The organism is Clostridium neonatale, assembly GCF_001458595.1.
In the GTDB taxonomy this organism is placed as follows: domain Bacteria; phylum Bacillota; class Clostridia; order Clostridiales; family Clostridiaceae; genus Clostridium; species Clostridium neonatale.
In genome coordinates, this window is the sequence record NZ_LN890328.1 from 634388 (window position 1) to 749730 (window position 115343).

Here is a 115343-nt window from a genome sequence, read left to right on the forward strand (position 1 = left end):
TTCAGTAACAACAGAGCCTGCAGCAACAACAGAGCCTGCACCTATTTTAATACCTTCAAGAATTACTGAGTTAGCACCTATTAATACATTGTCGCCTATTTGACATGGTTCTTTACTTGGCGGTTCTAAAACACCAGCAACAACAGCACCAGCACCTAAGTGGACATTCTTTCCAAGTTGCCCTCTAGCACCAACTACAGCGTTCATATCAACCATAGTTCCATCACCTATTTCAGCACCTATGTTTATAACGGCTCCCATCATTACTACTGCATTTTTACCTATAGTGACTTTATCTCTTATGATAGCACCTGGTTCAATTCTTGCATCTACTTCTAATAAATCTAACATAGGAATAGCAGAATTTCTTCTATCATTTTCTATTCTAAAGTGTTTTATAAGATGTTTGTTATCTAAAACTATTTTTGTTATAGAATCAGATTCACCCATTAGTATGTAAAATTCATTTGAGCCATACCATTCTACATCGCTCATATCAGCATCTTTTAAATCTCCATTAACATAAACTTTTACTGGAGTTGATTTTTTAGATTCCTTTATAAATCTAGCGATTTCATAAGGATCTGTTAAGTTATATGACATTAGATCACTCCTTCAAATTATTTAATAATCACTATCATTATAATAAAAAAATTATTTAAATGAAAGTAAAATACGAAAAAATGACATAAATATTTGAATAAATATACGCAATGTTGTAAAATTGATTTAAACAAAACTGAGATTAGGGGGGCAAAAGCACTAATGAACGAAAATTTAAATGAGATTCAGATTTCAGGTATAAGAAGGTTTGCAAGTAAAGTTAAAATGGTAGAAGGGGCATTATCATTAACTATAGGACAACCAGACTTCGATATGCCAGTTGCAGTATCAGAGGCTATGATAAGAGCAATTAAAGAGCACAAGACAGTATATACATCAAATGAAGGAATTGTAGAACTTAGAGATGAAATATGTAGGTATTTAAAAAATACTTTTGATATAGAATATGATAAAGATGAAGTATGTTTAACTGTGGGGGGAAGTGAAGGATTATTCTCAGTCCTTAATGCACTTTTAAACCCTAAAGATAAGATTCTTATTTCATCACCAGCTTATCCAGCATATGAAAATATAGCTAAGATGATAGGCGCAGAAGTTGTGAATTATGGCTTGAATGATGATTTTACAATAAATATAGATGAAATCAGAGAAAAAATTGAAAAAGATAATATAAAATATTTAATGCTATCATTTCCAAGCAACCCAACAGGTGCAATCTTAATTAAGAAACAAAGAGATGAACTTGCAGAGCTTATAAAGAAAAAAGATATTGTTGTTATAACGGATGAAATGTACTCTGGAATAATCTTTGATGATTACTATTCAGTTGCTCAAATCAAAGAAATTAAAGATAAAATCATATATGTAAGTGGATTTTCAAAGCTTCTTTCAATGACAGGAATAAGAGTAGGATATGTAGCATGTACTGAAAAATACATGAAGGAAATAATGAAAGTACATCAATATAACGTATCTTGTACTTCCTCAATTGGTCAATATGGTGCATTAGAAGGATTAAGAAGTTCACTTGATGATGCAGAAATTATGAGGAAATCATTTGAGAGAAGAAAAAATTACTGCATGAAAAGATTGAGAGATATTAGAATAGAGGTAAATGAACCTATGGGCGCATTTTATATATTTCCATCAATCAAAAAGTTTAATATGACAAGTGAAGAGTTTTGCGAAAAATTATTGAATGAAGAAAAACTTGGATGTGTTCCAGGAAATGCATTTGGTAAACTTGGCGAAGGATATATGAGAATATCATATTGTTATTCAGATGAAGAACTAAAAGAAGCATTTGATAGATTAGAAAGATTTATTAAGAAGAATTTTCCTAATTGTTAATTAAGAAAATTTTACTGTATAACTATTAAATTTAAATTATATAAAATACTCAATATTAAATTAAAGTTAGCAATATAAGCAAGTTAAAAATTATATTAATAAATAGATTGGGGAGTTAATAAATGAGTGAGTTTAAAAATGTAACAGCAGTAAAGAAAGCAAATATATATTTTGATGGGAAGGTGACAAGTAGAACAGTTATATTAAAAGACGGTGAAAGAAAGACATTAGGAATAATGCTTCCAGGAGATTATGAATTTGGAACAGGTGATAAAGAAGTGATGGAAGTACTTCAAGGATCAATGGATGTAAAACTTCCAGGAGAAGATAGGTTTACAACTTTTAAAGAAGGTGAAACTTTTACAGTACCTGCAAATTCTAAATTTAATTTAATTATAAAGGAAGTAGTAGATTATTGTTGTTCTTATATTAAGGAATAAAAAAATTATATAGTATAGATAAGTTTTTTAAGTAATATAAAAGCAGAAGTGGCTATTAACAAATGTAATCACTTCTGCTTTTTGTGTATTAATTATAAGATTAAAGATAATACCCAATATTTTGTAGTAACCTTTTATCATATTCGATATTAGTTCCAGTTGTAGTAAGCATATCTCCAGTAATGGTTGCATTAGCACCAGACAAAAATGCCGATTTTCCAAAATCATTCATAGAGATACGTCCGGCGGCAAGACGAATTTCAGCAGAAGGATTTATATATCTGAATAAAGCTATTGTCCTTAATATCTCTTCATGACTTAAAGAAGTTTGATTTTCCATTTTTGTCCCTTTGATAGGAATTAGAACGTTTATTGGAATAGAATTAACTTCTAGATTAGATAAAGTAAAGGCCATATCTATTCGGTCTTCCATGGTTTCACCCATTCCGATAATTCCACCAGAACAGATTTCAAGTCCAGCTTTTTTTGCAGATTTTATTGTATTTATTTTATCTTCATAAGTATGAGTACTACAAATATCTTTAAAATATCTTTCTGATGTTTCAAGATTGCAGTGATATCTTGTCACACCAGCTTCTTTTAGTCTCATGAAATGATCATAATCAAGTAATCCATGAGATGCACAAAGATTAATATTACAATATTTTTTAATAGCGTCATATGCTTTAATGGCTTTTTCAAAGTCATCATCTGAAAGTGCTTTACCAACAGTAACAATAGAATATCTATGTACACCTCTTTCAAAATGATATTTAGCATCTTCTAATATTTTTTTAAGCGGTACAAAATCAGTTTTCTCTATACATGAACTATTATGTGCAGATTGAGCACAGAATTTACAGTCTTCGCTACAATGACCTGTTTTACCACTTATAATTGAACAAAGTGATGCTTTATTATCACAAAAGTGTTCTCTTAAAGTATTAGCGCCATCACATAATGTTTCTGTATCCAAATCATAAAGAGTGGACATGACAATAGATTTCGTTATTTTATATCCATTAATAATATCATTTACTATTTTATCAGCCATATTAATACCTCTAACTATAAATTAATTTTAATGATTTGAGTTTGTTTCTTATTTTAAATCCAATTAAAGTACCACACATTATTTTTAATGAATCACCAATTAAGTAAGGTATGACCCCCATAAATAGTGCCTGCATAAAAGTTAGACTTAGTTGTTTCGCAAGCCAGATTGTACCAAAAGCATAACATATAAGTGTTCCTAGTATCATACCGATGGCATACATATAGATTTTATCTTCGAATTTTTCAACAAATAAACCAGTGATTATGGCACAAAAAATATATCCAATTAAATATCCTCCAGTAGGGCCACCAATCTTAGAAAGTCCAGAGGTAAATCCTGAAAATACAGGAAGGCCAACTAGCCCAATTAGAAGATATATAATAACACTTAATGTACCTTTCTTTGTTCCTAATATACTGCAGCTTATATAAATCATAAGATTACTTAATACAATTGGAACTGGACTAAATGGCAATGGAATAGAAAATGGTCCAATTATACAAAGTAATGCGCTCATTAAGCCTATTGTTGTCATGTTTCTAGTATTAATTTTATTCATTTTTATTTTCCCCCTTTTGTTAATTAATAACTTTTACTAGATTAAGTATAAACCGGAAGAAATAGATTGTCAACTTTTGAAATGGGGATTGGGTTGACAATATAAAATGTATAGTGCACTTTATTAAAAATATAAAGTTAACTATACTTTTAAAGGCAATATTTATTGAATAATATAGAATAAATGAATTAAGAAAGCTAAGAAAAATAACTCAAGAAGAATTGGCAGAAAGTGTGAAAATTACGCGTCAGACAATAATTTCGATTGAAAATGGAAATTATAATGCATCACTTATACTATTACATAAAATTACAAAATTTTTTGAATTATCAATAGAAGAGGTATTCATTTTTGAGTAGGAGTAAAAAATGTTTTCATCAGTATTTAATAATTAAAAAACATCATATAAAAATAATGTAAGTAAGTTTCAAGATTATAAATTTAGGACTGAATTTAAATACAGTAATTTTAATTCAGTCCTTTTAGAAATTAAAATATCAAATTTAAATTTGATTAAGATTTAATTAGATAATTAATCAAGTCCAATAACATCATTCATGTCATAAAGTCCTGGCTGTGTTATAGAACCCATGTATTCACATGCTTTTAAGGCACCAATTGCAAATACTTCTCTTGATATTGCCTTATGAGTAAGCTCAATAACTTCACCAGTGCCAGCAAAAATAACATCATGATCACCAACAATAGATCCGCCTCTTATTGCATGAATACCAATTTCGTTTTGTTCTCTTTTGCAGTTACCAACTCTTCCATATACATATTTAGTTTCATCTTTTAAAGAATTTTTTATTGTATCTGCAAGAAGAACAGCAGTACCACTTGGAGCATCAACTTTTTGATTATGGTGTTTTTCTATGATTTCTATATCATAATTGCCATAAAGCATAGGAGCAACTTTCTTTAAAAGAGAGTTTATTAAGTTTATTCCAAGAGACATGTTTGCTGATTTAAATAGTGGAAGAGATTTACTTTTTTCATTTATTAAATCTAATTGTTGCTCTGAAAAACCAGTTGAGCAGATAACAAATGGTTTTTTTGTTTTTTCTGTTAAGTTTAATAAACCTTCAAGTGCATCAGCTCTTGAAAAATCTAATAATACATCGTATTCCACATTCATTTCGTCTGCACTTTTAAATACAGGATAACCTATTTCTGTTGGAAATTTATCTATTCCTGCAACAATTTCAAGATTGTTAAATTGTTTACTGCATTCAGTAATAATTTTTCCCATTTTACCACAGCAGCCGCTTAATACTATTTTTATCATATTCATCACCTTACATTAATTTATTTTCTTCTAAAACAGCTTTTAATTTTTCTTCATTTTCTTTGTTCATTTCACAAAGTGGAAGCCTTAATGGACCAACTTCAAGATTCATTAAATTCATTGCTGTTTTAATTGGTATTGGATTTGTTTCTATAAATAGAGTATTTGTTAAAGCTAACGTATCTAGTTGGATATCTAAAGCTTCTTTAAATTTGTTGTCTAGGCAGTTTTTTGCCATGTTATGAACAGTTTTTGGAATTATATTAGCTAAAACTGAAATAACTCCAATTCCTCCAAGTGACATTATAGAAACGATTTGATCATCATTTCCTGAATATATATCTATTTTATCTCTACATAAAGCCTTTATTTGAACAACTTGACTTATATTACCACTAGCTTCTTTTATAGCTACGATATTATTAAGTTTACAAAGCTCAAGGAGAGTAGTTGGCATAATATTTACACCTGTACGTGAAGGTACATTATAAAGAATTATAGGAGTTTTTACTTCATCGTTTATAGCCTTAAAATGCTTTATAAGACCTGTTTGAGTAGTTTTATTATAATAAGGTGTAATAACAAGTAATCCATCAACACCTACACTTTCAGCATATTTACTCATAGAAATTGCAGAAGATGTACAGTTTGAACCAGTACCTGCAATTACAGGGATCCTTTTATTTATTACATCAACCGTAAATTTAATAGTTTTCTTTTTTTCTTCTTCTGTCATTGTGGTTGCTTCACCAGTTGTACCACATATGATTATGGCATCAGTTCCTTGGGAAATGTGCCATTCAAGTAAAGTTCGTAGTTTTTCATAATTTACACCTGTTTCAGTAAAAGGTGTAACTATAGCAACACCAGAACCTTTGAATAATGACATTTTAATTCCTCCATTATACATTGATTAGTTAGATTAAGGAAGTGATATTAGGCATCACTTCCTTATAATAAAAATTATTTATCTTGTGCAATCATTTTTTCCGCGATTTGTATAGCATTAAGAGCTGCACCTTTTCTTATGTTATCACCAACAACCCATAGGTTTACTCCATTATCAACACTAAAATCTCTTCTTATTCTTCCAACATATATATCATCTTTACCAGAAACTTCAAGTGCAGTTGGATATTTTAATTCCTTAGTATCATCATATACAGTTACACCTTCAGTGTTTCTTAATAATTCAAATATATCTTCAATTTCAAATTCACTATTTAATTCAACATTTATGCTTTCGCTATGTGAGTTTAAAACTGGAACTCTAGCGGTAGTAGCTGTTACCCTTAAATCAGGTTCATGAAGAATTTTTCTTGTTTCTTTAATCATTTTTTCTTCTTCCTTAGTATAGCCATCTTCAAGGAAAACATCTATATGAGGTAATACATTACCAGCTATAGGATATGGAAATTTTTTTGGCTGAGCACCCTTAATTCCATCTTCTAAATCTTTAATACCTTGCATTCCTGCACCAGATACTGCTTGATAAGTAGAATATACAATTCTCTTAATACCATATTTGTCATTTAATGCTTTCATTATTGGCATAGCTTGAATTGTTGAGCAGTTTGGATTAGCAATAATACCTTTTTTAGTATGAAGTTTAATATCTTCTGGATTAACTTCTGGCACTACAAGTGGTACATCTGGATCCATTCTCCAAGCACTACTATTATCAATTACTACAGCGCCATATTGTGCAAAAATAGGTGCAAATTCTTTACTTGCATCGCCACCTGCAGAGAAAAGTGCATAGTCTATTTTTTTATCTTTTATATTTGCTTCACAAGTTTCTTCAATAAGATAATCCTTTCCTTTAAATGATAAAGTTTTTCCTGCTGATCTTTTTGAAGCAAAAAGATATAAATTTTTTACTGGAAAGTCTCTTTGTTGTAATATTTCTAAAAATTTTCTGCCTACATTTCCAGTAGCCCCAACTATTGCGACATTATACACAATAATCCCTCCTATTAAATAATAATTCATATGTATGTATATAGAAATAATAATGCTGAAATTTATTATTTCTATATATACATATAAATACTATAGTTAAATATTGCGCAAATATCAAGTCAATAGAGGAAATAAGTTGAAAAAAATTATAATATATAAATTTGGCTTTTCTATAAATAAAAATTGTGAATAATTTGCAGATTAAAACAAATACTAAATTGTAAAAGAGTGGGTCGATAAAACTTAAAATATCTATTAGTTATATGGAATAGTAAAGATATTACAAGGTAATAATAAAAATATATATTATAAATTTTTAGTGCGGAGGAATTAAAATTGAGCAGTACACCATTAAAAAAAATAATAAAGTCAAAATTAAAAGGAAATAAAGAGCTTACTGAAATAGAAAAAATGAGAGAAAAAATAAAATATGAAATAGCAGAAGAATTAGGACTTGGAGAAAAAGTTGAAAAAGAAGGCTGGGGTGGACTTTCAGCAGAAGAGACAGGACGTATTGGAGGGCTTATGACTAAAAGAAAAAAAGAACTTAAAATTCCATCTAATGATGAAATTCTAGGTAGAAAAAAGAATAAGATATAATCTACTAAATGAATCGAGTACCTTAAATAATTGACTATGTACAAATTTAAGATATAATATACTAGATGAAATAGTGTATTAATAGAATTTAAGGGCGTGATTTATAGATGGCTTATAAAGAATTTGCCAATATATATGATGAATTAATATATGAAGATATTGATTATGATGAAATTTCTGAAAAGATAATAAGTTTAAGTAATGAGAATAATATAGAATTTGAAGATTATCTAGATTTAGCATGTGGGACAGGTAATGTAGGCGTAAGAGTAGGAAAGTATTTCAAAAACATGTATGCTGTGGATCTATCTAATGATATGCTAAATATAGCATTTGAAAAATTTAAACAAAATAAAATAAAAGCTAAAGTCATATGCCAAGATATGAGTGAGCTTAGTTTAAATCATAAATTTAATCTTATAACATCTGTTTTGGATTCAACAAATTATATAACAGAAGAAGAAGATTTATTTAATTATTTTAAGCGTGTATATGATCATCTAAAGGATGATGGATTATTTATATTCGATATTAATTCGTATTATAAACTATCAGAAATTATGGGGAATAATATTTATACATATAGCAGTGAAGATGTTTTTTATACATGGGAAAACACTTTTGAAGATAATATATTAAACATGTTCTTAACTTTTTTTGTTAAAAACGAAAATAATCTTTATGAAAGATTTGAAGAAGAACATTTTGAAAAAGCATATCAGGAAAAAGATATTGAAGATATATTAAATGAAATAGGATTTAATATATTAGGAAAGTTTTGTGGTTATTCAGATTTAAAGCCAGATAACAATAGTGAAAGAATACTTTATGTTTTAAGAAAATAAATTGTATTTAGGAGATGGAAAACATTATGGAAGATAAGATTATAAAAGCTACAGCAAAAGATGGTATGGTAAGAATAATTGGAGGAATAACAACCAATTTAGTTAATGAAGGTACAAAAATACATGAATGTACTCCAGTTGCAAGTGCAGCTTTTGGAAGAATGATGACAGCAGCTGCATTAATGGGAAGTACGTTAAAAGGTGAGAAAGAAATAATTACAGTAAAGATTAATGGCGGTGGAGAAATTAATGGAATTACTGTTACAGCTCATAATGATTGTACTATAAAAGGTTTTATTGGTAATCCATATGTAGACAGACCGCTAAATGAAAAAGGAAAGCTCGATGTTGGAGGAGCAATAGGAACTAATGGATTATTATATGTTATAAAAGACTTAGGATTAAAGGATCCATATGTTGGTCAAGTTCCAATACAAACAGGTGAAATAGGTGATGATTTTGCATTTTATTTCACAGTTTCAGAACAAACTCCATCAGCTGTATCACTTGGAGTATTAGTTGATAAAGATTTATCAATAAAATGTGCAGGTGGTTTTATTGTTCAAATGATGCCTGGTGCAGATGAACTTCTTGCAGATGTTATAACATACAGACTTCAAGAAATTCCACCGATAACAACTATGATAAATGAAGGAAAAACTATTGAAGAAATATTAGAATATATTTTTGAAGGTATGGATTTAAAAATATTAGAATCTATTAAGCCTGAATATAAATGTGACTGTTCTAGAGAAAGAGTTGAAAAAGCATTAATTTCAATAGGAAAATCTGAACTTCAAAATCTATATGATGAAGGAAAAGAGGAAGAAATAGTTTGTAATTTCTGTAATAAAAAATATAAGTTTACTAAAGAAGATATAGGAAGGTTAATGGATAGATAATATAAGATACGTAAGAGGCTGCTTATATAAAAGTTTTTATATAAGCAGCCTTTTTATATAAGTATAAAAATTTAGAAAATAAGAAAGTAAGTATTATAACAAAACTATTATAAATTATATTAATCACCATTAAATAAATCCTATTGTAGAGATTTTTCATTAACAATGAATGATATATAAAATAAATTTATATAATAAAGCTATTATTTATAATTCTATATATTGACATAATTTAATACCTATATTATATTAATAATATACTAAGTAGTTTTTAAAACTATATTCTAAATTTTTGACAACCATAAGGATGGAGGATTTTATATGAATTTAAATTCATTAACAATAGGGGACTTAGTTGCTAAAGTTCCAATAATACAAGGTGGTATGGGAGTAGGTGTAAGTTTATCATCACTTGCTGGAGCAGTAGCAAAGGAAGGCGCAATAGGTGTAATATCAGCAGCGCAACCAGGATATTTAGAAGAGGACTTTGGAAAAGATTCATTAAGTGCTAATGTAAGAGCGCTCGGAAAACATATAAAAAAAGCAAAAGAAATTTCAGATGGTGGTATTATAGGCATAAACATCATGTGGGCAACAAGAAATTATGAAGAGTATGTAAAATGTTGTATAGATAATGGTGCAGATTTAATTATATCTGGAGCAGGACTTCCTTTAGATTTACCTAAATTTGTAGAAGGATCAAATATAAAGATTGCTCCAATAGTATCACCACCAAAGTCAGCACGGGTTATATTAAAAATGTGGGATAGACGATATAAAACAACAGCAGATATGGTTGTTATTGAGGGACCAAAAGCTGGAGGCCATTTAGGTTTTTCTAATGAAAGTTTAGAGGAATATGAAGGTAAAGAGTATTATGATAAAGAAGTAATTGAAATTTTAGAAATAGTCAAAGAATATGAGATAAAATATAATAAAAGAATTCCTGTAGTATTTGCAGGAGGAGTGTATGATAGAAAAGATATAGACCACTATATTGGTTTAGGATGTGCAGGAGTACAAATGGCAACAAGATTTGTTGCAACTGAAGAATGCGATGCAGATATAAACTTTAAAATGGCATATATAAATTCAAAAAAAGAAGATATAATGATAGTAAAGAGTCCAGTTGGAATGCCAGGACGTGCTATAAGAAATAAATTCATGGAAGAAAGAAAATTAACCAATGAAAAAATAAGTAAATGCTATAAGTGCTTAAGAAAGTGTGATATGGCTACTATACCATATTGCATAACAGGAGCATTAGTACGTGCAGTAAAAGGTGATGTAGATAATTCATTAGTTTTTTGTGGTGAAAATGCTTATAGATTAGATAAGATTACTACTGTGAAAGAATTAATTAAAGAGTTAACTGAATAGAACATATAAATAAGGGACGTAGAACTAAAGTTTAGTGAATGACACCGAAATAAAGCTCTCAAATTTGGCTCGCTTACTACCAAAATGAAGCTAAAAATTTAAACATCAATGATTGTACCCAAAACCGTTTGCTCCAATGTAAAATTAGACAAACAATTTTGGAACAATCATTGATGTAAAAATTTTAAAGCTCCATTTTGGAATGCAAGTCTCCGCCCAATATGAGAGCTTTATTTCTTTGTTTCATCTAAAATCAAAGTTTCAGTATTATTGGTGTTACACATAAATACATTTTTAAATTAAGGAATAGTTATTTATAGATGTTAAAGATTTAAAAAGTTAATATTTTACCATTTTTTAAAAGATATAGATTTATAAATATCAGAATATAAATTCTTACGAATTTGCTTATTCTATGCTGATTAAGGTGATTTTTATAGGTAACTTTATAAGTTACCTCCATTGAATTAGAAGATATATCTTAAGGCATAGAATATAAAAAACATTAATCATAATTAAAATAAATTGGGTATATATGATTTTAGAGAAAAACAAAGAAATTCAATATATGAATACCCGACTCATATTCATTCGCTGGGTAAGCGATTCACACCAAATCACAGATTTGGGTTCTCTGCTTAGGCTTAGTATTGTATTGGAAATTTCAGCTTTTAAATTCTTTGGCAGAGGCTGTTCCAAAATTGTTTGTCCAAAACTTGTTTTTTTGGATCAAACATTTTTTGGTGCAGCCTCTGCCATTAGAATTTTTAGATGAAATTTCTCTACAATCGAGCCTATCATATATTGAATTTCGGTTGTTATCCACTAAACTTTGATTCTACGTCATTTATTTATTTCGTCTATAAATTGAATGTGAGAATAGCTATTCTAAATACATTTCTTTTAAAGTGCTCAGTCTTTCTGCTGTTAAATTCATTTGACTTTCTAGAAAATTTTTCATAGAACCAAAATTTATATCAATTGTATAAAAAACAGAATTGATATAGCTTTCCTTAACAGTAAATAAAGCTTGTATATGTGAGATATCTGTGACATTTTTAACTTTTGATGAAATTATATTAACTAGAGAATCTATTTGTTTTTTTGTAAATTCATTAACCATCAAATAATCTGCGATTATAAGTTCTCTAGGGATATCTAATGCACTTAAAAGTAGTGCAGTTCCAACACCAACACGATCTTTTCCAGCACTGCAATGCCATAATATAGCCCCTTCATTTGAATTAAGTAGTATATTAAAAAAATTTCTATACTGCTGCAGTGAAAATTCGTCACAAATTATGCTTTTATATATATTCATCATGTATTTTTCACCATCAAAATCTGGCCTATCTATATATTCTAGAAGCTTTGAATTTGAATCTGTTTGAGAGTTGTTTTCCTTTGTTATGCCTAAAGTTTTTTCTTCCAATATTGGATTTATAACTACATTAACTTTTTCTAAAACTGGGTCAGGTTTCTCATCTCTTTCAGTCTTTGTACGAAAATCTATAATTGTTTTTAAGTTATATTCATCTAATAATATTTTCTTATCATTATCTGATAAATTATATAATTCTCCACTTCTTATCAATTTATGTGAACGTATTTTTCTTCCGTCTAAGCTTTTAAAATAACCTAAATCACGAGTGTTATATAATCCTTTAAGTTGAATCTTGGTAATATTGTGCATATGCATATCTCCTTAATTGTGAATTTTATATTACTATAAGGTTTCAAAAGAAAATTATAATCAGAGTATATATCCATATAGTCTATATAAATATTGTATAGTAAGTTAAAAGAAGTTGTAAAGAAAATGAGAGAATTAATTTATAGATAATGTTATAATGACTATATTAAGGGAATGAATAATGTTGATAATAAGCAATTAATATGTACAAGGAGAAGAGGAATATGTTTAATTCGGAATTTTGTGAAGTAAATTATTTAGAAAAAGAAAATGTAGTGTTTCTAACATGGAAAAAGTTTTGTAGCAGTGATGATTATAGAAATCCAATTATGTATGCTTTAAAATTATTAAATGAGCATAAAGGAAGTAATTTTATATGTGATGCAAGAAATGGATTTGAAGATGAAAAAGAAGATGTAGAATGGGCAGTAAATGAATTTTTACCTGCAATGGGTAAAGCAGATTGTAAAAAAGTTATATTCATAGTAGACGAAATAAACCCTATTGAAGGGAAAATAGATATGTTTATGAAAGAATTTATGAAATATTTTATAGTTGAAAAAGCAGCATCTTTAGAAGAAGCACTTTTAAAAGTGCCATATGAAATTATTTTAAATGTTATATATACAGTTAAAGATGGGACAAGGCAGGACTTTTATAATGAGATAGTTAAAGAAAAGATTGATCAATTATCTAGAGATGAAGAAGGTAATATTAAATATGAATATTATTTTCCAGTGGAAGATGAAAACAAAATACTTCTTATTGAGGTGTGGAAAGATGCTGAAGCTCAGAAACTTCATAATAAAAGTGAACATTTTGAAAAGCTTCAAAAAATTAAAGAAAAATATGTTATAAATGTTCAATTTGAAAGGTTTTATCTTGTATAACATATATTTTGTAAAGTTTTCTATTTATGATAATATATAATAAAAAATGAAATAGGTGATGTGAGTTTTGGAGTTAATAATGATTATAATAGCATTATTAGTATATTCAATATTAAACTTTTATGTTGGAAAAAGAGTTGTACTATTGCTAACTGCTGTTTTTCCTAAAATAAATAATCTTATATTTTGGATTTTATATATTATGTGTGCATTATGCATATTTATTGGATATGCCGTTCCAAGGTTTAAATTTACTAAGATAGCTAAAATAATAAGCGGATATTATATGAGCACCTTTTTATATCTTTTAATAATTTTTATAGTACTTGATATTATAAGAATAATATTTGGACATACAAAATTTTTTGAAGAAAGCATTTTAAATAATCCTAAAGCTTCGATTATAATTGGTTCCATAATCTTTGTATTAGTAGCAGGGATTATTTTATATGGAAATTATAATGCTAAAAATATTCAAATAGTAAATTATGATGTTAATATAAGTAGAATCTCCAATAATCATAAAGAGTTAAACATAGCTATGATTTCTGATATTCATATTGGAGATATAATTGGATACAGGGAAATTGAAGAAATATCTCAGAAAATAAATGGTTTAAAACCGGATATAGTTTTAATTTCTGGAGATGTATTTGATGGAGATTACTATGCTGTAGAAGATATTGAAAAAATAGAAGATGCATTTAAGAATTTAAATAGTAAATATGGAACTTATGCAGTACTTGGAAATCATGACTCAGGAAGTTCATATGATAAAATGGTTGAGTTTTTTAAGCAGGCAGATATCAAACTTCTTCAGGATGAGTTCCTAGAAATAGATGATGAATTTACAGTTGTAGGAAGAAAGGATATTTCACCAATAGGTGAACAAGGGATTAAAAGAGAAGACATAAATGCTGTGCTTGAAGATGTAAATACAAATAAGCCTATAATAATGCTTGACCATCAGCCATCTAAAATCAATGAAGAAGCAGAAAAAAATATTGATATGATTCTTTGTGGGCATACTCATAAGGGGCAACTATTTCCAGGTAACTTAATTACTAAAAATCTTTTCTTAATAGATTATGGGTATTTAAAGGTTAAAAATACTAATATTATTGTTTCAAGCGGTGTAGGCACATGGGGGCCAAGAATGAGAATTGGCAGTAAGGCAGAAATTGTTAATATTAAGCTTAATTATTAAGAAAAATATTTGATAAGGGATGAGTAGAATATCATTTGTTTAAGTCTTACCATCTTTCAAATTACTGTGTTAATTACATTGCAATTTGAAAGGTGGTAATTTTATTGTACAAATTTGCCATATTAACTATAAATTAAAATGAATCACTAAAACTGTTAAGATATTCATTAGGATTTTTACATTTCATAAGTGAAGACATAAGACAAATTCCATAAGCGCCTGCATTTAAAACGCTTTGTGCATTTGAAGGAGATATTCCACCAATTGCATATACTGGGATGTTGACTGAACTACATACAGATGATAAAAAGCTAAGTCCTCTTGGAGGTAAATCTTTTTTGCAATCTGTAGGAAAGATATGCCCAGCTATAATATAACCTGCTCCTAGTTCTTCTGCTTCTATCGCTTCATCTATAGAATGTATTGAAACACCTACACATTTAAATTTATTAGAAATGTTAGGATGATTCTTAAAAATATTAAATGGTAAATGAATATTGTCACAGTTAAGTTCTTTTGCTGCATTATAATAGGTATGAAGTATACAATCAGTATTATGTATCTTACATATTTTAAAAACTTTTTCAGCAATCTTTTTATAATCAGTTTCACATAAATCTTTTTCTCTAAGAACTATTTTTAGAGAAGACAACATTGAAGATGATTTTTTTAAAGATGAAATTTTTAGATTTGCTGAACAAATTTTTTCTAGTTGTGTAAAAAAGTCATCAGTACATATATGACGATTAGTAATGGCTAATATGTTAAACATAAATATAATCACTCATAACTGGCTGAAGATCATGATTTATAATTGCATCATATACTTCTTGTACATCACGTGAATCTGAAATCTCAAATTGCTCGTCACCTCTTGCTTCCTCACTATGTCCGCCAATAGCAACAGATACACCAGCAGAAATTTTAGTTGCAGCAATACCAATTACATTATCACGGAATCTTGCACATTCACGTGTTGATATTGTAATATTTGAAAATGGCATAAATATTCTATAGGCACAAATTATCTGAAGAAGCTGAGGCTCATGTACATCTTTAGGATTTATTTTATCATTATTTATTATTGGACGAAGACGTGGACATGAGAATGCTATTTCTACATGTGGATATTTACGTTGAAGAAGGTATGCATGAAGTCCAGTTGCAAAAGCATCTTTTCTAAAATCATCAAGTCCTAGAAGTGCAGCAAAACCAACACCTCTCATTCCACCTTTTAATGCACGTTCCTGAGCATTAAATCTATATGGGAAAATACGCTTATGACCAGAAAGATGAAGTGTTTCATATTTATCAGAATTATAAGTTTCTTGAAATACAGTAACATAATCAGCACCACACTCGTGAAGATATGAATATTCATCACTATTAACAGGATAAATTTCAAGTCCAACAACCTTAAAATATTTCCTTGCAAGTTTACAAGCTTCACCTATATATGAAACGTCAGACATGCTTCTGCTTTCTCCAGTAAGGAGAAGTATTTCTTGAAGTCCTGTTTTTGCAATTGTCTCCATTTCTTTTTCAATTTCTTCGCTTGTAAGTTTAGCTCGATTTATTTTATTATGGCAGTTAAAGCCACAATAAATACAATAATTTTCACAATAATTGGCTATGTAAAGTGGAGTAAACATTTGGATTGAATTACCAAAATGTCTGCGAGTTTCTAGTTTTGCGCGCTTTGCTATATCTTCAAGAAGAGGAAGGGCAGCAGGTGACAGTAAAGCTCCAAAATCTTCAACAGAAATAGTCTCTTTTTGAAGGGATGCACGTACGTCATTAGCAGTATATTTGTTGCTATTATAAAAATTCATTTTAGAAATAACTTCATCTAATATATCTGACTCGATAACTTCCATGCCAGACATGTATTTCATATGATCAACACGTTGTTCCATTTATAATTACCTCCTTAATTTTTAAGAAATCCAGTTAGGGGTGATGAGGCACTGGCACCAGCGTCTAGAACACGTCCAAGACCAGAGAGATAAGCACTACGTCCAGCAATTATGGCATTTTTAAATGCTTTCGCCATAAGAGGTATGTTTCCGCTAGTTGCAATTGCAGTATTAGCCATAACAGCAGCAGCACCAATTTCCATTGCTTCACATGCTTGAGAAGGTCGCCCTATGCCTGCATCAACTATAATTGGAAGATCAATTTCATCAATTAATATTTTTATAAAATCACGAGTTGATAAACCTTTGTTTGAACCAATAGGTGCACCAAGCGGCATAATTGCTGAAGCACCAGCGTTGACCATATCTCTTGCAGAGTTAAGATCAGGATACATATAAGGCATGACAATAAATCCTTCTTTAGCAAGAATTTCAGTTGCTTTTAAAGTTTCATAATTATCAGGTAAAAGATATTTTGAATCACGTATAACTTCGATTTTAACAAATTCCCCGCATCCAATTTCACGAGAAAGGCGTGCTATTCTTACAGCCTCTTCAGAAGTTCTAGCTCCAGATGTATTTGGTAATAATGTCACGTTTTTAGGTATATAATCAAGAATATTTGCAGTACCATCTATATTAGCACGTCTTAATGCAAGAGTTATTATTTCAGTGCCTGCATTTTTTACAGCAGCATTAATTAAATCTAATGAATATTTTCCAGATCCCAATATGAATCTTGAATTAAATTCGTGCCCACCAATAATAAGCTTGTCTGTATTATTTTCCATATTTTTATCTCCTATCTTTCATACATAATATTGCACTTTAGGGTTATTTACTTAAACTTTAATTAGATTAAAGTTTAAACTTATGAGATTTTAGTTTAATGTTTTTAAACTTCATAAATTTCGAGTATAAGTCTTAAAATCATATTAGATTCATGGCCTGCGCATATACTTACACGTGGTGCCATAAGTCCACGACCTATCTTTGCACCAGTTTTGTTATCTCCGCATAAATAGAAATTATCTGTTATCTTTTTTGTTTCTATTGTATTGCTGCTTTCATATCCTGCCATTCCAGATGCTGCTACTATTTTTTTTGAAGGAAATTTTTCAAGTAGTGTATTTACAAGCATAGCTTTATTCTTTGGATTATCAAAAGCTTCGCAGATAATATCTTCATCCGAAAATAGTGAAGGTATGTTTTCTTCAGTTACTCGAATAGTATCTAGGGTTACTTTAATAAATGGATTTATTTCTTCAATTTCATTTTTTAAGGCTTCTGTTTTGTACATTCCAAGATGTTTAATTTTATATTGCTGACGATTTAAATTGCTTGGTTCAACAATGTCAAAATCAATCAAATGAAGATGGCCAACTCCAGTTCTAGCTAGATTTATAGCTATATTTGAACCAAGACCACCAAGTCCTGCAATTGCAACTTTAGCAGATTTGACTTTTTCAAATACATGAGGAGTATTCCTAGCACACATTAAGCGTTCAAATTCATCTTTAGAAGGCATTTTGCCTTTTTTAATAAAAAATATTTCATCATTTTCATTAATTGTTACATCATCAGAAGTTTGAAATCCATTTATTATAGTAACTAAATTTTCATTATTTGAATAATGTTTATTACGTAAATTATCAAGAGTTAAAACATCAGTTTCTATAGACTTACCATTGATATAAATTTTCATATCAGCCACCTCCTACAAAACTTACAACTTCTAAATGGTCATCTTCTTTTAAAATTTTTTCTTTATACATGGATTTTGGAATTATTTGACCATTACATTCAACTGCAATAAAAGCAAAAGAATAACCTTCACGACTTAAATAATCATATAAAGTTAAACTATCTGCATCAGTAACTAAATTTCCATTGACATAAATCATAATCACACCTCCTACCGAAAAATGGAAATAAACAAAAAAGTCACATGAAGACCTACACCAATGGTGGTGTACCCCTTCATGTGACCTTTTTGTCAACACTCTAATACATATTATAGCAATTTGATTAGTTAATGTCAAAAAGAACTTGATATAAAAGTAATAAAGTGAGAAAATTAATTATCTGCAAATGCATTATTTAACAATTGTTGAAATAGAATATATTTATTAAATAATAATTTATTTAAAAGATTATAAAACAAAAAGATGTATTTGCATTAATTTTTATTACATTAAATAAGAGGCAAATATATGAAATAGAGTACTTTAGTAAATATATAGTATAATTTATCTTCTGTAAATTAATAAATAGTATATACTAATTGCTATGTTGATAGTATATGGGAGGGGAAAACTATGGAGTTCAAACCAATGTTAAATATAGAAAAAAATGAATTTAAAGATAGAAATCTAATAAAATATTTAGAGCTATTATCTCAAAAATATCCTAATATAGGATCAGCAGCAACAGAAATAATTAATTTAGAGGCAATTTTAAATTTACCTAAAGGAACAGAACATTTTTTAAGTGACATTCATGGAGAGTACGAGCCTTTTATCCATGTATTAAAGAATGGATCAGGAGTTATAAAAAGAAAGATAGAAGATATATTTGGAAAATCCTTAATGGATAGCGAAAAGAAAAGTTTGGCTACATTAGTATATTATCCTGAACAAAAATTGGAGCTAGTAATAAAAGAGGAAAAAAATATATCAAATTGGTATAGAATAACATTGTATAGGCTAATCAAACTATGTAGAAATGTATCTTCTAAATATACAAGATCAAAGGTGAGAAAAGCTTTACCAAGTGAGTTTGCATACGTTATAGAAGAATTACTGCATGAAAATTCTGATGAATATGATAAGAAGAAATATTATGATAGAATAATAACAACAATAATAGATATAGGCAGAGCACGTGATTTTATAATTGCTTTATCAAAAGTTATACAAAGGCTTGTTATTGATAGGCTACACATAATAGGTGATATATATGATAGAGGTCCTAGACCAGATATAATATTAGATACTCTTATGGATTATCATTCAGTTGATATACAATGGGGAAATCATGATATTGTATGGATGGGAGCTGCAGCTGGGCAAAAAGTGTGTATAGCAAATGTCTTAAGAATATCGGCTAGATATTCAAATTTAGATATTATTGAAGATATATATGGAATTAATTTAATTCCATTAGCAACATTTGCAATGAAAAATTATGAAAATGATTCATGCGCTTTTTTCATGTCTAAAAGTAATGATGCAAATTTAAATAGCAAACATGAAAACGAATTAATTGCTAAGATGCATAAGGCAATAACTATTATGCAGTTTAAATTAGAATATGAAGTAATAAAGAGAAGACCAGAATTTCAAATGGAACATAGATTATTATTGAATAAGATAGATTACGATAAAGGAGTAATTGTACTTGATGGGATAGAGTATGAACTAACTGATAAAAATTTCCCAACAATAAAAAAAGAACATCCGTTTAAGCTTACAGAAGAAGAGGAGATTCTTATTGAAAAACTTAAATCGTCATTTGTTAACAGCAATAAGTTACAAAGTCATATTTTATTTCTCTTATCTAAAGGAAGCATATACTTAAAGTATAATTCTAATTTGTTATTTCATGGCTGTATACCATTGAATGAAGATAAGTCATTTAAGACTATGAACATAAATGGAAAGGAATATAGTGGAAGAGAACTTTTAGATAAATTTGAGATTTTAGTTAGAGAAGGCTATTTTAATAAAGAGGATATAGAAAAGAAAGAGTATGGTATGGATATAATGTGGTATTTATGGAATGGATCTAACTCCTCATTATTTGGAAAGGAGAATATGGCAACATTTGAAAGATATTTTATCAAAGATAAATCAATGCATGTTGAAAAAATGAATCCATATTACGATTTTAGAGATGATGAAGAGGTTTGCAATATGATATTAAATGAATTTGGTATATGCTCTAAAGACTCCATAATAATAAATGGACATGTACCAGTAAAAAATATTAAAGGTGAAAGTCCAGTAAAAGCAAATGGGAAGCTAATAGTAATAGATGGAGGATTTGCAAAGGCATATAGAGGTTATACTGGAATAGCAGGATATACGCTAATTTATAATTCATATGGGCTTCAACTTGTAGAGCATGAACCGTTTGATTCAATAGAAAATGCCATATTATATGAGAGAGATATACTTTCTACAACTTTGCTTGTTAAAAAAAGATTAGAAAGAAAAAGGGTTGGAGATACTGATATAGGAATTGGACTTAAAAATCAAATTACAGATCTCAAACTTCTACTTTTAGCATATAGATCAGGAATAATAAATGAAAAGACCACAATATGAACGAAGTTTTACAGGATAAAAATGGATAATTTAGGGGGGAAAACGATACTGAATATGTGATTGTGCTATTTATTTAATATTGAGGGGCGATTTTAGTGATGAAAAAATATTTACTTTTAGTATGTTTAATTATAGTATTGGGATTTGCTATTTTAAGTGGTGGGACTAAATATGCTTATTGGGGATGTGGAATAATAGTTTTGACTTTTTCAGCAATTTTAATAAAAAATATATACACATATAATATAAGCAGAAAGCAGATTTCAGACAATTATATTAATTTAAAAAGGAATAACTTAGCAAATACAATTTCGGCACTATTATTAATTTTATTAAATGCCAATAATGATGTATTGAGTATAAAAAATACGAAAGAACTTGTTTTAATAGTAACATTATATATGACAGTAGGAATGCAACTGCTTATTTCTATATTTTGTATTCCTAAAATATCTACAGAAGGTTTTATTTGTTCTAGCGGAAAGTTTATTGGTTTTAATCAAATAAAGAATATAAAAAGTGAAAGTGGCATGTTTATGAGCTATAAACAGTTAACTGTTCAGTATGAGGAAAGTTCCGAAATATTTAAGGTTCATTCCTTAGATTATGAAAATGTTAAAAAGTGTATATATACATATGGAAATATAGTCATTAAAGAAATTGACAAAAAAGAAAACTAGGTTGAATTACAAAAATATAAGATATATAATAACAATAGATATAAAATGAGGAGGATTATTATGAATATACTTATTATTAACTCAAATTTAATGCATCATCATTACTAGAGACTTGGTTTGCGTAAAGCAGATACAAGTCTATCAGCGTGGGCTTGTATCTCTAGGAATGATAAATTAAGTATAGTCATAATTTATTAAACCATGTGGGTATTTGCCTGCATGGTTTTTTGTTATATAAAAATAATATTAATTTAGGAGTGAAGATTATTATGAATAAAAATTTAATTAAGCCAAGTATATTACCAGGATTCATGGAGCTATTACCAAAAGAACAGCAAAAATTTAATGATATTGTAAATAAGATTTTAGATGTATATGAGAAAAATGGATGTTTGCCAATGGATACACCGATAATAGAAAAAGCAGAAGTACTTCTTGCAAAATCAGGAGGAGAAACAGAAAAACAGGTATATAGATTTCAAAAAGGAAAAAACGATTTAACTTTAAGATTTGATTTGACTGTTCCGTTTGCAAGGTTTACAGCACAATATTACGATAGATTGCAATTTCCTTTTAAAAGGTATCAACTAGGTAAGGTATATAGAGGTGAAAGAAATCAAAAAGGAAGGTATAGAGAATTTTATCAATGTGATGTTGATATAATAGGTAACGGAAAGTTAAGTATATATAATGATGCATATGTCATAAGTTTAGTTTATAAAGCATTCAAAGCAATAAAATTAGAACAATTTAAATTCCAAATAAGCAATAGAAAAATACTGAAGGGAATTTTTAATGAGCTAAAAATAGATAACCAATTAGAAGTTATGATACTAATTGATAAATACGACAAAATAGGAAAATCAAAATTTGAAGAAGAATTAATAGAATTAATTGGTGATAAGAAAAGTGAATTCTTGAATAATATATTGGATACTGATGGAGACAATAATGAAAAAATAGAAAAGCTTTCAAATCTAAATATAAAAGATACTTATTTTATAGATGGAATTTCTGAATTAAAAAAAGTAAAAGAAATGCTGAATACTTTAGATGTAGAAGATGATAAATTTACAATTAATTTAAAAATTATTAGAGGTTTAGATTATTACACTGGAACTGTTTTTGAAACATTATTAACTGACAATGAAAAATATGGATCTATATGCTCTGGAGGAAGATATGATAACTTGGCAGGAAATTATACAGATAAGATATTGCCTGGAGTTGGTATTTCTATAGGCATGACAAGATTATTTTTTATTCTTAAGGAAATAGGATTTATTGATAATTATAATTTAGAAAGCAGCCTTGATTATTTAATTATGCCAATAGGAGATACAATAAATTACTGTGCTAAAATAATGAAAAAGCTAGAGAAAAAAGGATATGGAGCATCTATATATTTTGAAGATGATACATTAAAGAAAAAAATGAATTATGCAGATAAAATAGGTGTTAAATATGTAATACTTGTTGGAGAAGATGAAGTAAAAAGAAATGAAGTAAAAATTAAAAATATGGAATCTGGGAATAATGTTGTAATCGCATATGATGAACTATAGATATATAGAAAATATGTATATTAGCTGATTTAAAATTTATAATTAATAGATTCGATTTTATAGATTTAACTAAGTATATAGTGGAGATAGATTAAAGATAATAAAAGAATTTGGATCTTATATAAATAATTACTGAAAAATTAAAGAAATCGTATTGATGAAAACAAATATGATTTCTTCTACAATAAATAAAAAAATTCCATAAAAATATGAAAAAATGTTAAAATAGATATAGTAAAAAATTGTATTAGATTTTTCAGCAGAAAAAGTGATGAATTCTATTATGGATTTATTAAATGATAAAACAATTATTGTTATAGCGCATAATTTAGATTCGATTAAAAACTTCGATAGAATTATAGCATTAAAAAACGGGGAAATAATTGGACAAGGTACTTTTTATGATTTATTAGAAAATAATTTATATTTTAAAGATCTATATTATTCAAATGTGAAAAGTGAATAGTAAGCAGGTAAAGGGGAGTATTATAAAAATGTATTTTGATGAAGAAGCAGCTAAATGGGATACAGAGACAAGAATAAAACGAGCTAAAATTTTATCAGATGTAATTTCTGAAAAGATTGATTATACAAAGGGATTAACTGCTTTAGAAATAGGATGTGGAACAGGCCTGATTTCATGTAATTTAATTGAGAAATTTAATAAAATATATTGCATGGATATATCTAAAGAAATGCAGCAGATTTTATTAAATAAAATTAAAAAATTTAATATATCTAATATAGAGGTATCTGAAAAAGACTTAATATATTCTGGCAGATTTTATGAAAAGTTTGATGTTGTTTATAGTTCAATGGTTTTTCATCATATTGATGATATTGAATATGAATTAAAGAAAATATATAAATTATTAAAAACTAATGGAGTTGTAATTATTATTGATTTAGATAAAGATGATGGAAGATTTCATGCAGAAGAAAAAGACTTTCATGGACATAATGGATTTGACCGTGATGAATTAAAAGCTTTGATGGAAAAGTATAATTTTAAAAATGTATTCTTTGAAACTGCATATGAAGGAAAGAAAGATATGAAAGATGGAGTATTGGATTATTCATTGTTTTTAGTGATAGGAATGAAGAGATAACTGTTTTGATTCCTATTGCAGGTGAGTTTAAATTATTTGGCCGGGAAGATAAAAATAATAAGCCCAAAAGTTATGTTTTATTTTGAACCGTAACTTTTGGATTTAATATAGAATTAATGAGCTGCATTTTTGAGAAAATAATAATTGAATTCATGTATAATAGCATATTTGAAAAGTACGATAAATTAGAAAGATAATACTTTGGAGGAATTATTAATGGAAATGTTTGATATTGTTGATGAAAATGGAGAACCTACAGGGACTGTAAAGGAAAGGACAAAGGTGCATGAAGATGGGGATTTACATAGAACCTCACATGTATGGATTGTTAGGGATAATAATAAAGGTGGATTAGATGTGTTGCTGCAAAAACGCAGTGAGAGTAAGGATTCTAATCCAGGATGTTATGACATATCATCAGCAGGTCACATTCCAGCAGGATGTGGATATTTGGATTCGGCACTTAGAGAACTTAAAGAAGAGTTGGGAATAGATGCATCTTCAGAAGAATTAGAATTACGCTTGATAAGAAGAATATCATATAGTGATATTTTTCATGGAAAATTATTTAAAGATAATCAGGTAACAAGAGTTTATAAGATGAAGAGAAACGATATTGATATAGAAAAGTTAAATCTTCAGAAGGAAGAAGTTGAAGAGGTAATTTGGATGGATTATGAAGAGTGCATAAAGGCGGTGAAAAATAATACGATAAAACATTGCATTTATTTAGAAGAGTTAGAAAAATTGCTTGATTAAGAAAAGTTCGCTTAAAAGCAAATATTTATATAAAAGAATACTTATATTATAATATTAAGACAGAAGGAGACTAATTTATGATATATAGGCAAACACAATTATATAAGTTTTTAGAATACTGCAATAAAAGTAATATGGAAAAGAAAATATTGGATTGTGGAGCAGGAGGAAATATGCCGCCACTAGGGTTATTTTATAGTGAAGGCTATGAGACTTATGGAATTGAATTAAGTGAAAAACAAATAGAACTTTCAAAAGCTTTTGAAAAAGAACATAATATGAATTTAAATATTAGACAAGGAGATATTAAAAATCTTCCATTTAAAAATAATGAAATACCTTTTATTTATTCTTATGGGACAATATTTCATATGTCAAAAGAGGATGTAAAAAATACTATAAATGAATTTAAGAGAGTACTGAAGAGTGAAGGTTTATGTTTTGTAAGCTTTCTATCTAAAGAAGATGAAAGGTATGGACAAGGTGTTAAGCTAAATGATGATGAATATATTCAAAGAGAATATGGGGAGGATGTAATGCATTCATATTTTGGTATAAATGAGTGTGATACATACTTTGAAGATATGGAGATCATTTATAAGGAAGTTAGATTATTTGAGAGAATATATGAAGGTAAAAAAATAAGACAAGGCTATATTGATTATATTGCACAAAAGAAGTAATAAAAATAATTACTGCTAGAGTATTTATGGAAAGTATTGAAAGGAAATTGGTATGATATCTATAAAAGAAGAACGTATTAATTCGCAAGACGGTATAAAGCTCATAGAGGAGCTATCATGTACTTTAGAAAAAATTACAGGCAATAGTGGAAAAGGCAGCTTTGATTATAATGATATGTTAAACACGAGATCAATATTTGTTATTGCAAGAGATGATAATAAAGCAGTTGGATGTGGTGCATTTAGAGAAATAACAGATGATGTTGCAGAAATTAAAAGAATGTATGCATCAGAAAAAAATCGTGGAATAGGAAAGATGATTTTATTACAGTTAGAAAATAGGGCAAAAGAGTTTGGGTACTTAAAGGTGATTTTAGAAATAAGAAAATGCAATAACAATGCCATAAGATTTTATTTAAGCAATAGATATAAAATTATAGATAATTATGGAAAATATAAAGAAATGTTACAGGCAGTTTGTTTTGAGAAAGTTTTAAATGAAATGCAATAATATATAAATCTAAGTATAATTCTAAAATACTTGCGGTTATACCCCATTTTATACGGATTAAAAAGGAAGTGAATGTTTAGTTATTATTAAGAATTTAACTAAAATATGTGTATGAAAATAAAGAAGATTAAAGGAAACACATTTTGTATAGATACAGGAATGACATATATACCTTTTTATAAAATTAATGATGAAGAAATAATTTTATTAGACTCTGGATGGATAAAGGAAAGAGAGGGCATTGATAAGCTTTTAAAAGAAAATAATTTTAAAGTTGTCGGTATATTATGCAGCCATGCTCACATAGATCATATAGGAAACAATACATATTTAAAGGGAAAATATAATTCAATTATTGCTATGTCATCATATGAAGCTCTTGTTTGTAGCTCAACTGTAAATTTAAAAGTTTATTATAGCAGCCAGACCTTAAGTGAAGTGACCAAGCATTTTGGACATATGGCTTGTGAGACTGACATTATGATTTCAGATGATACAAGCAAAATATATGTATGTGGAATTAAATTTAAAATTATACATACTCCGGGACATAGTCCAGCACATATATGTATTGTTACTCCAGATGATGTTGCTTATTTAGGGGATGCTCTTATAAGTTATGAAGTTATGAAAGGTGCTAAAATGCCATATGCATTTATTCTTAGGGAAGATTTGAAAAGTAAGGTAAAACTTTATGATTTAAAATGCGCTAACTATGTTGTTGCCCATAAGGGAATCTATAAAGATAATGAAATTACCAAACTTATAGATGATAATATAGAATTTTATAAGAAAAGAGCATACAAAATATATGAAATTATTAATGGGAAAATGACCATGGAAGAAATACTAAAAGAAGTAATAAAAGAATTTAATATTCCAGTAAAAACACAATATAAATATTCAACTTTGGAACGAATGCTTAGATCATATGTTGAATATTTAAATGAAACTGGAAGAATAGCGGTTAGCATGGAAGATGGCTTTCTTAAATATTCTAAGTGTGATGAAATTTAAATAAAAAGTAATTAAGCTAATTAGAAATGTATATGAAAAGAGATAAATAAGGTGAGAGGTATGAAACTTATAGAAAGAATACTCCAATTAGAAAAAGATTTGTTGAAATCAGAGGTAAGAAAATCATCACAGAAAATAAATGAAATACTATCAGATGATTTTATTGAATTTTGTAGCAGTGGAAGCATATATCACTATAAGAATGGTGACATATTTCAAGAAAAAGATGATGAGATAGAAAATAATTGGGAGATATTAGACTTTGAAATTAAAGAGTTAAGTGGTAATTATGTATTGGCATTATACAAAGTTATAAAACTTAATGAAAAAGACGAAAACAAAAGATCTTCGATTAGAAGTTCTATATGGAAATTATATGATGGAAAATGGAAAATGATTTTTCATCAAGGAACAAATACTAGAAAATAAGGGAGAGTTTCAATGGATAATGGAAAAGTTACTGTAGTAAATAAAAGTGACATTAAAGTAAAACACAAATCTGAACATGATCCTTATGAATATTATAAATATGAAATAACACAGCAGAATAGTGATAACAGATGCCTTGTAAACATATATGAGATACCACCTCAAAAAGCAAATTATCCATATCATTATCATGTAAATAATGAAGAAATTTTTTATATAATAAGTGGAGAGGGGATTTTAGATACTCCAGAAGGCAAGAAAAAAGTTTCAACAGGAGATACTATAATATGTCCTGCATCAGAAAATACATCACATAGATTATTTAATTCGTCATATACAGATATGCTTGTTTACTTTGAATGTGATACAAATAATTCACCAGATATTATAGGTTATCCAAATTCTAATAAGATTGGAGTAGCTATAAAAGGTAAGGAAAATAGAATTTATAAAAATAATGAAATTGCAGATTACTATGATGGTGAATATAAATAAGGGACGTACAAAGTTTAGTGGATAACAACCGAAATAAAGCATTTATGTGGGCTCGCTTGCTGCAAAAATGAAGCTAAAAATTTAAGCATCAACGATTGTATCTAAAAACGTTTGCTCCGATGCAAGATCGGACAAACAATTTTGGAACAATCATTGATGAAAAATTTTAAAGCTTCATTTTTTGATGCAAGACACCGCCCACACAAATGCTTTATTTCTTTGTTTAATCTAAATTCAGAGTAGTGGTATTATTGTTGCTATACATAAATACATTTTTAAATTAAGGAATAGTTATTTATATATGTTAAAGATTTAAAAGGTTAATATTTTATCATTTTTAAAAAGATATAGATTTATAAATATCAGAATATACATTCTTACGAATTTGCTTATTCTATGATGGTTAAGGTGATTTTTATAGGTGACTTCATAAATTACATCCATTGATTGGAAGATATACTTTAAGGCATAGAATATAAAAAACATTAATCATAATTAAAATAAATTGAGTATATATGATTTTAGAGAAAAACAAAGAAATTCAATATATGAATATGCGTAGTATTGTATTAGAAATTTCAGCTTTTAAATTCTTTGGCAGAGGCTGTTCCAAAATTGTTTGTCCAAAAACTTGCTTTTTGGAGCAAACATTTTTTGGCGCAACCTCTGCCATTAGAATTTGGTACTCTATAAGTGTAGATACAAATCATAAATATATGATTTAACATCTGCACTTATTTTAATTTATAATAAAGGGAGTAATTTGGTATGACGACTTTAGAATTGGGTTTTAACATCCGTAGCTAAAACTGTCAGCCATCCCTTATTATAAAGATTCGATTAAGCAGGTTGAAACCGTACGGCTTTCGTGTAACTAACCAAAATGAATTGTAATAAGTGTGGGTGGATTAAAATTACAATAATTTTTTAGGAGGATTAACATGATTAGTGTTGGAATTGATGTTTCAAAAGGAAAAAGTACAGTATGTATATTGAAAGAATATGGTGAGGTTATTAGTGAACCACATGAAATAAATCATACTGAAGCTGATTTAAAAGCATTAGTTGAATCTATTTCTGAATTAAATGAAGAAACTAGAGTTGTTATGGAAGCGACCGNAAATTTCGGTTATTTCCCACTAAATTCTGATTCTACACAATATATTTATGTTACGTTCAAATTTAACATTTCTTCTATGTAAAATGCCAGCATATAATTGAACTTATCTTTTGGATTATTTAGATCGGTGTTTAATATTTCTTTGATCTTTTTTATTCTATAGTTAATTGTATTTCTATGAGTAAAAGTTTTTTCTGAAACAGCCTGTATGCTGGAATTATTATTTATGTACAGCTTTAATATGTTCAAATAATCAGTTTTATGAATTAAATCATATTCTTTAAGTTTTCCAAGATACTCATTATATAAATCAACTAATATTTCCTTATTATTAATATTAAAAAGAAGTTTATATAATCCAATATCATTATAGTAAACGATACATTTATTATCTTTGATTGCAATATATCTAGCACATTTAGCTTCTTTAAAACTTTTGGGTAATGTGTCTATACCTTTAGAGGATAAGCTAACACCCATATTATTAAAAGATTTTTGATTTTTTAAGTATTCATTAAATAAAACATTAAGGCATTGTGGAATGTCTGTAGCAGATGAGTTGTTAATTATAATAGTTAAATCTTGGTCATTTAATAAAATACTATATTTAAAAGAAAATGAATTAAGTATTTTTTCAATGTTTATTATAAAATATTTAAGTGATATCTCAGAAGTTTTTGAATAAATTGAACTTTCTAATTCTAATGATATTATTGTAAATAATCCATTAAGATCATAACCCTCCTGTTTAAGAGGTGGTTTGAACAAGTTTATATTGTCAGGATAATAAATAGCATTAAAAAATGCACTAGATATGTTGGAGGCAGTTTGCTTTGCATTGATGATTTTATTGCAGTAATCCTGCATTATATCCACTAAATGAATTTCCCAAGGCATTATAAAAAGAGGAAAATTATTTTCATTACAATAGGATATTGTATGATCAGGAATTGTCTTTATATACTGCCCTATATTTATTATTAATCCACATACATGATTCTTTATCAAACCTTTAATTAAATTATCAAGCCAGTCATTATTTTTTGAGCCAATTCCAGTAGTTACAATCAGTTCATTTCCGCGTATGAAATTTATTGTAGATTCATCTTCCATAAAATGAAACCAGCTGACTACATTGTCAATTCCACTTTCTCCAGCAATCAATTTTAATTTATATTTATTTTTTGTTTCATAATATAAACTTTTTAATGTAATTGACATAATGCATTCTCCTAAAAAATAATAATAAGTATATTTGTGCTTATAGCACTAAAAATATAAAAATATTTATGCTATATAACATAGAGAGTTGATAATGTTAGTGCTAAGATTATTATAACAATAAATACTATATTGTGGTAATAAAAATAAAATAATTTTGGACAAAGGCGTTCTAGAGTGGATATAAGAATGCCTTTATTTTTATACCATTATTTAAGAAATAATTTAATAATTAATGAAATTATGAACAAGGGGATGTTATAAATGTTAAAAAATGATTTACCAAAAATAATAAGTGAAAGTTTACCTGGACCAAAAGCTAAGAAAATTATAGAACGACGTAAAGAAGCTGTACCAAGTGCCATAAAATGCGTGTATCCTGTTGTCATTGAACGTGGAGAAGGGGCTGTGATTGAAGATGTAGATGGAAATAAATTTTTAGATTGGATCGGTGGAGTTGGGGTACTAAATGTGGGATTCGGCCATCCTGAAATTATTGAGGAAGTAAAAAAACAATCAGAAAAATATTTTCATGGGATGTTTAATATAGTTACTCATGAAGGATATGTGAAATTAGCTGAAAAGTTAAATGAAATTGTTCCTGTTAAAGGTGATAAAAAGAAAACATATTTTGCAAATAGTGGTGCAGAAGCAGATGAAAATGCAATAAAGGTGGCAAAAGCATTTACTAAAAGACCTAATATAATTTGTTTTTCAGGAGCATTTCATGGAAGAACTAATTTAACTATGGCAATGACATCTAAAAAAGCATATGCAAAAGGACTTGGACCATTTCCAGAAGGAGTATATAGGGCGGAATTTCCCTATCTTTATAGAAAGCCAAAGGGAATGAGTGATAATGAAGCTATAGAGTATTATATAAATTCTATATATAAAGTATTTGAAGAATGTTCATCTGCTGAGTATATAGCAGCAATTGTTGTTGAGCCTGTACAAGGTGAAGGAGGATTTATTCCTGCACCAATAGAATGGGTTAAAGCTGTACGTAAAATATGTGATGATAATGGAATATTGTTGATTGCAGATGAAGTACAAAGCGGATTTTGCCGTACAGGAAGAATGTTTGCAAGTGAATATTGGAAAGAAGAAGGAGTTATGCCAGATATTTTAGCTACTGCAAAATCTATTGGTGCAGGACTTCCACTTAGTGCAATTGTAGCAAGAGAAGAAATAATGGAAAGTGTTCTTGGAGGAACCATTGGAGGAACTTATTGTGGTAATCCATTAGCATGTGCAGCAGCAATTAAAACTATAGAAATAATGGAAAGAGATAATTTTGCAAAACGTTCTTTAGAAATAGGTGAGAAGGTTCAAAAGAGATATAGAGAATGGATGGAAAAATATGATGTAATAGGTGATGTAAGAGGTCTTGGAGGAATGATTGGAATGGAATTTGTTACAGATAAAGAATCTAAAAATCCAAATACAGCAATTGTTTCAGAAATAATAGAAGAGGCAGTTCAAAATGGACTTATGTTAGAAAACTCAGGAACTTGTGGACAAGTAATACGATTTTTAGCGCCTCTTGTAATGACGGATGAACAATTAGAAGAAGGCCTTAAGATTTTTGAAAGAGCTATAGAAAAGTTCAGTAGCAAAAATTAAGATCAAAAATAAATATGGAGATGAATTTTGATGAGATTTAATTACAATTTACCAGTAAATATTATATTTGGAAGAGGACGAGTTGAAGAATTAGGAGTTGAGACTGCTAAGTATGGTAAGAAAGCATTAATTGTTACAGGAAAAAGCAGCACAAAGAAAACTGGTCTGTTAGATAAAGCTGTATCTTTACTTGAAAAAAATAAAATTAAAGCTGTGATTTTTGATAAAGTAGAGCAAAACCCGTTAACGACTACTGTCTACAAAGGAGCAGATATTGCAAAAGAAGAGAGGTGTGATGTTATTGTTGGCCTTGGTGGTGGAAGCATAATGGATGCTGCAAAGACAATTGCTTTTGTTACATTAAATGAAGGAGATGTTTCAGATTATATATATGGAAAAAAATTAAGTGACAAAGCACTTCCTATAATATTAGTTCCTACAACTTGTGGAACAGGAAGTGAAGGAAATGGATTTGCAGTATTAACAAATCCTGAGAATAATGATAAAAAATCTTTAAGATGTAATGCTATAATCGCAAAGGCATCCATAGTAGATCCAGAGCTTATGACTACAATGCCAAAGCATATTTTAGCATCAGTTGGGTTTGATGCACTTTGTCACAATATGGAGGCATATATATCTAAAAATGCCCAGCCAATTACTACAATGATGGCACTACAGGGAATTGAATTAATAGGAAAAAATTTAGTTAGAGCTTATAAAAATCCAGAAGATATGGAAGCATTTGATGCGATAACATGGGCAAGTACATTAGGTGGAATGGTAATCAATACTGCTGGGGTAACAGCAGCACATGGCATGGAACATCCTGCAAGTGGATTAAGAGATATTGTACATGGAAGAGGCCTCGCAGCATTGACACCTGTTATCTATGAGGAATCAATATGTGTAGCGCCTGAAAAATTTGCTGTAATATCAAAATTATTGGGTGGAGCTGATGAAAATGACTGTGTAAAGTCAATAAGAAAATTATTAAAAGATATAGATTTAGAGACAACACTTAAAGAGCAGGGGATAAAAGAAGAAGATATAGATTGGATGTCAGAAAATTGCTTAAAGGTATCTCAAGGAAGTATGAATATTCATCCTGTGAAATTTGAATTAGAAGATATTAAAAGAATATATAGAAAAGCACTTTAATAAAGTAGTATCAGAATTTAATTTGAATTAAATAAATTACGAGTAAGGGGAATTTATCATGAAATTAAAAGATGTAAAACTATCAAAAGAAGAATTAAAAGGATTAGTAAGCAAATATATGATTGATACTTACGAAAGATTTGATTTTGTAGCAGAAACTGCAAAAGATATGTACTTGTATGATGAAGGTGGTGATGGATATTTAGATTTTTATGGTGGTATTGCAGTTAATAGTGCAGGGAATTGTAATGAAAAAGTAGTAGCCGCTATTAAGGATCAGGTAGAAGATATAATCCATACATTTAATTATCCATATACAATTCCTCAAGCATTACTTGCAAAATTAATTTGTGAGACAATAGGGATGGATAAAATTTTTTATCAAAGTACAGGGACAGAAGCAAATGAAGCAATGATAAAAATGGCAAGAAAATATGGAGTGGATGAATATGGACCAAACAAATATAATATTGTAACAGCTAAAAATGGTTTCCACGGAAGAACATATGGATCTATGTCAGCAACAGGACAACCTGATAATGGATGTCAAATTGGATTTAAGCCAATGGTACCTGGATTTACTTATGCTGAATATAATAATTTGCAAGCATTTAAAGATGAATGTACGGAAAATACAATAGCTATAATGATTGAACCAATACAGGGAGAAGGTGGAGTACATCCAGCAACACAAGAATTTATGCAAGGGCTTAGAAAACTCTGCGATGAAAAAGGAATGCTACTATTATTGGATGAAGTTCAAACAGGATGGTGCAGAACCGGTAAAACTATGGCATACATGCATTACAATGTAAAACCGGATATTGTGTCAATGGCGAAAGCTATGGGAGGCGGAATGCCAATAGCAGCAATATGTGCAACTGAAAAAGTGTCTAAAGCATTTACACTTGGATCTCATGGAACAACTTATGGAGGAAATCCAGTATGTTGTGCGGCTTCATATGCACAAATTAATGAATTAATTGATAAAGACTTAGCAGGAAATGCTGAAAAGATGGGAGAATATCTTAAAGCTAAGTTAAAAGAGTTACCACATATAGTAGAAGTGCGTGGAAAAGGATTATTAGTTGGGGTTGAATTTGACCAAAATATTGCTGTAGATGTTAAGCATGCATGTTTTGATAGAAAGCTTTTAATTACAGCTATTGGAGGAAATACAATTCGTATGGTTCCACCGCTAATATTAAATGAAGAGGATTGTGATAAAGCTTTTGAAATAATAAAGGAATCAGTAGATGACGTTGTTAAATAATCTGCAGTAATTAAAAGCCTGTTGAGTATCTCAATAGGTTTTTTGAATATTAATATTTGAAGATGAGTAGTAGTTAAGTTTATGTTTATAATCGAAGAAATAATGTGATGTTTTTAATAATGAATTAAAAACATGAGAAATATTGGACGAAAACGTGAATTTATGTGAAAATCTTGAAGAAATGAAAATTAATGATTGAAAATTAAAGCCTTTAATGATAATATAAGTATAGAATTTAGTACAAGCTAAAAGTATAAAAAATAATTTAATAGGGCAAAGCAGTTGAAAAGCTGTGACGCAAAGCTAGAGGGCCTTTTCCTAATGGATGGCAGCCAGTTGCATTTTACATAAGGGGCTATTTCATTTAAAAAATGCAATAAAGCTCTTTTTTAATGCCTTTGTCTATTTATAAATAGGAGGAAAAAATGAGTAAAAAAATTTTGATATGTGATGATACTATATTTATGAGAAAGATGCTTAGAGAAATTTTGACAGAAAACGGTTATGAGGTAGTTGGAGAAGCTGAAAATGGAAAAGTGGCCATAGAAAAATATAATCAGTTAAGTCCAGATTTAACTTTGATGGATATAACTATGCCAGAAATGGATGGAGTTAATGCACTTATTGGGATTCTTGAAAGTGATGTTGATGCCAATGTAATCATGTGTTCTGCAATGGGACAGGAAAACGTTGTAGTTAGTGCAATAAAAGCAGGAGCCAAAGACTTTATAGTTAAACCTTTTAAAAATGAAAGAGTAGTAGAAGCGGTAAGAAGAACAATCGGAGATTAATGATGTATTAACCTAAAAAATCTAAAATAAATATGTTTTAAAACAAAAAGGAAAAAGCTCGTAGGCGAGAGAATTCTCAAGTCTACGGGCTTTTTATGGAGGCACCACCCAGATTTGAACTGAGGAATAAAGGTTTTGCAGACCTCTGCCTTACCACTTGGCTATAGTGCCTTAATCTTAATTAAATATCTTATATTAATAATATAGCTAAATTGAGAAAAAATGTTACTAAAAAATCTCATTTTAAAATAAAATCTGCATAAGCCTAGAAAAATAGGACTTATGCAGATTTTATTTTTAAAAGTAACATACAGAAACACAAATCATATTATATATGGACATGACTAAAGAGTAAGCAGACTGCCCCTGTCTATTAATTTACCTTTTCTAAGATAAATTGGCTCAATGTCATATTTAAAAAGAAACTCTTTTATTTTATTTCCGTATTTATAATATGATAAATCACCAAAGAAAGCCATCTTGTTATTTGAAATCATTCCACCAACGCCACCTATAAATCCATAATTTAAAGATGGAAGTAGTATATCACCAGGAGGTACCAATAATATATCAAAATCATAATTTTTTAATACGTTAAAAATTCCTTTATCACTAGTTATCAATGAATTTTCTCTCACCGGCAGTACAGAACACTTGGTATAACCTTGAGGCACAGAAATAACAATTTTATAATTTTGAGAACCAAGTAGATTTTCATCAGTATATTTTGTATTGTGTATGAAATATTTATCGGTTATAAATGCATTTAAAAAAATATCTCCAGGATATGTATTAGACAAAGTATTTTTTGAAACAATATATTTTATGTTGTTATCAAGTAGAAAATTTTTAAAATTATTATGGATTTTATTATGGATTATTACTTTATGTTCACTATCATTTTTTAAAATATTCATTTGAATATCTGGATGACCATTAATTGCTTTATATACAAGATCACATTGTGGTACCGATATAACATTAAGGTTTAAAGCAGAAAGATTCAATAATTCTTCTTTACTAATTCTATAATCAACAAAACAATACATTGAAAAACTCCTTAAGATTTATTTTATTAGAATGTTGCTACAATTATATTTTTATTCTATATATAACATGGTGTCAATAAATTTAATTTATATCTAAACATTATAGGAAAATATTCAACTTACAATTATTTAGGGAAAAAACAAATAAAATTATACATACAAATATTAAGAAGGGAGTGAAATCCATGCTTATTTTAAAATTAGCTTATGATGATGATTTGTCTTTTTCGAAAGATTTGCAAGAGCTAAGAGAACGACTTAAGAAGAAAGATATTTTAATAGGGCTTGTAGAAAGCATAGAAGGCAAGACTCATATAATTAAAATAATCTGTGAAGAAAATTGCTATAATGAAAAGATAAAAGAAATTATTAATATGTATGTTAGCAATATTTTATATAGAATTGTTATTGAGAATTATAGAAAAAAAGAAATGTTCGAGTTTTTAACTGATAATTATTTTTTCTTAAAGCAAAATGAAATATTAGAAATAGAAAATGAAATAATGAAAGTATTAAAATGTGAAGATTTAAATGATAAAGAAGGTAGCGTATATTGTTTAAATAGAATAAATTCTATAATAAACAAAATACAAGAATGCATAAGTGAAAATCAGGAGATAAATGTTGATGGTTTTTTAACATTTAGAATGAGAAAGTTACGAAAAGAAATAGAAGAAGTAATAGAGAAAGTAATTGAGATGTACATGGTAGAAAAAGAATATAATGAGTTTGTAAAACTGTTAAAATATTTTGTTAATATTCAAGAATGCAAGATAGAGGAAGTAAACATTATTATTAATGAAGATAATAAATATAAAGTAGAAGATAAAGAAGGAAGAGATTTATATAAAGATTTTTTAAAGGAATTAACTGGAGATGAAAAAGATTTAGAAGTGAATATCGAAGATATATTGATCAGCGGTCTTATAACAAGTTCTCCAGAGAATATAGTCATTCATGGAAAGGAAAATTGCAATAATAAAGAGTTCCTTGAAACTATTGAAAATGTATTTGGAAACAAAGTGAGATATTGTGATAAAATAGATGAGTGTATAGAAATAAAAAATATGAGTAAAAATGTTGACATATATAAATAATGATGATATACTCATATTCGTTAAGAAGAAACAGCCGTTTCTCACCCTGCAGTGTCTAATGATTACTAGTAGAGGTTATATGTCTATGCATTATTTTGATTGAGATGACGGCTATTATGGCCGTCTTTTTTATTGTGTATAGATATTTTTCGGAGGTGAAAAAAATTAGTAAAGATTATTCTATTAATGACCAAATTAGAGAAAGAGAACTAAGAGTAATTGGAAGCGATGGAGAACAATTAGGTGTTATTTCATCAGCAGAAGCAAGAAGAATTGCTGAAGAAAAAGATTTAGACTTAGTAATGATTTCTCCTAATGCAAAACCACCAGTTTGTAAGATTATGGACTTTGGTAAATACGTATATGAGCAATCAAAAAAAGAAAAAGAAGCTAAGAAAAAGCAAAAAGTAGTAAATATTAAAGAAATTAGAGTAAGTCTTAATATTGAGGAACATGATATTGACATAAAAGCAAAAAATGCAAGAAAGTTCCTATTAGATGGAGATAAAGTTAAAATTACTGTTAGATTTAGAGGAAGAGAAATGGAATTAGGTCACATGGGTGAAAAAATTCTTGAAACTTTTATATCTAAATTAGAAGATGTCTGCCTAGTAGAGAAAAGACCAAAAAGAGAGGGCAGAAACATGACATTAGTTTTAGGGCCTAAAAAGGCATAACTTGAGAGGAGGATTTTAATCATGCCAAAAATGAAAAGCCATAGAGGTGCAGCAAAAAGATTCAAAAAGACAGGTACAGGAAAGCTTAAGAGAGCTAAAGCATTCAAGAGCCACATCTTAACAAAGAAGAGCTCAAAGACTAAGAGAAATCTTAGAAAAACTGGATATGTTTCAAAATCAGAAGCTAAAGTAATTAAGAAATTATTACCATACCTATAAGATAGAGTTGGTACAGGAGGTTTAAGTAATGGCAAGAGTAAAGAGAGCAAAGAACGCTCGTAAAAATCATAAAAAAGTTTTAAAACTTGCAAAAGGATATTACGGTGGAAAAAGTAAGTTATATAAAACTGCTAATGAATCAGTAATAAGAGCATTAAGAAATGCATACGTTGGAAGAAAGAACAAGAAGAGAGATTACAGATCATTATGGATCGCTAGAATCAATGCAGCAGCTAGAATGAACGATATGTCTTATTCTAAGTTCATGAACGGATTAAAAGTTGCTGAAGTTAACATCAACAGAAAAATGTTATCTGAAATAGCTATCAATGATCCTAAAGCATTTGCTGAATTAGTAGCAGTAGCTAAAAAAGCTTTAAATGCTTAATTAAAATGCGGCTTTAAGTCGCATTTTCTTTATATATATTTAAAATAATATATAATATAAGTAAGTTTATTTAGGTATAATAGTAATAGAACTATTATATCTATTTTTATTAGTATTTATTAACCTAGAGGTGATTTACATATGGAAAAGAATATAAAGAAATTCAAGCTACATCCAGTTCAGATATTGTCTTTAGGCTTTGCGATAGTAATATTAATTGGTGCAATTTTATTGAGTTTACCAATATCATCAGTAGATAACAATTATACAAACTTTTTAGATGCTTTATTTACATCAACATCTGCAGTTTGCGTTACTGGGCTTATAACAATAGATACTGGTACGTATTGGAATGCTTTTGGGCAGTGTGTTATTTTGATGTTAATTGAAATTGGTGGACTTGGATTTATGTCATTAACCACCTTTATAGCTGTTCTTTTAGGTAAAAAAATAACTCTTAGAGACAGACTGATAATGCAGGAAGCTATGAATACCTTTAAGATAGAAGGATTAATAAAAATGTTACAATACGTTCTTGGATTTACAATAATAATACAGCTTGCTGGAGCAGTTCTGTTATCGACTCAATTCATACCTCAATTGGGATTAAGCAAGGGGATTTTTTTCAGTATTTTTCATTCAGTTTCTGCTTTTTGTAATGCTGGATTTGATTTAAATGGAAATTTTAGCAGTTTAACAGGATATGCAAATAATTCTATTATTTTGTTAATACTTAGTTTTCTAATAATAATAGGTGGTTTGGGTTTTACAGTGATAATAGAATTGTACAATTTTAAAAAGAAAAAGAAATTATCAATAAATTCCAAAATAGTTTTATTAGTAACTGGAACTTTAATTATCATTGGAACAATATTAATGTTATGTTTTGAATATAAAAATCCAGAAACATTAGGAGTGATGAATGCAAAAGACAAGTTGCTTAATGCATATTTTGCAGCAGTTACTCCAAGAACAGCTGGGTTTAATAGTATATCTACAGATGGCATGAGTATAGCGGGTAAATTTATTACAATAATACTTATGTTTATTGGTGGATCGCCAGGATCAACTGCTGGAGGTCTTAAAACAACAACTGTTGGAATTTTAGTTCTTACAGTAATATGTGTACTAAAAGGAAGAGAAGAAACGGAAGCATTTGGAAGAAGATTTTCAAAAGAAACAGTTTATAAATCATTTACAATAGTAGCTGTTGGTGTTATGTGGGTTGTTATTGTTACTTTGATGTTAACTATACTAGAGCCTCAACATTCATTTATTAATTTGTTTTATGAAGCAGCATCAGCATTTGGAACAGCTGGACTTAGTACTGGTGTAACTCAAAGTATAGGAGGATTAAGTAAAATTTTATTAATAATGAGCATGTATATTGGAAGAGTTGGCCCTTTGACAGTTTTATTTGCTATTATTAATAGAAATAAGAAAAAAGGATATAAATATCCGGAAGGAAAAATACTAATTGGATAGGGGAATGATTAAAATGTCAAAAAAGCAATTTCTTATTATAGGATTAGGTAGATTTGGATCCTCTATAGCAAAAACAATATATGAACTAGGCCATGATGTGCTGGCAATTGATAAAGATGAGGAAAAAGTACAAGAAATTTCAGATTATGTAACTCATGCAGTGCAAATGGATTCAACGGATGAAAGCATACTGAAAACTTTAGGTGTAACAAACTTTGATGTGGCAGTAGTTACTATAGGATCTAACTTACAAGATAGTGTAATGGCTACTCTTATTTTAAAGGAATTAGGAGTAAAATATATAATAGCAAAAGCTAATAATGAACTACATGCAAAAGTATTAACGAAAATAGGGGCGGATAAGGTTGTTCTTCCTGAAAGAGATATGGGTACAAGAGTTGCTCACAATCTTGTTTCTTCAAATATATTGGATTATATAGAATTATCCGAGGAATACAGCATATTAGAGATAGAAGCAATTAAAGAATGGTTTAATAAGTCACTAAAAGAGATTGAAATTAGAAAAAAACATGGGATAAATGTTGTTGCTATAAAAAGAGGAGAAAAGGTTAATATATCACCTTCAGCAGAAGATATTATAAAAGAAAATGATGTTTTAGTTGCTCTTGGAAGTGCTAAAGATCTTAATAAATTTGAAAGTATGATTTCAAGAAAAAATAAGTAGAGGTGTAAATTTGATTTTTATAGAAAGTAAAGAAAATAATTTATTTAAAGAAACTAAGAAGCTTAAAGAAAGAAAACATAGAAATAGAAATAATAGATATATAATTGAGGGCTTTAGATTGATAGAAGAAGCATTTAAAGCTGATTTGCCTATTGAATATTTAATTATAACTAAAGAAGAAAATGAAAAAATGAGTACATATATTGAAAAATATTTAAAGGATGATATAAAGATTTATTTGATGAGCGATAGTTTGTTTAAAGAATTAATTTCAACAGAGCAACCTCAAGGTATACTTGCTGTAGCTAATATGCAAAATAATTATTTAAAAGAAAATGGAAGCTTCTATTTATTATGTGATAAAGTTCAGGATCCGGGGAATCTTGGTACAATAATTAGAACGGCACATGCTGCAGGTGTAGATGGAATTATACTTACTAAAGGTACTGTTGACATATATAATGAGAAAACTATAAGATCAACAATGGGATCTTTATTTTATATACCAGTTGTTTATGATGATGAGAATTTATCTTTAGTAAAAAAGCTAAAGGAAGAAAGTTTTAAAATACTAGTAACATCATTAGAGACGGATAAGGATTTTTATGAAGAAGATTTGAAAGGAAGAATATTATTAACTGTTGGTAATGAAGGAAACGGAGTTAGTGATGAAATTTACGAAATTGCTGATACAAAGGTAAAAATACCTATGCCTGGTAATGCTGAATCCTTAAATGTTGCAATAGCTACTTCAGTAATAATATATGAAAAAATTAGACAAGAAAGATGTAAAAATTAAAAAATAATATTGATATTTTTTAATTTTATTTGTATAATGAATTATATTAATTGCATATAAAAAACGTTGAATGAGAAAAGTAGATATTATGAAGTTTTAAGGGAGAGAAGGTCATAGACTGTAAGCCTTCTTAAATGAATTGATATTGAAGTTCACTCAGGAGTTCCAGTTGTGAAATTATAGTAGTGACTGGCGGCAAAAAAAGTCGTTAATTAAATTAAGTTGGGTTAATCTTGAGTAAGAGAACCAATTAGGGTGGTAACGCGATAATTCGTCCCTTTCTGTATGAAGGGGCGATTTTTTTATGCAAATTTATAAATTATCAATTTTATATGAAATTGAACTTGTTTGAAAGGAGAAAAATAATGAAAGAAAAACTTAAAGAATTACAAGAACTTGCATTAAAGAAAATTGAAGATGCTAAAAGCAGTAGCGATTTAGAAGAAATAAGAGTAAAGTTCTTAGGTAAAAAAGGAGAACTTACTACAATATTAAGAGGTATGGGTCAAGTGTCTCCAGAAGAAAGACCTATAGTTGGTAAATTGGTTAATGAAGCTAAAGCAGCAATAGAAACAAAACTTGAAGAAATAGTTAATTCTATTAAAGAAAAAGAAAAAGCTAATAAACTTGCTAATGAAACTATTGATATTTCACTTCCAGGAAAGAAAAAAGTTATAGGAAAAAGACATCCTCTTGATTTAACACTTCAAAAAATGGAAGAAATCTTTATTTCAATGGGATTTACAATTGAAGAAGGTCCAGAAGTAGAGCTTGATCACTATAATTTTGAGGCTTTAAATATTCCAAAGAATCATCCAGCCAGAAGTGAACAAGATACTTTCTATATTAATGACAATATAGTTTTAAGAACTCAAACTTCACCAATTCAAATTAGAACAATGGAAAAACAAACTCCACCAATAAAGATGATATCTCCAGGAAAAGTTTATAGATCAGATGCAGTAGATGCTACTCACTCACCTATATTTTATCAAATGGAAGGCCTTGTAATTGATAAAGGTGTTACTTTTGCAGATTTAAAAGGGACTTTAGAGCTATTTGCGAAGAAGATGTTTGGAGATAAGGTTCAAACTAAATTTAGACCTCATCATTTCCCATTTACAGAACCATCAGCTGAAATGGATGCAACTTGCTTTGTATGTGGCGGAGAAGGATGTAGAGTATGTAAAAACAGTGGTTGGATAGAGCTTTTAGGTTGTGGTATGGTTCATCCAAATGTTCTAAGAAATTGTGGGATTGATCCAGAAGTTTATAGTGGATTTGCTTTTGGATTTGGTGTAGATAGAATGGTTATGCTTAAGTATGGTATAGATGATATAAGATTATTATATGAAAGTGATATGAGATTTTTAAATCAATTTTAGATAATATTTTATTTTAGAGGAAATTTGAATTCTTGGGAAATCATTAATAAAAGTGTGAAGTATAAATATTATAAAAAATTTTCTTTAATAGCTAAAGTTTTGCAATAAAAAATATATATTCCTAAGAATATAAGAATATAAGAATATAAGAATATAAGAATATAAGAATATGCTTATTTTATGGGGGCAGAAGGGATTCTTTTAGTGGAAACACATACTCATATACGTTTAAATAGGAACGTATCACATGGTTGTGATGCGGGCTTTACCACTAAGCCGTATCTAGCTAAGTGGTAAATGCCACCGATTCGCACCAAATACAAGATTTTGGATCTCTGCTTAAGGAAACATCTTCATCAGTAGATGAAGATGGGCCATACTGCTAGACTCGTACATCACCAAGCATTATATGCCAAAGAGTAGATATTGTTAACTTGGGGAATTTTGTTATTTGATGTGCTTTGAGGTAAGTAATAAAATAAAAAAATGGAATTTTAATGAAGATTTCAAAAACTCAATGTACTTTGACTATAAATGCAAGTATATATGAAAATTAGTTATTTGTACATTGAAAAAAAAGGAGGATATAAAAATGAAAGTACCATTTACTTGGTTACAAGATTACGTTGATATAAATGTAAGTCCTAAGGAGTTAGGAGATAAATTAACATTAACAGGTTCTCAGCTTGAAGAAGTAATAATTCAAGGAGATACTATTGATAAAGTAGTTACAGGAAAAATTACAAAGATTGAAAAGCATCCAGATGCAGAAAAATTAAGTATCTGTCAAGTTAATATTGGAAGTGAAGAAATTCAAATAGTAACAGCTGCTACTAATATGAAAGAACAAGATGTTGTTCCAGTTGCACTTCATGGTTCAACGTTAGCAGACGGAACTAAAATAAAGAAGGGGAAGCTTAGAGGAGAAGTATCGAATGGTATGTTCTGCTCAGAAGAAGAACTTGGAATTGCTGGAGATGAGCCTGTACATGGATTGATGATATTACCACAAGATATTGCTCTTGGAGTTGATATTAAAGAAATCTTGGGATTAAATAAAGCTATATTGGATTTTGATATAACTTCAAACAGACCAGACTGCTTAAGTATGGTTGGTATGGCAAGAGAAACTGCAGCCGCACTTAGAACTTCGTATAAAATGCCAAACTTGGACTATAAAGCTGAGTGTAGTATAAATATAAATGATGAATTAAAGGTAGAAATTAAAGATGATCTTTGCTACAGATATATGGCGAGAGGAGTAAAAAATGTTAAAATTGCTCCGTCACCAAGCTGGATGCAAGAAAGACTTCTTGAAGCTGGAGTAAGACCAATAAATAATATTGTTGATATAACTAACTTTGTAATGCTTGAAATTGGTGAGCCGATGCATGCATTTGATAAAAGAGAGCTTACAAATAATAAGATAGTTGTTGAAAGAGCTAAAGAAGGTGAAAAGTTCACTACTCTAGATGAAGTTGAAAGAACCTTAGATAGTAGTGTTCTTTGTATAAAGGATAATAAGAGAACAATAGGATTAGCTGGAATAATGGGGGGATTAAACTCAGAAATCAAAGATGATACAACAGAAGTTGTATTTGAATGTGCAAACTTTGATGGAACTAATATAAGAGTCAATTCTAAAAAGCTAAACTTGAGAACAGAAGCTTCATCAAGATTTGAAAAGGAAATAGATCCAAATCTTGCACAATTAGCAATAGATAGAGCATGTGCTTTAGTATGTGAATTAGATGCTGGAGAAGTAATGGAAGGCACAATAGATGTATATAACAATAAAAAGGAAGCAGGAAAAGTTATTGTTAATTCTAAATGGGTTAATACGTTCCTTGGAACAGACATATCTGTAGAAGAAATGAAAAGATGCTTAGACAGCGTTGATTTATTTACAGAAATTGATGGTGATAATTTAGTAGTAACAGCTTCAACTTTTAGAGTTGATATTGAAATTAAAGAAGATATAGCTGAAGAAATAGCAAGGATTTATGGATATGATATCATACCAACTACAATATTTAAGATTTCAACTGAAAGAGAACCACGATACAAAAAAGGTCTTTTAGATGAAAAAGTTGTATTATTTGCAACAGGTAGTGGCTTAAATCAAGCTATAAGTTATTCTTTTGTATCACCTAAGGTATTTGATAAAATAAATCTTCCAAAGGATAGTGAACTTAGAAATGTTGTTAAGATTAAAAATCCATTAGGTGAAGACTATAGCGTTATGAGAACTACAACATTACCATCAATGATGGAATGCTTGGGAAGAAACTACTCAAGAAATAATTCATATGCAAGATTATTTGAAATGGGTAAAATATATATTCCAAGTGGTGAAGAAGATAAACTTCCAACTGAAAAGAATATTTTAACAATTGGTATGTATGGAGATTGTGATTATTTAGATCTTAAGGGTACTGTTGAAAATATTACAGAAGGTCTTGGAGTGAAAAGTGCTAAGTATATTCGTGAAAGCGAAGATCCAAGTTATCATCCTGGCAAGACAGCAAAATTGGTTGTTAGAGGGAAGGAAATTGGAGTTTTAGGAGAAATTCATCCAGATGTTTCTGAAAATTATGGTGTTGATACTGAATGTTATGTGGCACAAATCAACTTAGATAATTTATATGAAGCAGCAGATATGGATAGAAAGTATAAACCATTACCTAAATTCCCAGCTGTGACAAGAGATATTGCACTTCTTGTTGAAGACAGTGTATTAGTTCAAGAAATTGAAGACTGTATAAGAAAAGCTGGTGGCAATATAGTTGAAAAGGTAGAATTGTTTGATATTTATAAAGGAAAGCAAATTCCAGATGGTAAAAAGAGTATAGCATATGCAATTGCTTATAGAGATGAAAATAAAACATTGACTGATAAAGATGTTAATAAAGTTCACGAGAAAATATTGAGATCTTTAGAATATAAATTAGGAGCAACACTTAGAGATTAATAATTAAGAAATTAATAAAGCCGAAATAAATTATATCATGAATTTATTTCGGCTTTTTTGGTGAAAATCCTATAAATTTGTAATATAAATATTACTTAAAATGTGGAGATCTGCAATTTGGAAAGATTCAATTAAGATAAATTTATTTTTTATATTAAATTTATCTTAATTTTTTTAAAGTTTTAGAAGGAAAAATAGATTATATATAGAATATAACTTAAGAAAGTGGTTTAAAGTGGTGTAAAGTGGATAGAAATAGAGCAAATAACCATATTAGTATTAAAAGTGGAGCTGATAAATATGTTTTTTGGTGAATATCAACATGCATTAGATACTAAAAACAGAATAATTGTGCCAGCGAAGCTTAGAGAAGAACTTGGAAATAAGTTTGTTATTACCAAGGGACTAGATGGGTGTTTATATGTTTATCCACTGGCTGAATGGAAAATTCTAGAAGAGAAATTAAAAACTTTACCTTTGACCAACAAAGATGCTAGAGCTTTTGTTAGATTCTTTTTTTCTGGCGCTTGTGAAATAGAGTTAGATAAGCAGTATAGAGGAGTAATTCCACAAAACTTAAAAGAATATGCAGGCATAGAAAAGGACATAGTAAGTATAGGAGTATTATCTAGAGTAGAAATTTGGAGCAAAGAAAAGTGGGATGAATATAATGAGTCAAATATAGATTTTGATTCTATTTCAGAGAAGATGAATGATTTAGGAATATAAGGAGTTTTTATTATGGAATTTAAGCATGTATCAGTCTTATTAAATGAATGTATAGAAGGACTAAATATAAAGCCAAATGGGACGTATGTTGATTGTACTTTAGGCGGTGCTGGGCATTCTTCACACATATTAAAGAATCTATCAAAAGATGGAGTTCTTGTTGGAATAGATCAAGATAGAGATGCCTTAACAGCAGCTAAGGAAAGGCTTAAAGATTATGATAATGTTAGATATGTTCACAGCAACTTTTATAATATAGATAATATTTTAAGTGACTTGGATATTGAAAAAGTAGATGGAATTTTAATGGATTTAGGAGTTTCTTCGTATCAGCTAGATGAGGCATCAAGAGGTTTTAGCTATATGCAGGATGCACCTTTAGATATGAGAATGAATAGAGATAATGATTTTTCAGCATATGATATTGTAAATAATTATAGTGAAGAACAATTATATAAAATAATTAAAGATTATGGAGAAGAAAGGTTTGCTAAAAGAATTGCTAATTTTATAGTAAATGCAAGAGAAATAAATCCTATACAAACTACTTTAGAATTAGTGGAAATAATAAAAAATGCTATTCCTGCTAAAGCAAGGAGAGAGGGGCCTCATCCTGCTAAGAGAACTTTCCAAGCTATAAGAATAGAAGTGAATTCAGAACTTAAAATATTAAATAAGACAATAGAAGATGGAGTGGAAAGACTAAATAAAGGCGGAAGAATGGTTATAATAACATTCCATTCTTTGGAGGATAGAATAGTTAAATTAAAATATAGAGAATTGGAAAATCCATGCACCTGCCCTAAAGAATTTCCTATGTGCGTGTGTGGCAAGAAGCCAACAATAAAGGTACTTACTAGAAAGGGATTAGCTCCATCAAAAGAAGAAATTGAAGAAAATCCAAGAAGTAGAAGTGCAAAAGTTAGAATATTAGAAAAAATTTAGTAATTATTTGTTTGTATAATTTATTATGTTTATTTGAGTAGGGATGTGAATAAAATGAGAAAAGGAGAATATGATTATATAAAAGGTAGTACAGCAACAAAACCAGCTAGAAGAAGTAATGTACAAAATCCAAACAGAGAATATAAAGAAACACATAAGGTAAAACAAGACAGAAAAGCAAAATTAAAGACTAAAAAGAAAAATGATAGGCGATATGTCCTTAGTGTAGCAGGAATAATTTTATGTTTTGGATGTGCTACTATTTTAGGAGATAGTAAAGTTTATAACATGCAAAAGCAAGTCCGCCAGTTAAATACTGAAATTAATCAAATGCAAGAAGAAAACGAAGCATTAAAGGTTAAAATATTGAAATTTTCTTCATTAAGTAATATACAAGAAAGTGCAGAAGCGAAACTTGCAATGGTTATGCCACAAAAGGAAGATACCATAAAAGTAAACTTTTCAGAGAACTATTTTAAAAATGTAAAAGATAAAACTGAAAATGAAGAAAATCATAAAGAAAGTAAAGGCGGAATAATTTCAAAATTATTTGGCTTTACAAAATAGTGATTTTGTATATTTAACTGCTTCACATAAAAGGAATTAAGCTATCTATAAAAATAGATGGGGGAAGAAAGTTGAAAAGAAATAATTATAAAGATAGAGCAAAAATGAGGCAAAGAATGAGCATCGTAATCTTAGGATTAACAGTTGTTTTTGCTATCTTAACTACTCGATTAACTTATATAATGACTGTTAAAAGACAGGAATATGCTGCAAGAGCGGAAGAACAATGGACTAGTGAAGTAAAAATAGATGCTATAAGAGGAAAAATATTAGATAGAAATGGAAAAGAACTTGCTGTATCTGCCAATGTATATAGAGTTGACTTTGATTTAAATTCAATAAGATCATATTTAAAACGTGATCTTACAGAAGATAGAATTAGAGAACTTAACAGTATAGGTATAACTGTCTCTAAAGGGAAGACAGAACTTACAATGGATGATATTGCACCAGCTATTGCCACTGCTCTAGACTTAGATGTTAATAAGGTAAAAGAAAAATTAGAAACTAAGCTTCCAAGTGGTGCTCAAGCAGGATCTGCAACTCTTATAAGAAGAATTGAAAAAGAACAGGCTGATAAAGTTAAAGCGCTTAACATTAGTGGCGTATTGGTATCTCCAGATACAAAAAGATATTATCCTAATAATAATTTCTTAGCGCATGTACTTGGAAGTACTAATATTGATGGTACGGGTCTTACAGGTGTAGAACTAGAGTATAACTCGTATTTATCAGGTGTTCCAGGAATGAAAATTACCGAGCTTGATAAAAACAATAATGATTTACCATATACAATATCTCAATTTACTTCTCCGGTAAATGGTAAGGATGTAACTCTAACAATAGATGAAAATATACAGTATTTCGCTGAGAAAGCAGCCAAACAAGCTTATGAAGATAATATGGCAAAAGCAGTTTCAGTATTAGTAATGGATCCTCATACTGGTGAGATTCTTGCAATGGTTAATAAACCTGATTTTGATCCTAATGAACCATATGAAGGATATGAGAATTTTGATGGAGCTAATAAAAGTGAGCAAATACAAAAAATGTGGAGAAATAGACTTGTAAATGATACATTTGAACCTGGTTCTATTTTCAAGGTAATTACTGCAATCACTGCTCTTGAAGAGGGGCTTGTTAATGAAAATAGTACATTTTTCTGTGGAGGTTCTTATTCAGTAGGAGGTATACATCCGAAATGTTGGAGGACTCAGGGACATGGGACTCAAACTTTTCCAGAGATTATACAGAACTCATGTAATGTAGCATTTATTCAATTAGGACAGCTTATTGGAAAAGAAAAATTAAGTGAATATATAAATAAATTTGGATTTGGAAAAACTAGTGGAGTAGATTTGCCGGGAGAAGCCTCTGGTATTGTAAAGAAAGTTGATAATATTTCAGAAGCTGATTTAGCTACCATATCTTTTGGACAGACTAATACGGTAAATTCAGTACAATATATGGCTGCATTAAATGCTATTGCAAATGGTGGAACATTAATACAGCCTCATGTAATGAAAGAAGTAACTCATGAGGATGACAATGGAGTGAAAATAGTAGATGAAGCATTTAGCCCTAAAAAAACTACAGTTGCGAGTGAAGAAACTACTAAAGCTCTTAGAACATATCTTGAAAGAGTTGTTATGTATGGATCTGGTAATAGTACATTTATAGAAGGATATCATATTGGAGGCAAGACTGGTACTGCACAAAAAGTTGAGAATGGAAGATATCAAGATGGAAAATATATATCATCTTTTGTTGGGATGGCACCAGTAGATGATCCAAAGGTAACTATAATGATTACAGTAGATGAACCAAGTAATGGTGCTTATTACGCAGGTCAAGTTGCTGCACCATATGCAAAAAATCTATTTATGGATATATTTAATTATTTAGATAATAAATTCTCAGATGAAAATACGAGTCAAATATCTAGAGATGTGGTAATCCCAGATGTTAGAAATCTTAAGGTTGACGAAGCTAAAAAAGTCTTAAAAGAAGCTAAATTAGATTTTACTATTGATGGCAGTGGTGAAAAAGTTGTAGACATGAGTCCATACCCAGGATATTCTGTAAAAGAAGGATCAAAAATAAATCTTTACACAGGAAGTGACGCGACTTATAATAATAATGTTGCAATGCCTGATGTTAGAGGATACAGTAAAGAAAATGCAGAAGCTCTACTAAGTGGCTTAGGTATAACTTCTTCTTTTGAAGGAGAAGGAACTATAGCTGATCAAAGTATTTCGCCAGGAGAAATAGTAAGTAAGGGCACAAGTGTTAAATTTACATTGAACTCAGATTATGAAGATTAATCAAAAGATAAGATATAGCATGTGGGATGCTCACATGCTATATTTTTTTAGATATATAAAATAAGAGAGTGAGGTTGTTTTATGGAATTAAAAAATATTTTAACAAATATAGATTATGAACTTGTATGTGGAAATGTTACTAGTACAATAAATAAAATTAACTATGATAGTAGAAAAGTTGAAGAGAACGATATATTTGTATGCATAAAAGGTTTTGCTACAGATGGTCATAAGTATATTAATAAGGCTATAGAAAATGGAGCAAAAGTAATAATAATTCAAGATGATGTAAAAATACAGAACGAAAATATTATTGTAATAAAAGTAAGTGATACAAGAAAAACATTGGCATGTATAGGGGCAAATTACTATAATAATCCAAGCAAGAAGATGAAGGTCATAGGAGTCACAGGAACTAATGGTAAAACAACAACTACTTTTATGATAAAGGATATATTAGAAGCAGCAGGGAAAAAAGTAGGCTTAGTAGGGACAATAGCAAATTATATTGGAAAGGAAAAAATTCATACTGAGAGAACAACACCTGAATCTCTAGAACTTCAAGAATTATTTAGTGAAATGGTAGAAAAGGGTGTGGAATATTGCATAATGGAAGTATCTTCACATTCTTTGGAGTTAGATAGAGTCTATGGAATACAGTTTGAAGGTGGAATATTTACTAATTTAACAAGGGATCATTTAGATTTTCATAAAACATTTGAAAATTATTATAAAGCAAAATTTAAGTTGTTTGAAAGATCACGTATAAAATTAGTTAATATTGACGATAATTACGGAAAACAAGTAATTGAAGACTTAAACTTATTAAATGCCAAGGATATATATTCATTTTCTCTTAAAAATAAATCAGATTTTAAAGCATTTGATGAAAATATGGGAAGTAAAAATATTAACTTTAAAGTCAAATTAGATAAGGAAGAGGAATTTGTTTTAAATATTCCGGGCGATTATAATGTTTATAATTCTTTAGGTGCAATAGCCATGTGCTATAAGCTTGGAATAGATATAAATGCTATTAAAAAAGGAATAGAAGAAACTTTAGTACCTGGAAGATGTGAAAGAGTTTGCAAAGAATACAACCTTCCTTATGAAATAATAGTAGATTATGCTCATACTCCGGATGGTCTTTTAAATATACTTGAAACGGCCAAGGCATTTACAAAAGGAAAATTAATTTCTGTATTTGGATGTGGTGGGGATAGAGATAAAGTAAAAAGACCTCAAATGGGAAAAATAGGAGTAGATATATCTGATATAGCAATAATAACTTCAGATAATCCAAGAAGTGAAGATCCAATGTCTATAATAGAAGATATAAAGGCTGGATTAGATAAAAATAACTATATAATAATAGAAAATAGAAAAGAAGCTATAAGAAAAGCTATTTCAATTGCTAAGAAGGATGATGTTATTGTAATTGCTGGAAAAGGCCATGAAACATATCAGATTTTAAAAGATAAAACTATACATTTTGATGAAAGAGAAGTAGTAAAAGAAATACTTGATTCAATGAATTAAGTATTAATAATTAATTATAAATTTGAATTAATTGTGAATCATGAATTGAATTAAGGGGTGGATGTTTTGGAATTAAGTTTAGATGAAATTGTGAAAGCAATTGATGGGAAAATAGTAATAAACAAAGAAAATTTAATTTTTAATGAAGTCTGTACTGATACAAGAAAAATAGAAAAAGACAATTTATTTATTGCTTTAAAAGGTGCAAATTTTAATGGAAATGATTATGCAAATATGGCTATAGAAAAAGGTGCATCACTTGTAATAATTGATGAAATAAAATTTGATATTAATGAATTTGAAAATAAAGCGGTTGTAATTAAGGTGGCTGATACCAAAAAAGCCCTTGGAAATTTAGCCAAGTATTATAGAAAAAAATTAGGAATCAAGGTTGTTGGAATAACAGGATCAACTGGGAAAACATCTACCAAAGATTTGGTTGCAGCATTTCTTAGTGGGAAATATAGAGTTTTTAAAACACAAGGAAATTTTAATAATGATATAGGATTGCCACTTATGATATTAAAATTAGATAAAAATTATGATATAGCAGTTCTTGAAATGGGAATGAATAACTTTGGAGAAATAAGAACACTGGCTGATATTGCAAGACCAGATATTGCTGCAATAACTAATGTAGGTGTAGCTCATATAGAATATTTAAAGACTAGAGAAAATATACTTAAAGAGAAGATGAGTATATCACATTATTTTGGTGAAAAGAATGAGCTTATAATAAACTGTGAAAATGATATGTTAAGAACTGTAGATATAAACCAAGGCTTTGTATTGCAAAGAACTGGTTATAGTAAAGATTGTGATCTTTATGCAGAAAATTTGGAATTAAATAGTGAAAGTACAATTTTCGATGTAGTTACTAGAGAAAATAAGAGATATAGATTTGCTTTAAATATGGTTGGAGAGCACAATATACTAAATGCATTACTTGGAATACAGGTTTCACTAGATTTAGGTGTTACATTTGATGAAATGAAAAAAGGCCTAGAAAACTTTAAAGCTACGTCTATGAGATTAGAAATTATAAATAAAAAGAATTTTACAATAATAAATGACTCATATAATGCAAATCCAGATTCAATGAAAGCTGCACTTGATGTACTCTATAATTATTCAGGAAAAAGAAAAATAGCAGTACTTGGTGATATGGGAGAGCTTGGAGAGTATGCTAGTAAGGGGCATACTGAAGTTGGAGAATATGCAACAACAAAAGCTGATGTATTACTTACAACTGGTGAATTTAAAAAATGTTACGAAGAAGGATTTAAGGGAACATGTATGATTTTCGCCAATAAAAAGGATATTATAAATAAATTAAAAGAATTTATTAAAGATGAAGATATAATTTTAGTTAAAGCATCAAGAAGTGCTAAATTTGAAGAAATAGTTAGTGAAATAGACGAAATATTTGAATAGACAGAGGAGGAAGAAAAATGGGGGAATCAATTAAAGGAGCTTTAAATTTGAATATATTAATACCTTTATTAATGGGACTTATATTTTCAATCATACTCGGACCTATTTTTATACCATTGTTGCATAAGCTGAAATTTGGGCAAAATATAAGAACTGATGGTCCTAAGAGTCATTTAAAGAAATCAGGAACACCAACAATGGGAGGAATAATATTTTTTCTTGCGACAGCACTTACTATTATTATAATGGGATATAAAGTCAATTCAAAAGAAATGATAATATTATATTCATTATTAGCATTTGGATTTATCGGATTCTTAGATGATATACTAAAGATAATTCATAAAGATAATTTAGGACTAAAAGCTATGCAAAAAATGATATTACTACTATTATTTTCAATTGCATTTGCGTGGTATGGATATAAATATGTAGGAACATCAATATTAGTTCCTTTTGCTAATTTTAGTATTGATTTAAAGATATTATATATACCATTTATAATAGTTTACTATGCTGCTGTAACAAATGCAGTAAATTTAACAGATGGTTTAGATGGGTTAGCTACATCTGTAACGATAATTGTATTAACATTTTTTGCTATAGTTGGATATAAAACAGGCAATGTATATATAACTACATTTTCATTAGCACTTATCGGTGCACTAATTGGGTTTTTAAAATTTAATGCTTTTCCAGCTAAGATATTTATGGGAGACACAGGTTCACTAGCACTCGGAGGAGCTATAGGGACTATGGCGTTGATGCTTAAAATGGAATTATTAGTGATAATAGTTGGTGGTATATATGTATTTGAAACATTATCAGTAATAATTCAAGTTACATCGTTCAAATTAACAGGAAAAAGGGTGTTTAAAATGGCACCAGTACATCATCATTTTGAGCAACTTGGATGGAGTGAAGTAAAAATAGTAACAGTTTTTTCAATTATCACTGCAATTCTATGTGTTATCGGGTTTATAGCAATTTAAAATTAAGTGGAGGATTTATGCATGAAAAAAAAGAAATCCAAAAATAAAATGGGAGAAATAGACTATGGTATATTTTATGCTGTGATATTACTTTTAGCAGTTGGTATTGTAATGGTATATTCAGCTAGTTCATATTATGCAATGTTTAAAAATAATGATAGTATGTTTTACTTAAAAAGACAGCTTATTTTTGCGCCTTTAGGTATAGGAACAATGTGTTTTATGATGTCATATGATTATCATAAAATTAAGAAATATACATTTGCTTTAATGATAGCTACTATTCCTTTATTATTAGCAGTATATTTATTTGCACCTATAAATGGTGCACAAAGATGGATACAACTAGGACCTTTTAGTTTCCAGCCATCAGAACTTACCAAGTATACAGTTGTTTTGTTTCTTGCTATGAGCCTTGAAGTTAAAGGTGAAGGAATTAAGGATTTTATAAAAGGAATCATACCATATTTAGGAATAGCAGGATTATATGCAGCATTAGTACTTGCACAAAAAAGTTTAAGTATAGCCTCAGTAATTATGATAGTTACATTTATTATGCTTTTTTCGGCAGGAGGAAGAATTAAACATCTTTTTGGGTATGTAGCTCCAACTATGGTAGCTGCCGCATTGTTCTTCACATTTTCAAGTGATTATAGAAGAGCAAGGATGCTTAATTTCATAAATCCATGGCAGGATCCAGCAGGGGATGGCTATCAGTTAATTCAATCATTTTATGCTTTAGGAGCTGGTGGACTTACTGGACTTGGCTTGGGTCAATCAAGGCAGAAAACATTGTATATGCCAGAACCGCATAATGATTTTATATTTTCTATAATAGGAGAAGAACTAGGACTTATAGGATGTGTGCTCATAATCGCATTATTTGTATTTTTTGTTTGGAGAGGAATAATGGTTGCAATGAAGGCAAAAGATGTATATGGAAGTCTACTTGCTGTAGGAATAACATCAGTAATTGCAGTTCAATCTCTTATAAACATCGCGGTTGTAACAGGATCAATGCCTGTTACAGGAGTGCCACTGCCGTTTATAAGTTATGGTGGAAGTGCACTTGTTATAAATATGGCTGCTATGGGAATACTTTTAAACATATCACGTCAGACAGAGGGCAAAAGTGAGTTTTAAAAATAAATAATAAAGATTTTTCAAATGCAGAGTAGATTATAAATGCAGTCTATTCTGCATTTATTATTGAAATTTTAATGAAAATATATAATTAAAGTGGTATGATATAATATATGAAAAATATAGAAACAGATTAAATAGAAATAGGGATGGGTATGATAAAGAAAAATAATAAATATATTAAAAAAAGACGAAATAAAATAATGATAATAAAATTATTATTTTTAATATCTTTTATAGTAATTGGTTTTAGTATATTTGCATGCAAGTCTGATTTTTTCACTATTAAGAAAGTTGCTATTTTAGGAAATCCAGCTATGAGTGGAGAAGATGTAAAAGAAAAAACCGAATATCTAATAGGCCAGAATATATTGTTTATAGATAAAGAACATATAAATTCTCAGGCTAAAAGCAATGCATATGTGGAAGCTGTAAAGATAAAAAAAATTTATCCTAGACAGGTTAATATAACATTATCAGAAAAGAAAGCTATATATTACGTGGAAATAGATGATAAAATATATGTGCTGAGTGATAAATTAGTAGTATTAGAAGACAGTGCAAATATAGAAAATAGAAGTTTAATTAAACTTAATGGAATCACCATTGATAATCCAGTGCTTGGACAAATTGGAATAAAAGATGAAAGAATCTTGAATATTTTAACTATATTTTCTAAGATAGCAGAAGTTAATCCAACGAATTTTAATATAGATTCTATTGATTTAGCGGATCTTATGAATATAAAAGTATATATCGGAGAAGTTGAAGGAAGACTAGGTAATGATGAGAATTTACCAGATAAAATGAATAAACTAATGCATATAATTGAAGATCCATCTATAGAACTAAAAAAAGGATATGTAGATGTTGGATTTGAAGGTTCTCCTATATATTATAGTGAATAAGAAGAAAAATGGATATTAAATTGCAATTTTTTTTATTACAATAATCTCATTACTAATGTTTATTAAAAATAATTACGATTTTGAAAGGTAAGATAGAATGAAGGTATCTAAATCACAAATATTTATAGGAATTGTTTGCTGTTTTTTAGGGTTTTTATTAACATATCAGTTTAAAATTTTATTATCTAAAAATAGTCAAACTAATGTAACAAGTTACGATTCAGCAGACATAATAGCAGAAATAGAAGCACTTAAAAAGGAAAAAGAAGAATTACTTACAACAAATACACAATTATCAGATGAGCTTAAACAAATGGAAGAATCTGCTGCAGAAGAAAGTGGATCGGCTACTGAAATTAAAAATCAATTAGATACTGCAAGAATGCACTTAGGTATAGTCGATGTGAAAGGGCCAGGTATTAGCTTGACAATAACACCAAAGACATCAATATTTTCATCTAATGCTGGTGGAAATAGTAGGGACTTAAGTGAATCAGAAATTGTTCATATTATTAATCTTCTTTGGTATTCTGGAGCAGAGGCAATATCAATAAATGATATAAGAATAACACCTCAGACTGGAATAAAAACTGCTGGAAATGGTATTGCAATAGGATCTACTGGAAGAGTATACCCAAGAGAAAAAATAGAAATAAAAGCAATTGGAGATAAAAATAGAATGGAAGTTGGAATAGGATTTCCGGGTTCTTTGGAATATGGTGCACTTTCTAACTACAATACAGAACTAAAACTTGAAGATGACCTTAATATAGGAAAAACAACAGTAGCATTAAAAAGCGAATTCATTAAATCTGTAAAGGAATAGGAGAGAATTAAATTGATAGCAGTAGTAGGACTATTTATAGGAATTATATTAGGTTTTGTATTTGATGTTAATATTCCAGAAGGATTTTCATCATATATGTCAATTGCTATACTTGCATGCTTAGACTCAGTATTTGGGGCAATTAGAGCAAATTTATCAAAAAATTTTCGAGCTGATATTTTCGTATCGGGTTTTTTTGGTAATGCACTTTTAGCAGCTTCACTTACATATTTGGGAGATAAACTTGGAATACCAATATATATTGCAGCTGTAATTGTATTTGGAGGAAGAATATTCGAAAATTTTGCAATTATAAGAAGGCTTATTATAGAAAATTGGAGAAGTAAAAAAGAACAACATAAAGCTCAAGTTGAGGTGAAAGAAGAGTGATAAAAAAAAATAGTTCATTCTTTGTTTTTATTGCAGCAATTATTGTTGGAATTTTGATATCTGTAAATTTTGATTTTGAAAGAATAAAATCTTCTTATACTCAAATCAGCTCAGCTGAATATCAAAAGGCAATTGAAGAAAGAAATAATTTATATAAAGATATTGGGAATATAAAAGAAGACAATATAGAAATGAAGCTAACAATAAATAGGTATATGCGAGAAGATGAACAAAATGAGAAAATACTAGAAGATATGAAGAATCAAATAGGGGATTATCAATTATTCACAGGAATGAGTGCTGTAGAAGGACCAGGAATAATATTAAAAATCAATGATGGTTATACAAACTATAATGAAGATATGGAGGAAGATATAAATAGCAAATTGTTGCATGACAGTGATATGGCATTAGTTTTAAATGAACTTAGGAATGCAGGAGCAGAAGCAATAAGTGTAAACAATCATAGAGTTATTCCATGGTCAGGAGTAATATGTAATTGGGCATTTATAGGCTTTGAAGATGGAAGTATGGAGTATGCACCTTTCAATATTTATGCAATTGGTGATCCTGAAAAATTAAAAGCAGCCCTAATGGAAGATGGAAGCCATATAAAACAACTTATGATTAGAAAGTTAAATATTGAAATTGAAACTAGAAACAAAATTACAATGCCTGCTACGAGTTCTAACGGTATAATACAATTTATGGAAAGAAATGAAAATATAAAAGAAAATTAAATTTTATTTATTAAATTTGAAGGAAAATTCATATCTGTAGAGAATATAAACATATTAAGGACAAAAGAAAGGAATAGCAGAAAAGGTGTTGACAAATGGGGATTAAAGAAAATATTGAAGAAATAAAATCTAAAATTCCATCAGAAGTACAATTGCTAGCTGTCTCAAAAACAAAACCAATAGAAGCGTTAGAAGAGGCTTATGCAGCTGGAATGCGAGAATTTGGTGAGAATAAAGTTCAAGAACTTCTAGCAAAAGAGGAAATTTTTCATAAAGATGTTAAATGGCATTTAATTGGACATTTACAAACAAATAAAGTTAAATACTTAGTGGATAAGGTGCATTTGATACATTCATTAGATAGTATTAAGCTATTAGAAGAAATAGAAAAAGTATATGAAAAAAATGAAAAAACAGCAAATACTTTAATTCAAATTAATATTGGAAGAGAAGAAAGTAAGAGTGGTATTTTAGAGGAAAACTTAAATGAATTTATTGAAGCAATAGAAGAATGTAATCATATTCTTGTTAAAGGAATTATGGTTATTATTCCAAAAGGAAATGAAGAAAGTAATAGGTATTATTTTAAGAAAACTAAAGGAATATTTGATGAATTAAAATGTAAGAAATTTAAAAATATTTCTATGGATATATTATCAATGGGTATGACAAATGATTATATGACTGCCATTGAAGAAGGTTCTACTCTTGTAAGAGTTGGAACAGGAATTTTTGGGGAAAGAAATTATAATGTTTAAGTGTAGGAGGAGAAAAAATGAGTAATGTATTATCAAAAGTTAAATCTATACTAGGATTCGAAGATTACGAGGATTATGATGACTTCGAAGATGAAGAATATGAAAATGAAGAAATGGAAGAAGAAAATTCTGCTGAGCCAGTTATAACAAATAAGAAGAATAATAAGGTAGTAAATATCCATACATCATCAGCAGTAAAGGTAACAATAACTAAGCCATCTGATTATGAGGAAGCAATGGAAATATGTGATGCATTAAAAAATAGGAGAATAGTTTTAGTTAATACTACCATACTTGAATTTAAAATAGCACAAAGATTATTAGATTTTATAAGTGGATCTTGTTATGCTTTAGGAGGAGAAGTTCAACAAATAGAAAAAGGAGTTTATCTTCTTTCACCTTCTAATGTTGAAGTAACAAATGAATTAAAAAATGAATTAAGTACAAAAGCATTATTTAATTGGTCTAAATAGGAGGTATAATGGCAAGCGTAATAATTAGATTAATGAATACAGTATTTGGTATAATTGAGCTTGCTATATTAATAGAATGTATAGCATCTTGGATACCACAACTTAGATATAATAAATTTATGGATATAGTTTATGCAATAACTAATCCTATTTTAACTCCTTTTAGGGCATTACAAGATAGATTTTTTCCAGACTCACCAATAGATTTTTCACCAATCATAGCATTATTTGTAATTGACTTTGTTTTAAGACAGGTAATTAATAGAATTTTATATATGTTATTATGGTAAAAGAACTTATAAATAGAAGCTTTGGTGAAGAGAAAGAAGAAGTTATAAATTTATATGAAAAATACTTACTTGCTAAAGAAAAAGATATAGTAGTTTTTGGAAAAGAGTTTTATACACCTAATGTTTGGAAGTGGTTTGAAAAAAATCTTCAAAGTAAAAGTGTAAAAATAGAAAGTTATGGAGTTTTTGAAGAAGCTGAAAGAAGGATGATTTCTTTCAATAATTTATACAATACAAGTTTCCCAATTAATTTAATTAAGATAACTAATAAATCAAAATTCTCAGAATTAACTCATAGAGATTATTTAGGCGGAATATTAGGTTTAGGTATTGAAAGAAATAAAATAGGTGATTTGTTTGTAGAAGATAATAGCTGTTATGTTGCTGTACATGAAGAAATTCAAGATTTTATATTATATAATATAGACAAAATAGGAAAAGTAACATGTAAAGTTGAACTAATAGAAGATATGTCGCTTCTTCCACATGTAAATTTTAAAGAAGAAATCATTATGGTTTCTTCTTTAAGAATTGATGGGATAGTTTCAAAACTATGTAATATATCTAGAGCTAAAGCGCAAATTTTAATAGATCAAGGCCAAATTTTAATAGATTATGCTAAGATAAGAGATAAGAGCTATGAATTAAAAGGTGAAGAAAGAATAACAATAAGAAAACACGGAAAATTCATAGTTGGAAATATTATTGGTACAAGTAAAAGTGGAAAATTAAAGGTAGTTATAAAAAAATATACATAGTAGAGGTGATAACATGAAACTGACACCAATGGATATAAATAATAAGGAATTTAAGAGAGGTCTAAGAGGATATAATGCAGAAGAAGTTGATGAATTCTTAGATGAAGTAGTTGAAAATTATGAAGAAATGTATAAAGAAAATTCTAATTTAAAAGAAAAATTAGCAAATTTAAATGAAAAGATAGAGTATTATTCAAAAATTGAAACTACTATTCAAAACACTTTATTATTAGCACAAAATGCAGCAGAACAAGCAAAGAGCTCGGCTAAAAAGGAAGCAGAGCTTATGGTGAAAAATGCAAATGAAACAGCACAAAAGATTTTAGATAAGGCACATAATGATGTTATTCAAATAAATGATGAATATGAAAAGGTAAAACAAGAATTTATTAAATTTAGAGCTAAATATAGAAACTTTATGAATACACAAATGGAAACTTTTGATGCTTTAGAAAAGGACTTTATTAAAAATTATAATCTTGGTGAAAGTGGTGAAGAATCACCTAAAGATATAATAGAAGAAAACGAATCTCAATATTCAAGTGATACTTTTGAAGAAGTTGCAGCTGATGTGATTAAAGATGAAGCTTTAGAAGAAGGAAGTGCTAAAAAGCTTGAAAATACAATGTCTTTAGAAGAAATTAATCAGGAATTGAATGAAATAAAGAGTTTCTTTGCAGATAATAAAAATGAGTAATTGTATTAATGTGTTTTTCAGAATAAATACATTCCATGTTTATAAGGATTAAAATTTATAAGAGGGGTATAACCCTCTTTTTTTGATTATTATTTCTTATGTACGCTTACGAATAAAATAAGGTAGATTGTAAATTATATAGTATTATATTATAATGGTTAAGAATATATGTAGGATGAGGATGCATTATGGAAAAAACTTTATTTAAAGTAGATGAAAAAAGTGAAGGAACAAGAATAGATAAATATTTAAGTGATATGCTTGAAGAAAAATCTAGATCATTTATTCAAGAATTGATTAAAAAAGAAAAAGTAGTAGTTAATAATAAAATACCTAAAAGTAATTATAAAGTAAAAGCTTTTGATAATATAGAATTAGAAGTACCAGAGCCAGAAATACTTAAAGTTGACGCAGAAGATATACCTTTAAATATTTTATATGAAGATAATGATGTTATTGTTGTAAATAAGGAACAAGGGATGGTGGTTCATCCAGCGCCGGGAAACTATAATGGAACTTTAGTTAATGCATTATTATTTCATTGTAAAGATTTGTCTGGAATAAATGGTATAATAAGGCCTGGAATCGTTCATAGAATTGATAAAGATACTTCAGGAATACTAGTTGTAGCAAAAAATGATGAGGCACATAATAAACTTTCAGAGCAATTAAAGAATCACTCAATGAAAAGAGAATATTATGCATTAATTGAAGGCAGATTAAAAAATGATAGTGGTACTATAAATAAGCCTATTGGACGTAATAAAAAAGATAGATTAAAAATGGGAATAGTTGAAGATGGAAAACTTGCAGTAACTCACTATGAAGTATTAGAAAGATATAACGGATATACTTTAATTAAATGTATATTAGAGACAGGAAGAACTCACCAAATCAGAGTACATATGTCATCAATAGGATTCCCGTTAGTAGGTGATCCGCTATATGGATTTAAAAGACAGAAATTTAAGTTAGATGGACAGATGCTTCATGCAAAGACTCTTGGTTTTATTCATCCAGAGACTAATGAGTATATGGAATTTAATAGTGAATTACCTAAATACTTTATAAATATAATTGATAAATTAAGAAATGAATAGAACAATTAGTGGAGGAAAAGTAATGAAATTAAAAGCTACTTTATTAGATGAAAAAGCTATTAATAGAACTCTTATAAGAATATCCCATGAAATAATTGAAAGAAATAAAGGAATAGATGATGTTGTATTACTTGGAATAAAAACAAGAGGATATCCTATAGCTAAAAGATTGTCAGAATATATAAAGAGTATAGAAGGCAAAGAAGTTCCAGTAGGTCATGTTGATATAACATTATATAGGGATGACTTAACTGAACATGGGGATATTCCCAAAGTGAAAAATTCAGAACTTGGAGTAGAAATAAAAAATAAAAAAGTAATTATAGTTGATGATGTTCTATATACTTGCAGAACTGCAAGAGCAGCAATTGATGCAATAATGGATGTTGATAGACCAAAGGTTATACAGCTTGCAGTTCTTATTGATAGAGGACATAAGGAACTTCCTATAAGAGCAGATTATGTTGGAAAGAATATTCCTACTTCAAAAAGTGAACTTATAGCAGTTAAACTAAAAGAAACTGATGCTGATGAATCAGTGAACATTTATATGAACGACTAGCCCAATATAATCATAAGGAGAAATAAGAATGATATATGATTTAATTGCAACAAGTACTTTTGGAATAGAAAGCATAACAGCAAAAGAATTAAGAGCACTTGGATATGAAGATTTAAAAATAGAGAATGGAAAAGTAACATTTGAGGGGGATGAAATGGACATTGCTATTGCCAATGTACATTTAAGAACAGCAGAAAGAGTACTAATAAAAATGGCTGAATTTGAAGCAAGATCTTTTGAAGAATTATTTCAAGGAACTAAGAGTGTTGATTGGAGTGAAATAATACCTAAAGATGGAGTAATGCATGTCGTAGGAAAAAGTATAAAATCTACTTTGCATAGTGTGCCTGATTGTCAATCAATAGTTAAAAAAGCTATTATAAAAAGCATGAGTGAAAGTTATGGAATTGAAAATTTTAGTGAAGATGGGCCAGTATATAAAATAGAAGTTGCTATTTTAAAGGATGTTGTTACATTAACAATAGATACTAGTGGAGTTGGACTACATAAAAGAGGGTATAGGGAACAGGCAGGACTCGCACCACTTAAAGAAACATTAGCTGCATCAATGCTTTTACTTTCAAGATACAATCATGATTTTGAACTTGTAGATCCATTTTGCGGTTCAGGAACTATTTTAATTGAAGCAGCTCTTATTGCATTAAATATTGCGCCAGGAGTAAATAGAGAATTTGTATGTGAAACATGGCCAACTATGCCGTCTAATACTTTTGATATGGTTAGAGAAGGTGCAAGAAATGCAGAAAAGCATAAAGATATAAAGCTTATTGGTTATGACATAGATCATAGAACTTTAAAAGTTGCTATGGAAAATGCCAAAAAAGCTGGAGTAGATAAGTATATACAATTTCAAAAAAGAGACTTTATGGAATTTTCAACTTCTAAAAAATATGGATTTGTAGTATCTAATCCACCGTATGGCGAAAGAATAGGAGAGAAGGAATCTTTAGACAGACTGTATAAACATATGGGATATATAAAAGAAAAATTGGATGGATGGGATTTTAATATTTTAACATCATTTGAACCTTTTGAGAAAATATTTGGACGAAAATCTACTAAAAATAGAAAATTATATAATGGGAAAATAAAGTGCTATTATTATCAATATTTTGATAATGAAAAAATAAAAAATCATGGAGATGCACTTATTAATATATTACTTAAGTAAATTAATTTAAAGAAATTTTATGAAAACATATTTACACATTATATTTTTTATGGTAATATTTGAATGTAAGAATATTTTATATTAGCGAAGATGCTAACAGCAAAGCTGTGGCATCTTTTTTTGTTTTTAAAATAATAGTACAAGTAAATACAAGGTTTAGTTCATAATGTTTAAAAATTATATTTTACTATATTTATATAAAGGAGAGTGAAAGTATGTCAGAAGTATATCAAAAGATAGCAGAAAAAATACCAAATATGAGTAAGGCTCAAGAAAAAATAGCGAAATATATATTGTCTAACCCAAATACAACACCTTTTTTAACAGTGGAAAAGCTAGCAAAGCTGTCTGGAGTAAGTATTGCAACAATAACTAGATTTGTCACATTTTTAGGATATAAAGGATATCCGGAATTTTTAAAGGATACTCAAGAATCTATGCAAGCACAAGTGACAAACTCTGAAAGAATAAAACTTAATGCTGAAGTTAAAGAAGAATGTGAAAAAAATATATATGAAGTTTTTGAAAGTGATTTAAATAATATAAAGTCAACTATGGAAGATATGAATTTATATGAAATTAAAAGAGCAGTTAATGAAATTATGAATTCAAAGAGAATTTATATAGTAGCAAGAAGAAGTGTTTATTCTCTAGGAATACTTCTAAAGTACTATCTTGATTTTGTATTTAATAATGTATATATAATTGAGAATACAGAAGATATACCTAAATATGTTGATAAATATGATCTTGTCATAGGAATAAATTTTGAAAATTATTCAAGAAGTACTGTTGAAGTGTTTTCATACTTAAAAAGTAAGGGATCAAGAACTATAGCTATTACTGATAATATGCTGTCACCCATAGTACCGTATGCAGATGTAAGCTTAACTGCAATAAGTAAAGGTGTGACTTCATTAGATTCTTTTGCTGCACCAATTAGTTTAATAAATGCTTTAGTAGTATCAATTAAAGAACAAAAGAAGGAATGCTTTATCAATAACGTAGAGCTTTTAGAAGAAACATATAAAAAATTTGATATATTTATTTAAAAATTAATGGATATAGTATAAGTTTATAAATATAAATTTTACCATATCCATTAATTGTATTATATTAAATTTTAATTATTAAACAGCGTATTAAAGTCATTTGGATTTATTACTATAGTATTATTTTTATGATAAATTACCATTCCAGGTTTTGAACCATTAGGTTTCTTTAATTCTTTTACTTTTGTATAATCTACAGATAACTTATTATTATTTTTTCCTTTACTATAAAATCCAGCTATTATTGCAGCTTCTTCGAGAGTCTTATCGGGAACATCAAAAGCGCAGACTATAACATGAGAGCCTGGGATGTCTTTTGCATGTAACCAAAGAAAATTTTTGTTAGCAAACTTTAGACTTAAGTAATCATTTTGAATATTGTTTTTTCCAACATAAATATCGATGTTATCACTTGAAGTAAAGTGATGAGGTTTTGATATTTTTGCTTTTTTTTGCTTATCTTTTTTCTTATAACGTATATATCCTGTTTCTATTAACTCGTTCTTAATTTCATCAATTTCATCATAGCTTTCAACATTTAGAATATTAGTAAGAACTGAATTTAAATATTCAACTTCATTATTGTTTTTTTCAAGTTCCAATATAGCATGTTCTTCAGAGGCTTTTAATTTGTTGTATTTCTTATAATAACGTTGAATATTTTCTGATGGAGTTTTAGTTTTATCTAAAGAAATTTTAATATATTCTTCTTCATTCTCATTGTAAAAATTTAACAAAGTACATTCGTTGTCACCTTTTTTTATGCTGTATATATAAGAAGTAAGCAAATCACCTTTTATTTTGTAATCATCCTTTTTTTCACATTCTTTAAGCGTTTCTTTTAATATATTAGATTTTTTATTACATCTATCGATGTTTGTATTAATTAATCTTTGAAGATCAGTTGATTTATTTTGTAACCTATCTTGTTTATCCTTTTTACTATAAAAAGTATCCATTAATATATTAGGATCATCATAATTAGTTGTTTTATAATTGGCATATGAATATGACAAATGAGTACAATAATAATCTTTTAAATAGCCTTCATTATCAGAGAAGATTGTAAATGATGGATTTTCAGAAATATTATTCGTGAAATTCTTAAGATTTTCATAAATTTCATTTCTAGTAGGTGAACTATGCTCTTTTGTAATGCTATAATATAATTCATTAGATAACAATTTGCTTATACCAGTAAAACAATTAAAATAAAAATCTTTATCTAATGCAATTGAATTATTTGTTATGAAAGAATTTAAATTTTCATATGTACATGAAAACGGATCTAATTTGTTAGAAATAGGTGGATAAACATATTCTACTCCAGGATATAAAACTCTATAACTGTTTATATTAGGGGTAATATGCTTAATAGATTCCATAACTTTATTATCTCTATCTCTAACTAAGGTAATATTAGAATGTCTGCCCATAATTTCGATGATTAATGAGTAGGTACTATCAAAGCCTAATTCATCCCTGTTTTCAATTTTCATTATTAAAATTCTATCATTATCTTTTTGGATTAAATCAATAATCCTTCCGCCTAAAATGTACTTTCTTAAAACCATAAGATACATAGGTGCAACTATTGGATTTTGCTTAACATTATTAGTTAAGTGAATTCTAGCAAATTTAGGTGATGCAGAAATTAAAAGTTTTATATTTTTACGATCTTTTCTAATGGTTAAAATAATTTCATCCTTCTCAGGCTGATTAATTTTATCTATTTTTGAATCTATTATTGAATTTTTTAAATTGTTAACTAAACTATATAAGTATATACCATCTAATGCCATTATATGTCATCCTTTCTTAATACGTTAAGAATAGTATAACATTAAGAAGAATGCATTATCAATTGTTCTGTTTCAATAGTTTATATATTTAATGTATAATTTGATTTTAATTAATTTTTTAGCAAATAAATTTTGAAAATAATGTGGTTAATAATTGTAAATAGTAGTATTATTAATCATGGACTTATTATATTAAATGTTTATGTAAGTGTTTCTAGGGGGGATTAAAGATGAAGTTTTATAAAATGCAAGGGGCAGGAAATGATTTTATATTTGTAGAAGATTTTAATTTTGAAATAAAAGATGAATGTAATTTAGCAAAACAGCTTTGTAATAGACATTTTGGAATAGGAGCGGATGGACTAGTTATAGTTAGAAAATCAGATGTTTCTGAAGCTAAAATGATAATAATAAATAGTGACGGCTCAAGAGCAAATATGTGTGGCAATGCAATAAGATGCTTTGGAAAGTATGTTTATGAAAAAAACATAGTAGATAAAACAAAATTTTCAGTTGAAACTGGAGATGGAGTAAAGGAAATAGAAATTATATTAGAAGATAATAAAACAAAATATGTAAGAGTTTATATGGGCGAAGGGTCTTATAATGGTGCAGATATTCCATTAAATAATTTAGAAAACTTAATAGATAAAGAAGTTGAAGTGGATGGTAAAGTATATAAGATGACAACTGTACTTGTTGGAGTACCTCATACAATAATATTTGAAGAAAATGAAAATTATGATGTAGAAGTAGATGGTTCTAAAATTGAAAAATATAAGTTATTTAAAGAAGGTACAAATGTTAATTTTGTGAAAGTTATAGATGATACTCATATTAGAGTAAACACATGGGAGAGAGGTGCTGGAGCAACCTTAGCCTGTGGAACAGGATGCTCTGCATCTGTACTTGTTTCTAAAAAATTAGGTTTAGTAGATAAGAATAAAGAAGTTTTTGTTAAAGCGCCAGGTGGAGAGCTTATAATAGAGGTCTTAGATGAAGGGCTATTCATGAAAGGACCTGCTGAATTTGTTTTTTCTGGAGAGACATCAAAATAGAATAATATAATATGGATTTATAATGCATAGAAAAATATTGAGAAGGGGAAAATAATGAGATATACAAAAAAAAGGATATTTATATGTGTGTTTATTTTCATTGTATTTCCTCTGCTCGTTTTAGGATGTCAAGAAGAGAAGATAAGTTCTAATAATGCAGCAGAGGTAATACAGCTAGGAAAAGGGGCAGTACTTAAAAGTGAAGAAGGTCAATATAATATTTATAATTATAGAGATTATAAATATTATAAAGTAGATACACAAAGTACAATATTAGCTTATGATAAAAGTAGCAATAGTTACATATGCATAGAGCATGGTAAGCACTTTATAGTATATAACCATAATAAATACATAATAAAAGATGAAAAATATGAAGGACTTAAGCTTTCTCCTCATGGAAAATATATTTCATATTTTGTAGATGACAATGGATTAAAATTAAAAGTATTTAAAAACGATGAGAAAAATAGTGAAATAGACATCAATTCAGATGTATCAATATCAGGTACTTTGTATGATTGGTATGATGATAATACAATTGTTTATTATGGTGTTAAAAGCGATAAAACAAATGGATTATTTACTTATAATCTTATTACAAACAAAGAAGAATTAATTTATGCATTAGAAGAAGGATATTTAGCTTATTTAAAAGGAACAGGTGATAATTTATTATTTTTGCAGATAAATTTAGAAAATGATAAAGAACTGGTGGCAATTGATAAAAAAAACAAGAATTGCAATATTTTAAGTAATGAGATAGAAGAATTAAATGATGTAATAAGTCTTAATGGAAATTTTTATTTTACAGGAAAAATGAAAGATGATTCAAAATCTCTTTATAAAATAGAAGATAATGATATAAAAAGATTAGTTTTTGACTTTCCAGCTGTGATAAATGCAGAAAAGGGATTAAAAGCTGATAGTGAAGGTAATATATTATTCGTAGGTAAGAATGATATATACAGTGAATATGAAAAAATATATTCATATAATAAGGATAAATCTGTTTCGGTAGTGTCAGATGAAGCGATTGATTACGTATTTATTGATTATAGAGAATAATGAAAAGCCATTGAAATTAGGTTGTTAGTTTTAATGGCTTTTTATTTTTGGCAAATTTAAATTTTTGGACAATCTGTGGACGAGGTGCCCCTGATGGTATAACTTAAATTAAGCTATTATGCAAATTAAAATAAAAACCTAGAGAATAAAAAATAAATCATATGCGCCTAGCCTTTCGCAGGCTTGCTCGAAAAATCCAGAATGTGCTAAAAAATCCACGGCTATAGATTGCTTTTTATTAAGAGAAAGTTATTTATTATTGAGATAATATTAAAAGTTCGTAATTACACAGTCGCCTTGATGATTTTTTATTCTTTAGGAAATTATATTCACGGACAATCTGTGGATAAGTTATTTAAAAAATATTGCAATAGACTAATGCATAGTTCCTAAATAATAAAAAATAAATTATATGCGCCTGGCCTTTTCTTCGGCAAGCTCAGAAAATCCAGAGTGCGCTGAAAAAAATCGACGGCTTAAAGGATTACGTTTTATAAAAGCTATTGTATTCTATTGGATTTGCATTTTTATAGAAGACTATATCATAGTCGCCTTGGCGATTTTTTTATTTTTATTAAATTGATGAATAAAAAGGAATTTTATGGACATTAATTAGGTAATTAAGAATCTGAGAGGTGTGTGAATATTAATAATTTCATTGAAAAAGTAGATTTTACAACAGCTAAAAAAATTACAAAGGAAATATGCACGAAATATAAATTAATTCCAATAAATGAAGAAGTAAATAAGATAAAGGCCATAACTTATGAAGATGAAAAAGATTCTTTAGATAACTGTGTGAAATTTTATTATGATAAAGAGATAGAGATAATTGTTGTAAGTAAAGATGAATTTAATATTTGGGAAAGCATAATTTATGGGTGTGATAACAATAAATTAGATGAACTTCTCATATATAAGGCAATTGATAAAAATGCCAGTGATATTCATTTTGAGCCATGTGACAATTATGTGAATATTAGATATAGAATAAATGGAATATTGAGTTTAGCATATAGAATGGAGTTAGAAAAGTATGCTTCATTAGTTTCAAAGATAAAGTTAGAAGCAAACATGGATATCACCGAAAAAAGAAGACCCCAAGATGGGAAGATAATAAAAAGATATAATAATAAAAAATATGATTTCAGAATATCATCAATACCAGTAATTAATGGAGAAAAAATTGTTATAAGAATACTGTATTGCAGCAGTTTCAACTACAAACTAGAAGAATTAAATTTTCCAAGTAATCAAGTAGATCTTATAAAGAAGATTATTGCACTTGAAAATGGATTATTTTTAGTTAATGGGCCAACTGGCTCAGGAAAATCTACAACTTTGTATACTATTTTAAAGGAAATAAGTAATGAAAATATAAATATCACAACCCTAGAAGATCCAATTGAAGTGACGCTTAAAAATGTTAATCAAATGAATTTAAATAAAAAGCTTGGAATAGATTTTTCAAGTGGACTAAGAAACATACTTCGTCAAGATCCAGATGTAATTATGATTGGTGAAATAAGAGATAAAGAGACTGCTGATATGTGTATTAGAGCATCTATAACTGGACATAAAGTATATAGCACACTTCATTGTAAGTCACCAAGAGAAGTTTATTTGAGATTAATAAATATGGGGGTTGATTCAAATCTTTTAGTTGAAGCCCTTGGTGGAATAATATCTCAAAAACTTATAAAAATTTTATGTGATGATTGCAAAGAAATAGATAATGTAAACAAGTATAAGAATTTTATGTTATTTAAAAAACGTGGCTGTAAAAATTGTAATTATACTGGATATATAACAAGAAAATTAATTAGTTCTGTTTATTATTTAAAGAATTCAAATAAAAAGAATATAGAAGAAATTTATGCAGATAAAAATTATTTATGTAATACACATATGAAATCTCAAATGGAAGAGCTCATAGCTAAAGGTAAGATACCATATGCTGATTATTTTAACTTTCTAGAAGGAGAGGACTTAAATGAATTGTAGTGTTAATGTTATGAAACAATTAAAAAATGCTTCTTCTATGATATTTAGAAATAAGGTAAATGAGGAATTATTAATAATAATATGTGATAATCTTGCTGAAATCTATAAGGATGGAATAAATATAGATTATGGAATTGAAATTATCTCTGATGCTATTTTTGACAAATCATATAAGGAGAGCTTAAATGTAGTATTAAAGTATATAAAAGAAGGCAGAACTTTAAGTGAAAGTTTTAATGAAGTAGATGAATTATATCCTCCATTTTTTATTGGAATGCTTGCTGTTGGTGAAAGTAGTGGTAGTCTATATAAAATACTTATAGCTCTTAAAATATTTTATGAAAAATCAGTTTTTATAAAAAAGGAAATAAAGAAAGCATTATCATATCCAAAACTTGTATTAATAAGTTTTTTCATCTTTATTATGATATTTTTCGTATTTGTAATTCCTAATTTTTATAATATATATGAATCTATTGGAGTTTCTCCGTCTCAAAATTATTTAACTATGCATAAAATCAGTATGGTTATTTGTGATAATAGCATAAAGTTTTATTTATATTTTGCAATATATGTTGTCATTATTCCTATAATATTCCTAAAGTATTTAGTAAATAAAATAAAAATAGATAAATTTCTAAAAGTTAGTATAATAAAAAAATATTTTGAGTATAGAATGCTATTGATTTTATATATAATAACAAATTCTAAGATGAATATATCATATGGATTGACTATTTGTGAAAATTCATGTGAATCAGATTATATAAAAAATAAATTGAGGCAGATGAATAAAAGTATAATAAATGGAAGTACATTATATGATGCATCAATAAGAATAAATATATTTTCTAAATATACTTTAGCTATTATTAAGATTAGGGAAGAGTCTGGAGGCCTTGAAGAGGCATTAAAAGATTTATGCAATAAACTTCAAGAAAATATAATGAAAAATATTAATAAATGCTTATCTCTTATTCAGCCTGTAATAATAGCAATTTTAAGTGTAATAATAACAATATTTTTAGTGCTAGTTGTATTACCTATTTTTGAAGGAGTTCAAAGTATACTGCCATGATAAGAAAAAGAGGGTTTACTTTAATCGAAACAATTGCAAGTATAAGCATATTATTAATATTTATGAGTATCTCAATATCTATGTATAAATTAAAGGCTTCATTGGAAAGTGATATCAATGTAACCGACTATATATATGAAATTCAAAATTTGATTACATATGGTAAAAGCGTTTGTAAAGAAAAAGAAAACTATGGGAAAATTATTGTTAGTACAAAAGATAATAATATTAGATTTGTTGAGAATTGGGATAATATCGAAAAAAGTGTTAATTTACCATATGATTTAAAAGTAATATCACAATTTACAGTTTATATAACACCACAAGGTAAATTAGAAAAAGGTAATACAATTAGTTTGCTTGATAAAGATAAAAAACGATATGACATTACTATAGGGGTTGGAGTTGACATAATAACTATTAAAGGGGAATCATAAAGTGAAAAAAGATGGCAGTGTTTTGATTGAAGTAATAGCATCAGTCTGCATAATAACAATAGTTATTACTGCATTTATGCAAGCTTATGTATCAAGTATTAATAATTTGAAAAGCCGCATGTTAGAAGAAGAACTAAATATGTGTATTTATAATCTATCAAATGAAATAAAATATAATTTATCATATGATGAGATAGAAGAAATGTTAAATGATAAAAATGAAGTAAGTTTTAAGTATGATGAAGATTTTTCAAGGAGATTAATGCAATACAATATTGATGATTTAGAGATAGGCGATGATATAAAGATAGTAATGCGAAATTGTAGTAATGATAAAGCAGAATTTCAAATAGAAGCATGCATTAGTGCGGATGAGCATAAAATTGAAAAAAAATATGCATTTAATAAAAGTTGGTGGATGGATGAAATATAAATTCAGGAAAAAGCATGCTTTTACTCTTATAGAATCAATAGTATATATTTTTTTGACATCTATAGTTTTTCTTGAGCTTATAACTTGCTTGTTTTCTTTTTATGCTTCATATATAGAAATAAGAAATAGGAGTATAAATGAAAATAATATGAGAAATTTTTATACTAGCTTAGATTACATTTTACATGAGAATCATAATGAGGTTATTAAAAAAGAAAGCAACTCAATAGTAATTTATAAGGATTCAGAAGATGATTATATTGTAAAAAGTATAAAATTTTATGATAATACTGTAGTTGCAAAATATACAAAAGGAAAATCTACCTTAGCCATTAATAATATGCTTTATAATATAAAAGATTTTGAGGTTGTAGAAAAGGATAAATTAATATATTTGATAATTACAGATATGTATGGAAAGGAATATATAAGATGTCTATAAAACAAACTGGAAACATACTAACAAGCACCATGTTGTTTTTAGCATTCACAAGCATAATCATAAGCTTCTTGTTTAAAATTGCTATAAATAATAATGAGATTTCTTCATTTGAAGTTAATAAATATGACTTATATAATATCAAAGAAGTAGAAGAAAATTTAATTTATAAGTATATGAAAGAACTAAATAAAATGAGAGATAAAGAAAAAGAAGATGATGATGATGAAAAAACTAATGATATGTTTGATAATGATTTTTCAGTCACTATTAAAGAAAGTAAATTAGAATATCATAAAGATGAAGATGTATTTATTTTAGATATGAATTTAGATAAAGATAAATCAATTGGGAGAAATATTGATTACAAAATAGAAAATGAGTCAATAATTTTAATACCAACATATAATTGTAAAAATTATGATTAAAGTGTTTTATTGGAGAGAGTTTTTAATGAAAGATAACATTTTATTAAATAAAAACTTTTTTACATATGATGAAGAAAAATATCTTGATGAAGAATTTTATAGAATTCAGGAAAAATTAAAACCTAAGCAAAGAGTGATAATTTTAGAAGAAAATCTAAATATTATAAAGTTTGATATAAAAATAAGAAAAAATAAAATCAGTAATTTTGTTGATGAAAATATAAAAAAGAATATTCCTCAAAATGGAGATGTTTTATATCATTATATATACGATTCTAAAAGTAATTTATTATATATTTACTATATTAAAGGTGGAAAAAGAATTGATAATTTAATTGATTATGTAAAAGAGCTGGAAGTAACACCAATACAATTTTTAATTATGTCAGTATTAAGAAATAAATTTAAAATAAAAGATAAGGAAATTCGGGTTTTGGTGAAAATAAATAATTATTACTATTATTTAAATATTGAAAATAATATAATAAAGCAATCTTTTATAGTAACAAATGAAGAAGAAATATTAAAAAACATTGAAATTAATGAGGAGTACTCGAAATTATATATTGATAATAATATTTTACATGAGATAGCAGAAATTAAAAATCATATTAATATTATAAGTTTTGATATAGTAAAGGGGATATATGAGAAAATTAACAAGAAATAAAAATTTCACACCTGAAAATTTTTATAAGAAAAAAGAAAAACAAAATTTGGAAGAATTTAGACGATTAATATGTCTGGTTTTTATTTTAAATTTAATGTTAATACCAAATACTATAGAATATATTCAAGAAAAGCAAGATAAAACTTTAGAGAATTATAGCCCAATAGATTATAGTTATACTCAAAGTTATAGTATAGATGAAATAGAAACATGGATAAATAATATATTTATAAATTGTATATTAAAGGCAAAAATTAATCAAAATGAAGGTGAGATAACCCTTAATAATTTAGATGATTTTTATAATTTAAAATTGCAAGAAAAAATCGATATAACTTATATAATGTCTGAAGAAGAAAATTATAAAGTTGGAGTAAAGTTAAATGAATAGAATGTTAAAAAGCTTTTGGTTAACAATTTTTTGTATATTGTTAATGTTACAAATGATAATATTATATATTAATAATTTTAATACTAATGGGAAGAATATTATTAAAGAAGAATATAAAGAAGAAAAATCATTGTATGATATATATGAAGAGTTAAATGTATTAACTGAAAAACAAATTATAAATGCAGAACATATAGATGAAAAATGGAAAATACAATTACGAATAAATGGAGATAAAGATCAATTAATAAAAGAATTAAATAAATTGAAAGCATATAAAATAACAAATTATGATATATATAATGATAATAATGAAAGTTATATTGTTTTAGAAATGATATATACTTAATATATTAAAATAATTTAAGTAATAGGAGCAACAAATATTGCAATTATTTGAGGAGTTTGATAAAATAATTTTGTTATGTCAGTTATTAAGTAAATTATTAACATATAGTTGTTAATTTTAGTATGTAACGATTTTATAAATTTGGAGGTATATATTAATGATATCAGCAAGTGACTTAAGAAAAGGGACTACTTTTGAATTCGATGGACAAGTGTTTACAGTTCAAGATTTCTTACACGTAAAACCAGGTAAAGGGGCAGCATTTGTAAGAACTAAACTTAGAAACGTAATTTCAGGAGGAGTAGTAGATAGAACTTTCAACCCAACTGAAAAATTACAAGACGTTGTAATTGAAAGAAAAGAAATGCAATATCTTTATTCAGATGGTGAATTATATTACTTCATGGATCAAGAAACTTATGAACAAATTCCTTTAAATTTTGAAAAAGTTGAAGATGCAATAAAATTCTTAAAAGAAAATATGTTTGCAACAATTAAATTCTACAAAGGTGAAGCTTTCTCAGTAGAAGCACCAAACTTTGTTGAATTACAAATTACTCATTCAGAACCAGGAGTTAAAGGAAACACTACAACTAATGCATTAAAACCAGCTACTGTTGAAACAGGTGCAATAGTAAATGTTCCTATGTTTGTTAACGAAGGTGATACAATAAGAATAGATACTAGAACTGGTGAATACATGGAAAGAGTTTAGTTATTACAAAAGTTGTTAAGCATAAGCTTAACAACTTTAATTTTATAAGAATAGAAATTTCTATAAAAAGGAAGTGGGATGCATGGAAAAGATAAAGAAAGAACTAGAAGAATTAAAAGATTCTTTAAATACTTTGGTAAATAATCAATACAAAGAATATTTTACAAGAATTACTTCTATATTAGATAATATGAATGAAAAAATTGAAGAGTTAACTGTAAATCAAGAGTCACTTGATGAAAATATAAGATTTATGGATTCAGATTTAAGTAACATTCAAGAGGAGCTTTTTGAAGAAGTTTCAATTGATGAACTAAATGATATAGAAGATCAATATACAGAGATAAATTGTATTCATTGTAATAACCCAATCTTTATTGAACAATCTGCATTAGAAAATAATAGTGAGATTCCATGTCCTTATTGTAATAAAAATATAAAATAAATTTTTGTAGGAAGCCGTTATAAGTACTTAAGGTATTTATAACGGCTCAGACTGTTGACAACTAACTTCAAAATGAAGTTAGTTGTTTATTTTTATGTTAAAATATGATAGTAAAAGTAAGGTGGTGTTTCATTATGATGGGAATTAAAAAGAAAGCAGATAGAACACAAATTGAAATGTTAAGTTTAGATGATCTTGTTCCTAAAAATCATTTAGTTAGAAAAATAGATGCAGCAATAGATTTAAGTTTTATTTACGATGAAGTAAAAGATCTATACAAGCCTTACGGGCGCGAAAGCATTGATCCAGTAGTTTTGATAAAAATAGTAATGATTCAATATCTTTTTGGTATCCGTTCAATGAGACAAACACTTAAAGAAATTGAGGTTAATTTTGCATATCGTTGGTATTTGGGATATAACATGCATGAACAATTACCTCATTTCTCAACATTTAGTAAAAACTATTCAAGAAGATTTAAAGATTCCGATTTATTTGAAACTATCTTTGCAAGAATATTGTGCGAAGTTAATAAATACGGTTTTATTGATGATGAGAATATCTTTATAGATGGAACACATATAAAAGCTAATGCTAATACTCATAAATATAGAAATGAAGTTATTGAAGAATCTGCAAGAGTATATGAAAAATCATTGAAAGAAGAAATTAATAAAGACAGAGAATTACATAATAAAAAACCACTTAAAGAAAAAGAAACTTCAGAAGAATTAAAAAAAAACATTAAAGTAAGCACTACCGATCCTGAAAGTGGATTATTTCATAAAGGTGAACATAAAAAAGTATTTGCATATACTGCTAACACAGCTTGCGATAAGAATAACTATATTTTAGGCTTTGAATTGACACCTGGGAATGTCCATGATTCAGTTTCATTTTGGGGAATATATGAAAAAGTTAAGAAAGAACATAGCAATGTGAATGGTATTGTTGTAGATTCGGGATATAAAATCCCTGCGATTGCGAAGCAAATAATTGATGATGGAAAGACACCAATAATGCCTTATAAACGCCCTATGACTAAACAAGGATTCTTCAAAAAATATGACTATGCTTATGATGAATACTATGATTGTTATATTTGCCCTAATAACCAAATATTAAAATATTCTACAACTAATAGAGACGGTTATAAAGAATATAAAAGTAACAAAAAGACTTGCGCTAATTGTCCATTTCTTAATCAATGTACTCAAAGTAAAAATCATGTAAAAGTAATATGCAGGCATGTTTGGGAAGAATACATGGAGCAAGTAGAAGATATAAGACATATAAAAGGTATGAAAGAAATCTATATGTTACGAAGTCAAACAATTGAACGTGTATTTGCGGATGCAAAAGAAAAGCATGGTATGAGATATACACAATATCGTGGAATAAAAAAGGTTAAGATGGAACTTAACCTCTTATTTGCATGCATGAATTTAAAAAAATTAGCCACATGGCTGGATCGGAATGGATTATTGCCTACCGGTTCGGACAATTTATTGGCTAATTTAATGAAAAATATAGAAAAAATTCTATTAATAATAGCAAAAGGGGTAAATGCAAATTTCATTTACCCTCTTTTGTCTACAAACTGAGCCGTTATAAGTACTTAAGGTATTTATAACGGCTTTTTATATTTTAAAAATAATATAAATATATATGGTGACTGACATGTTAAAAATTAAGTGATTTTAATTTACATATTTTTTTTATATTTAAGTAATATTTTTATGCTTTCATAAATATTAATTAAGTATGAGAACAGGAGAGGAGGCAGTAAGTAAATTTGAATAATGTTGAAGAAGTATTAGCTGTATTGCCAAATAAATTATGTGATAGATTAAAAGATAGAATTTTATATGAAGAAATTTATGAAATAAGAATTAAAATAAATAAACCAATATTAATTTATTCAAAATTTGGAGAAAGTAATACAGGCTATATAGTAACTAAGGAAGAAATGAAAAATTTAGTTCAGAAAATAGTTGGGTTTTCATTATATGCATATGAGGAAGATATACGGCAAGGTTTTATAACAATAAGAGGAGGACATAGAATAGGATTAGCTGGTGAATGTGTTATGGAAAATGGCTATGTAAAAACCATACGCAATATTTCATCAGTAAATATAAGAATATCAAGGCAGATTATAGGAACTTCAGATAAAATAATGAAATTTATAACTTCTAATAATAGAGTCTACAATACAATTATTATTTCTCCACCCAAATGCGGTAAAACAACTATCTTAAGAGATATAGCCAGAAACATATCAGATGGAATAAATAATCTTAGAATAGTTAAAGAAAAATTTGATGGGAAAAAAGTAGTTGTTATAGATGAAAGAAGTGAGATAGCAGCATGTTTTATGGGGATACCTCAAAATGATCTGGGAGTTAGGACTGATGTCTTGGATAATTGTTTAAAGAGGGAAGGGCTTCTTATGGCAATAAGAAGTTTATCACCAGATGTATTAATTTGCGATGAGATTGGAACAACGGGGGATGTTGAGGCGCTTACTGCAGCTTTTAATTCAGGCGTAAATATAATAACTACAATACATGGATTTACAATAGAAGATTTATATAAAAGACGTGTACTCTCGGGCTTATTAAATAATAATGTTATTGAAAGGGTAATTGTTCTTAGTAATAGAGAGGGAGTAGGAACCATCGAAAATATATATTCCTTAAATGGAGGTGAGAAAGAATGTTTAAATTAGCACTTTCAATTGGAATATTTGTTATAACTTCCTATATAGGATTCATGTATGGTGAGACATTTAGAAAAAGGCAAAATCAGCTTAAGGAAATATTGAAGACCTTGGTGCTTTTAAAGAATGATGTATTGCAATGTGCTACACCACTTACAGAGGCATTAGGAAATTTAGATAGAAAAACTGATGAGCCAATATGCAGTTTAATAAATGATACTAAAAATAGACTTGCAGAAGGAGATATTGATAGCATATATGATGCAACTAGTGAATCATATAAAAATGTAAGAAATGAATTTAATTTAGAAGAATATGACTTGAAGCTAATGAGAGATTTTTTACGGTCGCTTGGAAATTCAGGAGTATATGGGCAGGAAGCATTATTTAATATGACAATAGAAGAATTAAAGATACATTTAGAAGATGCAAATGAGGCTGCTAAGAAAAACATAAAATTATATAGGTATATAGGTATGTGTTTAGGGGCTATGATAGTTATATTTTTAATATAAAATAAGAATTTCTATGGAGGGGAGAGTTTAAATGCAGGATTTTAGTATACTTTTTAAAATTGGTGGAGCAGGAATACTACTTGTAGTATTAGATAAAGTACTCACAAGTAGTGGAAAGGGCGAAATAGCAGCGATAACAAATATTGCTGGGATTGTTATTATATTACTTATGATAGTTTCAATAATAGGAGATTTATTTAATACAGTTAAAACTATGTTTGTTATGTAGGTGATTATTATGCTGATAATAAAAGTAATTTGTCTGGCGTTTGTAGCTTTATTTATAACTCTTTTATTAAAACATAGTAAAAGTGAATTAAATCCAATTATATTTCTTACAGCTGGAGCTTTGATTTTAGTTGTTATGATAGAGCCGCTTAAGGAAATTATAAATTTTGTTAGAACTGTTGCAGAAAAGGCTAATATTGATAGTGTGTATATAGGTATCGTACTAAAAATTTTAGGGATAGCATATTTGGCGTCATTTTCCAGTGCGTTATGTAAAGATGCAAATGCTGATTCTTTAGCAGCACAAATTGATTTTTCAGGAAAAATCATGATTTTGCTTTTAGCTGTTCCAATACTTATGGCTGTATTAAATTCAATATTACAAATAATGTAGGTGTTTGCTATGGAGATGATAAAAAGAGTAACAGTATTTTTACTAATTATAATTACAGTTGGTTTATTTCCGCCATTTGGCGGAGGTTATATACGCGAGGTATATGGAGAGGTAACAGAAGATAATAACAAAGATAAGCAGGCAGAAACACAAATAGAAGATATAGGCGGAAAGGCACAAAGTGAAATAGAGTCTTTATATGAATATATAAATAAGATGAAAACAGATGTTGAAATAATGCAGGATTTAGATCCAATTGATTATATTCAAACCTATATAAAAGAAGGACATGGAACTATTTCATTTGAAGTTCTTGCAAAAGCATTTTTAAGTGTTTTGTTTAAAGAAGTAAGAACAGTATTAAAATTATGTTTTTCAATAGTTATTATTGCAGTATTATGTTCGCTTATTAAAAATTTACAAGAGTCATTTGCAAGTGAAAGTATTTCAGAAGTAGCTTTTTATGCATGTTATGCGATTATAATAATGATTTTATCTAAAAGTTTTATAGTGTCAATTTCAGTTGCAAAAGATGTAATTAATAATATTTCAGATTTTATGTCAGCGCTGCTTCCAATATTAGTTACAATGATTGGGCTTACAGGTGGAGCAATGCAGGTAGCAACTTTAGATCCAATTATCATTGTATGTGTAGTATTTATACCAAAGCTTTATGCAGATGTTATAATTCCAATGATTCTTATGCAATTTGTGTTAGAATTTGCAAACAATTTATCTAAAGAACATAAAATAGGGAATCTGTGCAGTTTATTAAAACAATGCATAGTGTGGTTTCAAGGCGCTATAGTAACAATATTCATAGGTATTTTAACCATAAGGGGAATAACATCAAGCACCTTAGATGCTGTTACATTAAAAACTGCAAAATTTGCTGTAGATAATTTTATTCCCATTGTCGGAAAAGCTTTTTCTGATGCAATATCATCAGTTGCTGGATATTCTTTAATTATAAAAAATGCAATAAGTTCAATTGGACTGTTAATAATAATTATAATAATGTTATATCCTATAACAAAATTGGTTTTAATGACGTTTATATATAAGCTTTGTGGAGCTTTAATTGAGCCTATAAGCGATTCAAGAATAACAAAATCTTTAGAAGCAGCTGGAAAATCAATGACGCTTATAACATCATGTGTTCTTACAGTAAGTTTAATGTTTTTTGTTCTTATTGCTATTATGGCATCCTCAGGAAAATATATTATTGGAGGATAGATAAAGTGACGTTCATAGAAAGTTTAAAAGGGTTAGTTACAACACTTACAAGCATGCTTGTATTTATAGGTGCAATAGAAATAATAGCTCCAGATAATAAAATGAAAAAATATATTAAATTTATTTTAGGATTAATATTGATAACTGTTATATTAAATCCAATATTAAATTTTATATCTAATGGAGAAGAAAACATTTTGAGTACGCTTTCTAAATACGAAAGGTCTATTTCAAATGAAGAAGTATATAAAGAGGATATAAATGTGTTTAATAATAAAAAAAATGATAATGAAGCAATAAAAAATACTTTTATAGAAAATTTTAATAAAAACTGTGATAAATTACTTAAAGATAAGTTTAAGAATATGACTTTTAAAAGCGAAGTTGAATGTGATGTCGATTTTAATTCTATGTCATATGATATTAAAAAATTAAAAATAGGAATAAATGATAATAAAGTAAAAAAGATTGAAATTGGAATTGAAAGAGATAATAAAAGAGAGGACAGTGATGAGTATGAAGAGGTAGTAGATTTTATCTCTGATGAACTTGAAATATCAAAAGAGAAGATAGAAATATATGAATTAGAAGGGTAAGGAGGGTGGCATATGGACAAATTTAAGAAAGAACTAAAAAAAATATTAGAACAAAAGGGCTTGAATACATTAATAGTAATATGCCTTATTATGGGCTTTATGTTAGTTGCTTTAAATGTATTATTACCATCTAAGGATAACTCTATTACTAATATGTATTCGGGAAACTATAAAAACAATCAAAATGAAGTAGAGCAAGTTAAAAACACTGAAGAAGATTATGAAGAAAATCAAAAAAATAATTTAAAAAATATACTTAAGAAGATTGAGGGAGTTGGTGATGTAGATGTTATGATAACATTTGAAAGTGGTGAACAAAAGGTACCAGCTTATGATAAAAGCACTCAAATATCTAAGACTGAAGAAAACGATACATCTGGCGGAACGAGAGTAAATAATCAAAATACAGATGGAAGTAAAGTAGTTATGACAACTAAAGATGGGGATAATGAGCCATTTATATTGACAACATATAAGCCTAGAGTAATAGGTGTAATAGCGGTTGCAGAAGGTGCTGAAAATAGTAAAACAAAGTATGAGATTGAGCAAGCTATTTCTAAATTATATGACTTAAGTTTAGATAAGGTTAACGTATATAGTATGAAGAAATAGCATATAATGATAAAGGAAAAAGGATGGGAGGAATTTATTATGACAAAAAAACAATGTGGGATTATCTTTACTTTGCTAACATTAATATTATGTGTAGGGATGTTAGCTGCAAAGCTTAATAAGGGAGGATTGAATGATCCGACAGATTTAAGCCAGGTATTATCATCAGAAAATATTCAAAATGTGGAAAACACTGAGGATACAGAAGCTCTAAATCAAACAAATTATTTTTATGAATCAAGAAGTTTAAGAGAACAGCAAGATTCATCAACAATACAAAGTTTAAAGGCAATAATTTCTGATGAAAACACATCACAAGAAAAGAAAGATGATGCAACTAAAGAATTAACTAAAAAGACTATGGTTAAAGATAATGAAGGCAGAATAGAACTAGGAATTAAAAATAAAGGATATGAAGATGCTTTATGTATGCTTGAAGATAGTAAAGCAACAGTAATAATTAAAAGTTCTAAACCAATAGAACAAAAAGATAGCGTAGATATTCAAGAAATTGTACAAAATGTATCAAATATTAAGGATGTTATAATAGAAGTTCAAAAATAATATGTTTGTAATGTTAATTCATATTTGATATAATAAACACAAGATTAGCATGTTTTGTTATTACAAAACTAAGGAGGCCAAATTGCATGGAAGATTTCAATAAAAATGAGAATATTGGAGTTGTTAAGATTTCTGATGAGGTAGTAAGTGTTATTGCAGGAATAGCAGCCCAAGAAATTGAAGGAGTTATAGATGCTCAAAATGGAGTAGCAGGAAACATAACAAACATATTTAAAGGTAAAAAAGGTACTGCAAAAGCAACTAAAGTAACATTAGTTGAGGATAAAGCAATTATTGATATGAATGTTGCTGTTGAGTATGGGAAAAAGATTATGGATTTAGTTTCTCAAGTTCAAGAAAATGTTAAAAAGACAGTAGAAGCTATGACTGGATTACAGGTGGAATCTGTAAATATTTTTGTTCAAAACATTTACTTACCTAAAAAAGAAGAAAGTGAAACAGTCTAAAATTTATTTTCACCCTCTGAAACTTTCAGAGGGTGTTTCCATGCTTAATGGTTTAAAAGAACATAAAAGTGTGTATAATTATAATGTGCAAACAGTATGATACATATTTAGGAGGATTACATGAATAGAAAATTATCAAGAGAAAAATCAATGGAAATATTATTTAGCATGACTTTAACTAAGGATAATGCGAGTGATGCAATAGAAAATTTCACTGAAAATTATGAAGGTAATATAAAAGATATAGATTTAGATTATCTTAGAAAGATAATATATGGTGTTGAAGGAAAGAAAGAAGACATTGACAAAGCTATAGAAGAAAATTTACATAATTGGAAAATGAATAGAATATCAAAAGTTAATTTAAGTATTTTAAGATTAGCTGCATATGAATTATTATTTGATGAGGAGATACCAACAAATGTGGCTATAAATGAAGCATTAGAAATAACAAGAAAATATTCTGATGAAAAAAGTGTATCATTTGTTAATGGGGTTTTAGATAAAATTAAAAATAAAAACTAAGTTAAAGAAGAGGGAGAGTTAAAGATGGGGCAAATTATAAATGGAAAAGAAGTTGCATTTAAGCTAAAAGAAAGCATAAAGGAATTTGTGAATGAAAGAAGAGAAAAAAATTTAAAAATACCTAAAATTGCTTCAATATTAGTTGGTAACGATGGTGGATCCATTTATTATATGGAAGCACAAGAAAAGGTGGCAACATCTCTAGGTGTAGAATTTTTAAAAATAAAGATAAATGAAGATGCTTCTGATGAAGAAGTAATCAAAGAAATACATAAACTAAACATGGATAATAATATTCAAGGGATTATTCTACAGTTACCTCTTCCGAGTAACTTTGATGAGAAGAAAATAATAAAAGAAATAAGTGTAGAAAAGGATATAGACTGTTTGACTTTTGAAAGTCAGGGAAAACTATACATGGGAGAACCAAATTTTTTACCGTGTACTCCTAATAGTGTAGTTACATTAATAAAGAGCTTAAATGTGGATATAACAGGGAAAAATGTTGTTGTTCTTGGAAGAAGTAATATAGTAGGTAAGCCAGTGGCTCAATTATTACTTAATGAAAATGCAACAGTTACTATATGTCATTCAAAAACTAAAAATTTAAAAGAAGTATGTAAGGCAGCAGATATATTAGTGGTTGCTATAGGTAAACCTAAATTTATAGATGAAAGCTATGTAGATAGTAATGCAATAGTAATAGATGTTGGAACTTCAAGGTTTGAAGGAAAAATAACTGGTGATGTTGATTTTGATAAAGTAATAGATAAGTGTAGTCTTTTAACACCAGTTCCAGGTGGAGTTGGGGCCTTAACTACTACACTTTTAATAAATAATGCATGTGAGGCGTTAAAAAAACATGAATATTAAAACTTTAACTGTAACAGAAGTAAGCAATTATATTAAACGAGTTATAGATAATGATTTTATTTTAGGCAATCTCTCTGTAAAAGGGGAGATTTCTAATTTAAAATTTCATAGTAGCGGTCATATTTATTTCTCTCTTAAAGACGAAAGCAGTAAAATAAATTGTGTTATGTTTAAAAGTAAGGCAATGTATTTAGATGTTGATTTAGAAGAAGGTATGCAAATTGTAGTTAAAGGAAAAGCTTCTATTTACCCTGCTACAGGAAGCATGCAGATCTATTGCGAAGAAATAAATAAGGAAGGTATAGGAGATCTCTTTATTAAATTTGAAAAGCTTAAAAAGAAACTTGAATCAAAAGGATACTTTGAATTTTATAATAAAAAAGAACTTCCTAAATATCCAAGACGTATAGGTGTTGTAACTTCACCTACAGGAGCTGCCATAAGAGATATAATTAATGTTATTAAGAGAAGAAATGGTATGGTGGATATAGTTTTATATCCAGCAAAGGTTCAAGGGATAGGAGCTTATAAAGAAATAATTGAAGGAATACAATATTTTAATGAAAAGAATAATGTTGACTTACTAATAGTAGGCCGTGGTGGCGGCTCAATAGAAGAACTTTGGAATTTCAACGAAGAAGCTTTAGCAGAAGCAGTCTATAATTCTAACCTTCCAATAATTTCAGCTGTGGGACATGAAGTGGATTTTACTATATGTGATTTCGTAAGTGATGTTAGGGCGGCAACACCATCTCAAGGTGCAGAGATTGCTGTGCCACTTGAAAATGATATAAAACAGGAAATCGAGAGAATATCATTATATTTAGATGATACAATTTATAATAAAATTAAAAATTGCAAAAACGAGATTATTTCTATGGAAAGGATTTTAAAAATACATTCTCCTTTATCAAAGATAGAAAATTGCTATTTAGAAGTTGATAAACTTAAAGATAGACTGGATTTTGCATTGAAAACAAAGTTAAATACAGAGAAACAAAGGTTAGAAAGTTTAAATAGTTTATTAATAGCTCATAATCCTGTAAATGTACTTTCTAGAGGATATGCTATAATAGAAGATGATGATACCTTAATAAAAAGTAAAGAACAATTAAAAGAAGAAAAAAAATTAAAGATTACTTTTAAGGATGGAAAGATAGAAGGTAAATTTATGCCATCAGATAAGGAGTTTTAATTATGGCTAAAAAGGAAAGCTATGAAGAAATGATGAATAAACTTCAAGTTATACTTGAAAACTTAGAAAGGGATACATATAATCTTGAAGATGCTATGAAATCATATGAAGAAGGCGTTAAACTTGTAAATAAAATTTACAAGACACTAGATTCATATGAAGGCAAAATTTCTGTAATAAAAGAAGAAAAAGAAATGGAGTTTAAAGATAGTGATAGAGATTAATGCTTTAATAGATGAAATTAATATATATTTAGAAAATTATTTCAAAGAAAAGGGCACCTATAATAAAATTATATATGATGCTTCAAGCTATAGTCTAAATATCGGAGGAAAAAGGATAAGACCTCTTTTACTTATGTTGTCTTATTACATATATAAAGAAGAATATAAGAGTGTAATTGAAATGGCAGCAGCTATAGAAATGATACATACATACTCATTAATACATGATGATCTTCCTTGCATGGATAATGATGATTTAAGACGTGGAAAACCAACAAATCACAAGGTTTTTGGAGAAAATATCGCAGTTCTTGCTGGAGATAGCTTGTTAAATGAAGCTATGATTATTATGATGAAATATTCATTAGAGCATTCTAAGAATGCGTTAAAAGCATCTTATGAAATTGCAAAAGCAGCAGGTGCAGAAGGTATGATTGGTGGGCAGGTTGTTGATGTTATTTCTGAAGGAAAAAAGATTTCTAAAGATGAACTTGAATATATGCATTTAAATAAGACCGGGGCTTTAATAAAATCTTCAATATTAGGAGGTGCAACACTTGCAGATGCGCCTGAAAATGATTTGAAATTATTAAATAAATATGGAGAAAAATTAGGATTAGTTTTTCAAATAAAAGATGATATTTTAGACGTTGTGGGAAACACTAATATACTAGGGAAAAATGTTCATGCTGATGAAGAAAATAATAAAACTAATTTTATTACAGTATATGGACTTGAAAAATGTGAAGAATTATGCAAAGATTTAACAGAGGAGTGTATAAGTATACTTAAAGATTTAAGTGTTGATACAAGTTGCCTCATTAACTTAACAAAAAAATTGTTAGATAGAGAAAAATAATAAAGGAAATGGTATTATGAAGTTATTAGATAAGTTAAGTTTCCCAGAAGATCTGAAAAAACTTAATGATAAAGAATACGTGACTCTAAGTGAGGAAATTAGGGAATTCTTAATAGACAGTGTTTCAAAAACAGGTGGACACTTGGCATCTAATTTAGGCGTTGTAGAACTTACATTAAGTATGTTTAAGGCATTTGATTTTAAAAAGGATAAAGTAATTTTTGATGTTGGGCATCAAAGTTATGTATATAAAATTCTAACAGGTAGAAAAGAAGGATTTAAAAAGTTAAGGCAATATGATGGGATGAGTGGTTTCCCAAAAAGAAATGAAAGTAAGTATGATTTTTTTAATACTGGACATAGTAGCACTTCAATTTCAGCAGCCCTTGGAATTGCACGTGCAAGAGATTTAAATAATGAAGATTACAATGTTATAGCTGTTATTGGAGATGGCGCACTGACTGGTGGTATGGCTCTTGAGGCACTCAATGATGTCGGATTTAATAAAACTAAACTCATAATAATATTAAATGATAATCAAATGTCTATTTCTAAAAATGTAGGAGGGCTTTCAAAATATCTGAATAATATAAGGATGGCACCTAAGTACAATAAATTAAAGACAGACATAAATGCTTCTCTTGAACATAGTGAAATAGGAAAGAATATTGCTGGAAAAATATCTAAAGTTAAAGATAGCATAAAACAGCTAGTTGTACCATCAATGTTGTTTGAAAATATGGGAGTAAAGTATATAGGCCCAATTGATGGTCATGATATAAGTACTATGGCTGATGTTTTATGTAAAGCAAAAGAGGTTGAAGGACCAGTAATAATACATACAATAACCCAAAAAGGAAAAGGGTATGCTTTAGCTGAAGAAAGTCCAATAAAATATCATGGAGTAGGTCCATTTAATCTAGATAGTGGAGAAATGATAGCTTCTCAGAAAAATAGTTATTCGAAAGCATTTGGAACTGCACTTATAAAGTTAAGTGAAGAAAATAAAAAAATCGTAGCTATTACTGCAGCTATGCCAGAAGGAACAGGACTTAGTTGTTATGCAAAAAAATTTAAAAATAGAATATTTGATGTTGGAATAGCAGAAGAACATGCAGTAACTATGGCTGCTGGAATGGCTAGCAATGGTTTAAAACCTATTGTTGCTATTTATTCTACATTTTTGCAAAGAGCATATGATCAAATAATACATGATGTATGTCTTCAAAATCTACCGGTAGTTTTTGCAATAGACAGAGCAGGAATAGTTGGAGAAGATGGTGAAACTCATCAGGGAATAATGGATGTTTCATTTCTTTCTACAATACCTAATATGACAATAATTCAACCAAAGTGTTTAGGCGAAGTCCATATGTTATTAAAATACGCATTAAGTTTGAATAAACCTGTTGCTATAAGATATCCAAGAGGTGGAGATCTTATAAATACTTTAGAACCACTAAAAGATATTAAAGAAGGTAGGTGGGAGTTAATTTCTAAGGGAAATAAGGTTTGTGTTATTGCAGGTGGAAGAATGCTTCAACATGCTAAAAAAGCTTCAGATATGCTATATGAAAAAGGTGTAAATGTAGATCTAATAAATGCTACATTTATTAAACCCATAGATGAAGAAATGCTAGATAGAATTGCTCAAAAGGAATATAATATATTAATAATAGAAGACAACATGCTTCAAGGTGGATTAGGTAGTGCAATAACTGATTATTTAAGCAAGACTAATTTTAATAAAAAGGTAAAATGTCTTGGATATGAAGATTTTGTACATCAGGGTAATTTAGATATATTATACAAAATGCATAAATTAGATTTTGAGAATATAAGCAAAGAGATTTTAGCACTTTATGATTAAAGGAGATAAATATGGCTGGAAAAAAAGAAAGACTTGATGTACTTTTAGTAGAAAAAAATATAATTTCTTCCAGGGAAAAAGCAAAAGCTTGTATAATGGAAGGAAAAGTATATGTAGATGGACAAAAAGTAGATAAAGCAGGTGAAAAGGTAAATAGTGATGCTAACATAGAATATAGAGGAGATACTTTAAAATATGTTAGCAGGGGTGGCCTTAAACTTGAAAAAGCAATGAATGAATATGATATATCTTTAGAGAATAAAGTCTGTATGGATATAGGAGCATCAACAGGTGGTTTTACGGATTGTATGCTTCAAAATGGTGCATGTAAGGTTTTTTCAGTTGATGTAGGATATGGACAGTTCGCATGGAAACTTAGAACTGATGAGAGAGTTGTTTGCATGGAAAGAACTAATATAAGATATGTTACTCCTGATGATATTGGGGAACTTTTAGATTTTGCATCTATTGATGTATCATTTATATCACTTAAAAAAATAATGCCTGCAACATTGAATTTATTAAAGGAAAGCGGAGAAGTTGTGGCACTTATAAAACCACAATTTGAAGCAGGGCGTGAAAAGGTCGGGAAAAAAGGTGTTGTACGTGAAAAAGAAACACATAAAGAAGTTGTATATGGAATAGTTGATTATTTACTAGAACAAGATTTAAATGTTTTAGGTGTAAATTATTCACCAATTAAAGGACCGGAAGGAAATAGAGAATACCTTGTTTATTTTACAAAAGATAAAGCGAAGATAAGTGAGTTTAAAAGAGAAGATGTAGAAAGTGTGGTAGAAGCATCACATATAGAAATCTAATTTCTGTGGAGGGGCTATGAAAAATATAGGAATTGCAATAAATCCTTCAAAAGATAAGGATAGTACAATACTCAATATGGTAGTTGATAAGCTTAGAGAGAAGTTTAATTTAGATAACATACATATTTTTAATTGTTTTGATATAGATAAGCAGGAAATAAGCAACATTGATTTACTTGTAGTTCTTGGAGGCGATGGAACACTCCTTGGAATTGCAAGAAATTTAAAAGAAGATTTTAAAGGTGCAATTCTTGGAATAAATATTGGAAATTTGGGGTTTTTATCAAGTGTGGATATATCAGATATAGATAAAGCACTTACAAAACTTGAAGAAGGAAGCTATAGGATAGTAGACAGGATGCTTTTAAGTGCACATATAATGTGTGATTCCAAAGTAGAAAAATTTAAAGCTTTAAATGATATAGTTTTAGCAAGAGGAACATTATCAAGAATGGTTAAATTTAAGATATATGTTGATGGTAATTTGTATTCAACATTTAAAGGTGATGGACTTATAATTGCAACGCCTACAGGCTCTACAGCATACTCATTTTCTGCAGGAGGTCCTTTTATTTATCCAGATTTAGAACTAATAACCATAACTCCTATATGTCCTCATACAAAAAGTATGCAGACAATTGTATTAAAAGGTGATAGTATAATTGAAATATATGCAGAAAATGGAGAAGAAAAAATATTTTTAACAGTAGATGGTCAAAAAGCTATTGAGGTGAATCAAAAAAATTCGGTTAAAATAAGTAAATATGAAAAGAAAGTTAAATTACTTTTATTTGACGACTATGATTACTTTAAAGTTTTGAGAAGCAAGATTTTAAATAACTCTAAAGAATGTGATGGTGATGAAATTTGAAATCAAAAAGACATGCGAAAATATTAGAAATAATAGGAACTAGAGAAATTGAAACTCAAGAAGAATTAGCAGAGGCACTAAAAGAAGAAGGATTTGATATAACACAAGCAACAGTTTCTAGAGATATTAAAAATTTAAAACTTATAAAAATGCAATCAGCTAGTGGAAAATCTAAGTATGTTGTTTCTTCAGGAGAGCAAAAAAATATTATAGATAGATTAAGTAATATTTTATCAAACACTGTTCTTTCTGTAGAGAATATAGATAAAATGATTATTGTAAAAACAATAACAGGATCAGGTCCAATAACAGCAGAAGCAATAGATCAGCTTGAAAATGCGGATATTGCTGGAACTGTTGCAGGAGATAATACTATTTTTATCATGGTAAGAACTCTTGAAGGTGCTGAGCAATTAGCATCTAGAATAAGAAGTAGAATATCATTGTAAATCTAAAGGTGGGGTTAAATGCTAATTCAGTTAAACATTAAAAATTTTGCATTGATAGAAGAAATGACAATTGATTTTAGCGAAGGTTTTAATATTCTTTCAGGTGAAACTGGCGCAGGTAAGTCTATTATGATAGATGCTATAGATTTTGTTCTTGGAGGAAAATTTTCTAAGAGTCTAATTAGAACTGGCAAAGAAAGAACCTATGTTGAAGCTTTGTTTACGATAGAAAATGATAGTATAAAAAAGATATTAGAAGAACTGGATATAGAATATGATGATATTGTTATTGTAAGTCGCGAAAGTCATCAAAATGGTAAAAATCTTATAAAAATAAATGGAAAAAGCTTTATTACATCACAACTTAGAAAGCTTGGATGTAAACTATTAGATATACATGGACAACATCAAAATGCAGATTTGCTTCAAAGAGCAACACATATAGTTCAATTAGATGATTTTATTGGTGAATCAATATATGATATAATTAAAAAATTTACATTTGAAAAAGAAAAGCTCTTAGAAGTTCAAGATAAAATAAAAAGAATTGAAGGTAATGAAGACAGGGAAAAATTATTAGACTATTTAAAATTTCAAATTGAAGATATAGAAAAAGCAAAATTAAAAGAAAATGAAGAGGAAAATTTAAAAGAAGAATATAATATATTAGCAAACGCAGAAAAGATAAATAATGCTTTGCTTTCGGCTCATAATTTGCTTAATAATAATGAAGAATTTACAGTTATAAATTCTCTTTCAAAAGTTTTACATGAACTTTCAAGTATAGAAAATCATTTTGAGAAAATTAAAAGTAATAAGGAATCAATTGAAGGTGCGTTTTATACACTAGAAGAATGTTCTCGTGAGATACGTGATATGGCTGAAGAGATTGTATTTGATAATGATGAGTTAGAAAAAGTTAATAGCAGAATATATGAAATTAATCAATATAAGAAAAAATATGCGCCGAGTATTCCAGAGATTCTTGAATATCATGAAAAGATAAAAAGGGAATATGATGAAATAATTAATTCAGAGAAGATAATAAAAGAATTAAAGGAAAAAGAACTTATAATAATAAATAAGATGAAGGAGATTTCATTAAAACTTCATGAAATAAGAAGTAAAAAGGCTAAAGAATTGCAAGAAAATATATTAAGTGAATTGAAATTTGTAGGCTTGGAAAAATCTAGGATGGAAATAAGGGTTGAAATAAAAGATAATTTTAATGAACGCGGTTTTGATGAAGTTACATTTTTTATCTCAACAAACCCTGGAGAACCGCTTATGCCACTTGAAAAAGTCCTTTCAGGTGGAGAACTTTCAAGGATAATGCTGGCTCTTAAATGTGTTTTTGCGGAAAAGGATAAAATTCCAACATTAATTTTCGATGAAATTGATACTGGAATAAGTGGAGCAGTTGCACAAAGAGTTGGTGAAAAAATGTATCAATTATCTAATACACATCAAATAATATGTATAACTCATCTTCCACAAATTGCTGTATTATCAGATTATCATTACTTTGTAATGAAAAAAGTAAATAATAATAAAACATTTACTGAAATTAAAGTGCTATTAAAGGAAGAAAAAGAAATAGAAATAAGTAAGATGCTTTCAGGAGATGAGGTCACAGAAGCTACATTGAATAATGTAAGAGAAATGATTAAGCTTAGTGATTTAAAAAAAATTGAAATAAAAAATAAATAAATAAATTAATACATATAGTGATGTATTTTGGTAAAAATAAAACCATATGACGATGTGGTTTTATTTTTTTGGCTAAAAATTCATAAACATTATTATTAAATTTTAGTATGACGTAAATTTTTTGTATCTAATAACATACTTCTTATAGGATAAGAGACATGTCTAGTGGGAAAATTAAAATCAAGAAGCAAAGGAGGAGAGAAAAAATGAAGAAAAATTTAAATAGAATAATAGGTTTTATAATAACTCTAATCCTAATTCTAATTTTAGTCCCCACTGTAACAGTTATAAATCTACCAGACAAAATATATACTAATAATATTTCTGTATCTTCACTTGCACCACTTGGAAATACAATAGCTAAAGATGAAAATGGTGATAATAAATATGAAATAAAGTTACTAGGAATGATTCCTTTAAAATCAATTGAGGTTCAAAAGGTAGATAATCTTAAAGTTAGCCTTGGAGGTATTCCAATTGGTGTAAGAGTCAGTAGCGATGGTGTTATAGTTGTTGGATATAGTGAGATAGAAATAAATAATAATAAAGAAGAAAGTCCAGGAAAATTAGGAGGCTTAGAAATTGGGGATATAATTCTAAAGATAAATGACATAGAAGTATATAATGCTACAGATTTATTAAAAATAATTAAAGAATCTGATAATGGATTATTAAAGATGGATATTTTAAGACACAATCAAAATTTAACTAAAACAATACAATGTAAAAAAGAAGATGATGAAGATTATAAAATAGGTTTATGGGTGCGTGATTCAACAGCTGGTGTAGGAACAATGACATTTTATGATCCTTTAAGTAGTAAATTTGGAGCATTAGGCCATCCTATTACAGATTGCGATACTAATGAACCATTTTTAATAAAGAAAGGTGATATATTAGATTCGTCTATAATAAGCGTAAGAAAAGGAGAAAAAGGTTCTCCAGGAGAGTTACGAGGAGTATTTGTAAATGAAGATAATCCTTGTGGAAATATAGAAAAAAACACTCAAAGTGGGATATATGGGAAGATAGAAAATAATAATACATTAAATCAAAAGTGTACATTGATACCTGTGGGATTTAAAAATGAAATAACTATAGGAAAAGCTAAAATTGTTACAACAATAGATGAAAATGGACCTCAAGAATATGATATTGAGATAGAAAAATTAATGGACCAAAATGCGCCTGACTCAAAAAGTATGGTAATAAAAATTACAGATGAAAAATTACTAGGAAAAACAGGTGGAATAGTTCAAGGAATGAGTGGCAGTCCAATAATTCAAAATGGAAAATTGATTGGAGCAGTAACACATGTATTGGTTAATAAACCTGATACTGGATATGGGATATATATAGAATGGATGTTACAAGATGCAGGTATAATAAAATAATATAAATAATAAAAACTATATCATATTATGAGAATGATATAGTTTTTATTATTAAGTTATGTTTTTCTACAGAAAAATATTATATAATATAAAAATGAGGATATTTATACATAAATAAGAATATATTGATTAATATAATAAAAAAATCTAAATTATATGAGAAAATTTAAAATAAGTATTTACTTCTTGCGAAAAAAAGTGTATAATTTACAAATAGTGGAAGATAGCGAGAATATAATAGAAAAAACATTTCCGATTAAAAAAATTAAATATATTTTTTAAACAATAAAATATATACGGATACATACCCTCATAAAAAGAATTCACTAACAATGTGTAGAAATGATTTATAAAATAAGATTATTTCAATATGATTTGAGGGAAATATACATTATTCATAAAGGAGAGCGAAAAATGGAAAATTCAAAAATATCAGTATTAATAGCCGATGACAACAAAGAATTTTGTAGTATTTTAAATGACTACTTATTAAATCAAAAGGATATTGTAGTTATTGGAATAGCAAAGGATGGTAGAGAAGCATTAGAATTAATTGAAGAAAAAAAGCCAGATTTAGTTATTCTAGATATTATAATGCCTCATTTAGATGGATTAGGTGTTTTAGAAAGAATAAATACTATGAGACTTGAAAAAGTCCCAAGAATAATAATCTTATCTGCTGTAGGTCAAGATAAAATTACACAACAAGCAATAACTTTAGGCGCAGATTATTATACAGTAAAGCCATTTGACATGGAAGTGTTCACTAAGAGAATAAGAGAAATGTTTAATAATTCTCCAGAATCAGAAAATAATACAAGAATGAATACACAACAATATACATCATCTTCATCAATTTTATCAAATGAGACAAAATCAACAACACCAATTGATTTAGAAACAGAAATTACAAACATAATCCATGAAATCGGTGTACCAGCTCATATTAAAGGATACATGTATTTAAGAGAAGCTATTACAATGGTGGTAAACGATATGGAGCTATTAAGTGCTGTAACAAAAGAACTTTATCCTTCAATAGCTAAAAAGTACAACACAACAGCTTCAAGAGTTGAAAGAGCAATAAGACATGCTATAGAAGTAGCTTGGGGCAGAGGTCAAGTTGATGCTATAAATAAATTATTTGGTTATACTATTCATACTGAAAAAGGTAAACCAACAAATAGTGAATTTATAGCAATCATTGCTGATAAATTAAGATTAAAAAATAAAGTATCATAATAATATCAATTTATTGTTTAAGTGATTTTAGAAATGATAAAAATAAGAAATCAATAAAAGATTTTTTTAAAGAACAAATTTCATACTAGTAAATATAGTTAAAAAGCATCTTTAATATATGAATTTATTTAAATATATTAAGGATGCTTTTTATTGACTATAATTTTAAAAAAATTAGAATTATTTGGATACTATATTTCAAGACAGGTAATTTTAGAAAGATAAAATATGTATTATAATAAAAATTTATTTATTTTCTTATAATGAAAATTAGTGATATAATGAAAATACGAAGAAAATAATATAAAAATCAAAAAATAAGTTATAATATCAATAAAAAATGGGTTTAGTAGGGAAGATAGTCGATATATGAAAAAAACAAAAGAATCAATCAAAGAGAAGAAATCTATTAATAAACATTTTATAATAATTTTTTTATTACATACTATTATTTTGGGATTATTATATGAAATTAGTGTTGTTGCTGCAAATAATTTAAATTTATCAAATAGTATTATTTTAAGAGATATAAATGGAATAATCTATGTGGTAGGAGCTATATCTATTTTTTGTTCTGTATTGTACTATTATATACATAAAGATGAATATTTCTATATATTTTCATTAAATTACATTTCAATATATGTTGAATTCTTAATGACAAATCATTTAAGTTTTATTGAAAATATAAATTTTTTTGCTGGAGTTAATTTAAATTTTGCTTCAATTGGATTTGGATCAATTATAAGAACAATTTTAATGTATCTTATGGTATACGATAAGAATAAGATAAATAGATACTTATATAAACATACATTACTTGGAATATTGTTCATAATAATTATAACTATAGGTGGTGTAAAGCTAGATTTATTTATTTTTAAGGAACATATTCAGATAGTAAGGGGAGAAAGCATACATATTATAAAAAATTTAATAAATCTTTTAACATATTTATTGCTAGTTGAGATGTGCCGCAAATATTTTAGAAAAAAGAATTTCAATTATTTTGTAACGTTTATAAGTATAGATATTATGTTTTTAAGTAGAATTCTTTTAAATGCAGATTTATATAAAAATCTTGATAGAATGTATATTTTAAATAGGGTTGTATTATCATTAGGTTTCTTAGGAATAATATTAACTTTATTTTTTGAAATAATAATTCAATTTAAAGAAAATGAGGAATTAAATTCAGAAGTTGTGATTCAAAAGAATGCAGTAGACAAGCTCAAAGCAGAAGAAGAAATGAGAACACAGTTTTTTGCCAATATATCACATGAACTAAAAACTCCTTTAAATATAATAATGTGCACAACTAAATTATTAAAAGCATGCAGTTCCGATAAGGATGAATTTTTGAAATATTATAATAAATATGAAAATACAATAACACAAAATTCTTCGAGAATGCTAAGACTTATTGATAATATAATAGATATAACCAAATTCGATGTGGGATGTTTTAAAATGAATTTTAAAAATTGTGAAATTGTGAGTTTAATTGAAGATATAACTTTATCAATAGCACAATATGAAAAGACAAATGGTAGAAATATAATTTTTGATACAAATTGTGAAGTAATTGAAATATGTTGCGATGCAGATAGTATAGAAAGAGTAATTTTAAATCTGCTTTCTAATGCTGTAAAATTTACAAAAGAAAATGGAAATATACTTGTAAAACTTGAAAAGCAAACAGATTATATAATTATAACTGTAAAAGATGATGGAATAGGAATTCCAAAAGAATTTAGAAAAAGTGTATTTGAAAGATTTGTTCAAGTAGATAAGTCATTTAGGAGAAATGTAGAAGGAAGTGGAATAGGTTTATCTTTGGTCAAATCTATAGTGGATTTACACGATGGTGAGATTTATCTAAAAGATAGCGATGAAATTGGAGCAGAATTTGTGATAAAATTACCTAATATTTTATTAGAAGATGAAGAAAGCCAAAATAGTTCTTATCAAATTGAAGACAGAAGTGCAGAAATTAAAAATAAAATATTAAAGGAGTTTTCTGACATATAAATAAGGATAAAAGAAAATATTATTATGATAAACATATTGTATGTTTTTAATATGTTTATTCTATAAAAGCTTTATTGATTATGGTAACCAATAAAGCTTTTTATATAAATTTTAATATGAAAATAGTCATATGATTAATATACGAGCAATTCATAATTTATATCATATATGTATAGGTGTTTATAATAAAGATATTAATATTACATAGTTATATATTAGGATATGAATAAAGTATAAATATTAAACATAGTATAGATTAGAGTAACTTGACGGAGGAATAAGAGATGAATTATGTAGTGGATAAAGTAAACACAATTTTTAGAGATAAGAAAGCCTATTTCTTCATTGTATTAATGATGTTTTGCCTAGGAATATCTTTTGGTCTTTATACAGTTAAATATATGGGAGAATCTGATAAAAACGATTTGATGAGTTACCTTAATAGTTTTACGACATCTATACAAGGACAACCAATTAACTATACACAATTATTATTCGAGGTGATAAAAAAAAGTTTAATATTGTTTATACCAATAATTTTTTTAGGAATGACTTTCTTTGGATTCCCATTTATATTAATTTTGGACTTAATTAAGGGATTTACATTAGGATATACTTTTTCATTTATTTCATCAGCTTTTAATGGAAAAGGATTGTTATTTGGAATTATATCAATTTTACCTCAAAATATTATATATATTCCATGTTTTATAGCTTTAAGTGTTATTTGTTTGAATATGTCAGCTGAAAAATTTAAAGAAAAAGTGTTTAAAAGTTCCAAGGCGAAAGACGTTTTTTTACGCGATACATTAAGTCGATTAATTATAATTATGATATTATTTCTTTTGGGAATTCTAATAGAAACTTATGTATCACCAAGTATTATTAAATTTGTGGCTAATAAATTTTTGATTTAAATCGTATAAACTTAAGATAGTAAAATAAAAAGGAAAAAAGGCAATTTTGTCGAATACTAATATAATTAATGGTATAGGAGAGAGTCATGTTAGATAATATAAATAATTATAGAAATTATTTGCTCGAAAGTGGTAAAAGTGAAAACACGATATACGCATATGTAACAGATGTAAGCTTATATCTTAAGTTTTTAAATAGAAAAAAAATAGATTTGTATAAAAGTGATAACTTAACAATTATGTCATATATACAGAATCTTTTAAATCAAGGAAAATCAGAACGATCAATAAATAGAATAGTTATTAGCCTTAGAAATTTTTACAACTATCTTAAAAGGGAAGGTTTAATTAAAGAAGTTCCTAAAATTGAGTATAAAAGCTCAAAGAATATAAGAAAGTTACCACAAATTTTAACCATTGAAGAAGTAGACAGGATAATACGAATAGTGGAAAAGGATTCTCCAAAAGGATTAAGAGATAATGCACTTTTAGAGCTTATGTATGCAACTGGCATGAAAGTGTCAGAACTTATTTCTATAAATGTAGAGGATGTAAACTTAGATTTAACTTTTGTTAAATGTAGGGATAATAAAAACTATGAAAGATTGATTCCAATAGGACGTAGTGCATGTAAAGCTCTTACAGAATATTTAGGAATTAGATATAAGATAGCTGATTGTGGCGTACCAAATCTATTTGTGAATTTAAATGGTCAAAAATTGACTAGACAAGGAATATGGAGAATTGTAAAAGAATATTCAAGAAGAGCGGGTATAGATAAAGATGTTAATTTGAATACATTTAGGCACTCATTTGCAGTTCATTTACTTCAAAATGGTGCGAATGTTAGAGCAGTTCAGAAACTACTAGGAAATCAAGTCTTAACATATATGGATACTTATTATGAGATCATAAATAATGATAAAATTAACTATATCTATATGCATACACACCCTAGAGCTTGATTTTATTGGGATTAATAAAAATAGATATTAGAGGTGCACATTTGCCACCTGTTTTCCACCCAGTATTTTATATGGGTGGATTTTTTATTCTTTAGGAAATTATATTCATGGACAATCTGTTTCGAAAAATACTGTAATAAATTAATGTCATTGAACCTAAAGAATAAAAAATAAAATATATGCGCCTAGCCTTTTCACAGGCTCGCTCAGAAAATCCAAAATGCGCTGAAAGAAATCGATGGATAAAGGATTTTCTTGAATTTAAGTTAGTGTATTCTATTGGATTTATATTTTCTATTGGATTATATAATAGTCGCTTTGCGATTTTTTTATTGTAATGAATTATTATTTTCGCAGATTATATTATAAATAATATGGTTATTATTAGAATAATAAGAATAAAATAATTGTCTTTCCTATAAAATCTTTAAGTAAAGTTATATCTTAGTGTGATATTATTTCTTGTTATGGTAACACTAATTTTGAAAGGAGGAGATATAATGTTTAAAAATTTTAAAAGAATGGTCTCTTTTATACTATTATTTATATGTACTTTATTGCTTGTTTCTTCTAAGCTAGTTAGCGCTACAACATTAGAAGATTCAGTTAAAAGTGAAGGGACTAATATTGAAGCAAGATCAGCTTTACTTATGGAGCCAATAAGCGGAAAAATAGTATATGAAAAAAATATAGATGAACAATATGCTCCAGCATCCGTAACTAAAATTATGACAATGCTATTAACTATGGAAAGTGTAGACAATGGAAAAATAAGCTTAGATGATAAAGTAACATGTAGCGAAAATGCAAAAAAAATGGGTGGAAGTACAATGCTTCTTGATACAGGTGAAATAAGAACTGTTGAGGAACTTATAAAAGGTGTTGCTATTGCTTCAGGAAATGATGCAGCAGTTGCTTTAGCTGAATATCTTGGTGGAACAGAAGAAGATTTTGTTGTCATGATGAATAATCGTGCAAAAGAGCTTGGTATGTCTAAGACAACATTTAAAAACTGTAATGGTCTACCAGCAGATGGTCATGTATCAACTGCAAGAGATATAGCATTAATGTCAAGAGAATTATTAAAGCATCCTAAAATATTAAAATATACTGGTACATATATGGAGACAATAGCAGAAGGTAGAAAATCACCTATAGAATTAGTAAATCATAATAAATTAGTTAGATTTTTTGAAGGCTGTGATGGATTAAAAACAGGTTTTACAAATGAAGCTAAGTATTGTATTTCTGCAACTGCAACAAGAAATAATGTAAGAATGTTATCTGTTATTATGGGTGCACCAACTTATAAAATAAGAAATCGTGATGCAGGTGTCTTACTTAATTATGGATTTTCTAAGTATGAAGGAAAAAATGTTGTAGCAAAAGATGAAGAAGTAGACAAAGTATATATGGATGAACAGGGTAACAGATTCTTTATTGCAATGGCAAAAGATGATTTAACAGCAATAATTCCAAAAGGAAGCAGTGAAGAAATAGAAAAGAAAATTGTAATTGATGAGTTGAAAAAGGAATATAAACAAGGTGATATTGTAGGTAAATGTGAAGTTTATTTGGGAAAAGAAAAAGTTGGAGAAGTTGAAATATATAGTGATAGAGATATAAAGAAAGGTAATTTCTTTACTAATATAAAATTTAATATAAAAAATTTATTTGACAAAGGTGTATAAATATAATTTTTTAAATTTTAAATGCAGTATATTTATTAAAATAATAAGTATACTGCATTTTTTTGTTACACATAAGAATATATATTCTTGTCTTAAACTTAAGAAATTGTTATTATATAATAATAGAGCATTCTATTAAATTATTTAAAATAGTATTAAAGAGAAGAGGTATTTATGGAACTTCCAAAAATAAAAATAAATGATTTTGAAGGTCCATTTGATTTATTATTACACTTAATTAAGAAAAATCAAATGAATATATATAATGTGAAAATATTTGAAATAACTAATCAGTACCTTAATTATTTAAACAACATGAAGGAAATGGATTTAGAAATAACTTCAGAATTTATAGTAGTAGCTGCAACTTTAATAGAAATAAAATCTAAATATCTATTACCTAAGGTTAAGCAGGAAGAGGAAGATGAGGATGATGAAAAAATCCTTATAGAAAAGCTTATTTTATATAAAAAGATTAAAGGAGTATCTGGTTATTTTAAGGATAAGTATTTGAATACAGGAGAAGTATATAGTAAAAAAGCAGAAATAATTGAAGAAAAAAAAGAGAAGATTAATAATGATGATTTATTAAAAAATATTACTTTGCTAGACTTGTATAATATATATAATAATCTTTTAGAAATATATAATAACAAGCAAAATAAAGCAAATGTTATCCAAAGAAAAATATATGTAGATAAATATAAAATTGAAGATAAGCTTGAGTATATAAGAAAAAGAATACAAGATGAAAATATAAATGATTTTAGTGAGCTAATAAAAGAAAGTGAATGTAAAATGGAGACTGTTGTAACTTTTTTAGCTTTATTAGAAATGATAAAACAAAGAATGATTAAAGTTTATCAATCTGATAATTTTGGCAGGATAATAATAGAGAGGCGAGAAGAACATGCAGAAAAGGAAAGCAATACAAATTCCATTTATGGATGATAAAAAGAAGGATTTTTTAAAATCAACTATAGAAGCATTGTTATTTGCTAGTGGTGATCCATTAAGCTTAAATGAGATATCTAATTTTCTTGAAGAAAAAAGTAAGTTTATTGAAATAACAATTCAGGAAATGATTGAAGAATATGAAAAATCTAATAGAGGAATAAAGTTGATAATTATAAAAGGAAGTTATCAATTGGTAACTAAGCCAGAAAAATCTGACTATATTCAAAAATTATTAAGAAAAAATAAAAGACAATCTTTATCACAAGCATCAATAGAAAGTTTAGCTATTATTGCATATAAACAGCCTATAACAAGAATAGATATAGACGAAATAAGAGGGGTAAAATCAGAAAGTGCGATACAAAGACTAATAGAAAGAGAATTGATAAAAGAAGTTGGGAGACTTGAAGTACCAGGAAGACCTATACTTTATGGTACAACAGAAGAATTTTTAAGACAATTTGAATTAAAAGATCTAAATGATTTACCTTCACTTGATTTATTTGGCCAAGAAGAAAAAAATATAGATGATGACATGGAATTAGAAGAGATTGAAGATAAAGAATAACTATACTGCTGCATAATATAAATTAATGTATTTTGCAGCAGTATAATTTTTAGATGTCTGAATCAGCATTTTGATTTTCATTGATATTAATATTTATATCATCGGGAGTTTTCTTTTTGGAATCTTTAACTAATCCATTGATTATATCTAAAACTTGAGGAACTGTATCTACTATTTTATCATAGGTGGTATCATGATCTATTGTAATCATTCTAACATTGCCATTTCTTATAATTAAAAAAGCTACTGGCTTAACAGAAACACCGGCACTTGAACCGCCACCAAATGGAAAGTTATCACGTTCAAATGATTTATTTGAGGTTGGATATTCACTTCCACCTGAAACGAATCCAAAACATAGTCTTGAAACAGGAATAATAAAGGTACCGTCTTTTGTTTCTATTGGATCACCTATAACTGTATTAACATCTATCATATCTTTAAGATTTTCCATGGTATTTTTCATAAGGTTTGATACATTTGCATCATTTAACATAAGCTATCCCAATTAAGGGGTTCCCTCCTTTGAAGTTTTTATAAAAATAATTGATATATATATAATTTGGGCAAAAGAAATGAAAATTATACTTGATGTTTCAAATTTTACTAAAATTTCATCTTTAAAAATAGGATCTACATTTAAGTTATATTTTTTTATATTGAAAGGAATATTTACTAACTGATATAAAAATGAAAATAATGTGCATAATAAACCGTATATAAGAGCAGTATTATAAGAGTCATTTAGCGAATATGAAAAGCTTAGATTTATTTTTAATGATGGTTTAAATTTAGAATAAAAAAGCTTTGAACAAAATTTCTTGTATTTTGACATATGAAATTTCGATTTATTTTTTTTATTGTACTCAATTAGTCTATTTAAAGTTTTAGGATTATTACTTTTATATTTTGATATAAGAATAAATTTATAAAATTTAATATAATAATTTTCTGATGAGTAATATGATGTAAACTTTAGTGGGATAGGAAAAAATAATATAAAAAGAAATATAAAAAAAATAATAAATAAGATTTTCATAATTTTCCTCCAAAGTTTATATATTTTTAAGTATTGCCTTAATATACATTAAATAAACTTAAAAATTAATATAAATATGTTTAAAAATTATGTTTAATGACAAACTAGATGTAAATAGTAAATTTAGAAGGTGATAAAATATGAGAAATGTTATTAGAAACTCTATTATAATATTAATCCTTATTATTTCTCAAATATCATGTATAAGTGTTAGTGCATTAGAAAATGTTCAAGATAAATTCAGAGTGAATGCAAGATGCGCAATTGCATTAGATAAAGAAACTAAAAATGTATTATTCGAGCAAAATGCTTATGAGATAGTACCAATGGCAAGTACTACAAAGATTCTTACAGCACTTATTGCAATTGAACAAGGAGATTTAGATAAAGAGGTTACAATAAGTAAGAATGCAACCAGTATAAGAGGATCAAAAGTAGGGTATAAAACAGGTGAGAATATAACACTCCGAGAATTAGTTTTTGGATTAATGTTTAAATCGGGAAATGATGCAGCTATAGCAATTGCAGAAGAACTAGGTGGGTCTATGGAAGGTTTTTCAGAAATAATGAACCATTATGCAAGAAGCATAGGAATTTTAGATTCACATTTTGAATCTCCACATGGCTTAGATAGTAATAAACATTATTCATCTGCATATGATTTGGCTATTTTGGCAGCTAAGGGAATGGATTATGATTTATTTAGAGAGGTAGTTGGTTCTAAATCTATAGATAAAGTTAAATATAATTTTACAAGAGATTATAATAATATAAATAAAATATTATGGATGCTTCCAGGTGCAAACGGGATAAAAACAGGCTATACTGGTGGTGCAGGAAAATGCCTTGTTTCATCTGTTGAAAGTAATGGAAAAGATATAATTATAGTTGTATTAAATTGTCCAGATAGATGGAATGTAACAAAGCAAATTTATGAACATTTAGTTGAAACAATTGCATTTGAAAGTCAAAATATTAAAGAGTTAATTTAAAATAAGAAACCAATTAAGAAGACTATATCAAAATTATTGTTTAATTTTGATATAGTTCTTTAATCTAAAACTTTCTAATTATTCTAATATTAATTAATCTAGCATAGCTTAGTGTTAAATATATTATCTAAATTTAATTTTTTAATTCTAGTTTGAATTTCATCAATATCAGTTGTGTAAAGTCCAAGTTCCTTCATTCTCTTGAAATATCCAGAGCCAGCAAATGTATAACGATCCTTTCTGCCTTCTCTGGATTTAGCTTTTTCATTTGCATAGCTTATTATATCTCCTATACATGTTGAATCAGGAAGAATTAAAAGTGGTATTCCTAAGGAATAACGAACAGTATTGTGACCGGCTAATGCTCCGGTGCATATAGCTTCGGTATGGCCAACGAATAAGCCACTCTTTTCGCCTGCACAGAATAAATTATCTATTCCTATAACTTTTAAATCATTTGTCCTAGGTGCAACTGATAAATATCTAATTGAATTTCCTTTGCTTCCTGCATATGGATCAACATATTTAGCATTTTCAAGACCAGGAATTTTTCTGAGTTTATGAAGTGGATAATATGTGGTCATCAGCTTAGCATGTCCAGTATCAAGAAGTACTACATTCTCAGCAAATTCTTTTAGCGCATATTGCTGGCATACTTTAGTAGCAAGCTTTCCATAGTTAACATCCTCAGCTGGGACTTTTAGTACAACAACGCCTTTGGTATCAAGCTCATTTCTTATTTCATCAGAAAGACTTTCCTTTGCGAGTTTGCATGAGCCTGAGAATGCACCTAAAGAATCATCATTTCTTTCACCTTGAATATCTTGAACTCCACAACGGCCGCTTATACTTATTCTTGGACCAAATGAAGGGCAGCGCAATACACACATTGAGCAGCCATTACCATATCTTAAACAGTTTCCCATAGGGCCAGTGGTACCAGTTGTTTCAATAAAAGCATCACCTTCAATAAAAGTATCATCACTTAAATAAACACCTTTAATTTTTTTGCCATCAAATTCAACATCATTAACTCTGCTTTCCATCATAAGATTGATTCCGCATGATACAAGATATTTTCTCACCTCACCTTCAATCATATTTACATTATATAATGTAGCATGTTTATGACCTGGAAAATCTATATTAGTGTGAGTAGATACTATATCTGTAATCTTAATTAGATCACCACATCCAAGGGCAATTAACTCTTCAGAGGCAGTAAAACGGCCATTATTTCTCATTATTCCGCCTACATTTCCAAGTCCGAGTAATAAATCGGTTTTTTCAATTAAAGTTACATCTGAACCAGCTTTTTTTGCGGCTAATGCTGCGCTACATCCAGACCAACCTCCTCCAATAATAACAATCTTCATATGAATCTTCTCCCTTCAAATATATTCCTTGGATCAGTTTGTTCTTTACAAAATCTTCGTATCTTATGCCCTGCAAATCTTACGGTACAGGCACCGCAAATACCTTCTCCGCAGCACATTTTAAAGTTATTACAACATGATAATTTTACATCTTTTCTATCAAGAGCATCCAAATATTTAATTACTTCATAAGTTAGAATATCAGCTCCTGCTATATGAATATAGTTAGTTCCCTCTAAGAGGGAATCTTTTATAATAACTTTTCCATGATCAGATAGTGTGCCCTTTTCAAGTAATATGCTTTTATTAAAATCTATGTGAAAATCTGCCAAAAGATCATGTGATATTGAATTGTCAAATGGAGTTTCATCAACTATTATTTTTAGTTCATTATTTTGTGACAATAATTTTCTTATTACAGGCATCATTGGAGCCATACCAATTCCGCGAGACAAAATAAGAGCTTTGCCTGAAGTTTGGCTGTATATATTTTTTAAACCAAAAACACCATTCCAGTATGGACCTCTAATTATTATGTTTTCGCTAATTTTTGCATTAAGCAACTTATCTGTTTTTATACCTTTTATTTCAACTACTATAGTAATAATATCATTCTCTAGGTTTGAATCCATAATAGAAATTGGAATATCAAAATAATTATTTTGATCAGTTCTTATGAAAATATAACTACCGGGTTTTACTAAATCTAATACTAGTTTATGAGGCGCTTTAAATTTTATCATGATTAATTTATCACTAAACTTTACGATATCTTTAATTAAGCAATCATAAGTTTTTCTTCCATCTTTTGCTTTGTAATCATTATTATCAAGTTCTTGATAGACGCAGACACCTTTCCAATTTAAACAGTCACAAAAGCATTTCCCTTGACATTGAGAGCAAATAAGGCATTCTCCACTTTCTGCCAATTTGCATGGACAATACTCAGTTCCGCAATCTATACAATCAACAGCTTCTTTTCTCATGATTTCTCCTTTAAGAAAAAATTACTTCTTATACTAGGTTATTTTTAAAAGTCTAAATTGCTACACAAAATATTTCTAATATTATAAATTTAAAAAATCCATTAAAGATTATTTAATTTATAATATAAAATTAGCAATCTTAAGAATCAAATAAGTTTCAAAGAAGAATTAGGATAATATGAAACATAAATTAATACTATATCGGTGGTTAGATAGAAAAAGTTATATTTTAAATGAAAAATAGAAGAATAGTAATATAGTATAGTATAAGTTTACAACATAAGTAAAATAATATTATTAAGAACTTATCCATACTAAGATAACCTTATAAGCAAAAAGATACAATTATAAAAAGAAGGAGAAAAAAATGAGTAATAATGAAAAACAAAAGAAATTAACTTTAATTACATTAATACTTATGGTATTCACATCAGTTTTTGGTTTTGCAAATATGCCAAGATCATTTTATTTAATGGGATATGGTGCCATACCATGGTTTATATTAGGAGCAATAACATTCTTCGTTCCATATGCATTTATGATGGCTGAATATGGTGCTGCTTTTAAAGATGAAAAGGGTGGTATTTATTCATGGATGGAAAAAAGTGTAGGACCTAGATTTGCTTTTGTAGGGATATTTATGTGGTATGCATCATATGTAATTTGGATGGTAAATATCTGTTCAACAATATGGATACCATTATCAAATACATTTATGGGAGTAGATACAACGTCTAAATGGAGTATTTTTGGTCTAAGCCCAACTGTGACTTTAGGAATATTAGGTGTAATATGGATATGCCTTGTATTCTTCATATCAAGATATGGTATGAGCAAGATTACAAAAGTTACATCAGTAGGTGGCATAGCAGTTGCTTTATTAAATGTAGTTCTTATAGTGTTTGGAATTATTGTTCTGATATTAAACAAAGGACAATTAGCAGAACCAATAAGTTCAATGGTTTCTTTTATAAATTCTCCAAATCCAGCATATAAAACCGTGAGTTCAATGTTGTCATTCTTAGTGTTTGCTATATTTGCTTATGGTGGTATTGAAGCGGTAAGCGGGCTAGTTGATCAAACTGAGAATCCAGAAAGAACTCTTCCAAAAGGAATAGCAATAGCAGCAATAATAATATCAATTGGTTATTCGGTTGGAATATTTATGATTGGTATATTTACAAACTGGAGTGATTCACTATCTGCTCCAGATGTTAACATGGCAAATGTCGCATATGTTGTTATGAACAATTTAGGTTATTCTATTGGAGAAGCACTAGGTCTTGCTACATCAACTTGTGTAGAGATAGGAAAATGGGTTGCAAGATTTGTAGGATTATCTATGTTTTTAGCATTAAGTGGAGCATTCTTTACATTATCATATTCACCATTAAAACAATTAATAGAAGGAACACCTAAAAAGCTATGGCCTGGTAAAATGGCTGAAATAGATAAAAAAGGAATGCCTATAAATGCAATGAAAGTACAAACAATTATAGTTGCTGTAATGGTACTTGGAATATCATTAGGTGGGAAAAGTGCTAAAGCATTTTTTGAAATGCTTGTTTTAATGACTAATGTTGCAATGACACTTCCATATTTATTTCTTACAATAGCATATATTTCTTTTAAAAAGAAAGAAAAAATTAAGAAACCATTTGAGATATTTAAAAATAAAAATTTAGCTGTAATAATAGCTATTATAGTTACTATAACTGTGGCTTTTGCTAATATATTCACTATAATTGAACCATCATTAAAAGGTGATTATGTTTCAACATTTGCTATGATAGCTGGACCAATAATATTCACCATAGTAGCTCTGATAATTTATTATTTAGGTGAGAAAAATAGCTGAAGAAAGTATAGAAAGGGTAAAGTATATTATTATGCTTTATCCTTTTTCATATAATTATTTCTATATTCTATAGGCGTACAACCTACTATGTCTTTAAATATTTTAGAAAAATTACACTGATCACAGAAGCTTAATGTAGTTGAAATTTCAAGAATTGATTTATCAGTGCTTTTAATCAGAGTTTTAGCTCTATTAATTTTAATTTTTTTGTAATACTTCATTATTGATATTCCCATATTTTTTTTAAAGCAGTTTGACATATAACTTATTGAAAGGTTTAATTCAGAAGCTAGATCTTCTAAATTCAGATGATCTTCAAGATGTATATATAAAAAAGCAATGATTTTATTAGTAACCAAATTATTTGTTATTTCTACTGAGTTGATTAAAATATCCAAATAAACATTAGCCATTTCAAGTTCGATTTTTTGCATATCAGATAAAGTAGAAAGAGTTTGAATTAAGCGATAATATTTATTATATAAAGTATGAATAAATTGTTTAGTAGAGCCATTTTTTATTATTTCTCTAATAAAGACAACGTTCCAAATAAGTAAATCATTTCTTTTATTATTTATAGGAAAGTATTTTTCCATTAATTCTTTTTTGTGCTTTTTTTCAATTATATATATTATAGAATTTCTATCTTTTTGTTCTAATAAAAAAGTGATTTCATTGCTGAAAAAATCGCTATCTGAATCATAAGCATCATACATCATACACGCCTCCATAAATAAATATTTATTTTAATTATACAACAAAATATAGAAAATACAGTGAAAATGAACAAAAAATAAAAGAAATAAACAAAAAGACATATTAGCAATTGATATAATAAGATTGTAAAGGTTGCAACCGTTTACTAGAATTTTATGATAAATATACAGAGAAATATATAGAATGTGGAGGAATGGTTATGAGTAAAAAAATAAAAATTTTATCTTCAGTTTTAGCTGGATTCATAAGTTTATCTTTATTAAATGGATGCTCAGGACATAGTAGTAATGGTGCTGCCTCAAAGGATGATGAGATTATTGTGTGGTCATATTTAATGGATAATGAAGTTGTAGAAATAGATAAATTAGCTCAAAAATGGGCACAAGAAAATAATAAGAGTGTTAAAGTAATTAAAGATAATTCGGATTTTCAAACATTTTTACAAGCGGCTAATTCATCAAAAGGTCCAGATTTAATATTTGGTTCAACACATAATAATTTAGGAACTTTTCATGAGGCAGGATTACTTGAAGAAGTACCAGATGATTTTGTAAATAAAGATGATTATGTAAATTCAAATGTATGGGATGCTGTATCATACGATGGAAAAGCATACGCTGTACCTCTAGCAATGGAAACTTATGCTTTATTCTACAATAAAGATAAATTTTCTAAGGTTCCAGATACAATAGAAGAACTTGTTAAAGAAGCAAAAGCGTATGGTCCATCAGGCTTTCAGTTTTCAATGAATGAATATTATTATGTAGCAGCGTTTTTACAATCATATGGAGGCTATATTTTTGGCGAAAAAAATAATAGTCTTGATGTTAATGATATAGGAATTGCAAATGATAGTGCAATAAAGGCATATAGTTTTCTTCAGAATCTAGTACAAAAAGATAAATTAATGCCAGCCGATATTACAGCAGACATAGCAAATAGTAATTTCAAATCTAGAAATTGTATCTTTTATATAGGCGGTCCATGGGATGTAAATGGCTTTAAGGAAGCAGGTGTGAATTTTGGAGTGGTTCCAATTCCTAAAATAAATAATACAGATGCAAAGACATTTCTTGGTGTACAAGCAGCTTTTGTCAGTAGTAAATCTGAAAAGAAAGATGATGCATGGGCACTATTAAAATATTTAAAAGATAATTCAGCGGAAAAGTTATATGAAGTAGGAAATAGGTTACCTGTTTTAAAAAGTGAACTTGAAAAAGATAAGATAAAAAATAATGAATATAGTCAGGGATTTATAAAACAAGCAGAAAGTGCAATTCCAATGCCAAATGTTCCAGAAATAGAATGTGTTTGGGAACCAGTAAAAAATATGACTAGAATATATAGCGGAGAAGATGTTAAGACAGTTGCAAAAGATATGGAACAAAGTCTAAAAGATGGAATAAAAATGAGCAAGTAGATAAAGATTTAGGTAAGGTGAAATAAATGATTAAGAAAAGAAGTAGTATTGAAAGTTATAAATATTTATCACCAGAATTAGTAAGCATATTCATATTAAGTATTTTACCAATAGTATATACAGTGTTCATAGCATTTACAGATTATAATTTGAAAAATCAAAATTTTGGTTATGGCACAGAAAAAGGATGGCATATTGTAGGATTATATCAGTTTAAACAGGTATTAACAGGACCGTTAAAAGATCAGTTTTTCCCATTGCTATCATGGACATTTATATTTACTATTATTTCAACATTTGGAGCATTTTTTATAGGATTAATTTTTGCCATGATACTTAGAGATAAAAATATGAAAGAATCATTTATCTATAAAGGTCTTTTAGTAATACCATGGGCTCTTCCAGGTGCAATAACAATAATATCATTTAAGGGATTACTTAATAGTCAATATGGAGCAATAAATACAATCTTATCACAGTTACATTTAATTAATGAACCTATTATGTGGCTTACAACTCCAACTGCTGCAAGAATTGCTGTAATAATAGTTAATCTATGGCTTGGCTTTCCATATATGATGAATGTATGTACTGGAGCGTTATCTGCGATACCAGAAACATATTATGAAGCAGCTAAACTTGATGGTGCAAGTAAATTTCAGCAGTTTATAAAAATAACTCTTCCATCAATAAGCAAAGTATCATATCCATTATTGATATCAAATTTTGCATTTAATTTTAACAATTTTAATTCTGCATATCTTTTGACAGAAGGAGGACCTTCAAAAGCAGGATCATCATTTGCAGGTTGGACTGATATAATTGGATCTGCAGCTTATAAGATGTCTATAAATAATGGAAACCTTGCACTTGGTGCAGCTATGTCAATATTATTATTTATAATAATAGGTTCTATATCTTTGATTAATATGAAAATGTCAGGTTACTTTAAGGAGGTGAATGATTGATGGAAGTAAACATTAATATAACATATGAAAGTGAAAATAAATCTCAAAAAATAAAATATAAAAGAAAATTGAGTAAAAGAGAAAGAATTGAATTATGGATAAAAAGAATATTTTTGATTGCAGCAGTTATAGTTGTTATTTTCCCTGTTTTTGCAATAATATCAGCATCACTTTCAACTGGAACAAGCTTTATGCAGAAAAATATTATACCTGATTCAATAACTTTTGAGAATTATGCAAAAGCATTAAGTGAAAATGTTGGATTCGTAAAGTGGATGAGAAATACGACTTTTGTAGCAATAGTTGTTGCTTTATTTCAATTGGTATTAACACTTCCATCAGCATTTGCATTTTCAAAGTTTAAATTTAAAGGGAGAAACAAGTTGCTTATAGTATTGCTTATTCTTCAGATGTTTCCAGGATCAATGACTGTACCAGCAATACTATCTGTAGCATATAAAATTCCATTTGGAATGGATAATCTTTTGTTTTTATCATTAATTTTATGTGCAGGAAGTGCTTATAATATATGGCTTATGAAAGGTTTTATGGATGGAATACCTATAGAACTTGAGGAAGCAGCTAGAATTGATGGCGCAACTACTTGGCAGACTTTTATGAAAATAATATTACCTTTATCTAAATCAATGGCAGTTGTAATATTCTTTTTTGCATTTATTGCTGTATATGGAGAATTTGTATTTTCATCTGCACTTATTAAAGATAAAGATTTAACAATGCTTGTAGTAGGTCTTAAATCATTTACTAATGGAGGAAGTTTAACTGACTGGCCAATGTATTCCGCATGTTCAATAATGGTATCAGTACCACTTGCAATAATATTTGTTGTAATACAAAAATTTATTTCAGAAGGATTGGTAGCAGGATCAGTAAAAGAATAAATTAACTAAAATTTGGAGGATAAAAAGTGAACAAGCATGCAATATATCATATATTAGATACACCATATTCTTATGCGAAAAATTTAAATACTTTATCAGTTATATTACGAGTTGCAAAAGATGATATAAGTACATGTAGAGTACATTATAAAACGCGATATGATTGGGAAAATCCATTTGATGTTAAAGAAATGGAAATAGTAGATACTAATGAATTATTTGATTACTTTAAAGCAGAGATATCTGTTGAAAGAAATAGATATAGATATTTTTTTGAGATAATTGATAAAAAAGGTCAAAAAGAATTCATGGATGAAAGAGGATTTAAAACAGAAATTGAAGAAAGACCAGAGGCAGCAGCATTTCAATATCCTTATATAGCAGAAGCAGATACTTATGAAGAGGTAAAATGGCTTCAAGAGTCAATTGTATATCAGATATTTGTGGAACGCTTTTGCAATGGAGATGAAAAAAATGACCCAGATAATTGTTTGAAATGGGGAAGTGAAGTAAGTGTAGCATCAAAATTTGGTGGGGATATTCAAGGAATAATTAATAAACTTGATTATCTTAAAGAGTTAGGAATAAATTTAATTTATCTTACTCCAATATTTAAAGCATCATCAAATCATAAATATAATACAAGTGATTATTATGAAATTGACCCACAGTTCGGAACACTTAAAAAAGTAAAAGAGCTAGTGAATAAATGTCATGAACTTAATATAAAGATAGTTTTTGACGCTGTGTTTAATCATTCAGGTGCTGACTTCTTTGCGTTTCAGGATGTGTTAAAAAATCAACAAGAATCTAAGTATGTTGACTGGTATTTTATTGATAGCTTTCCTGTTGAATATGAGAAAAGTAATTATTATACTTTTGCAGATAATGTTAAAACAATGCCTAAGTTTAATACTAACAATAGCGAAGTAAAAGAATATTTATTAAAAGTTGCAGAGTACTGGATAAATGAAATCGGAATTGATGGATGGAGACTGGATGTATGTGATGAGGTAGATCATAGTTTTTGGAGAGAATTTAAAAAGAGAGTAAAAAATAAGAAAAAAGATGCTATTATAGTTGGAGAAATAATGCATGAATCAACTTCATTTTTAAAAGGTGATCAGTTAGATGGAATAATGAATTATCCTTTTAAAGGCGCATTGGTAGATTTCTTTGGTAAAAGAAGTATAACAGCTGAAGAGTTTGATAATATTTTAGCAAAAAATAGAGTTATATATATGGATTGCATAAATAAGCAATTATGGAATTTAATTGGGAGCCATGATACACAAAGATTTTTAACAGAATCTAGTAATTATCTTGAAAGAATGAAACTTGCAATAGTTTTTCAATTTACTTATATTGGAGTCCCATATATATATTATGGAGACGAAATAGGATTAGATGGTGGTGAAGAACCACAGTCAAGAAAATGTATGATTTGGGAAAAAGAAAGACAAAATTCAGATTTATTAAATTTCTATAAAATGTTGATTGATATTAGAAAAGAAAATATTACATTAAGTTATGGAAGTTATAGAACTATATATTGTCATGAAAATGTTATTGTTTTTGAAAGAGAATATAAAAATGAAAAAATAATTGTTCTAATTAATAATAACTACGAAGCAAAGAATATTAATATTAACATGAATATTAAGATGAAGAATATTA

The 115343-nt window shown here is 28.0% G+C and carries 123 protein-coding genes, 1 tRNA gene, 1 riboswitch and 1 other annotated feature (2 of these 126 running past the window's edge); of the genes, 103 read left to right on the plus strand and 21 right to left on the minus strand.

The genetic code is table 11. From position 1 onward, the window contains the following. Nucleotides 1-603, minus strand: the 5' portion of a protein-coding gene (gene dapD / locus BN2920_RS10035; protein ID WP_058294875.1) for a 2,3,4,5-tetrahydropyridine-2,6-dicarboxylate N-acetyltransferase. 108 nt of this gene lie to the left of the window's left edge; the window shows 603 of its 711 coding nt (coding positions 1-603); its start codon is at nucleotides 601-603; the stop codon falls past the left edge of the window. A 162-nt stretch (nucleotides 604-765) separates the two neighbouring features. On the opposite strand from dapD, the gene BN2920_RS10040 reads away from it, so the two are divergent. Together BN2920_RS10040 and ppnP are read left to right on the plus strand one after the other, a co-directional pair. Beyond that, complete coding sequence (locus tag BN2920_RS10040; RefSeq protein WP_058294876.1) at nucleotides 766-1914, plus strand: pyridoxal phosphate-dependent aminotransferase; 1149 nt, start codon at nucleotides 766-768, stop codon at nucleotides 1912-1914. A 122-nt stretch (nucleotides 1915-2036) separates the two neighbouring features. Continuing rightward, a complete protein-coding gene (gene ppnP, locus BN2920_RS10045; RefSeq protein WP_058294877.1) occupies nucleotides 2037-2354 on the plus strand; it encodes a pyrimidine/purine nucleoside phosphorylase in 318 nt (105 codons plus the stop codon). Nucleotides 2355-2454: 100 nt separating this feature from the next. Here the strand turns inward: ppnP and bioB are convergent, their stop codons facing one another. Further along, the gene (gene bioB, locus BN2920_RS10050) at nucleotides 2455-3408 is read right to left on the minus strand and encodes a biotin synthase BioB (RefSeq protein WP_058294878.1); all 954 of its coding nucleotides are present in this window, start codon (nucleotides 3406-3408) and stop codon (nucleotides 2455-2457) included. A 10-nt stretch (nucleotides 3409-3418) separates the two neighbouring features. Then, entirely contained in the window at nucleotides 3419-3970 is a 552-nt protein-coding gene (locus BN2920_RS10055) for a biotin transporter BioY (RefSeq protein ID WP_058294879.1), read from the minus strand. A 179-nt stretch (nucleotides 3971-4149) separates the two neighbouring features. Here BN2920_RS10055 and BN2920_RS21000 point away from each other — a divergent pair, with 179 nt between their 5' ends. Then, nucleotides 4150-4329: a helix-turn-helix transcriptional regulator gene (locus tag BN2920_RS21000; protein WP_083498764.1), complete on the plus strand. Its 180-nt coding sequence runs from the start codon at nucleotides 4150-4152 to the stop codon at nucleotides 4327-4329. 173 nt (nucleotides 4330-4502) lie between these two features. On the opposite strand, the gene dapB is transcribed toward BN2920_RS21000, so the two are convergent. The 3 genes from dapB to BN2920_RS10070 form a co-directional block, all read right to left on the minus strand. Further along, on the minus strand, nucleotides 4503-5258 hold the full coding sequence (gene dapB / locus BN2920_RS10060; RefSeq protein ID WP_058294880.1) for a 4-hydroxy-tetrahydrodipicolinate reductase: 756 nt from the start codon (nucleotides 5256-5258) through the stop codon (nucleotides 4503-4505). Nucleotides 5259-5268: 10 nt separating this feature from the next. Further along, entirely contained in the window at nucleotides 5269-6147 is an 879-nt protein-coding gene (gene dapA / locus BN2920_RS10065) for a 4-hydroxy-tetrahydrodipicolinate synthase (protein ID WP_058294881.1), read from the minus strand. 74 nt (nucleotides 6148-6221) lie between these two features. Further along, a complete protein-coding gene (locus BN2920_RS10070) occupies nucleotides 6222-7220 on the minus strand; it encodes an aspartate-semialdehyde dehydrogenase (protein ID WP_058294882.1) in 999 nt (332 codons plus the stop codon). Between the two features lie 336 nt (nucleotides 7221-7556). On the opposite strand from BN2920_RS10070, the gene BN2920_RS10075 reads away from it, so the two are divergent. From BN2920_RS10075 to BN2920_RS10090, 4 genes are all read left to right on the plus strand, one after another. Then, entirely contained in the window at nucleotides 7557-7820 is a 264-nt protein-coding gene (locus BN2920_RS10075) for an alpha/beta-type small acid-soluble spore protein (RefSeq protein ID WP_058294883.1), read from the plus strand. A 107-nt stretch (nucleotides 7821-7927) separates the two neighbouring features. Continuing rightward, entirely contained in the window at nucleotides 7928-8665 is a 738-nt protein-coding gene (locus tag BN2920_RS10080) for a class I SAM-dependent DNA methyltransferase (RefSeq protein WP_058294884.1), read from the plus strand. A 26-nt stretch (nucleotides 8666-8691) separates the two neighbouring features. Then, entirely contained in the window at nucleotides 8692-9567 is an 876-nt protein-coding gene (gene hslO, locus BN2920_RS10085; RefSeq protein ID WP_058294885.1) for an Hsp33 family molecular chaperone HslO, read from the plus strand. A gap of 321 nt (nucleotides 9568-9888) precedes the next feature. Further along, entirely contained in the window at nucleotides 9889-10947 is a 1059-nt protein-coding gene (locus BN2920_RS10090) for an NAD(P)H-dependent flavin oxidoreductase (protein WP_058294886.1), read from the plus strand. A gap of 883 nt (nucleotides 10948-11830) precedes the next feature. Here BN2920_RS10090 and BN2920_RS10095 read toward each other — a convergent pair. Then, a complete protein-coding gene (locus tag BN2920_RS10095; RefSeq protein WP_058294887.1) occupies nucleotides 11831-12640 on the minus strand; it encodes a tyrosine-protein phosphatase in 810 nt (269 codons plus the stop codon). Nucleotides 12641-12864: 224 nt separating this feature from the next. Here BN2920_RS10095 and BN2920_RS22505 point away from each other — a divergent pair, with 224 nt between their 5' ends. After that, the gene (locus BN2920_RS22505; protein WP_307993461.1) at nucleotides 12865-13530 is read left to right on the plus strand and encodes a putative quinol monooxygenase; all 666 of its coding nucleotides are present in this window, start codon (nucleotides 12865-12867) and stop codon (nucleotides 13528-13530) included. Nucleotides 13531-13609: 79 nt separating this feature from the next. Continuing rightward, nucleotides 13610-14737, plus strand: a complete 1128-nt coding sequence (locus BN2920_RS10105) for a metallophosphoesterase (RefSeq protein WP_058294888.1) — start codon at nucleotides 13610-13612, stop codon at nucleotides 14735-14737. 133 nt (nucleotides 14738-14870) lie between these two features. On the opposite strand, the gene BN2920_RS10110 is transcribed toward BN2920_RS10105, so the two are convergent. The 5 genes from BN2920_RS10110 to thiS all read right to left on the minus strand — a co-directional run bounded on the left by BN2920_RS10110 (nucleotide 14871) and on the right by thiS (nucleotide 18557). Then, the gene (locus BN2920_RS10110) at nucleotides 14871-15509 is read right to left on the minus strand and encodes a thiamine phosphate synthase (protein ID WP_058294889.1); all 639 of its coding nucleotides are present in this window, start codon (nucleotides 15507-15509) and stop codon (nucleotides 14871-14873) included. Further along, complete coding sequence (thiH, locus tag BN2920_RS10115) at nucleotides 15502-16653, minus strand: 2-iminoacetate synthase ThiH (RefSeq protein WP_058294890.1); 1152 nt, start codon at nucleotides 16651-16653, stop codon at nucleotides 15502-15504. The genes BN2920_RS10110 and thiH overlap by 8 nt, the downstream gene beginning before the upstream one ends. Before the next feature lie 14 nt (nucleotides 16654-16667). Beyond that, on the minus strand, nucleotides 16668-17444 hold the full coding sequence (locus tag BN2920_RS10120; RefSeq protein ID WP_058294891.1) for a thiazole synthase: 777 nt from the start codon (nucleotides 17442-17444) through the stop codon (nucleotides 16668-16670). A gap of 104 nt (nucleotides 17445-17548) precedes the next feature. Further along, a complete protein-coding gene (thiF, locus tag BN2920_RS10125) occupies nucleotides 17549-18358 on the minus strand; it encodes a sulfur carrier protein ThiS adenylyltransferase ThiF (protein ID WP_058294892.1) in 810 nt (269 codons plus the stop codon). A 1-nt stretch (nucleotide 18359) separates the two neighbouring features. Further along, the gene (gene thiS, locus BN2920_RS10130; RefSeq protein ID WP_058294893.1) at nucleotides 18360-18557 is read right to left on the minus strand and encodes a sulfur carrier protein ThiS; all 198 of its coding nucleotides are present in this window, start codon (nucleotides 18555-18557) and stop codon (nucleotides 18360-18362) included. A 429-nt stretch (nucleotides 18558-18986) separates the two neighbouring features. Between thiS and BN2920_RS10135 the strand changes: the two genes are divergently transcribed. The 13 genes from BN2920_RS10135 (at nucleotide 18987) to BN2920_RS10190 (ending at nucleotide 29431) form a co-directional block, all read left to right on the plus strand. Beyond that, on the plus strand, nucleotides 18987-20981 hold the full coding sequence (locus BN2920_RS10135; protein ID WP_370468838.1) for a fructose-1,6-bisphosphatase: 1995 nt from the start codon (nucleotides 18987-18989) through the stop codon (nucleotides 20979-20981). Between the two features lie 98 nt (nucleotides 20982-21079). Then, nucleotides 21080-21661 carry a hypothetical protein gene (locus BN2920_RS10140; RefSeq protein WP_097919259.1) on the plus strand — a complete coding sequence of 194 codons (582 nt, stop codon included), beginning with the start codon at nucleotides 21080-21082 and terminating at the stop codon, nucleotides 21659-21661. 269 nt (nucleotides 21662-21930) lie between these two features. After that, entirely contained in the window at nucleotides 21931-23226 is a 1296-nt protein-coding gene (hisS, locus tag BN2920_RS10145; RefSeq protein WP_058294896.1) for a histidine--tRNA ligase, read from the plus strand. Nucleotides 23227-23509: 283 nt separating this feature from the next. Then, nucleotides 23510-23692 (plus strand): ABC transporter ATP-binding protein/permease, encoded by a 183-nt coding sequence (locus BN2920_RS10150; protein ID WP_125148408.1) that lies wholly within the window; start codon nucleotides 23510-23512, stop codon nucleotides 23690-23692. Nucleotides 23693-23720: 28 nt separating this feature from the next. Beyond that, a complete protein-coding gene (locus BN2920_RS10155) occupies nucleotides 23721-24335 on the plus strand; it encodes a class I SAM-dependent methyltransferase (protein ID WP_058294898.1) in 615 nt (204 codons plus the stop codon). A 216-nt stretch (nucleotides 24336-24551) separates the two neighbouring features. Beyond that, a complete protein-coding gene (locus tag BN2920_RS10160; RefSeq protein WP_058294899.1) occupies nucleotides 24552-25094 on the plus strand; it encodes an NUDIX hydrolase in 543 nt (180 codons plus the stop codon). A 77-nt stretch (nucleotides 25095-25171) separates the two neighbouring features. Beyond that, nucleotides 25172-25777: a class I SAM-dependent methyltransferase gene (locus BN2920_RS10165; protein WP_058294900.1), complete on the plus strand. Its 606-nt coding sequence runs from the start codon at nucleotides 25172-25174 to the stop codon at nucleotides 25775-25777. Nucleotides 25778-25829: 52 nt separating this feature from the next. Then, entirely contained in the window at nucleotides 25830-26288 is a 459-nt protein-coding gene (locus BN2920_RS10170; RefSeq protein WP_242868358.1) for a GNAT family N-acetyltransferase, read from the plus strand. A 111-nt stretch (nucleotides 26289-26399) separates the two neighbouring features. Continuing rightward, nucleotides 26400-27305 carry an MBL fold metallo-hydrolase gene (locus BN2920_RS10175; RefSeq protein ID WP_058296893.1) on the plus strand — a complete coding sequence of 302 codons (906 nt, stop codon included), beginning with the start codon at nucleotides 26400-26402 and terminating at the stop codon, nucleotides 27303-27305. 60 nt (nucleotides 27306-27365) lie between these two features. Then, nucleotides 27366-27734, plus strand: a complete 369-nt coding sequence (locus BN2920_RS10180; RefSeq protein ID WP_058296894.1) for a nuclear transport factor 2 family protein — start codon at nucleotides 27366-27368, stop codon at nucleotides 27732-27734. A 12-nt stretch (nucleotides 27735-27746) separates the two neighbouring features. Further along, on the plus strand, nucleotides 27747-28229 hold the full coding sequence (locus tag BN2920_RS10185) for a cupin domain-containing protein (protein ID WP_058294901.1): 483 nt from the start codon (nucleotides 27747-27749) through the stop codon (nucleotides 28227-28229). A 548-nt stretch (nucleotides 28230-28777) separates the two neighbouring features. Next, nucleotides 28778-28954, plus strand: coding sequence for a hypothetical protein (locus tag BN2920_RS21745; RefSeq protein ID WP_172437910.1), 177 nt, complete (start codon nucleotides 28778-28780; stop codon nucleotides 28952-28954). Nucleotides 28955-29170: 216 nt separating this feature from the next. After that, nucleotides 29171-29431, plus strand: coding sequence for an IS110 family transposase (locus BN2920_RS10190; protein WP_058294902.1), 261 nt, complete (start codon nucleotides 29171-29173; stop codon nucleotides 29429-29431). On the opposite strand, the gene BN2920_RS10195 is transcribed toward BN2920_RS10190, so the two are convergent. Then, on the minus strand, nucleotides 29395-30570 hold the full coding sequence (locus BN2920_RS10195; protein WP_058294903.1) for a PucR family transcriptional regulator: 1176 nt from the start codon (nucleotides 30568-30570) through the stop codon (nucleotides 29395-29397). The genes BN2920_RS10190 and BN2920_RS10195 overlap by 37 nt on opposite strands. A 264-nt stretch (nucleotides 30571-30834) precedes the next feature. On the opposite strand from BN2920_RS10195, the gene BN2920_RS10200 reads away from it, so the two are divergent. From BN2920_RS10200 to BN2920_RS10215, 4 genes are all read left to right on the plus strand, one after another. Further along, complete coding sequence (locus BN2920_RS10200) at nucleotides 30835-32196, plus strand: aspartate aminotransferase family protein (RefSeq protein WP_058294904.1); 1362 nt, start codon at nucleotides 30835-30837, stop codon at nucleotides 32194-32196. A gap of 30 nt (nucleotides 32197-32226) precedes the next feature. Further along, a complete protein-coding gene (locus BN2920_RS10205; RefSeq protein WP_058294905.1) occupies nucleotides 32227-33357 on the plus strand; it encodes an iron-containing alcohol dehydrogenase in 1131 nt (376 codons plus the stop codon). A 58-nt stretch (nucleotides 33358-33415) separates the two neighbouring features. Then, a complete protein-coding gene (locus tag BN2920_RS10210) occupies nucleotides 33416-34630 on the plus strand; it encodes an aspartate aminotransferase family protein (protein ID WP_058294906.1) in 1215 nt (404 codons plus the stop codon). 262 nt (nucleotides 34631-34892) lie between these two features. Next, a riboswitch (cyclic di-GMP riboswitch) is annotated at nucleotides 34893-34974 on the plus strand. An 81-nt stretch (nucleotides 34975-35055) separates the two neighbouring features. Then, nucleotides 35056-35421: a response regulator gene (locus BN2920_RS10215; RefSeq protein WP_058294907.1), complete on the plus strand. Its 366-nt coding sequence runs from the start codon at nucleotides 35056-35058 to the stop codon at nucleotides 35419-35421. Between the two features lie 96 nt (nucleotides 35422-35517). On the opposite strand, the gene BN2920_RS10220 is transcribed toward BN2920_RS10215, so the two are convergent. After that, a tRNA-Cys gene (locus tag BN2920_RS10220) sits at nucleotides 35518-35592 on the minus strand. A gap of 173 nt (nucleotides 35593-35765) precedes the next feature. Beyond that, nucleotides 35766-36470, minus strand: a complete 705-nt coding sequence (locus tag BN2920_RS10225; protein ID WP_058294908.1) for a DUF6873 family GME fold protein — start codon at nucleotides 36468-36470, stop codon at nucleotides 35766-35768. 185 nt (nucleotides 36471-36655) lie between these two features. On the opposite strand from BN2920_RS10225, the gene ytxC reads away from it, so the two are divergent. From ytxC to BN2920_RS10375, 30 genes are all read left to right on the plus strand, one after another. Further along, nucleotides 36656-37567 carry a putative sporulation protein YtxC gene (gene ytxC, locus BN2920_RS10230; protein WP_058294909.1) on the plus strand — a complete coding sequence of 304 codons (912 nt, stop codon included), beginning with the start codon at nucleotides 36656-36658 and terminating at the stop codon, nucleotides 37565-37567. Nucleotides 37568-37722: 155 nt separating this feature from the next. Then, nucleotides 37723-38244, plus strand: a complete 522-nt coding sequence (gene infC / locus BN2920_RS10235; protein ID WP_058296895.1) for a translation initiation factor IF-3 — start codon at nucleotides 37723-37725, stop codon at nucleotides 38242-38244. Nucleotides 38245-38265: 21 nt separating this feature from the next. Continuing rightward, nucleotides 38266-38463, plus strand: a complete 198-nt coding sequence (gene rpmI, locus BN2920_RS10240) for a 50S ribosomal protein L35 (RefSeq protein ID WP_058294910.1) — start codon at nucleotides 38266-38268, stop codon at nucleotides 38461-38463. 28 nt (nucleotides 38464-38491) lie between these two features. Next, on the plus strand, nucleotides 38492-38851 hold the full coding sequence (gene rplT, locus BN2920_RS10245) for a 50S ribosomal protein L20 (RefSeq protein WP_058294911.1): 360 nt from the start codon (nucleotides 38492-38494) through the stop codon (nucleotides 38849-38851). 141 nt (nucleotides 38852-38992) lie between these two features. Continuing rightward, nucleotides 38993-40336 (plus strand): TrkH family potassium uptake protein, encoded by a 1344-nt coding sequence (locus tag BN2920_RS10250; protein ID WP_058294912.1) that lies wholly within the window; start codon nucleotides 38993-38995, stop codon nucleotides 40334-40336. Nucleotides 40337-40349: 13 nt separating this feature from the next. Further along, nucleotides 40350-41021, plus strand: coding sequence for a potassium channel family protein (locus tag BN2920_RS10255; RefSeq protein WP_058294913.1), 672 nt, complete (start codon nucleotides 40350-40352; stop codon nucleotides 41019-41021). Between the two features lie 10 nt (nucleotides 41022-41031). Continuing rightward, the gene (locus tag BN2920_RS10260; RefSeq protein ID WP_058294914.1) at nucleotides 41032-41820 is read left to right on the plus strand and encodes a TrmH family RNA methyltransferase; all 789 of its coding nucleotides are present in this window, start codon (nucleotides 41032-41034) and stop codon (nucleotides 41818-41820) included. Between the two features lie 57 nt (nucleotides 41821-41877). Next, nucleotides 41878-42102, plus strand: a binding site (T-box leader). 83 nt (nucleotides 42103-42185) lie between these two features. Then, complete coding sequence (pheS, locus tag BN2920_RS10265) at nucleotides 42186-43205, plus strand: phenylalanine--tRNA ligase subunit alpha (RefSeq protein ID WP_058294915.1); 1020 nt, start codon at nucleotides 42186-42188, stop codon at nucleotides 43203-43205. Between the two features lie 592 nt (nucleotides 43206-43797). After that, nucleotides 43798-46176 carry a phenylalanine--tRNA ligase subunit beta gene (gene pheT / locus BN2920_RS10270; RefSeq protein WP_058294916.1) on the plus strand — a complete coding sequence of 793 codons (2379 nt, stop codon included), beginning with the start codon at nucleotides 43798-43800 and terminating at the stop codon, nucleotides 46174-46176. 300 nt (nucleotides 46177-46476) lie between these two features. Beyond that, on the plus strand, nucleotides 46477-46905 hold the full coding sequence (gene mraZ / locus BN2920_RS10275; protein WP_058294917.1) for a division/cell wall cluster transcriptional repressor MraZ: 429 nt from the start codon (nucleotides 46477-46479) through the stop codon (nucleotides 46903-46905). A 12-nt stretch (nucleotides 46906-46917) separates the two neighbouring features. Continuing rightward, a complete protein-coding gene (gene rsmH / locus BN2920_RS10280) occupies nucleotides 46918-47850 on the plus strand; it encodes a 16S rRNA (cytosine(1402)-N(4))-methyltransferase RsmH (RefSeq protein ID WP_058294918.1) in 933 nt (310 codons plus the stop codon). 54 nt (nucleotides 47851-47904) lie between these two features. Then, nucleotides 47905-48417, plus strand: coding sequence for an FtsB/FtsL family cell division protein (locus tag BN2920_RS10285; RefSeq protein ID WP_230132133.1), 513 nt, complete (start codon nucleotides 47905-47907; stop codon nucleotides 48415-48417). A 71-nt stretch (nucleotides 48418-48488) separates the two neighbouring features. After that, nucleotides 48489-50741 carry a stage V sporulation protein D gene (locus tag BN2920_RS10290; RefSeq protein WP_058294920.1) on the plus strand — a complete coding sequence of 751 codons (2253 nt, stop codon included), beginning with the start codon at nucleotides 48489-48491 and terminating at the stop codon, nucleotides 50739-50741. 81 nt (nucleotides 50742-50822) lie between these two features. Further along, nucleotides 50823-52280 carry a UDP-N-acetylmuramoyl-L-alanyl-D-glutamate--2,6-diaminopimelate ligase gene (locus BN2920_RS10295; RefSeq protein ID WP_058294921.1) on the plus strand — a complete coding sequence of 486 codons (1458 nt, stop codon included), beginning with the start codon at nucleotides 50823-50825 and terminating at the stop codon, nucleotides 52278-52280. Between the two features lie 66 nt (nucleotides 52281-52346). After that, nucleotides 52347-53714 carry a UDP-N-acetylmuramoyl-tripeptide--D-alanyl-D-alanine ligase gene (locus BN2920_RS10300; protein ID WP_058294922.1) on the plus strand — a complete coding sequence of 456 codons (1368 nt, stop codon included), beginning with the start codon at nucleotides 52347-52349 and terminating at the stop codon, nucleotides 53712-53714. Between the two features lie 17 nt (nucleotides 53715-53731). Further along, nucleotides 53732-54706: a phospho-N-acetylmuramoyl-pentapeptide-transferase gene (mraY, locus tag BN2920_RS10305; protein WP_058294923.1), complete on the plus strand. Its 975-nt coding sequence runs from the start codon at nucleotides 53732-53734 to the stop codon at nucleotides 54704-54706. Nucleotides 54707-54727: 21 nt separating this feature from the next. Continuing rightward, nucleotides 54728-55849, plus strand: a complete 1122-nt coding sequence (spoVE, locus tag BN2920_RS10310; RefSeq protein WP_058294924.1) for a stage V sporulation protein E — start codon at nucleotides 54728-54730, stop codon at nucleotides 55847-55849. Between the two features lie 155 nt (nucleotides 55850-56004). Then, the gene (locus BN2920_RS10315; protein WP_058294925.1) at nucleotides 56005-56757 is read left to right on the plus strand and encodes a cell division protein FtsQ/DivIB; all 753 of its coding nucleotides are present in this window, start codon (nucleotides 56005-56007) and stop codon (nucleotides 56755-56757) included. A gap of 97 nt (nucleotides 56758-56854) precedes the next feature. Next, a complete protein-coding gene (locus BN2920_RS10320; protein ID WP_058294926.1) occupies nucleotides 56855-57583 on the plus strand; it encodes a DUF881 domain-containing protein in 729 nt (242 codons plus the stop codon). 12 nt (nucleotides 57584-57595) lie between these two features. Then, nucleotides 57596-57973: a small basic family protein gene (locus tag BN2920_RS10325; RefSeq protein WP_058294927.1), complete on the plus strand. Its 378-nt coding sequence runs from the start codon at nucleotides 57596-57598 to the stop codon at nucleotides 57971-57973. Next, nucleotides 57970-58713 (plus strand): DUF881 domain-containing protein, encoded by a 744-nt coding sequence (locus BN2920_RS10330; RefSeq protein WP_097919318.1) that lies wholly within the window; start codon nucleotides 57970-57972, stop codon nucleotides 58711-58713. The genes BN2920_RS10325 and BN2920_RS10330 overlap by 4 nt, the downstream gene beginning before the upstream one ends. A gap of 95 nt (nucleotides 58714-58808) precedes the next feature. Further along, a complete protein-coding gene (locus BN2920_RS10335; RefSeq protein ID WP_058294928.1) occupies nucleotides 58809-59471 on the plus strand; it encodes a YggS family pyridoxal phosphate-dependent enzyme in 663 nt (220 codons plus the stop codon). A gap of 17 nt (nucleotides 59472-59488) precedes the next feature. Next, the gene (locus tag BN2920_RS10340; protein ID WP_058294929.1) at nucleotides 59489-59944 is read left to right on the plus strand and encodes a cell division protein SepF; all 456 of its coding nucleotides are present in this window, start codon (nucleotides 59489-59491) and stop codon (nucleotides 59942-59944) included. A gap of 8 nt (nucleotides 59945-59952) precedes the next feature. Next, nucleotides 59953-60234, plus strand: a complete 282-nt coding sequence (locus BN2920_RS10345; protein ID WP_058294930.1) for a YggT family protein — start codon at nucleotides 59953-59955, stop codon at nucleotides 60232-60234. Further along, nucleotides 60228-60992, plus strand: a complete 765-nt coding sequence (locus tag BN2920_RS10350) for a YlmH family RNA-binding protein (RefSeq protein WP_058294931.1) — start codon at nucleotides 60228-60230, stop codon at nucleotides 60990-60992. Before BN2920_RS10345 ends, BN2920_RS10350 begins: the two co-directional genes overlap by 7 nt. Before the next feature lie 13 nt (nucleotides 60993-61005). Beyond that, on the plus strand, nucleotides 61006-61689 hold the full coding sequence (locus tag BN2920_RS10355; protein ID WP_058294932.1) for a DivIVA domain-containing protein: 684 nt from the start codon (nucleotides 61006-61008) through the stop codon (nucleotides 61687-61689). Between the two features lie 188 nt (nucleotides 61690-61877). Beyond that, nucleotides 61878-62789 carry an RluA family pseudouridine synthase gene (locus BN2920_RS10360; RefSeq protein ID WP_058294933.1) on the plus strand — a complete coding sequence of 304 codons (912 nt, stop codon included), beginning with the start codon at nucleotides 61878-61880 and terminating at the stop codon, nucleotides 62787-62789. 22 nt (nucleotides 62790-62811) lie between these two features. Continuing rightward, nucleotides 62812-63351, plus strand: a complete 540-nt coding sequence (gene pyrR / locus BN2920_RS10365; protein ID WP_058294934.1) for a bifunctional pyr operon transcriptional regulator/uracil phosphoribosyltransferase PyrR — start codon at nucleotides 62812-62814, stop codon at nucleotides 63349-63351. Nucleotides 63352-63379: 28 nt separating this feature from the next. Continuing rightward, on the plus strand, nucleotides 63380-64543 hold the full coding sequence (locus tag BN2920_RS10370; RefSeq protein ID WP_058294935.1) for a THUMP domain-containing class I SAM-dependent RNA methyltransferase: 1164 nt from the start codon (nucleotides 63380-63382) through the stop codon (nucleotides 64541-64543). 215 nt (nucleotides 64544-64758) lie between these two features. After that, nucleotides 64759-65595 (plus strand): MurR/RpiR family transcriptional regulator, encoded by an 837-nt coding sequence (locus BN2920_RS10375; RefSeq protein WP_058294936.1) that lies wholly within the window; start codon nucleotides 64759-64761, stop codon nucleotides 65593-65595. Between the two features lie 71 nt (nucleotides 65596-65666). On the opposite strand, the gene BN2920_RS10380 is transcribed toward BN2920_RS10375, so the two are convergent. Further along, nucleotides 65667-67397 carry an Rqc2 family fibronectin-binding protein gene (locus tag BN2920_RS10380; RefSeq protein WP_058294937.1) on the minus strand — a complete coding sequence of 577 codons (1731 nt, stop codon included), beginning with the start codon at nucleotides 67395-67397 and terminating at the stop codon, nucleotides 65667-65669. 230 nt (nucleotides 67398-67627) lie between these two features. Between BN2920_RS10380 and dapF the strand changes: the two genes are divergently transcribed. The 41 genes from dapF to scpB all read left to right on the plus strand — a co-directional run bounded on the left by dapF (nucleotide 67628) and on the right by scpB (nucleotide 103408). Next, nucleotides 67628-68455, plus strand: coding sequence for a diaminopimelate epimerase (gene dapF / locus BN2920_RS10385; RefSeq protein WP_058294938.1), 828 nt, complete (start codon nucleotides 67628-67630; stop codon nucleotides 68453-68455). A 54-nt stretch (nucleotides 68456-68509) separates the two neighbouring features. Beyond that, complete coding sequence (locus tag BN2920_RS10390) at nucleotides 68510-69523, plus strand: hypothetical protein (protein WP_083498766.1); 1014 nt, start codon at nucleotides 68510-68512, stop codon at nucleotides 69521-69523. A 639-nt stretch (nucleotides 69524-70162) separates the two neighbouring features. After that, the gene (locus BN2920_RS10395; protein ID WP_307993577.1) at nucleotides 70163-71527 is read left to right on the plus strand and encodes a GspE/PulE family protein; all 1365 of its coding nucleotides are present in this window, start codon (nucleotides 70163-70165) and stop codon (nucleotides 71525-71527) included. Then, nucleotides 71517-72605: a type II secretion system F family protein gene (locus tag BN2920_RS10400; protein ID WP_058294940.1), complete on the plus strand. Its 1089-nt coding sequence runs from the start codon at nucleotides 71517-71519 to the stop codon at nucleotides 72603-72605. Before BN2920_RS10395 ends, BN2920_RS10400 begins: the two co-directional genes overlap by 11 nt. Next, nucleotides 72602-73042 (plus strand): prepilin-type N-terminal cleavage/methylation domain-containing protein, encoded by a 441-nt coding sequence (locus tag BN2920_RS10405; protein WP_083498767.1) that lies wholly within the window; start codon nucleotides 72602-72604, stop codon nucleotides 73040-73042. Before BN2920_RS10400 ends, BN2920_RS10405 begins: the two co-directional genes overlap by 4 nt. A 1-nt stretch (nucleotide 73043) precedes the next feature. Then, the gene (locus tag BN2920_RS10410) at nucleotides 73044-73475 is read left to right on the plus strand and encodes a hypothetical protein (protein ID WP_058294941.1); all 432 of its coding nucleotides are present in this window, start codon (nucleotides 73044-73046) and stop codon (nucleotides 73473-73475) included. Next, entirely contained in the window at nucleotides 73426-73917 is a 492-nt protein-coding gene (locus tag BN2920_RS10415) for a hypothetical protein (RefSeq protein ID WP_157065773.1), read from the plus strand. The genes BN2920_RS10410 and BN2920_RS10415 overlap by 50 nt, the downstream gene beginning before the upstream one ends. Beyond that, nucleotides 73908-74342 (plus strand): hypothetical protein, encoded by a 435-nt coding sequence (locus tag BN2920_RS10420; protein WP_058294943.1) that lies wholly within the window; start codon nucleotides 73908-73910, stop codon nucleotides 74340-74342. The genes BN2920_RS10415 and BN2920_RS10420 overlap by 10 nt, the downstream gene beginning before the upstream one ends. A gap of 25 nt (nucleotides 74343-74367) precedes the next feature. Next, nucleotides 74368-75012 carry a hypothetical protein gene (locus BN2920_RS10425; protein ID WP_058294944.1) on the plus strand — a complete coding sequence of 215 codons (645 nt, stop codon included), beginning with the start codon at nucleotides 74368-74370 and terminating at the stop codon, nucleotides 75010-75012. Beyond that, nucleotides 74990-75403: a hypothetical protein gene (locus tag BN2920_RS10430; protein WP_058294945.1), complete on the plus strand. Its 414-nt coding sequence runs from the start codon at nucleotides 74990-74992 to the stop codon at nucleotides 75401-75403. Before BN2920_RS10425 ends, BN2920_RS10430 begins: the two co-directional genes overlap by 23 nt. Further along, nucleotides 75396-75752 (plus strand): hypothetical protein, encoded by a 357-nt coding sequence (locus tag BN2920_RS10435; protein ID WP_058294946.1) that lies wholly within the window; start codon nucleotides 75396-75398, stop codon nucleotides 75750-75752. The genes BN2920_RS10430 and BN2920_RS10435 overlap by 8 nt, the downstream gene beginning before the upstream one ends. 157 nt (nucleotides 75753-75909) lie before the next feature. Further along, nucleotides 75910-76467, plus strand: a complete 558-nt coding sequence (gene efp / locus BN2920_RS10440) for an elongation factor P (protein ID WP_058294947.1) — start codon at nucleotides 75910-75912, stop codon at nucleotides 76465-76467. An 82-nt stretch (nucleotides 76468-76549) separates the two neighbouring features. After that, the gene (locus tag BN2920_RS10445; protein ID WP_058294948.1) at nucleotides 76550-76912 is read left to right on the plus strand and encodes a CD1247 N-terminal domain-containing protein; all 363 of its coding nucleotides are present in this window, start codon (nucleotides 76550-76552) and stop codon (nucleotides 76910-76912) included. Between the two features lie 134 nt (nucleotides 76913-77046). Beyond that, the gene (locus BN2920_RS10450; RefSeq protein WP_058294949.1) at nucleotides 77047-78516 is read left to right on the plus strand and encodes an IS1182 family transposase; all 1470 of its coding nucleotides are present in this window, start codon (nucleotides 77047-77049) and stop codon (nucleotides 78514-78516) included. Between the two features lie 191 nt (nucleotides 78517-78707). Further along, complete coding sequence (gene spoIIIAA / locus BN2920_RS10455) at nucleotides 78708-79643, plus strand: stage III sporulation protein AA (protein ID WP_058294950.1); 936 nt, start codon at nucleotides 78708-78710, stop codon at nucleotides 79641-79643. Then, the gene (locus tag BN2920_RS10460; RefSeq protein WP_058294951.1) at nucleotides 79631-80149 is read left to right on the plus strand and encodes a stage III sporulation protein AB; all 519 of its coding nucleotides are present in this window, start codon (nucleotides 79631-79633) and stop codon (nucleotides 80147-80149) included. The genes spoIIIAA and BN2920_RS10460 overlap by 13 nt, the downstream gene beginning before the upstream one ends. 31 nt (nucleotides 80150-80180) lie before the next feature. Beyond that, nucleotides 80181-80378 (plus strand): stage III sporulation protein AC, encoded by a 198-nt coding sequence (gene spoIIIAC / locus BN2920_RS10465; protein ID WP_058294952.1) that lies wholly within the window; start codon nucleotides 80181-80183, stop codon nucleotides 80376-80378. Between the two features lie 9 nt (nucleotides 80379-80387). Continuing rightward, a complete protein-coding gene (gene spoIIIAD, locus BN2920_RS10470) occupies nucleotides 80388-80771 on the plus strand; it encodes a stage III sporulation protein AD (protein ID WP_058294953.1) in 384 nt (127 codons plus the stop codon). A gap of 9 nt (nucleotides 80772-80780) precedes the next feature. Then, nucleotides 80781-82007, plus strand: a complete 1227-nt coding sequence (spoIIIAE, locus tag BN2920_RS10475; RefSeq protein ID WP_058294954.1) for a stage III sporulation protein AE — start codon at nucleotides 80781-80783, stop codon at nucleotides 82005-82007. A 5-nt stretch (nucleotides 82008-82012) separates the two neighbouring features. After that, on the plus strand, nucleotides 82013-82603 hold the full coding sequence (gene spoIIIAF, locus BN2920_RS10480) for a stage III sporulation protein AF (protein ID WP_307992925.1): 591 nt from the start codon (nucleotides 82013-82015) through the stop codon (nucleotides 82601-82603). Nucleotides 82604-82615: 12 nt separating this feature from the next. After that, nucleotides 82616-83215: a stage III sporulation protein AG gene (gene spoIIIAG / locus BN2920_RS10485; RefSeq protein WP_058294955.1), complete on the plus strand. Its 600-nt coding sequence runs from the start codon at nucleotides 82616-82618 to the stop codon at nucleotides 83213-83215. Nucleotides 83216-83254: 39 nt separating this feature from the next. Next, nucleotides 83255-83779 carry a SpoIIIAH-like family protein gene (locus tag BN2920_RS10490; RefSeq protein WP_058294956.1) on the plus strand — a complete coding sequence of 175 codons (525 nt, stop codon included), beginning with the start codon at nucleotides 83255-83257 and terminating at the stop codon, nucleotides 83777-83779. Nucleotides 83780-83865: 86 nt separating this feature from the next. Then, on the plus strand, nucleotides 83866-84246 hold the full coding sequence (locus BN2920_RS10495; protein ID WP_058294957.1) for an Asp23/Gls24 family envelope stress response protein: 381 nt from the start codon (nucleotides 83866-83868) through the stop codon (nucleotides 84244-84246). A gap of 120 nt (nucleotides 84247-84366) precedes the next feature. Beyond that, nucleotides 84367-84771 (plus strand): transcription antitermination factor NusB, encoded by a 405-nt coding sequence (gene nusB, locus BN2920_RS10500; protein WP_058294958.1) that lies wholly within the window; start codon nucleotides 84367-84369, stop codon nucleotides 84769-84771. A 24-nt stretch (nucleotides 84772-84795) separates the two neighbouring features. Continuing rightward, the gene (locus BN2920_RS10505; RefSeq protein ID WP_058294959.1) at nucleotides 84796-85644 is read left to right on the plus strand and encodes a bifunctional methylenetetrahydrofolate dehydrogenase/methenyltetrahydrofolate cyclohydrolase; all 849 of its coding nucleotides are present in this window, start codon (nucleotides 84796-84798) and stop codon (nucleotides 85642-85644) included. Continuing rightward, nucleotides 85634-86839 (plus strand): exodeoxyribonuclease VII large subunit, encoded by a 1206-nt coding sequence (xseA, locus tag BN2920_RS10510; RefSeq protein WP_058294960.1) that lies wholly within the window; start codon nucleotides 85634-85636, stop codon nucleotides 86837-86839. The genes BN2920_RS10505 and xseA overlap by 11 nt, the downstream gene beginning before the upstream one ends. 2 nt (nucleotides 86840-86841) lie before the next feature. After that, nucleotides 86842-87063 (plus strand): exodeoxyribonuclease VII small subunit, encoded by a 222-nt coding sequence (xseB, locus tag BN2920_RS10515; RefSeq protein WP_058294961.1) that lies wholly within the window; start codon nucleotides 86842-86844, stop codon nucleotides 87061-87063. Next, nucleotides 87053-87922, plus strand: coding sequence for a polyprenyl synthetase family protein (locus tag BN2920_RS10520; RefSeq protein ID WP_058296900.1), 870 nt, complete (start codon nucleotides 87053-87055; stop codon nucleotides 87920-87922). The genes xseB and BN2920_RS10520 overlap by 11 nt, the downstream gene beginning before the upstream one ends. Nucleotides 87923-87938: 16 nt before the next feature. Further along, nucleotides 87939-89792, plus strand: a complete 1854-nt coding sequence (gene dxs, locus BN2920_RS10525; protein ID WP_058294962.1) for a 1-deoxy-D-xylulose-5-phosphate synthase — start codon at nucleotides 87939-87941, stop codon at nucleotides 89790-89792. A gap of 11 nt (nucleotides 89793-89803) precedes the next feature. Continuing rightward, complete coding sequence (locus BN2920_RS10530) at nucleotides 89804-90613, plus strand: TlyA family RNA methyltransferase (protein WP_058294963.1); 810 nt, start codon at nucleotides 89804-89806, stop codon at nucleotides 90611-90613. Between the two features lie 16 nt (nucleotides 90614-90629). Next, nucleotides 90630-91484 (plus strand): NAD(+)/NADH kinase, encoded by an 855-nt coding sequence (locus tag BN2920_RS10535; protein WP_058294964.1) that lies wholly within the window; start codon nucleotides 90630-90632, stop codon nucleotides 91482-91484. Next, nucleotides 91481-91933 (plus strand): arginine repressor, encoded by a 453-nt coding sequence (locus BN2920_RS10540; protein ID WP_058294965.1) that lies wholly within the window; start codon nucleotides 91481-91483, stop codon nucleotides 91931-91933. Before BN2920_RS10535 ends, BN2920_RS10540 begins: the two co-directional genes overlap by 4 nt. Nucleotides 91934-91951: 18 nt before the next feature. Beyond that, nucleotides 91952-93643 (plus strand): DNA repair protein RecN, encoded by a 1692-nt coding sequence (recN, locus tag BN2920_RS10545; RefSeq protein ID WP_058294966.1) that lies wholly within the window; start codon nucleotides 91952-91954, stop codon nucleotides 93641-93643. 206 nt (nucleotides 93644-93849) lie between these two features. After that, on the plus strand, nucleotides 93850-95037 hold the full coding sequence (spoIVB, locus tag BN2920_RS10550; protein WP_058294967.1) for a SpoIVB peptidase: 1188 nt from the start codon (nucleotides 93850-93852) through the stop codon (nucleotides 95035-95037). A gap of 414 nt (nucleotides 95038-95451) precedes the next feature. Beyond that, nucleotides 95452-96279 carry a sporulation transcription factor Spo0A gene (gene spo0A / locus BN2920_RS10555; RefSeq protein WP_058294968.1) on the plus strand — a complete coding sequence of 276 codons (828 nt, stop codon included), beginning with the start codon at nucleotides 95452-95454 and terminating at the stop codon, nucleotides 96277-96279. Nucleotides 96280-96648: 369 nt separating this feature from the next. After that, nucleotides 96649-98310 (plus strand): sensor histidine kinase, encoded by a 1662-nt coding sequence (locus BN2920_RS10560; RefSeq protein ID WP_058294969.1) that lies wholly within the window; start codon nucleotides 96649-96651, stop codon nucleotides 98308-98310. Between the two features lie 284 nt (nucleotides 98311-98594). Beyond that, nucleotides 98595-99227 carry a stage II sporulation protein M gene (spoIIM, locus tag BN2920_RS10565; protein ID WP_058294970.1) on the plus strand — a complete coding sequence of 211 codons (633 nt, stop codon included), beginning with the start codon at nucleotides 98595-98597 and terminating at the stop codon, nucleotides 99225-99227. Between the two features lie 86 nt (nucleotides 99228-99313). Beyond that, on the plus strand, nucleotides 99314-100192 hold the full coding sequence (locus BN2920_RS10570) for a tyrosine-type recombinase/integrase (RefSeq protein WP_058294971.1): 879 nt from the start codon (nucleotides 99314-99316) through the stop codon (nucleotides 100190-100192). A gap of 500 nt (nucleotides 100193-100692) precedes the next feature. After that, a complete protein-coding gene (locus BN2920_RS10575; protein WP_058294972.1) occupies nucleotides 100693-101883 on the plus strand; it encodes a D-alanyl-D-alanine carboxypeptidase family protein in 1191 nt (396 codons plus the stop codon). A gap of 174 nt (nucleotides 101884-102057) precedes the next feature. Then, nucleotides 102058-102834: a segregation/condensation protein A gene (locus BN2920_RS10580; protein WP_058294973.1), complete on the plus strand. Its 777-nt coding sequence runs from the start codon at nucleotides 102058-102060 to the stop codon at nucleotides 102832-102834. After that, nucleotides 102794-103408: an SMC-Scp complex subunit ScpB gene (scpB, locus tag BN2920_RS10585; RefSeq protein ID WP_058294974.1), complete on the plus strand. Its 615-nt coding sequence runs from the start codon at nucleotides 102794-102796 to the stop codon at nucleotides 103406-103408. The genes BN2920_RS10580 and scpB overlap by 41 nt, the downstream gene beginning before the upstream one ends. A 49-nt stretch (nucleotides 103409-103457) precedes the next feature. On the opposite strand, the gene ytfJ is transcribed toward scpB, so the two are convergent. Together ytfJ and BN2920_RS22510 are read right to left on the minus strand one after the other, a co-directional pair. After that, nucleotides 103458-103904 carry a GerW family sporulation protein gene (gene ytfJ, locus BN2920_RS10590; RefSeq protein ID WP_058294975.1) on the minus strand — a complete coding sequence of 149 codons (447 nt, stop codon included), beginning with the start codon at nucleotides 103902-103904 and terminating at the stop codon, nucleotides 103458-103460. Between the two features lie 12 nt (nucleotides 103905-103916). Continuing rightward, nucleotides 103917-104447, minus strand: a complete 531-nt coding sequence (locus BN2920_RS22510) for a DUF2953 domain-containing protein (protein WP_058294976.1) — start codon at nucleotides 104445-104447, stop codon at nucleotides 103917-103919. Nucleotides 104448-104587: 140 nt separating this feature from the next. Between BN2920_RS22510 and BN2920_RS10600 the strand changes: the two genes are divergently transcribed. Then, complete coding sequence (locus BN2920_RS10600; RefSeq protein WP_058294977.1) at nucleotides 104588-105439, plus strand: D-alanyl-D-alanine carboxypeptidase family protein; 852 nt, start codon at nucleotides 104588-104590, stop codon at nucleotides 105437-105439. Nucleotides 105440-105537: 98 nt separating this feature from the next. Here BN2920_RS10600 and BN2920_RS10605 read toward each other — a convergent pair whose 3' ends face one another. Then, the gene (locus BN2920_RS10605) at nucleotides 105538-106815 is read right to left on the minus strand and encodes an FAD-dependent oxidoreductase (RefSeq protein WP_058294978.1); all 1278 of its coding nucleotides are present in this window, start codon (nucleotides 106813-106815) and stop codon (nucleotides 105538-105540) included. Continuing rightward, nucleotides 106812-107801: a sulfide/dihydroorotate dehydrogenase-like FAD/NAD-binding protein gene (locus tag BN2920_RS10610; protein WP_058294979.1), complete on the minus strand. Its 990-nt coding sequence runs from the start codon at nucleotides 107799-107801 to the stop codon at nucleotides 106812-106814. Before BN2920_RS10610 ends, BN2920_RS10605 begins: the two co-directional genes overlap by 4 nt. A gap of 367 nt (nucleotides 107802-108168) precedes the next feature. Between BN2920_RS10610 and yjeM the strand changes: the two genes are divergently transcribed. Beyond that, nucleotides 108169-109659 carry a glutamate/gamma-aminobutyrate family transporter YjeM gene (gene yjeM, locus BN2920_RS10615; RefSeq protein ID WP_058294980.1) on the plus strand — a complete coding sequence of 497 codons (1491 nt, stop codon included), beginning with the start codon at nucleotides 108169-108171 and terminating at the stop codon, nucleotides 109657-109659. Nucleotides 109660-109688: 29 nt separating this feature from the next. Here the strand turns inward: yjeM and BN2920_RS10620 are convergent, their stop codons facing one another. Then, nucleotides 109689-110378: a helix-turn-helix domain-containing protein gene (locus BN2920_RS10620; protein ID WP_242868360.1), complete on the minus strand. Its 690-nt coding sequence runs from the start codon at nucleotides 110376-110378 to the stop codon at nucleotides 109689-109691. A gap of 197 nt (nucleotides 110379-110575) precedes the next feature. Here BN2920_RS10620 and BN2920_RS10625 point away from each other — a divergent pair, with 197 nt between their 5' ends. The 4 genes in view from BN2920_RS10625 to BN2920_RS10640 are tightly spaced (at most 26 nt apart) and all read left to right on the plus strand, a layout consistent with a single transcriptional unit that may run on beyond the window. Next, nucleotides 110576-111796, plus strand: a complete 1221-nt coding sequence (locus BN2920_RS10625; RefSeq protein WP_058294982.1) for a sugar ABC transporter substrate-binding protein — start codon at nucleotides 110576-110578, stop codon at nucleotides 111794-111796. Between the two features lie 26 nt (nucleotides 111797-111822). After that, a complete protein-coding gene (locus tag BN2920_RS10630) occupies nucleotides 111823-112764 on the plus strand; it encodes a carbohydrate ABC transporter permease (protein ID WP_058294983.1) in 942 nt (313 codons plus the stop codon). Next, entirely contained in the window at nucleotides 112764-113666 is a 903-nt protein-coding gene (locus tag BN2920_RS10635; RefSeq protein ID WP_058294984.1) for a sugar ABC transporter permease, read from the plus strand. The genes BN2920_RS10630 and BN2920_RS10635 overlap by 1 nt, the downstream gene beginning before the upstream one ends. 26 nt (nucleotides 113667-113692) lie before the next feature. Beyond that, on the plus strand, nucleotides 113693-115343 hold the 5' portion of the coding sequence (locus tag BN2920_RS10640) for a glycoside hydrolase family 13 protein (protein ID WP_058294985.1). 80 nt of this gene lie beyond the right edge of the window; 1651 of the gene's 1731 nt are visible here — the first part of the coding sequence; the start codon lies at nucleotides 113693-113695; its stop codon lies beyond the right edge, outside the window.

What these genes read in the sequence shown, in the direction of transcription:
- nusB (WP_058294958.1), top strand. Translation starts at nt 84,367, where the DNA reads ATGAATAGAAAATTATCAAGAGAAAAATCAATGGAAATATTATTTAGC.
- pyrR (WP_058294934.1), top strand. Translation starts at nt 62,812, where the DNA reads ATGAAATTAAAAGCTACTTTATTAGATGAAAAAGCTATTAATAGAACT.
- BN2920_RS10345 (WP_058294930.1), top strand. Translation starts at nt 59,953, where the DNA reads ATGGCAAGCGTAATAATTAGATTAATGAATACAGTATTTGGTATAATT.
- BN2920_RS22505 (WP_307993461.1), top strand. Translation starts at nt 12,865, where the DNA reads ATGTTTAATTCGGAATTTTGTGAAGTAAATTATTTAGAAAAAGAAAAT.
- spoIIIAE (WP_058294954.1), top strand. Translation starts at nt 80,781, where the DNA reads ATGGAGATGATAAAAAGAGTAACAGTATTTTTACTAATTATAATTACA.
- BN2920_RS10490 (WP_058294956.1), top strand. Translation starts at nt 83,255, where the DNA reads ATGACAAAAAAACAATGTGGGATTATCTTTACTTTGCTAACATTAATA.
- BN2920_RS22510 (WP_058294976.1), bottom strand. Translation starts at nt 104,447, where the DNA reads ATGAAAATCTTATTTATTATTTTTTTTATATTTCTTTTTATATTATTT.
- BN2920_RS10580 (WP_058294973.1), top strand. Translation starts at nt 102,058, where the DNA reads ATGGAACTTCCAAAAATAAAAATAAATGATTTTGAAGGTCCATTTGAT.
- BN2920_RS10055 (WP_058294879.1), bottom strand. Translation starts at nt 3,970, where the DNA reads ATGAATAAAATTAATACTAGAAACATGACAACAATAGGCTTAATGAGC.
- BN2920_RS10610 (WP_058294979.1), bottom strand. Translation starts at nt 107,801, where the DNA reads ATGAGAAAAGAAGCTGTTGATTGTATAGATTGCGGAACTGAGTATTGT.
- thiS (WP_058294893.1), bottom strand. Translation starts at nt 18,557, where the DNA reads ATGATTTATGTCAATGGAAATTTAGTTACTGATGCAGATAGTTTAACT.
- BN2920_RS10110 (WP_058294889.1), bottom strand. Translation starts at nt 15,509, where the DNA reads ATGTTTAACATATTAGCCATTACTAATCGTCATATATGTACTGATGAC.
- BN2920_RS10535 (WP_058294964.1), top strand. Translation starts at nt 90,630, where the DNA reads ATGAAAAATATAGGAATTGCAATAAATCCTTCAAAAGATAAGGATAGT.
- BN2920_RS10375 (WP_058294936.1), top strand. Translation starts at nt 64,759, where the DNA reads ATGTCAGAAGTATATCAAAAGATAGCAGAAAAAATACCAAATATGAGT.
- BN2920_RS10605 (WP_058294978.1), bottom strand. Translation starts at nt 106,815, where the DNA reads ATGAAGATTGTTATTATTGGAGGAGGTTGGTCTGGATGTAGCGCAGCA.
- ytxC (WP_058294909.1), top strand. Translation starts at nt 36,656, where the DNA reads ATGCTTATTTTAAAATTAGCTTATGATGATGATTTGTCTTTTTCGAAA.
- efp (WP_058294947.1), top strand. Translation starts at nt 75,910, where the DNA reads ATGATATCAGCAAGTGACTTAAGAAAAGGGACTACTTTTGAATTCGAT.
- BN2920_RS10450 (WP_058294949.1), top strand. Translation starts at nt 77,047, where the DNA reads ATGATGGGAATTAAAAAGAAAGCAGATAGAACACAAATTGAAATGTTA.
- BN2920_RS10435 (WP_058294946.1), top strand. Translation starts at nt 75,396, where the DNA reads ATGAATAGAATGTTAAAAAGCTTTTGGTTAACAATTTTTTGTATATTG.
- yjeM (WP_058294980.1), top strand. Translation starts at nt 108,169, where the DNA reads ATGAGTAATAATGAAAAACAAAAGAAATTAACTTTAATTACATTAATA.
- BN2920_RS10140 (WP_097919259.1), top strand. Translation starts at nt 21,080, where the DNA reads ATGAAAAAATATTTACTTTTAGTATGTTTAATTATAGTATTGGGATTT.
- spoIVB (WP_058294967.1), top strand. Translation starts at nt 93,850, where the DNA reads ATGAAGAAAAATTTAAATAGAATAATAGGTTTTATAATAACTCTAATC.
- BN2920_RS10400 (WP_058294940.1), top strand. Translation starts at nt 71,517, where the DNA reads ATGAATTGTAGTGTTAATGTTATGAAACAATTAAAAAATGCTTCTTCT.
- spoIIIAC (WP_058294952.1), top strand. Translation starts at nt 80,181, where the DNA reads ATGCAGGATTTTAGTATACTTTTTAAAATTGGTGGAGCAGGAATACTA.
- BN2920_RS10570 (WP_058294971.1), top strand. Translation starts at nt 99,314, where the DNA reads ATGTTAGATAATATAAATAATTATAGAAATTATTTGCTCGAAAGTGGT.
- BN2920_RS10105 (WP_058294888.1), top strand. Translation starts at nt 13,610, where the DNA reads ATGATTATAATAGCATTATTAGTATATTCAATATTAAACTTTTATGTT.
- BN2920_RS10195 (WP_058294903.1), bottom strand. Translation starts at nt 30,570, where the DNA reads ATGTCAATTACATTAAAAAGTTTATATTATGAAACAAAAAATAAATAT.
- thiH (WP_058294890.1), bottom strand. Translation starts at nt 16,653, where the DNA reads ATGGAACAACGTGTTGATCATATGAAATACATGTCTGGCATGGAAGTT.
- BN2920_RS10560 (WP_058294969.1), top strand. Translation starts at nt 96,649, where the DNA reads ATGAAAAAAACAAAAGAATCAATCAAAGAGAAGAAATCTATTAATAAA.
- BN2920_RS10335 (WP_058294928.1), top strand. Translation starts at nt 58,809, where the DNA reads ATGGGGATTAAAGAAAATATTGAAGAAATAAAATCTAAAATTCCATCA.
- mraY (WP_058294923.1), top strand. Translation starts at nt 53,732, where the DNA reads ATGGGGGAATCAATTAAAGGAGCTTTAAATTTGAATATATTAATACCT.
- BN2920_RS10320 (WP_058294926.1), top strand. Translation starts at nt 56,855, where the DNA reads ATGAAGGTATCTAAATCACAAATATTTATAGGAATTGTTTGCTGTTTT.
- BN2920_RS10370 (WP_058294935.1), top strand. Translation starts at nt 63,380, where the DNA reads ATGATATATGATTTAATTGCAACAAGTACTTTTGGAATAGAAAGCATA.
- BN2920_RS10420 (WP_058294943.1), top strand. Translation starts at nt 73,908, where the DNA reads ATGTCTATAAAACAAACTGGAAACATACTAACAAGCACCATGTTGTTT.
- BN2920_RS10620 (WP_242868360.1), bottom strand. Translation starts at nt 110,378, where the DNA reads ATGATGTATGATGCTTATGATTCAGATAGCGATTTTTTCAGCAATGAA.
- bioB (WP_058294878.1), bottom strand. Translation starts at nt 3,408, where the DNA reads ATGGCTGATAAAATAGTAAATGATATTATTAATGGATATAAAATAACG.
- BN2920_RS10625 (WP_058294982.1), top strand. Translation starts at nt 110,576, where the DNA reads ATGAGTAAAAAAATAAAAATTTTATCTTCAGTTTTAGCTGGATTCATA.
- BN2920_RS10165 (WP_058294900.1), top strand. Translation starts at nt 25,172, where the DNA reads ATGATATATAGGCAAACACAATTATATAAGTTTTTAGAATACTGCAAT.
- BN2920_RS10180 (WP_058296894.1), top strand. Translation starts at nt 27,366, where the DNA reads ATGAAACTTATAGAAAGAATACTCCAATTAGAAAAAGATTTGTTGAAA.
- BN2920_RS10315 (WP_058294925.1), top strand. Translation starts at nt 56,005, where the DNA reads ATGATAAAGAAAAATAATAAATATATTAAAAAAAGACGAAATAAAATA.
- rpmI (WP_058294910.1), top strand. Translation starts at nt 38,266, where the DNA reads ATGCCAAAAATGAAAAGCCATAGAGGTGCAGCAAAAAGATTCAAAAAG.
- mraZ (WP_058294917.1), top strand. Translation starts at nt 46,477, where the DNA reads ATGTTTTTTGGTGAATATCAACATGCATTAGATACTAAAAACAGAATA.
- BN2920_RS10185 (WP_058294901.1), top strand. Translation starts at nt 27,747, where the DNA reads ATGGATAATGGAAAAGTTACTGTAGTAAATAAAAGTGACATTAAAGTA.
- pheT (WP_058294916.1), top strand. Translation starts at nt 43,798, where the DNA reads ATGAAAGTACCATTTACTTGGTTACAAGATTACGTTGATATAAATGTA.
- recN (WP_058294966.1), top strand. Translation starts at nt 91,952, where the DNA reads ATGCTAATTCAGTTAAACATTAAAAATTTTGCATTGATAGAAGAAATG.
- BN2920_RS10080 (WP_058294884.1), top strand. Translation starts at nt 7,928, where the DNA reads ATGGCTTATAAAGAATTTGCCAATATATATGATGAATTAATATATGAA.
- BN2920_RS10170 (WP_242868358.1), top strand. Translation starts at nt 25,830, where the DNA reads ATGATATCTATAAAAGAAGAACGTATTAATTCGCAAGACGGTATAAAG.
- BN2920_RS10120 (WP_058294891.1), bottom strand. Translation starts at nt 17,444, where the DNA reads ATGGAAAATAATACAGACAAGCTTATTATTGGTGGGCACGAATTTAAT.
- BN2920_RS21745 (WP_172437910.1), top strand. Translation starts at nt 28,778, where the DNA reads ATGAATATGCGTAGTATTGTATTAGAAATTTCAGCTTTTAAATTCTTT.
- BN2920_RS10575 (WP_058294972.1), top strand. Translation starts at nt 100,693, where the DNA reads ATGTTTAAAAATTTTAAAAGAATGGTCTCTTTTATACTATTATTTATA.
- BN2920_RS10600 (WP_058294977.1), top strand. Translation starts at nt 104,588, where the DNA reads ATGAGAAATGTTATTAGAAACTCTATTATAATATTAATCCTTATTATT.
- hisS (WP_058294896.1), top strand. Translation starts at nt 21,931, where the DNA reads ATGAATAAAAATTTAATTAAGCCAAGTATATTACCAGGATTCATGGAG.
- ytfJ (WP_058294975.1), bottom strand. Translation starts at nt 103,904, where the DNA reads ATGTTAAATGATGCAAATGTATCAAACCTTATGAAAAATACCATGGAA.
- BN2920_RS10150 (WP_125148408.1), top strand. Translation starts at nt 23,510, where the DNA reads ATGGATTTATTAAATGATAAAACAATTATTGTTATAGCGCATAATTTA.
- BN2920_RS10355 (WP_058294932.1), top strand. Translation starts at nt 61,006, where the DNA reads ATGAAACTGACACCAATGGATATAAATAATAAGGAATTTAAGAGAGGT.
- BN2920_RS10350 (WP_058294931.1), top strand. Translation starts at nt 60,228, where the DNA reads ATGGTAAAAGAACTTATAAATAGAAGCTTTGGTGAAGAGAAAGAAGAA.
- BN2920_RS10135 (WP_370468838.1), top strand. Translation starts at nt 18,987, where the DNA reads ATGTTAAATATAGAAAAAAATGAATTTAAAGATAGAAATCTAATAAAA.
- dapA (WP_058294881.1), bottom strand. Translation starts at nt 6,147, where the DNA reads ATGTCATTATTCAAAGGTTCTGGTGTTGCTATAGTTACACCTTTTACT.
- BN2920_RS10160 (WP_058294899.1), top strand. Translation starts at nt 24,552, where the DNA reads ATGGAAATGTTTGATATTGTTGATGAAAATGGAGAACCTACAGGGACT.
- BN2920_RS10390 (WP_083498766.1), top strand. Translation starts at nt 68,510, where the DNA reads ATGAGATATACAAAAAAAAGGATATTTATATGTGTGTTTATTTTCATT.
- BN2920_RS10175 (WP_058296893.1), top strand. Translation starts at nt 26,400, where the DNA reads ATGAAAATAAAGAAGATTAAAGGAAACACATTTTGTATAGATACAGGA.
- dapB (WP_058294880.1), bottom strand. Translation starts at nt 5,258, where the DNA reads ATGATAAAAATAGTATTAAGCGGCTGCTGTGGTAAAATGGGAAAAATT.
- BN2920_RS10095 (WP_058294887.1), bottom strand. Translation starts at nt 12,640, where the DNA reads ATGCACAATATTACCAAGATTCAACTTAAAGGATTATATAACACTCGT.
- BN2920_RS10495 (WP_058294957.1), top strand. Translation starts at nt 83,866, where the DNA reads ATGGAAGATTTCAATAAAAATGAGAATATTGGAGTTGTTAAGATTTCT.
- pheS (WP_058294915.1), top strand. Translation starts at nt 42,186, where the DNA reads ATGAAAGAAAAACTTAAAGAATTACAAGAACTTGCATTAAAGAAAATT.
- BN2920_RS10285 (WP_230132133.1), top strand. Translation starts at nt 47,905, where the DNA reads ATGAGAAAAGGAGAATATGATTATATAAAAGGTAGTACAGCAACAAAA.
- rplT (WP_058294911.1), top strand. Translation starts at nt 38,492, where the DNA reads ATGGCAAGAGTAAAGAGAGCAAAGAACGCTCGTAAAAATCATAAAAAA.
- dxs (WP_058294962.1), top strand. Translation starts at nt 87,939, where the DNA reads ATGAAGTTATTAGATAAGTTAAGTTTCCCAGAAGATCTGAAAAAACTT.
- BN2920_RS10530 (WP_058294963.1), top strand. Translation starts at nt 89,804, where the DNA reads ATGGCTGGAAAAAAAGAAAGACTTGATGTACTTTTAGTAGAAAAAAAT.
- BN2920_RS10505 (WP_058294959.1), top strand. Translation starts at nt 84,796, where the DNA reads ATGGGGCAAATTATAAATGGAAAAGAAGTTGCATTTAAGCTAAAAGAA.
- BN2920_RS10425 (WP_058294944.1), top strand. Translation starts at nt 74,368, where the DNA reads ATGAAAGATAACATTTTATTAAATAAAAACTTTTTTACATATGATGAA.
- BN2920_RS10445 (WP_058294948.1), top strand. Translation starts at nt 76,550, where the DNA reads ATGGAAAAGATAAAGAAAGAACTAGAAGAATTAAAAGATTCTTTAAAT.
- ppnP (WP_058294877.1), top strand. Translation starts at nt 2,037, where the DNA reads ATGAGTGAGTTTAAAAATGTAACAGCAGTAAAGAAAGCAAATATATAT.
- BN2920_RS10155 (WP_058294898.1), top strand. Translation starts at nt 23,721, where the DNA reads ATGTATTTTGATGAAGAAGCAGCTAAATGGGATACAGAGACAAGAATA.
- BN2920_RS10090 (WP_058294886.1), top strand. Translation starts at nt 9,889, where the DNA reads ATGAATTTAAATTCATTAACAATAGGGGACTTAGTTGCTAAAGTTCCA.
- BN2920_RS10040 (WP_058294876.1), top strand. Translation starts at nt 766, where the DNA reads ATGAACGAAAATTTAAATGAGATTCAGATTTCAGGTATAAGAAGGTTT.
- BN2920_RS10200 (WP_058294904.1), top strand. Translation starts at nt 30,835, where the DNA reads ATGTTAAAAAATGATTTACCAAAAATAATAAGTGAAAGTTTACCTGGA.
- BN2920_RS10430 (WP_058294945.1), top strand. Translation starts at nt 74,990, where the DNA reads ATGAGAAAATTAACAAGAAATAAAAATTTCACACCTGAAAATTTTTAT.
- BN2920_RS10255 (WP_058294913.1), top strand. Translation starts at nt 40,350, where the DNA reads ATGTCAAAAAAGCAATTTCTTATTATAGGATTAGGTAGATTTGGATCC.
- BN2920_RS10405 (WP_083498767.1), top strand. Translation starts at nt 72,602, where the DNA reads ATGATAAGAAAAAGAGGGTTTACTTTAATCGAAACAATTGCAAGTATA.
- BN2920_RS10225 (WP_058294908.1), bottom strand. Translation starts at nt 36,470, where the DNA reads ATGTATTGTTTTGTTGATTATAGAATTAGTAAAGAAGAATTATTGAAT.
- BN2920_RS10380 (WP_058294937.1), bottom strand. Translation starts at nt 67,397, where the DNA reads ATGGCATTAGATGGTATATACTTATATAGTTTAGTTAACAATTTAAAA.
- scpB (WP_058294974.1), top strand. Translation starts at nt 102,794, where the DNA reads ATGCAGAAAAGGAAAGCAATACAAATTCCATTTATGGATGATAAAAAG.
- BN2920_RS10215 (WP_058294907.1), top strand. Translation starts at nt 35,056, where the DNA reads ATGAGTAAAAAAATTTTGATATGTGATGATACTATATTTATGAGAAAG.
- xseA (WP_058294960.1), top strand. Translation starts at nt 85,634, where the DNA reads ATGAATATTAAAACTTTAACTGTAACAGAAGTAAGCAATTATATTAAA.
- spoVE (WP_058294924.1), top strand. Translation starts at nt 54,728, where the DNA reads ATGAAAAAAAAGAAATCCAAAAATAAAATGGGAGAAATAGACTATGGT.
- thiF (WP_058294892.1), bottom strand. Translation starts at nt 18,358, where the DNA reads ATGAAAATTTATATCAATGGTAAGTCTATAGAAACTGATGTTTTAACT.
- rsmH (WP_058294918.1), top strand. Translation starts at nt 46,918, where the DNA reads ATGGAATTTAAGCATGTATCAGTCTTATTAAATGAATGTATAGAAGGA.
- BN2920_RS10360 (WP_058294933.1), top strand. Translation starts at nt 61,878, where the DNA reads ATGGAAAAAACTTTATTTAAAGTAGATGAAAAAAGTGAAGGAACAAGA.
- BN2920_RS10205 (WP_058294905.1), top strand. Translation starts at nt 32,227, where the DNA reads ATGAGATTTAATTACAATTTACCAGTAAATATTATATTTGGAAGAGGA.
- BN2920_RS10460 (WP_058294951.1), top strand. Translation starts at nt 79,631, where the DNA reads ATGTTTAAATTAGCACTTTCAATTGGAATATTTGTTATAACTTCCTAT.
- spoIIIAD (WP_058294953.1), top strand. Translation starts at nt 80,388, where the DNA reads ATGCTGATAATAAAAGTAATTTGTCTGGCGTTTGTAGCTTTATTTATA.
- BN2920_RS10210 (WP_058294906.1), top strand. Translation starts at nt 33,416, where the DNA reads ATGAAATTAAAAGATGTAAAACTATCAAAAGAAGAATTAAAAGGATTA.
- BN2920_RS10630 (WP_058294983.1), top strand. Translation starts at nt 111,823, where the DNA reads ATGATTAAGAAAAGAAGTAGTATTGAAAGTTATAAATATTTATCACCA.
- spoIIM (WP_058294970.1), top strand. Translation starts at nt 98,595, where the DNA reads ATGAATTATGTAGTGGATAAAGTAAACACAATTTTTAGAGATAAGAAA.
- dapF (WP_058294938.1), top strand. Translation starts at nt 67,628, where the DNA reads ATGAAGTTTTATAAAATGCAAGGGGCAGGAAATGATTTTATATTTGTA.
- xseB (WP_058294961.1), top strand. Translation starts at nt 86,842, where the DNA reads ATGGCTAAAAAGGAAAGCTATGAAGAAATGATGAATAAACTTCAAGTT.
- BN2920_RS10340 (WP_058294929.1), top strand. Translation starts at nt 59,489, where the DNA reads ATGAGTAATGTATTATCAAAAGTTAAATCTATACTAGGATTCGAAGAT.
- BN2920_RS10635 (WP_058294984.1), top strand. Translation starts at nt 112,764, where the DNA reads ATGGAAGTAAACATTAATATAACATATGAAAGTGAAAATAAATCTCAA.
- BN2920_RS10250 (WP_058294912.1), top strand. Translation starts at nt 38,993, where the DNA reads ATGGAAAAGAATATAAAGAAATTCAAGCTACATCCAGTTCAGATATTG.
- spoIIIAG (WP_058294955.1), top strand. Translation starts at nt 82,616, where the DNA reads ATGGACAAATTTAAGAAAGAACTAAAAAAAATATTAGAACAAAAGGGC.
- spo0A (WP_058294968.1), top strand. Translation starts at nt 95,452, where the DNA reads ATGGAAAATTCAAAAATATCAGTATTAATAGCCGATGACAACAAAGAA.
- hslO (WP_058294885.1), top strand. Translation starts at nt 8,692, where the DNA reads ATGGAAGATAAGATTATAAAAGCTACAGCAAAAGATGGTATGGTAAGA.
- BN2920_RS10295 (WP_058294921.1), top strand. Translation starts at nt 50,823, where the DNA reads ATGGAATTAAAAAATATTTTAACAAATATAGATTATGAACTTGTATGT.